Below are 115,343 nucleotides of genomic sequence, written 5' to 3' on the forward strand. Positions count from 1 at the left end.
AGGATGATTAGTGATCAAAAAATCAATTTTATTTTTAAGAAGATAGTTCTTATTTACTTCACTAGCGTTTGGATAGAACACATATTGATATTCCATAAAATATTTATTCGATATGGCTTCAATGAACTGGATGACATGATTGTTGCCTTCAAAAAGAAAGGCAATATTTTTTTTGTTTTTCCAGTAGCGTTCTCGAATGGTTTCGACGTAGATCACTAAGTTAGAAGTGAAATCTACTAAAAAGTCATGAGAGTATAGCGAATGATAATCCGAGCTGTTTTCTAGAAAATGTTGGTACTTACGACACTCATTCGGGAAGATTTTTTGAATAAATCGATTGATATCTTGCGTATTTCGATTAGCAGAAATGCACAAATATTCTTTCAGTTTCGCCGTTGTAAAAAAAGATTCTAAAAAGGTCAGATTGACGAGCTTATTTTCATCGCTACAGTCTAATATTTCTAGAAAATCTTCTGCAAGTCGCTTGCTTTCTGGCCACTGATTGTATGTTGAACAAAACTGTTTTTCAACAATGATATCACTCATTTTTCTCTGTGTAATAATGCTACAGAATAAGAAAATCAGTTCATCTTCAGGTAAACGGATGCCGTAATATTTTTCAATTACGTCATTTATTTTTTCGGCATGTACTTGTTGCATCCGATCAGTCAAGACACAGCGTAAGTGGTTATTTACGTTCACTGTATTTCCCTGCATGAATCGTTCAACCGAGATATAAAGTAAGTAAGTGTATAAGAAAAATGAGGTATTTCGATAGAAGTCATTCTTATACAGACAACTGATTTCATTCACCGCTTGCTGAGCGGAAACGGATGGGAAGATGGTGTGAGGAGTGATTTCAGATTCATAGAAAAACGTGCAAAAAAAATGTCGTATATCTGCTTCTTGACCAATGATATTTACGGGATCATACGTGATGTCCAAATCAAAATGAACTAACTGTGATTGGATCTTTTTGAGGTATTTCAAGAGTGTCGTTTTAGAGAGATGTAACTGATCGGACCAATCGTCAAGGGTATATAATTCAGCAAAAAAAATTTTCTCAAGAATTAAAAAAAGTGGCTCGTTCTCAAGTAAAGCAGTTTTTTTCTCTTCGTAAGTGACTAATTTCAATTGTTTGAATATATACCCCTGATGGGTAGATTCAATCGTGATCGAATCCTCAAAATAATCTCGGATCTGACAGATATCTTTACCGATTGTTCTAGAAGTGCTCTCAGTAAGTATTGCTAAGTCATTCGCGTTGCAACAAGCATTCTTTTCAAATTCATTGAGGATTTGAAGCCATCGTATCAGGGGTTTATTGGTAATGAAATTCAGTTGGAATGTTTTCAATGTACCCACCTCTCATAGATCAGTTTAGTTTAGGGTAGTTGATTCTTTGTTTTAGGTGTAGCTAACTTTAAGTAAAGTATATCTGTTAAGTATAATTAGTAAATAGTAATAATTTCAGAGTATGGTGAAAAACGCTAATTGCGAAAGAATACGTGCGTTGTTTAAAGTATATAATGTACTCTTCTAAAAAACAAACTTGAGTCATAAAAATGTTATTTAGAAGAAAATAAATGTAGTTATCTAGAATAGGAGGAATGAAATAAATGTGAAAAAGAAGCCTTGGTATTTGTTATGGACTATTTTATTGTTTCTTGGGATGTTTTATCAACCAGTTCAAATCTTTGCGGCAGAAGGCTCCTCTGTAGAAACGAATAAGAATGTAGGGTTTTACGGAGAAATCGATTATGAAGGGGACCCTAAACCACAACCACCTTCTGAAGAGCAGGCGCAACCCTCAGATAGAGACGAATATGTACAGGTGAATGGACAATTACCAAAATTAAATCAAGTGATACCAAGTTACGGGTTGCTGGGTCTACTAATTCTTTTATGGGTCATTCGAACTTGGTTAAAACGAAGAGATAAGAAAATAAACGAGCAAGTCGCACTATCAAGTAGATGTTTTACAAAAAAATAAAACAAATAGGGAGAACGAATAAATGAAAGCATTAAAACTAGTATCAATGTCAGTGTTATTAGCAAGTCTAGCAACAGGAAGTATGGTTGTTCATGCAGACGATACAGCTCAGGATGGAACACTAAAAACGAATGGACAGATTCAATATCGTGAAGCGGATGAGGACAACGGTGAAACAATTGATCCAAACCCAGGACCAGAAGAAGTCATCGTACCTCCTACTCAAGATGGTGCTTTCGCAATTGCATACGTTGGCGATTATGATTTTGGTTCACGTCAAAATTCAGCATTAGATCAATCTTATCCAGCTGCCGCTTGGTGGTTTGACATCGATGAAGAATCAACTGATTTTCCTAATCCTGATATGAATAGCCCATGGGTCAATGAAGCGACAAAACAAGCTGCACGTGCACAATTTGCTCAAGTACGTGACTTACGTGAAGACCTAACAGGTTGGAACCTGGCATTGAAACAAGAAGCACAATTTACGAATGGGGAAAGAAGCTTAAATGGTGCTCAAGTCAAGTTTGCGAATGGGACAGCTCAAAATACAAGTGACGAATTACCAACGATAAATTCAGGTTTCACGTTGATTCCGGAAAATAGCCGCGTGATCATGACTGCCGGAAGCAACATAGGCTATGGACTAAGTACTGCCATGTGGGGAGATAAAGCCAACTTAGTGCAAGACAGTGAAGTAGATGGAGGATTGGCTAATCCTTCTGTACAATTAAGTGTACCTGGCACAACACGTACAGATGCTAATTCCAAATATACGACTAATTTATTATGGACATTGTCTGCAACACCGGCAAATATCAATTAACTAGCTAGAGATTTGAAAGGTTGATAAAAAACAACGATGCAGTCAGCATCGTTGTTTTTTAGAAAGGAGATAACTATGCCTTTATTGAACAAGTTTACTGCATCTTTTCTGGTTATGCTTTATGTAATGATCGGGTTTGTTGGTTTTTCTCAAGAGGTATTTGCCAATGGTGAACTAAATTTTAGTGTTCGCACAATGACGCCTGAAAGTCAATTTGGGGATGATAAAGGCTACTTTGATGTGGAATTGCAACCAGGAGAAACAGAAGAACTCACGTTAGTGGTGAAAAATGTTAGAAATATCCCGATCGATCTCTCGATCACAGCTCATACTGCCTACACAAATATCAATGGTGTGGTTGAATATGGCGGAGAAACTGACCAACCCGATCCTACATTAAAAGTGGAAATGAAGGACTTACTGGATGTCGAAGATGAACCCATTCGTTTAGAAGCAGGAGAGGAAAAACGGATCGTTACAACCCTCACTATGCCTCAGGATGAGGTAGAAGGATTATTAGCCGGTGGCTTACAACTAAGCGAAGTGGCACAAGAAGAAGAGGAAGAGGATTCTGAGGATAAAGGAATGCAGATCATCAATTCTTTTTCTTATGTAATTGGTGTCGTAGCGAGTAATGATCGTACACAAACGATTGTTCCAGAATTGGCGCTTTTAGATGTATTTGCGGATCAAATAAATTATAGAAACGCCTTTAGTGCGACGATTCAGAATTTCTTACCTACTTTTGTGAATGAACTAAGTGTGGAAGCCGCGATACGTAGAGAAGGATCTGATACGATTTTATATCGAGCATCAGAGGAGATGATGCAAATGGCACCTAACTCCAATTTTAATTTTCCAATCTCACTCAATGGCGAACGTTTTAGAAGCGGGACATATGTGCTGAATATGACGGCTCGCTCTGGCGAACATGAATGGACTTGGGAAGAAACTTTTGATGTGACAGCAGACGAAGCAAGACGCTTGAACCAATCAGATGTTTCCGTTAAAGATACCAACTGGTGGTTGATTTCAGCAATCGTTCTAATCGTGATCATTATTAGTGTACTCGCCTATACGACATACAAAAATAAGAAAAAAGCAAAACTAATGCAAGAAAAATACATGGATACACTTTCAGAAAATAAAACAGATGACTAGAGGAGGAGGACCAATGCGTCAAAAAGTATGTAAAATGATGACTAAAATAAGTATTTCAATCTTTGCACTATATACTTTGGGTATACCTTTCCTCGCTGTTGCGGAGACAATCGATCAAGGGAGTCAACCTATAAACACGCCGAACAGTAATAGTCAATCAACAGAATTAGCTGAAGTGAAGGATACCCAGTCACTGGCACCCGCTTTTTCTTTTGAGCAAGCGGTAATAAAAGGAACTGAAAAAACAGTAACTAGCCTTTCTTTTATAAGTACAGAAGAAGTGGACAACGTAGCAATCAAACTTCCGTCAACTGCTGAGATCATTGAAGATGAATTGTCATCAGGGATGAGTAGCAGTTATGATGAAACGTTCGACCAGTGGCTCTTATCATCAGAAACTCCGAAAAAGGAATTTACCGTACCTGTGATGTTTGCAGAAGCAGGAACCTATTCAGTAACTGTAGGAGAAACGGCGACTGTTAAAGTAGAAATCACGAAGGCTGAGCCGAATCATTCTTCAGAAGAAGAAAAGTCAGAAAACAACGAACAAAAGGAAGAAAGAAATCGCTCGGAAGAGAAACAGGATGAAGAAAATATCTTTCAAGGAGAAACGGTACCAGTTTCGACTCGTGCAGAATTTTTAAGTGCACTCGCCAATCCAGAGGTTTCTACCATTAATTTAGAACGTTCGATCGATATAGGTTCAGTTATCAGTCCAGAAAACTTAGACATTGCTCGCTCGCTGAAAATCAATGGACAAATGAATACTTTGAATATTGGCACCGGACAAATGCGTTTATTGACGACTACTGAGAGCAAAACTTTAAGAATTGAAAATACTTTTCTTAATAAAACAGATACCAATCCCTTTGTTATCGGGCAATCGACTGGTGAAAATTGGACCCTTCAAATGGAAGATGTTTCAAGAGACCGCTCATCGATCAATTATTTTAGAGTAGCTGATATCTCAAGCGCAGTGGTACGAATAACTGGCGGTGAGTTAACCATAGATAATAGGATCAATCTACCAGGCGCGTTGTTTACGACAAAAGAATTTATCGTAGAAAATCAGGCAGTCGTGAAGCTAGGGAATACTCAAAATTCTGCGTTGGCATTTACGCGTGCGAATGCAAAACTGACCGTCGCAGACGGAGCAGAACTGTTTATTACGAATAGTGGAACAACGGCTTTGCAAAATTCCGTCTATTTTACGGAGAGCAATGCGACAGTTTCTGTGAAAAACAACGGTAACTTACAAATACAAGCGGATGGTGCAGCATCTACTTCGACAGACGCTACAAGTAGGAATGCGCTCTCGATGACAGGGAATCAATCGAGCATTGAGCTGGAAAATGGAAGGTTAAATGCGACAACTACAGGTGGACAGGCAATTATCATGACAGGGGAAAACCCAACAATCGATGTGGCATCAGGTAGTCAATGGCAAAGTCAATCGAATACAGCGCATTCCATCAACCTTACAGGTGCAAATGGCGCATTCAACATAGCTAAATCAACGGCAGTAATCCAATCGACTACAGGAAATAGTCTAGTCATGTCTGGAAACGATGCAACTTTTGAAGTAAGTGACGCAAGTAATGTAACGATCAACTCTAGTACAGGCAATCGGCTGACAATGACTGGTATAACGCCGACAATGACGATCAATGACAGTGATTTGAAGATGACTGCGACAACCGGGGCAGGTATTCGATTGTTGAATCAAGAAGCGACGTTAACTGTTGATAATAGTGCTGTTGCTATTACAAATACAGGGAACCGAACCGAGGATATCAATCAACTCGGCACCACCACATTAGGTAAAAATTCTACGTTACGTATGCAAAATGGTGCAACGCTAGACGTGCAAGGTGCGTTAGTATCTACCGCAGGTGCGAATAGTTTGATTGGACTTTACGGGGAAGAGTCAAAAGCGACTCTTTCAGAAAATGCTCAACTGAATCTGACAGTCAACAGTGGAACAGGCAATGGCATATATTTACAAGGAAAGAAAGCGGGTATTACATTTGCAGATTCTAAGGCTGACATACAGACCGTGACAGGAAGAGCAGTGGAACTATCTGGGGCTGAGCCATCTGTCCATTTAGATAGAAGTGACTTGACAACGAAATCAACAAGTACCGGTGGAGCTATTCTTCTGACGGGTGAAACTAGTTTATTTACCCTAGATAACCAAAGTAATATGAGTGTAGAAAATGAAGGCGGAGCAATTGCTAATGTCTCTCTTCAAGGAAATCAAGCAAAAATGGTTGTTGACAACCAATCACAACTATCTGTCGCAGTTCCAAGTACTAATTCTGCTGACACCGTCATAACGAATAATAGTATCTATTTAAAAGGAAATGCTCCTACTATGGAAATTACTCGAGGAGCTAGCGTGGATGTATTGGTCCGCTCGGGTACGAAGAGAGGGATTCGCTTAGACGGTGCGAATGCTGTTTTATCACTTAATCAAGGCGGAAAGTTAACTGCGGAAACGCAAGCAGCAACAGCGATACAATTGAATGGTGATTATGTCAAACTCCTCGCAGAGAATAAAGAGACAAGTATCAATGCGAAAAGTAACTATATCGCAACAACTGTAAATGGTGTATCCACTGTGAAGTTAGGCGAAGAAGAAACAGAAAAAATTGGACGTGAGCCAATTGTAGGAGCATCCGATTCAGCAAATATCACACTTTGGGCGAACTCATCCTCTGCATTAGTCTTGCAAGGCATCAATGGACAGTTCAATGTAAATAGCAAGGCGACATTAAAGTTAGATTCAGGTCCTTCTGGACAACTTGAAGCAAATAATGCGAATGCTACTTTAAGATTCTTACGTTCCGGTCCAAATAATACAGGAACGACGCACGGTGGCTATCAATTTAATATCAATGGTGGGGATATGACCGTGACTAAGAGAAAAGGTAACGCAGGGGGTGCGGCGCAAATGGCGCCAGCAATCCGGATGTGGGGCAGTAATAATCAAGTGACTGTTAGTAATGCGGGGCGATTGTTAGTAGTCAATGAGGGGACTGGTATTGCTCATAATGGGAATACAGGTGGTGGAAACCAAGGAATCCATTATACTGCTGGATCAAATAATGGGTTTTCTGTCAATGATCCGGGTTCAGAAGTAAGAATCTATGCGAATGATGGTCCCGCATTGGATATGAGTGATGCGACAGTAGCCGGTGGAAATACAGCCGGTGGAAATGGTGAGATCAGAGTGAGTAATTTAGGTTATTTTGAAGCTTCCGGTCGTACGGCAAGCGCAAATGCAGGTATTTTTCGTGGTCGTTCAACTACTGTGAATTTCGATAATCCGCTATTTATGGACTATCGGAATAATCGTGTAGGTGGCGGGAATATTTTTAGTAATATTGCGAGCTCCACTTTAACTGCTACTGCAAGTGATTTTGCTGTTTGGAAAGATGGTACAGACTTAGATGCCGATCCGTATCTTCACTCGAACAATATGGATTATACTTTCTCTGGCACTAACTTTTCTACGCTCACTTCAATGGAACCAGCAGAACGTTTCGATTTTGAAGCATTTGGCTCAGCGGGCTTGACTTCTTATTCTCGACTCAGCTCAAACAATGCACGTTGGGCAATCGTGAATGAATTGAGAGTACCGACAAATGCGGATAAAAAAATCCACGGGTTGATCCGTATGCCAGTTGGTCTCCATGACAGCCGCCCCGCGTGGCAAGATGAAGTGAAGGTAACTGTGGAAATCAAAAGAGATGGGGCAGTGATTCAGACATACGAAACCTTGACACATGGTCACACAGCGGAAAAACCAGGTATTAGTATCTATGATGAAGAGCCACAAGGCGGCGTTTTTGAAATCGAACTTGACGAATATTTACAAGCAGGCGATCTTGTACGTATAACAGATGTTGAGGTTTTAGCAGGTGAAATGGAAGGCGATTTTGAAAATGTGTATGAAGTGGAAGATGTCACCGTATTTCCTATCACACCACCTTCACCTGCGACTTTCTCCAATCATTTAGTTCCGGCAAATGCGCGGGTTATTTCAGGTCATTCCGACGATCCTGAGGTAGAGGTTACGGCGACTCATAATGGAGAAACAATCGATCCTACACTCATTACCATAGATGATAAAGGGGATATCAGGATTGCTGTTGAGAAGTTAAATTTAGCAGTAGATGATGTCATCCAAGTCTTCTTAAGAGATCACCAAGGTTCTGCTAGTGAAGCTGGTGTCATGAATCCACCAGAGACGAATAATCACGTAGGAAACATCAATCCGAAAACGCCATTAGCATTTCGGGATGCAACGTTTGTTCCTGCTACCACATTGATTGTCGGTGGTATGGTCGATGGAGAGCTAACGATCGATCAAGCAAGTAATTGGGACTTTGGGACCCAACCGCTTACGACTAAAACACAAACGTACCATGCATTACCGAGTCAGATAGGCGGTACGGAGCAGGAAACTTCAAGACCGAATTTTGTTCAGGTGACAGATGAGCGACCGGTATCAGAAATAAGTGGCTGGAGTTTGTTCATCAAACAAGAAGAACAATTTTCTAATCAAAAAACAGGTGAATTGAAAGGTGCCCAACTTAGTTGGAAAAATGGACAAGCCATTTCAAGCACTGGAGAAATCGGCAATGAAGATAATTTAGGTATCATCCGCACGAGTGGGATCTTGATTCCTAATAATAATAGTATTCAATTGATCGATGCCAATCTATTCATAGAGAAGCAGACATGGTTTTATAATTTTGGGGATGATTCGAATAAAGAGAGCAGTATCTTTCTAAATGTGCCGAATACAGCAAATGCAAAAGCAACAAACTATACGACGCACATCAATTACTCGTTTCAAGCCACTCCTAAAAATCGAATAGAATGAACCAGTCAGTGGTGATTAAAATTGACTGGAAATGAAAAAAATAAAAAGGAATTCAATTGATCGGTACATTAAGGTCAATTGAATTCCTTTTTTAGATGTAAGATGTAGCAAGTGATGATTATAAGTATAAATGCACTGAAAGAGTCGTCCGAAGACCATCTACTCCGAATCGGTGTAGTTGTATTTACTTGTTTGGATCACTACATTATGCAGTAGAAAAAATGAATAACTGTAAGTTTAACTAATGTTGCGTTCTAAATTTTTGTAATAATTGAGGATCAATTTTATTTAGTAATTTTTTCCAATCTGAGGCATCAGGTACTGTTTTTAATAAAAGACATTCAAGACCTAACGAAGAAAATGTCAAGTATTCATTGTAATTCGTGACTAAGAGATCAATCTCATGATTTTCAATATAAGAGGCGCATAGCTCATTTGGACGAAGAAAGTAGATATTTTGAAAGCCCCCTAAATATTTTCGAACTAAGGCTTCGAGATGTTGACTGATATACTCATTTCCTTCAAAAATAAATGCGATATTCGTAGGGTTTTTCCAATATTTTTCTTTGATTGACTCAGTGAATATCGTTAAACTAGCACAGATATCATCCAAATGATCATCAGAGAACAAATGATGGAAGGAGGAATTTTTTTCTAAAAAAGCTCGATTTTTTTTATATTCATTGCTAAACAAGGTTTTGGCATACTCATTTGTATCTTGGATATTTTTATTTCCGCTTTTAGACAATAGACTACGTAGCTTGATGGACGTGAAAAAAGATTCTAATAAGATTAACTCGTGTGCTTGTGTGTGCGTATTTCTCTTGATCATTTGATAATAGTCACTTGTAAGCGCTATTATTCGAGGCCATCGATTATACCTTTCACAAAAATATTTTTCCTGTCTCGGATTTTCGATACCTCTACGGCATAAAACAGAAATAAAAATAAAAATGGCTTCTTCTTGTGTTAGGTCAATATTAAAATAATCTTTTACAATCGAATAGGCAGGTGAAAGTCGGTGAAACTCTGGATCATTAAGGACAATATCTTTTAATTCAGGGTCGAGTTCCACCATACAACCACATAATATCCGTTCAATAGAGAGGTATAATAAATAACTAAAATAACCAAATGAAGAAACTTTTTGATTAGGACGCTCCAATAGGTTAACAATTTTAATCACTACTTCTTGCGTCGCAATTGATGGAAAAACTGTGTGGGGTGTAATATCTGATTCGTAATAGAAAGCAAAATAAAAATTTCGAATATCGGCTTCTGATCCGATCAAATTGACGGGATTTAGCTCAAGGGTGATATTGAATTCTTTTACTTGATCTGCAATTTTTTTAACGTACGTGATCATCGTGCTCTCAGAGATATGAAAATAATCTGCCCAATCATAAATAGACTGAAGTTCGTTGAAAAAAATTTGTTCAAGAATAATAAAGAGTGGTTCATCTTCGAGAATCGCTCTTTTTTTTTCTAGGTAGGTTTCTGAAGAATGGATGTTTAAAGAATAACCTTGTTTCGAGGATTGGATATCCGCGACGTTCTCGAAATATTCTCTCAAATAATTGATGTCGTTGACTAATGTCCTGGCTGTACTGTTTGTCATGCCAATCAGTTGGGCTGTCGTACAGATTCCAGTAGACTCTAACTCTTTCAAGATTTGGAACCAACGTAATTTTACTTTATCTGTTATAAAATTTAATTGAAAATTTTTCAATAGAACTTTTACCTCCTATCTAAATCTTTCTAGGGAATAGAAAATAGAGCATAGGCTTGCATCCATTGCGAAAGTTAAAGATATATTTTTGGAATTTTCCAATTTCTTATTTGTTAACAAGTGAGATAGAAATTCAAAAAAAGTTAGAATATTTTCAGATGTATATTTTTAATAAAAGAGTAAAGGAGAATTGCTTTTATCATAGTATTCATTTAGTTAGGAACTCATTAAATCTAAGTTTCTTACATGTTGAATATGAGAGTAATGTTCAAATTGAGTAGTGGACATTCATATAAATTAAAAGTAGCTTATGTTATCTTTTGAGTGAAAGGTTAACGTTTTTTATTTGCTTATTGGAGCGTTCAATTTTACATGGTTATTTTAATCAGTATCAAATGAGTTGGTTTTACTTCTATGATCAGTTTTTGATAGTGGTTCAAAGTGTTCAGTAGATAAACGAGCTACTAATACCATTCATTACGGATATTCGTCCTTTCTATTTTTTTTTAGCAATCCACTTTTGCACTAGCGTAAGGTTAAAAAACAAATCGCTTTCAGATTGATAATTAATATTACCTAATAACTATATTAAAATAACTTAATGACAACAATCGATAAATTTCAGAAAACTATGAAATTATTCAATTGAAGTATTATTTGAATACTGTAAAATTGCATGAAGAAGTTAGAAATTAGGCGTGTTATTAGTTCAATTTGTTTATTAATTATTGCGACGAAAGAGGCTTGTTCTTAAGGTAGTCTCACATAAACAATTTTAAGTAATGGGAAAAACTGATTTGGATCTAGTAAGATGTTCTCTGCATTAAATGTTATTATGGAACACATCAAATATAGAATCTGTTACTTTCATTAATGAGTAAATATAAAAATAATCTGTGAAGAAAGATATATTTTTTTGTAATTATTTTCTTGAGTGAAGTATCAAAATGTAAGCGTAATTAAATTTGGTGAATCTGACAAATAAATCTTAAAAGAAACATTAATGTGGTTTTTAATGTTTTAAGGAGGGAGTGAATGGAAACGAAAAGAATTGAAACGCCTGAAGAATACTTGGCCTATTATGATCAGAGAGTAATCAATCATTCTTTTATCAGTAAACATCCAGAAATGTTTGAATTTTATCTTGATTTACGAACAAAATTCCTAATGACTTATCAGCAAACAGATGCCACTCTTTTTCTGAAATTAGCAATATTATTAGATATTGATGCACAGCTACAGATCCTATTAGAATTGATCAAAAGTACAAACAAAAGTTTATGTGAAGAATTAGGGATGACAGAATCAGAAATCATTTCAATGATCGCCAAAGATAAAAAATGTTTTTACAGAGAACTAACAGGTCTTGACATGAATCACTCAGTACCTTGGCAGTTGATTTATCTTAGTGAATCTTGAGGGAGCTTGAGATTCATTGATAAAAAGCTAAATGAATTATTTTGGTACAAAAAGATGTACGTCATGACAGAGAAAACTAAACAAACGGTTAACAAAGGTGTGCCAATCGCAAGTAAAAGAACAAAGAGCGGGACAGAAATGGTTAATCTCGAGAAATAAGTAGAGGTTACTTCTGTTCCCTTAGCTTGCCTCGACCTCTGTGACTAGAGATCCTTCATTATTCCAATCATTTTGTAACCATAGATAGCTATAACCATCATTTTCATTGATCATATAACAACATTCCCTAGATGATAGAATCCACTGACAGTTTTTTCAGGGGTCTATCGTCTAGGGATTTTTTTGTTTTAAATTGAAAGATTAAAAAAACGAAATTGATTAATCTAATATTTTTATTTGCTTTTATATATTGACAATTTAAAATTAAATGATAGCATATAAGCGTAAGTGAAAATAAATAAAGAATGGAGCAAGCAAATGATCGAGTTAAAAACATTAGCGAACATGGTAGATCACACATTATTGAAGGCTGGTGCTCAAAAAGAAGAATTTGAACAGCTTTGTAAAGAAGCGGATAACTACGGATTTAAAATGGTTGCGATCAATTCTTATCCTGTAGCGATGTGTCGTAATTATTTACGAGATAGCGATGTGCATGTGGGCGCTGCGATTGGTTTTCCATTAGGGCAAACAACAATTGAGACAAAAGTTTTTGAAGTAGAGGACGCAATCAAAAATGGTGCAGACGAAATCGATTATGTCATCAATATCGGTAAGTTAAAAGAAGGAGATAGCGACTATATTCGTGAAGAAATGAAAGCGATTGTCAATACTGCTCGTGAAGGTAGCATCATTAGTAAAGTCATTTTAGAAAATTGCTATTTAACAGATCAGGAAAAAATAGCCGTTTGTGAAATTGCTAAGGAAGTAAAGCCTGATTTTGTCAAAACATCAACAGGGTTTGGTACAGGAGGTGCAACAGTAGAAGATATACGGTTAATGAAAAAAGTGGTCGGTGAAACAGTGAAAGTGAAAGCTGCAGGAGGGATACGTAACTTAGATACAGCACTTCAGATGGTAGAAGCAGGGGCTGAACGTTTAGGAACAAGCGCTGGTATCAAGATCATCGAAGAATATAAACAGTTAGAAGGAGCAGATTGATGACGGAAATTCGAGATCTATTAAAATCGGCTTTTGTAAATTTTGAGTTGAAAGCAACAGAAAAGGAAGCGGCAATCAATGAGCTTTCAACCACTTTTGTCAAAAAAGGTGTAGTAAGAAATGATAGCGTTTACTTTGATGCGGTCATGAAAAGAGAAGAAGAAAGTACGACAGGGATTGGCTTTGGTATAGCGATTCCTCATGGAAAGAGTGCTGCCGTGACTGAACCTGCGTTGGGATTTGGGCGAAGCCAAGCAGGGATCACGTACGATTCAATGGATGGAAAACCTGTTCATCTGATGTTCTTGATTGCTGTACCCGAAACGTCCAATGATGAGCATCTAAGAATTTTAAGTAAATTATCTCGTAAACTAATGCATGAGGACGTGCGCCAAAAGTTGATGGCTGTCACTGATGTAGAAGAAATCTATCAGATTTTTGAATAGAAAGGGGCTGGGAAAATGAAAATCGTGGGAATTACTTCTTGTTCGACTGGCATTGCACATACGTATATGGCAGCTGAGAACTTAGAAATAGCTGCCAAAAAACGACAGATTGAAATGAAGGTAGAAACACAAGGATCGATTGGAGCAGAAAATGTTTTGACCGAGCAAGAGATCGCTGAAGCAGATGCTGTTGTGATTGCAGCAAGTACTTCAGTAAATAAAGATCGTTTCAATGGCAAGCGTTTATTGGAAGTAGATGTGACAGAAGCAATCAATCACCCAGATGATTTACTTGATCGTGCGTTGAACGCCGCTATCTATTCAAATGGGACAGAGGTAAAATCGGAAGCCAAGGCAGAAAAAAGCGGAGTTTATAGTCACCTAATGACCGGCGTTTCTTATATGATCCCGTTTGTCGTCGCCGGCGGGATATGTATCGCATTAGCTTTTGCATTTGGCGGTATCAATGCTGAAGGTGAGTTAGCTTCATCGATCAATGAGCTAGGCGGGATAACCATGGGCTTGATGTGGCCTGTTTTGGGCGGGTATATCGCTTTCTCGATCGCTGATCGTCCAGGGCTTGTTCCGGGAATGGCGGCAGGAATGATCGCTTCGACAATGAATGCGGGATTTTTGGGTGCATTATTGGGAGGATTTTTAGCAGGGTATACAGTTTATTGGTTGAAGAAAATTCTTAAATTACCACCTGCGCTTTCTGGATTACTACCAGTGTTGATCCTACCAGTTATCTCGGTCCTTTTTGTCGGGCTTATCATGAAGTTTGTCGTAGGTATCCCAATCACAGCCCTTAATGAAGGAATTACCAATTGGTTGAATAGTTTATCAGGTATGAATTCAGTGCTGCTTGGATTGCTCTTGGGCGGCATGATGGCAATTGATCTGGCAGGTCCGATCGGAAAAGCTGCATATTTCTTTGGCGTTGCTTCATTGACAAACTTAGGTGTTGGAGAAACAAGCATAGTCATGGCAGCAGTCATGGTTTCTGGCATGGTACCACCACTAGCGATGGCTCTCTCTTCAACTATTTTAGGGAAAAACTTATATAGTAAGGAAGAACGTGAAGCTGGGAAATCAGCGTGGGTCTTGGGGTTATCTTTTATCTCTGAAGGAGCCATTCCTTTTGCGGCAGCAGACCCGCTACGTGTACTGGTATCAGTGACAGTCGGATCTGCGGTTGCTGGAGCGTTGTCCATGATTTTTCAGTGTGGGATCGCGGTTCCTCATGGCGGTTTCTTCGTCTTCTTGATTCCGGGAGCAGTGGAGAATGTTCTATTATATGTATTAGCGTTAGCAATTGGCACGATCGTCAGTGGATTTTTGATAACAGCTGTAAAAGTATTCTCGCAGAAACAACAAGCGACTAAGGGGTAATGATCAGGATGAAAGAAATGATTCGAGTATGTTTGATAGGCACAGGTAGAGCCGGGATGATCCATGGCAAAAATTTTGCACGACGAGTGGAAAATGCAAAATTGATCGCTCTATGTGATCCCTCAAAGGAAAGCTTAGCGTCAGCTCAAAAAGAAGTGGATTGCCCATATATTTATGAAGATTATCGGGAGGCGATGCAAAATCCCGAGATAGACGCAGTTGTGATCGTTACACCAACTAGCTATCACAAGGAGATTGCTTTGGCAGCTGCGGCTGCAAAAAAGCACATTCTATGTGAAAAACCGTTAGCAATGAACGAAGCTGAATGTTTGGCGATCATACAAGCAGCAGAGGAAAATCGGGTGAAATTGCAAGTTGGCTTCATGCGTCGTTTCGATGCGAGCTTTCTAGAGGCAAAAAAAGTAGTCGATTCCGGGGCCATTGGAGAAATCGTATTGGTAAAATCTTTGACTCATGGACCAAGTGAACCAAAACCATGGATGTATGATATCCACCAAAGTAATGGACCGATTGGGGAGGTCAATAGTCACGATTTTGACACGTTACGTTGGCTGACTGGTAGTGAAGTGAGCAGTATCTATGCGAATGGCGGCAACTATCGTTCGCCAGAAGTGAAAGCTGAATTTCCTGATTATTATGACACAGTAGCAATGAATTTACGCTTCAAAGATGGAAAACTTGGATTGATCGATGGCGCACAATATGTTCAATATGGTTATGATGCACGGACGGAGATCCTTGGCACAAAAGGAAGCATATTAGTCGGAGATCAAGGAAAGCACACTATCGTAGTGGCAACTAATAATCAACAGCTGACACGACCGACGATGCACAGTTGGATGTATCTTTTCAGAGAAGCTTATGTAGCAGAAGATCAAGCCTTTGTTGATTGTATTTTGAATGACACGCTACCTCAATGTACAGGCTATGATGGATTGATGGCAGTACGACTGGTAAACGCAGGGTTGACGTCACTGTTAGAAAATAGAATTGTAGAGGTGAAAGAATAGATGAAAGCGGTCCAATTATTAGGGAAAGAAAATATCCAAATAAATGAAATACCCAGACCAGAGATAACGGAGAAAGAAGTGTTAGTAAAGGTCAGAGCAGCTTCGATCTGTGGGACCGATATTCGGATGTATAAAAATGGCTATCCAACAGCAAGCGAGACAACTCCATTGACTTTGGGACACGAAATTTCGGGGGATATCATTGAGGTAGGCGCATCTGTGGAATTTTACAAAAAAGGAATGCGCGTAGCGATTGCACCAAATATGGGCTGTGGGATCTGTGATCAATGTGTCCGCGGGTACACACATTTATGTGAAACTTATGAAGCATTTGGGATCAATCTTCCAGGTGGTTTTGCAGAATATTTAGTGATTCCAGAAAAAGCAGTACGTCAAGGAAATATCTCGTTGATTCCTGATGGATTATCTTATGAAGAGGCAGCGCTGATTGAGCCATTCAGTTGTGTATTCAACGGACAAGAGATTGCTGGGAACAATCCAGGGGATAATGTGTTGATCATCGGCTCTGGACCAATTGGGATCATGCACGCGCAGTTAGTCCGAGCAAGAGGTGCGAGTAAAGTCATGATGAACGATCTATCAGAGGATCGTTTAGCAGATGCGAAGAAGATCATCCCAGATCTTGTGACATTAACGTCTGAGAACTTAAAAGAAAAAATATTTGCTGAAACAAACAATCAAGGAGTCGATCTATGTATTATTGCTGCACCAGCTCCACAAGCGCAAGAAGCAAGTTTTAGCTATATGGCAATGAATGGTCGGTGTCTGTTTTTTGGTGGATTACCTAAGGAAAAAGAAGAAGTGAAATTGAATACGAATATCCTTCACTATAAACAGTTACGGGTTTTTGGTTGTACACGTGCTAGTCTCATAAGTTATCGAACCTCTGCACAGCTAGTTGCGAATGGTCGTATCCCGCTAAAAGAGTTGATTACGAGTCGCTATTCCATTGATGACTTCGATTCAGCATTGGAAAATGCAAAGAATGCTGTTGGTCTAAAAAATGTAATTATCTTCAAGGAGTAAATGGCGTTTTATTGCTTACATTTTCATTTTCTTTTATAATGAAACAAAACAAAAAAAGGTGATAAAAGATGGACGATCAATTGTATGCAGAAGAAAGAAAGCAATCAATCGTAAATATGGTCAATGAGAAAAAGCGAATGCAAGTCTCAGAACTTGTAGAATTTTTCAATGTGACTGGGTCAACGATTCGTAATGACTTGCGAGAACTTGAAAATGAAGGTCTAGTGACACGTACGCACGGTGGGGTCATTAAACGAGAATTTCAGCGAAGTGTTGAAATTATTCCGAAAAGTCGTGAGTTGACAAGTGAAAAATACAAAATTGCTGAACAGGCGGTTCAATTGATTGAAGAAAATGACATCTTGGCGATTGATACAGGAACATCTTGCCGTGCATTCGTCGAAAAATTGATCACTAGTCCATTGAAACAGTTAACGATCTTGACTTATGATCTTGAGATTGCCTTGTTATTAAGTGAAAAAACAAATTATCAAGTACAAGTGATCGGTGGGACGATTCGAAATGGCTATCCTTATGTGTCAGGAAGTTCCGTAGCACTTGGGTTGGCTGGATTTTCCGTAGATAAAGTTATTTTGGGGACCACTTCTTTTGATAAAGATTATGGATACTCAACTCCTAATTACGAAACAGCAGAAATGAAGAAAAGTTTGATCAATATTGGGCGCATAAAAATCGTATTAAGTGACTCGAGTAAGATCAATCAACGCAGTTTCAAGCAATTTGCGAAACCTGAAGACTGTGATTATTTAGTCACGGATGCCCATATTACGCAAGAACAGCAAAATGAAATCAACGCACTAGGGATCAATTTATTGATCGTATAGAAAGGATACTGGAACGAAGTGCTCATTCCGGAAGTATCTGACTAAAATAAGACGATGTCCATGAAAATTGCTTGTTCAATTTTTTGGCTGCCGTCTTATTTTGCGTAGGAGTTGGTGCTTGTAAGTGTCTTATTCGTTAGCCAAGATAGACAATACAAAAAATCTTTCTGGACGCAAACACTTGATGAACGCACGAATGAACAGTTTACTGACAAGCAATCGGTTAGAGGTCAAAGAGCAGAAGCTGTGGCATTAGTTTAAAAAAGGGTGGGAGAAGGAGGAACTTTCTCCCACCACAAACTGATAAGACTGTACCACCAACCCACTCTCATTTCTTAAATCGTATAAAAAAGTGTGCTAGAAGCAAACATTAATTTTGATAAGGAAAAACGATATCCAAGCCATGATCATCAAAAGTAGCTAAGTAATTTTTGCTAGGCTCACAATTTGTAACTAAAGCGTTATAATCAAGGAAATCACCAATTTTAAAGAAGTGACTGGAACCAAATTTCGTATAGTCAATCAGAAGAATGGTTTGTTTCGATTGTTTCATCATTTCTTTTTTTACTTGTGCTTGACTGAAGCTTGCTTCATAAACACCTTCTCGATCTAATCCTCTGCATGAAAAAAATGCTAAGTCAAATTGAAAAGAATCAAAGAGCGATTCATACGAGTTACTGATGACTGCACTTGAATTTATTTTGACTTCTCCACCAATAATAAAAACCTTCAATGCTTCACTTTTCCCTTCACTTAAATCCAAAGCGATTTTTAATCCATTTGTAATCACCACTAAATTTGGGATTGTTTTCAATAATGGCACAAGCTGTTGGACGGTACTACTCGAATCTAAAAAAATACACATACCGGGGGCAATAAAATCTTGAGCTAAATCAGCGATGATCTGTTTTTCTTTGATGTTCGAGGCTTCTCGTATGATGTGGGAAAATTCGGTATTCGTTGTTTTCGTTAAAATGGCTCCGCCGTGAGTACGCTTGATCGCACCACGTTCTTCTAGTTTCAATAAATCTCTCCTAAGTGTAGAAATACTACAGTGTAGATGTTGGCAGAGATCTTTATTTGAAGCTTGTTTTTTTTTGCTCAGAAACTCCATGATATCATTCAACCTTAATTCCGATTCCATGTAAGCGCCTCCTTTTGGTTTAGTCGAGTATAGCATGTGCTTGAACACTTTTGAACATATCTGAATAAAAAAGAACGAAAATAATGATAAAAAATCAATCTTCGGTTTAAATCATCACAAACAAATGATAGCAACTATAATGGTGTTGTAAACGGTAACAAATAAAATCATGGAGGTCAATGATGAATGAAGAATTAGTAAAACAACAGATTTGTGATGTATGTAACAAGATGTGGCACCTGGGTTGGGTAGCAGCCAATGATGGGAATGTTTCAGCAAAATTAGCTGATGACATCTTTATCTGTACGCCAACTGGCATTAGTAAAAGTTTTATTACACCGGACAAGTTGATCAAAATCAATCGTAAGGGAGAAGTTTTAGAAGCAAATGGTGACTACAAGCCTTCAAGCGAAATCAAAATGCACTTACGCGTATATCAAGAAAGAGAAGATGTTGGCTCAGTCGTTCATGCCCATCCTCCTGTAGCAACAGCGTTTGCCTTAGCTCAAATCCCATTAGATACGTATTCTTTGATTGAGAATGCGATTGTTATTGGTTCCGTGCCAATCACGCCATTTGGGACTCCTTCGACTGAGGAAGTGCCAGAAGCGATTACCCCCTATTTACCTGAGCATGATGTATTGTTACTCGAAAATCATGGGGCATTAGCGATGGGCTCAGATGTGATCACTGCATATTATCGTATGGAAACTTTGGAGTTAGTTGCTAAAACTTCTTTTCATGCAAGAATGCTTTTGGGCGGTAAAGCAGAAGCTGAGATTCCACAAGATAAACTACAAAAGCTATTTGAAATGAGAAAGAATTATGGTGTGACCGGCAAGCATCCTGGATATAAAAAATATAGCTGAGAAAGAAAGGGAAGAGCGTTGAAGAAAAATGTACTCGCTTTTGATTTTGGCGCATCGTCTGGGCGTGCCATCATTGGTATTTACGAAGACGGTAGATTGACATTAAAAGAAATCCATCGATTCCCAAACTATCCTTTGGAAGAAAATGGCACGCTTTACTGGGATATTGATTATTTATTTGAACAAATAAAAATAGGCATTCGACGAGCAACAGATGAATATTCGATCGATAGTTTAGGAATCGATACATGGGGCGTCGATTTTGGCTTATTGGATCGCGCGGGTCAATTGATCAAACGACCAGTGAACTACCGTGATCCTCGAACGCAGGGAATTCTGGCGGAGGCCGAGAAGTATATGCCACTCAAAGATATTTATCAACAAACGGGGAACCAAATGATGGAGATCAATTCGCTTTATCAGCTGTTAGCAGAATGGCAAAACAATCCGGAGTTTGATCAAGTGGCGACTATTTTGTTTATGCCTGATTTATTCAACTATTTACTCACTGGGAAAATAGTTGCAGAACGAAGTATTGCCTCAACTTCCCAATTAGTCAACCCGAGGACTGGTCGTTGGGATGAGAAAGTGCTAGAATCATTTGCTTTTTCGGAGAGCATATTTCCACCATTGGTATCTTCCGGGAAGCCTTTAGGAATGATAAAAAAAGATCTAGGATTACCACCAATAAAAGTGGTGAATGTCTGTGGTCATGATACCGCTAGTGCAGTAGTTAGTGTACCTTGTAACCAAGAATTTCTGTTTATCTCTTGCGGAACCTGGTCGTTGGTCGGTACAGAATTAGCTAGACCGATCATCAACGAAAAGGCATATAACTATAATTTAACAAATGAAGCTGGAATCAACCACACGACGCGTTTTCTAAAAAATTGTACTGGACTCTGGATCATTCAAGAAGTGAAACGAAATTTAGCAGAATTAGGTCGGGTGTATTCCTATTCTGAACTTGCCAATTTGGCGGATGATGCATCGGAATTTAAATGTTTGATCGATACGGATGATCTGACATTTGTTGCTCCTGGAAATATGATCCAGCGAATCCAACACTATGCTGCAAAGACGAAGCAAGGGATTCCGCAAACAGATGGCGAATTGGTGAGGTGCGTCTATGAAAGTTTAGCAATGAAATACAAGTATTGTATTTTAGAAATCATCGATGCTGCTGGAAAAGAGTTTGATACGGTCAATATCGTCGGTGGTGGTTCCCAGGCTGAAATCCTTTGTCAAATGGTGGCGGATGCTTCCAATATGCGAGTAAGCGCAGGTCCAGTGGAAGCAACTGCTATTGGAAATATTTCGGTGCAATTATTGGCAGAAGGCGTATTTAAAGATGTGAAGGAAGTGAGAGAGTGGATAAAAGAATTGATAGCGGTCAAATCCTATTTTCCGAGTACCAAAAAAAGGGAATGGGATAAACAGTTTTCTAAGTATCAACAACTTTTAAAATCGGGGGAGAAAGCAAATGCTTAAAAATATTCCTAAAAATTTATCACCAGAGTTAGTCAAAGTTCTGATGGAGATGGGTCATGGAGATGAGATTGTTCTTGCTGACGGAAACTATCCAGCTGCTTCCAATGCAAAAAAACTCATACGCTGTGATGGGCTACCGATGCCAGAACTCTTGAAAAGCATCTTAGAATTATTTCCTTTGGATCAATACGTCGAACAGCCAGTAGCATTGATGGCTGTAGCTAAAGGTGATGAGACTAAACCTGCGATTTGGGAGGAGTATAAGGCGCTTCTTGATCAAGGCGTATCGATTGAATCAATCGAACGACAGGCCTTTTACGAGAGAGGAAAACAAGCGTATGCCATCGTCGCAACTGGGGAAGAAGCAATCTATGCAAATATTCTTTTGAAGAAAGGCGTTGTGAAATAATTTTAGGAAGCGGGGATAATATGGAGACGATATTAGATATGAAAGATGTTTCCAAGAACTTTGGTCCTGTGCAAGCGTTAAAAAATGCGGCACTCCATTTGAAAAAAGGAGAAGTTCACGCATTGATGGGGGAAAATGGCGCTGGCAAATCGACACTCATGAAGATTTTAACAGGAATTCATGGGAAAGATACTGGCTCGATCGTTTACGATGGAAAAGAAGTGGCATTCAAAAGTCCAAAGGAATCAATGGATGCCGGAGTGGTCATCGTTCATCAAGAGTTGAACATGATCAATCATCTGACAGTTGCGCAAAATGTATTTATCGGTAGAGAATCAATGAGAGGTTTTTTTACGAATGATGATGAAATAAACAAACAGACGCAAGCTTTGTTCGATCGGCTGAATATGGATATCGATCCAAAAGAGAAGGTTGGAAATCTAACCGTAGGAAAAATGCAGATGGTAGAAATTGCCAAAGCAATCTCAATGAATGCGAAAATCGTTGTTTTTGATGAGCCAACAGCGGCCCTTACTGATTCAGAAATAAAAGAACTGTTTAAAATCATCGATGATCTAAAAAAACGTCAAATTGGAATCGTATACATTTCTCATCGGATGGATGAGATTAAACAAATCACTGATCGAGTAACGGTTATGCGAGATGGCGAATACATCGGGACGATCGACACCAAATCTTCTACAAAGGACGAGATCATCAATATGATGGTCGGCCGCGTCATTTATGAAGATCCCAAATCTCATTCTGAGATACCGGATTATGCCGAAACGGTACTTGAAGTTAAAAACTTGAGCATCGGAAAGCGTGTAAAAGACTTGAACTTCCAGTTGAAAAAAGGAGAAATTCTTGGTTTTTCTGGACTGATGGGAGCCGGACGTACGGAAATGGCCAGACTGATCTTCGGAGCCGATACACGAGACAATGGAGAAATTTTTATCCATGGAGAAAAAGTTGAGATCCAAGAGCCAAAAGATGCAGTGGCACATGGCGTCGGTTATCTATCAGAAGACAGAAAACAATATGGAGTGATCGTTGGTATGTCTGTGGCAGATAATATTGTCATGACCGATTTAGATAAGTATGTTCGTGGTGCATTGATCGATGATCGATCGATTGAACAAGAAAGTCAAAAATATATCAAATCTCTACAGATCAAAACACACTCAGGCAAACAACTGATTCGCAATCTATCTGGAGGAAACCAACAAAAAGTCGTCATTGCAAAATGGTTGGAACAAGACAGTGACATTCTGATTTTTGATGAACCAACACGAGGGATCGATGTGGGCGCCAAGAGTGATATTTATGAGTTAATGACAGAGTTAACGAAAATGGGTAAATCGATCATCATGATCTCTTCTGAATTGACAGAGATCTTGCGAATGAGCGATCGAGTCATTGTCATGTGTGAAGGTAAGAAAACAGCTGAATTGGCAATATCGGAAGCAACACAAGAAAAGATTCTATATTATGCAACATTGAGAGAGGAAGTTGTTTAGATGGAAAATCAACTAGAAAATGTACCATCTCAAAAAAATAGTTGGCTAAAATCGATCATTGGTCGTATCGGATTGCAGCAATTGATCATTTTGATCGTCTTATTTTTGATTTATGGATTCTTTGCTTTTATGAGTCCAGCTTTTCGTACGAGCAACACATTGACCAGTATATTAGACGCCTCTTATTACGTTGGATTTTTAGCTTTAGGGGTAACATTCGTCATCATCACTGGAGGAATCGATCTGTCGATTGGTACGAATATGATGTGTGCAGCGATAACAGGAGGTGTCATCTATAACCGTTTTAGCGCTCCGCTGTGGCTCGCCTTAGTAGCCATCATTGCAATGGCTACGACATTCGGTCTGTTGAATGGTCTATTGGTGGCGAAACTAAAGTTACCAGCTTTTATCGCTACTCTAGGAACGATGATGATCACGCGGGGATTAAGTTCGATTCTTTCAAATGTCCAAACCGAGACATTCCCATTACGAGATAGTGGGGATGGTTGGTACAAGTCGATTTTTCGGACGGGAAATAATTTCCCGACTGGTGTCATCTTATTACTCGTTATGGGCATTATTGCAGCAATCGTTTTAAATAAGACAAAAATCGGTCGATATATCTTTGCAATAGGGAGTAATAGTGAAGCAACTCGCTTATCAGGAGTGAACATTGTCCGAAGTGAAGCAACCGCGTATGTGATTGCCGGTTTCTTTGCAGGACTTGCAGCCATTGCTTATGCCGCAACATACACCACGATCATGCCAGGAGCAGGCGCGGGATTTGAGATGGATGGGATTGCGGCAGTAGTAGTTGGCGGGACTTCATTAAGTGGTGGGGTCGGTTCGATTTTAGGAACGATGATCGGTGTATTCATCATGACTGTGTTAAAAATTGGTTTACCTTATCTTGATCTACAGCCTCATTACCAAATTTTTATCACTGGATTTGTTGTGATACTTGCCGTTTATGTCGATATCTATCGGAATCGCAAGAAAGCAAAATAATCGAATATCTATTTTTTAGAACAAAAAACGTTTGGAGGGAATCAAATTGAAAAAACGTATGTGGAGTTTCGTTCTAGGAGTAAGTGTTTTATTTGGGATCATTGGTTGTAGTAATGGGGACAGCGCATCTGACACTGGAAATTCAGGCGATGGTACGGTGATCGAAGTTGTTGCCAAAGGCTTTCAACATGATTTTTGGAAAGCGGTACAGTCTGGTGCCCAACAAGCAGCAGATGAACATGGGGTTCGGATGAACTTTGTTGGACCAAAGGATGAAACAGCTATTGCAGAACAACTTGAGATGTTGAATAATTCGATCAATAAAAATCCAGGAGCCATTGCATTAGCAGCGTTAGATACCAATGCGCAATTGGATGCGATACAACAAGCACAAAGTAAAGGGATCCCAATCATTGGTTTTGACTCAGGTGTTCCTGATGCACCAGATGGCGCAGTGAAGGCGACCGCGGCCACTGACAATTATAAGGCTGGTGCGATTGCCGCAGAACATGCGTATGAAGCAATCAAAGATCGAATTGCGGCAAATGATGTCTCTCGAATCGGCATTGTTTCTCAAGAAGTGAATTCACTTTCGATCTCACAAAGAACGGGTGGATTTATTGATAAGATGGTCGAATTGCTAGAAGCGGATAGTGAGGTGGGTCAAGGAAATGTTGCTGTGACTGGGCATGATAAATTTAGAAATGACATCCAAGAAAAGGATGCAAAAGTAGTGATCGAATTACGCGTGCCAGCTGAAGTAACCGATGCTGCCGGAAAAACAGAGGCGCAAGCATTACTTGAGAAATCGGACATCATCTGTGTTTACGGCTCGAATGAATATGGCGCAAAATCAATCATCAATGCGGATGATGGACTAGGTGGACGCATTGGCATCACAGAAGATAAAGTGATTGCCATTGGCTTTGATTCGGGAGCATTGCAACAAGATGCGATTCGAAATGAGCGGTTTTACGGATCAGTCACACAAAACCCTGTAAAGATAGGTTATGAGGCAGTGTCCTTAGCAGTAAAAGCTGCCAAAGGAGAGCCAGCAAGTGATGTCGATACCGGTGTGGAATGGTACAACAAAGACAATATTGATTCTCAAGAGATCCAAGAATTACTTTATCAATAAATAGGAGGAATAGATCATATGAAGAATTATCCTAAAATCGGTATTAGACCAGTGATTGATGGACGCCAAGGAGGAGTCAGAGAATCCTTAGAAGAAAAAACAATGACCATGGCGCAAGAAGCAAAGCGATTGATTGAGAGTAGTTTGTATTATGCCGACGGAACCCCCGTACAATGTGTGATTGCAGATCGGACAATTGGTGGGCGCGGAGATGCAGGAAAAGTACGTGACCAATTTTCGAAAGAGAACATCATAGCGACATTATCTGTGACGCCAAGTTGGTGTTATGGAACGGAAACGATGGATCTGGAATCAGATACGATCAAAGCGATTTGGGGCTTTAACGGGACAGAAAGACCAGGAGCAGTCTATCTTGCTGCCGCGATGTCAGGATATGCACAAAAAGGCTACCCAGCATTTAAGATCTATGGTCATGATGTCCAAGAATTAGATGACAACACCATTCCGCTAGACGTGAAACGTAAAATCCTATCGTTCGCACGTGGCGCATTTGCTGTCGGTCAAATGAAGGGCAAATCATACGTGAATATCGGTTCATCTTGTATGGGGATCGCCGGTTCACAAGTGGATAGCAAATTTTTCACAGAATATTTAGGCATGCCGATCGAATTTGTAGATATGACAGAAATCCTACGTCGGATAACGCTTGAGATCTATGATCCAGAAGAATACAAAAAAGCATTGGATTGGATCAAAGAGAATTGCCAAGAAGGAATCGATATCAACGAAGGCAAAAAATTCCCAGAGATCATCACAAAATCTAAAGTCGTACCAGCGGATCAAGATTGGGAATTTATTGCTAAACAAGCAATCATCATTCGCGATATCATGTTTGGGAATGAAAACTTAGCAGAACTCGGATGGGAGGAAGAAGCCCGAGGACGTGATGCGATCGCAGGAGGCTTCCAAGGTCAGCGTCAGTGGACAGATTGGCTACCGAATGGAGATTTCACTGAAGCAATCATGGCTTCGACTTTTGACTGGAACGGTCCGCGACCCGTGACAGCTTTTGCAACTGAAAATGATACATTGAACGCAGCTTCTATGCTATTTGGGACACTATTGACAAACAAATCGCCTATTTTTTCAGATGTTCGAACCTACTGGAGTCCAGAATCTGTGGAGAAGACAACTGGCAAAACATTAACTGGTCATGCTAGGAATGGTATTCTTCATTTGATCAATTCAGGTGCATCTGCCTTAGATGGAACAGCCGCAGCTAAAGATGAAAAAGGCAATGGAACGATGAAAGAATTCTGGAACATGACACAAGAAGATATCGATAGTTGTTTAAAAGCAACAGATTGGTGTCGAGCAAATTATGAGTATTTCCGTGGTGGCGGTTTTTCCTCCCACTTCAGAACGAATGCAGAAATGCCAGTTACCATGATCCGACTCAATATTGTAGATGGTGTCGGCCCAGCACTGCAAATCGCAGAAGGATATACCTGTGTGTTAGATGAAGAGATCCATCATATTTTAGATGAACGAACAGATAAAACATGGCCGACTACTTGGTTTGCACCGATTTTAGGTTTACCAGGATTTGAAACAGTGTATGAAGTCATGAACCATTGGGGATCGAATCACTGTGCAACAGTACATGGTCATATCGGCGATGAATTGATCACACTGGCAAGTATGTTACACATTCCAGTTGCCTTGCATAATGTTTCTGAAGACCGAATTTTCAGACCACATGTCTTTAGTGGTTTTGGTACAAAAGATCTTGAAAGTGCTGATTATCGTGCCTGTGAGTATTTCGGACCGCTATATAAATAGAGTGAAAAAAATCCCATGAACGAACGAAAGGATGAAACAAATGACAGTGAATCGTATGATCTTAAATGAAACCTCTTATTTTGGTAAAGGTGCTATTGCTCAAATCCCTATAGAATTCAAGAATAGAGGGTTCACAAAAGCAGTAATCGTAACTGATAAAAATCTTGTCAAGTTTGGGGTTGCAACAAAGGTAACTGAACTATTGGACAACGAAGGAATCGAGTATCAAATTTATGATGGGATCATTCCAAATCCAACCATCGAAAACGTGAAGCAAGGGGTAGCATTCGTCAAAAAGACAACTGCTGACTGTATCATTGCAATCGGTGGGGGATCACCGATCGATACAGCCAAAGCAATCGGTATGATCATCACGAATCCTGAATTTTCAGATGTGCTCAGTTTAGAAGGTGTTGCGAACACCAAAAATCCTTCTTTACCTATTTTTGCTGTTCCAACCACTTCTGGCACAGCAGCAGAAGTGACGATCAATTACGTGATCACAGATGAAGAAAATCACCGCAAATTCGTGTGTGTCGACCCTCATGATATTCCACTGGTTGCTTTTGTGGATAGTGACTTGATGATGGGCATGCCTAAAGAATTGGCAGCAGCAACAGGAATGGATGCGATGACTCATGCCATTGAAGGATTGATTACAAAAGGCGCTTGGGAGATGAGCGATATGCTTCACCTCAAAGCAATCGAAATCATTGGGCGCTCGTTGCGTCATTCAGTCGCCGGTGAAATAGAAGCTCGTGAAGAAATGGCTTTAGGTCAATACATTGCAGGAATGGGATTCTCTAATGTTGGGTTAGGCCTAGTCCACGGTATGGCGCATCCATTGTCCGCTTGGTACAATATACCTCATGGTGTTGCCTGTGCGACATTACTACCAACGATCATGCGGTACAATAAGAAATTTACAGGTGAAAAATATCGAGAAATCGCTAAAGCGTTGGTGATTCCAACAGCAGCTGAAATGAGCTTGTCAGAGGCACGTGATGTAGCCTGCAAAGCAATCGCTCAACTGAGTAAAGATGTTGGCATACCTGCAACGATTTCAGAACTAGGTGTAAAAATCGAAGATCTACCAAGTATTGCAGAAGATGCGTTTCGAGATGTATGTACACCAGGAAATCCACGAGATACCTCAGTACCAGAAATCATTGAACTGTATAAGCGTTTGATGTAACTTCTAAAAGGGAAAAGTATAAACAATCAAGCACTTTAGTACACCAATACAAAGTAAAAGAATCAAGCTAAAACATTCCAGTTTAGCTTGATTCTTTTATATTTATAAAATAATCTTTTAGATGATCCATTATTTCCGGTTCTTGATCATATCATACATGTCATAAGCTACAAATCCCATTGCAAGCAAATAAAGCGCCCAAGTAAAGATCGAATTTGTAATGAATTGGTAGTATAGATTTAAACTGCAAAGGGTGTATAACGCCAAGCGTAGGAATGTGAATGGTTTGGAATGATAATTAGTCAAAATAAAAGCCTCCTGAAAGATACATATCCTATTTAAACAATAAAATACTAGTTAACTATAGTGTACGGTGAAAGCTATTTCATTGTCAAATTCCTACAAGGATCAAAGCTAAATCGCTCATCAGGAGATACGAGTAAAAGCAAGTTTATCTATGAAATAAATCACGTTATCTTTTATTTATTCTGTTATGATAAGGATAGTAAAACAAACAGATAAAAAGGAGCTGAATGTATGGCAAAGAAAATTGCTTCTCCAGAGCTACCAGAACTAGTTGAAAGTCCCTTCTACCTAGAAGATGAAACAACCTTTTCAGGTATTTTTTCTGAAGGGGAAGATCAAAGTTATCTTAGTTCTCGCAATATCGTATTGAAAAATAGCCATATCAAAAAATTAGCGATGCAAAAATCTCGGTTGGAGCGGTTTGAATGTAGCGATGTCATTTTTGAGAAGTGTGATTTCTCAAATTTAGAATGGTTTGGTGCAAGCTTTCATCGTGTGCATTTCAAGCAATGCAAATTGACCGGAACCAATTTCTCAGACAGCTTCTTGCGTGATTGTGTTTTCGAAGAGTGTGTAGCAAACCTGTCTTCTTTTAGCTACACGAATATGAAGTTCGTTCGATTTAGGGACAATCAATTGAAAAATACTGATTTTTTCGATAGCAATTGGAAAGATCTAGTAGTAGAAAACAATGACCTTTCAGGCTCAAATTGGGTCAATACGCCACTGAAAGGATTAGATTTTACAACGAATACATTTTCTCAAATCAATCTATCTATGGAGCTACTTCGAGGACTGATCGTCAATCAAGAACAAGCGATCATTATTGCGGCGGGTTTGGGGTTGGTGATTGAGTAGATAAAACAGAACGAACAATGTTAAGAAATTAGTCAATCTGATCGAATACATCCTAGAATTAACCTAGAGCATAGTTAAATTGTTTCATGACCACTCAGTTTAGTTTATTGGCAGAAAGGAGAACTTACCGATGGATTTGACAGATAAACTTGTCGATTTTGCTGCTACCTTGGAAGCTGTCCAAATCGATCATCCTTTTGGAAAATTTCCAGACTATATCGTGTTCCGCCATCAATCAACAGGTAAATGGTTTGGTTTGATCGTATCTGTTGAAAAAGACAAATTAGGTATAGAAGGCGAAGGTCAAGTCCCCCTCGTCAATGTCAAAGCAGATCCAGAAATCATCTCCATCCTGAAAAAGAGTAAAGGCTATTATCCTGCTTATCATATGAATAAAAACCATTGGATAAGTGTAGCTTTGAATGGTGCAGTCGCAGAAAAGCAACTCTTTTATCTGCTGAAAGAGAGTTATGATTTAACAAATGGTTAATAAAAAATCAAAATAATAGCAGAATATCTCAATTTAGCCAAAAGCAATCCAACGATCACTTGGATTGTTTTTTTTTTTTTTGAAATTTAAGCGCTATCTTTTTGTTCAAAAAAAATTACCAAAAAAATTACACAAAAAACAGATTAGCTTTAGAAAGAGAATAGGTCTGTTATGTATGATAGTAAATATAACAAGAGAAACATAACTAAAACAAATAGAAGAGGATGGTTTTTTATGATGAAAAAAGGAACAAAGTATAAAGGTTATCTGGTATTAGTATGTTCTATCGGTCTTTTAGCAGCATGCAGTTCAGAGACTAAAGATACGAGTGAGTCAGAGATACCAAAAGTAAAAAGTGAACGAAAAGTAACCATTGATGGAAAGGAAGGGACGGAAAAAGTTTTGGATAATGGAACGATTGTTCAAGAGTTTGATGAACAAGTGTCGGAAAAAGACGAGGATTAAGTAGTGGACAGGATGTCATAAGCGCTTTTTTATGACTAATCTGAATGAAGGAGTAGGTACATGAAGCCTAAAAAAAGAAAAAAATTCAACCGAAAATGGTATTTGCCAGTAGCAGTCGTCACCGTTTTACTAGTGGTTGGTGCAATCAGTATAGTTGCTTCTAGTGGGAAAACAAAAGAAGAAAATTCAGAAACAAATATTGAAGCCCGGTCTGTCAAATCCCTTATTGATGAGGTGAAAGCGGCGAATTTGATTTTAGCAGGAAAAGTCATGCCAAATAATAGCAACAAAATCAAAATTGATCCAGAACGAGGAACAGTGAAAGATATTCTGGTAAATGAAGGAGATGTCGTAGAAAAAGGGCAACCTTTGTTTACATACCAAACGGATCAACAGAGAAAAGTTGAGGAAGCTGAAATGGACGTAGAAATCAAAGTGAGAGCAGTAGAACAAGCACGAGTGACTGCAAATCAAAAATGGACAGCACATAACCAAAAAGTAGCAGAGCTTGGAAAAGCAAGACAAGATTATGCGAAGGAAAAATCCGAAGAGTTACAAAGTACGATCAAAGCATTAGAAGGAGAAATCACTGGTCTACATGCAGAAGCTATTGCTGGCGACAATGAAGTGAAGAATGCCGAAACAGAATTGCGAAAAGCCCAATTACTTCACGAAAGTGAAAAAGAACGACTGAATGAAGACACAGTGACAGCTGATCACCCAGGAAGAATCAAATCATTGAATCGTGACTTAATCAATCAATCAAAAGAGCGTCAAAAAGAAGAAAACTTTATGGAGATCCTTGATGATTCGAACTTATACGTTGATGGCCAAGTCACCGAGTTTGATCGTGAAAAAGTCGCTGTCGATCAGCGAGTAGAAATCATGGATCGTAAAGATCAAGCGAACACTTGGCAAGGAAACATTGTACAAGTAGCGAACTTAACGAATGATGCAAAACAAGAGGACCAAAAAGAAGAAAACCCTAATTTGTCTAAGTTTCCTTATAAAGTTAAGATCGATCCAAAAGAAGAAATGCCACTGATTGGTTCCAATGTGTATGTCAATGTTTTACCGAAAGATTTTGTGTCAGGAAAAGTGATCATCAACCAAAGATACCTCATGGAAAAAGATGGAAAATATTATGTATGGAAAGTAGAAAATGGTCGGATCAAAGAGCATGAAGTAAAGGTAAATCCGATGGATAATGAACTCGCAGAAATAGTCGAAGGATTGACTGTTGAAGATCAGCTTGCTTTGCCTCAAACAGGAATGGTCGAGGGAATGGAGGTTGGTGCAAGTGTTGACGCTTAACAACATTCAGAAGTCATATTGGCAAGGCGGCAAAGAACTAAAAGTCCTTAAAGATATCTCTTTGCAAATCAATGAAGGAGAACTGGTCGCAATCATGGGGCCATCGGGGTCAGGAAAGTCGACGTTGATGAATATCATTGGTTGTCTGGATACAGCTACATCAGGGGATTATATCGTTGAAGGAACGGATGTCAAAACGTTAGCGGACAATTCATTGGCTGATTTTCGTAATGCAAAAATCGGCTTTGTTTTCCAGAATTTCAATCTCATGCCAAAATTAACCGTTTCGCAAAATGTGGAAATGCCATTAACGTATAAAAAAGTCAATAAAAAAGAGCGGCGTAAGCGTGCTTTGGATATGTTGCAATTAGTAGGGTTAGAAGATCGAAGTGACTTCAAACCGATGGAATTATCAGGAGGACAAAAGCAACGTGTCGCAATTGCGAGAGCTTTAGTGACTAACCCTAGTTTTGTTTTAGGGGATGAGCCAACAGGGGCACTTGATACAAAAACCAGTAGCCAAATCATGGACCTTTTTAAGGAATTCCACCAAGCAGGAAAAACAATTATTCTAATTACCCATGAGCCGGAAATCGCAGCGTTATGTCAGCGAACGATCACTTTACGAGATGGTCAAATAATCAGCGACGAACAAAATGAAGTGAGGTGATCGAGAATGGAAGAAATCAGATTTGCCTTACAATCGATTTTTGCTCATAAAATGCGTTCGGTATTGACTATGCTAGGTGTCATCATTGGGATTGCTGCCATTATTTCGATTTTCAGCATCATCGGAGGAAACACCGAAAAAATGAAACGAGAAATGATTGGTAGTAACAATAATACGATGAATATCCAATATGACAGAAAAAGTGCTTTTCAACAGAACACTATGTCAGATGGAATCCTATCTGAAAAGGAAGAGAAAAAACCGTTATATTTTCCATTTTTAGACGAGGATGTCCTAAAAAAAGTCAATGAGATACCAGAGGTCATAGCAAGTGGTTTGTCTTATCAAAAGGATGGGAAAATCTACAGGAAAGCCAAAGGGACCGACGCCAAAGTTTCTGCTGTCACTTCTTCTGTTCAGGATTTGGAGCAGTTAAACTTCATCAAAGGGGAAGGATTTACTGCCCAAGCATTCAAAGAGCAACAACAAGCAATTTTTCTGGAAGATTCCTTGTATGACGAATTATTTCCAAATGAAGAAGGGATCGGACAGTTTGTTGAAGTGAATGGGGTGCCATTCAAAGTTCAAGGTGTATTTCAGTTAGATCCCAATAGTAGTAATCTATTTAGCTTTGAGAAAAGAGCTTATGTTCCTTTACAGCAAGCGCATAAACTATCTGATGAGTTGGATATTGTTCCTCTTGTCACGATCCAAACAAATAATACCGATCAATTACAAGGCGCTGCAGAAAAAGCTGCAGAGATCCTCAATCAACAGATCCCGCCATCTGATTATGAGTACGGAGTGATGAATCAGAAAGAATTTGCCAGAGAATTGGAACGAATGAACCAGTCAAGTTTTATTCTTTTGTCTGGTATAGCAAGTATCTCGTTATTAGTGGGTGGAATCGGTGTGATGAATATCATGTTGGTCTCTGTCACGGAAAGAACGAAAGAAATCGGAATAAAGAAAGCACTCGGCGCAAGAAGAAAAGTAATTTTAAAACAATTTTTAGTAGAAGCGGTCGTCCTGACTTTGATTGGTGGGGTACTAGGTGTGCTTGTTGGTTTGTTAAGTGGCTATGCCATTACGCTATCACTGGATTATCCTTATATCGTATCCGTGATTTCCATTGTCGTTAGCTTAGTATTTTGTTCCCTGATGGGTGTGATATTTGGTCTATTACCGGCGATGAAAGCATCGAAATTAAACCCTATCGAGGCATTACGCTTTGAATAAGGAGAGAGTGATATGGAAAGAATTTTAGTTGTCGAAGATGAATATATGATCAATCAGATCGTGACGGAATTTTTAAAAGAACGCAAGTATGAAGTTTATTCGGTAAGAAGTGGCGAACAGGCATTGGAAGCTTTTGCTGAAGAAACATTTGACTTGATCCTATTAGACATTATGTTGCCTGGGATAAGGGGGACGGATGTTTTAAAGAAAATTCGGGAAACGTCGGATGTGCCGATCATCATGCTGACTGCCTTGGATGATGAATATACGCAGTTGCTCAGTTTTTCCCATTTGATCAGTGACTATGTCGTCAAACCTTTTTCCCCACTTATTTTGATCAAACGGATCGAAAATGTGTTTCGGATGAATCAAGGAAATCCCCACATCACTATCGGGGAGTACGCCATTGATCTCGATGGTGGTCTTGTAAAATACCAAGAGGAAGAAATCCATTTAACAAGAAAAGAGTATGATATTTTAGTGATTCTAATAAGAAACAAAGGGAAAATCATCACGCGAGAACAATTAGTGTATCAAGTTTGGTCGTATGAATATCATTTGGAAAATCGAATATTAGATAATCATATAAAAAATATCCGAAAGAAAATGCCACTTTTATCAATAAAAACGATCAAAAATAGAGGCTACCAGCTTGAGGACACCCCATGAGTATCATGCTGAAAAATTTTCTGTTTTCTGGGATCATCATTTTTCTAGTTTCGATTCTTTCGTTGATTGTCTTATATTTTACGATGCCAGTCTACTATGAACGAATGAAGCTGAACGAAATAAACAAGGAATTCAATCAAGTGGCAAAGAGTATAGAGAACAAAGATTTAGCTACAATGCAAAACGCTGTTGATCAATACTGGCTTGAAAGAGAACAAAATCTTGATATCATGCTGTTGGATAATAATGGCCTAGTTCTTGGTCCTTTCTTTGACGGGAATCTTGACTATTCAGGCATCAGTCTTTTATCTGATGAAAAGAGAATTTTTCAAGAGATTACTGACAAACAAGGTAACACTTATTATTTATTTGGCATATACTCGATGCAACCAGTCGCAGAAGCAAGTCAAGTGTTACTTCATTTATATCCATTTATCATCATCGTCTCACTAATCATTGGGGGGATCGGCGCTTACTACTATAGTATTTATTCGACAAAAAAAATCAAAGAGATATCCAAAGTAACAGAAAAAATGATCGAATTAGATGCGGATATTCGTTGTGATGTCAAAGGTACGGATGAAATCTCACTTTTAGCGCAAGATATCAACCATCTCTATGTTTCTTTGATCCAAACAATTGAAGTGTTAGAGCTTGAAGTAGCTAAAACGAAAGAATTGGAACAAGCAAAGTCAGAGTTTATGCAAATCGCTTCTCATGAATTGAAAACACCTGTTGCTTCATTGATGGGGCTGATTGATGGCATGATCTATAATGTCGGAAAATTTAAAGACAGAGAGCGATATTTAGAAGTTTGTAAAAATATTTTGCAAGAACAAACAGAAATGATCAATAATATCCTCTTTGCCTCAAGAAACAATTTGCCTTCAGATGATGTGGTCTATGAAGAAGTCTCAATCAAAGAAATGATCGAACATAAATTGACTTCTTTCCGGATACTTGCTGAAGCAGAACAGAAAAAACTAGTCGTCAATCTAAAAGGGGAGAAAATCATCGGTAATAAAAATGATATTGATAAAATTTTAGATAACCTACTAAGTAATGCCTTCAAATATACGAAGCATGAGGGAGAAATCAGTCTGTTTTTTGATGGTAAACAATTAGTGATTGAAAATGAAGTGAATCAGATACTTACGGAGGAGGAATTAAGTAAGATTTTCCAACCTTTTTATCGACCGGATTTTAGCAGAAGTCGAGATACTGGAGGTTCTGGTTTAGGATTGTTTATCGTACAACAACTTTTTGAAAAATATGGCTGGGAGTATTCATTCAAGTCAATTGCTAATTCCAGAATGTGCTTTTCTGTCATTTTTAGTGGAAGAAGCCTAAATTGATCGATGGTATCGCTAAAGGATAAACGGTCTGTCGCCACAAGATTTATTGGATATTTTTGTGATGGTAGCGAAGCTAATAGCTAAATTGCACAACTGCTATTTGCCAGGGACTTTGATTTTTTATTTTTACACACTCAACTGGAATGTACAAAACCACACTATACCATACCACTAAATAGTAAGAACAAAATGATCAAAAAACTCACAACGTACTAGAAACTCTTGTAGAAAATTTAGTCCCTGGTAAGTAGCAGTTGTGCAATCAGGTTGTGATAGATTAAAAGAAGTCAGGACTACGTTCGCGCAGTCCTGACTTCTTTTTGTATAGTTTCTTCTACTATTCCTTGATTTTTCTTTCGCGTACAAAATAGTAACCCGTCATATAGATCAAGAAAATCAAACCAATCATCAATGAGATTCTTGTTTCGGGATTGATGAACATAAAGATTAATACCACTGCCAAAAAGGCCAATGACAAGTAATTGGTATATGGGGATAAGGGCATTTTAAATGGATGTTCAAGCATTTCTATCGGATGTTTTTTTCTGAATTTGATTTGACTGATCAAAATAACGATCCAAGGTACCATCCCTGGTAAGATACTGGAACTATAGACAAAAACAAATAAATCCTGTGATTGGGAGTAGACGAAGGGCAACAAATAATTCAAAATCAACCCAATCAAAATACCAAATGAGATGGCTACTACTGGGTAAAATGGTACTCCATGACGTGTAAGTTTCAAAAACTTTTTAGACATTTTGCCGTTGATGGCTAATGTGTAGACCATGCGACTGGCGCTGAAAATACCGGAATTACAACCAGATAACGCAGCTGTGATGACAACAAAATTGATCAAACCAGCAGCAAACGTGATCCCGATTTTAGAAAAAGTTTGAACAAACGGTGATCCTAGTTCGCTCAATTGATTCCAAGGATAGATGCTGACAATAATGAAGATCGCCCCAATATAAAAAATCAAGATCCGCCCGATCGTTGATTGGACAGCGTCTACAATCGTTTTTTGGGGATCTTTCGCTTCACCAGCAGTCATCCCGATCAACTCGATTCCTTGGTAAGAGGCAACGACGATCGATAGAGCAAAAAAGAATCCTTTCACGCCACCAGTAAAGAAACCACCATTTTTCCATAAGTTTGAAATCCCGATTGCTTCTCCTTGGTTACCGAATCCAAATAAAATGATGCCTAAACCGGCGATGATCATCAAAATAATTGTCACTACTTTAATAGTAGAAAACCAAAATTCTAATTCACCGAATGCTTTGACAGAAACAAGATTGGCGAACATCAAGAAAAGGATCACAACGATTCCTGGAATGATCTGGGGCAAGTCTGGCCACCAATAGTTCATATATTCCCCTACAGCAATGACTTCACTGATACCGACCACGATAAACTGAAAAATATTGCTCCAAGCCGTCAAATAACCTGCGACGGGATGGATGTATTCACTTGCATAATTAGCGAAAGAACCGGTGGAGGGATCTAGATACAACATCTCGCCCAAGGCACGCATGATCAGGTACAAAAAGAAGCCTGCTACAGCATAAGCAACCATTACAGAAGGTCCTGTCCAACGGATGGTGGATGAAGCACCCATGAACAGACCGACACCGATCGTTCCTCCTAGCGCAATCATTTGAATATGACGTGCACTGAGACTACGAGTTAATTTTTCTTCTTCCATACAAAAACTCCTTTTTTAAGTTGAGTGATAAAGTAAAAAATAAGTTTATTCTATAACTAGTAAACAAAATAACAACCATTACTTTATAGCTCTTGTTTGTGATTTTACAGAAAATTTTCAAAAATTGCGAGAAAAATCTAAAAAATCAAAAAAATTAGCTATAACACTTGTAAAAGATTTTGATATTAGTTAAACTAAGTTTGAATAAAAAGTTAGGTACACCGAAAAGGAGTGGTAAGAGGTGTCTAAAAATGAAATATCCGTTAAAGATTTGACGGTTGCTTATCAAGGAAAGACAGTATTAAATCATGTATCAACAGTTATCCAAGCACAAAAATTTACAGGGATCATTGGACCGAATGGCGCTGGGAAATCTACTTTTATGAAAGCTTTATTAGAATTAGTTCCTAAAATTTCCGGAGAAATCACTTTCGACGGTCGCTCCATAAAAACGATTCGCAAAAAAATTGCCTATGTCGAACAGCGTAGTGAGCTGGATCTTTCTTTTCCGATCGATGTATTAGGGGTAGTTTTGTTAGGAACCTATCCATCCTTGCGCTTAGGGCAACGTCCTGGAAAAAAAGAAAAGGAACGAGCAAAACAAGCCTTAGCGAAAGTGGATATGACAGAATATGAAAATCGACAAATCAGTGAATTATCTGGAGGACAATTACAGCGGATATTTATTGCTAGAGCTTTGGCTCAAGGCGCAGAATGGATTTTTTTAGATGAACCCTTTGTTGGGATCGATGCGGTCAGTGAAAGAAAAATCTTTGCTATTTTGGATGAACTGAAAAATGAAGGGAAAACTATTGTGATCGTCCATCATGATCTGCACAAAGTCGAAGCCTATTTTGATGAAGTAATTTTATTGAATAAAGAATTGATTGCAGCTGGATCAGTTGACGAAGTATTTACTTCAGAAAATCTACAGTTGGCTTATGGGGAGATCATTGGGCAATTAGTTAAAGGGGTAATGGAAAAATGATTCAATCGTTTATTGAGGGGTTAATGGATTATCAATTTCTGCAATATGCATTGATTACATCTATGTTAGTTGGATTGGCTTCAGGGGTGATTGGCTCTTTTATTATTTTGAGAGGGATGTCTTTGATGGGGGATGCGATTTCTCACGCGGTACTGCCTGGAGTCGCGATTTCGTATATGTTTGGTTTTAGTTACATTCTAGGAGCCACTGCATTTGGGATGTTGACAGCTGGCATCATCGGATTTGTCACACAGCGTAGCCGTTTGAAAAATGATACAGCTATTGGGATCGTTTTTAGTTCGTTCTTTGCATTAGGTGTCATCTTGATTTCTTTTGCGCAAAGTGCAACTAATCTGTACCATATCTTATTTGGAAATGTTTTAGCAGTTAGAGAAAGTGATATGTTGATGACTGCCATAGTGAGTGGGATCGTCTTATTGTTTGTATTTATTTTTTATAAAGAACTGAAAATCACTTCTTTTGATCCAATGATGGCAAAAGCTTATGGGTTGAATACGACACTTGTTCACTATTTGTTGATGTTCTTCTTAACACTGGTTGCCGTTGTGAGTTTACAGACAGTAGGAACGATTTTGGTCATCTCGATGTTGATCACACCAGCAGCAACTGCATACCTATTGACCGATCGATTGGCAAAAATGATTTTTATTTCGGCAACAGTCGGCGTGTTAAGTGCGATCATCGGTGTGTTTTATAGTTATAGTTATAATTGGCCTTCTGGGGCGACCATCGTGTTGACCAGTGCAGTATTCTTTACGTTGGCCTTTTTATTTTCACCGACTAAAGGGATTGTTTTTTCAAGAAACAAAACGAAAAAAAATGCCGAGTCGTAAAAAATCTAACGAATAGAAATGGAGTATGTACATGAAAAATAAACTGAATATCTTATGGTTAATGGGAGCTGTCTTATTTATTTTTGCAGGTTGTGGCAGTTCCGCAGCAGAAGAGAAAGAAGAAAACCTGACCGTCGTAGCAACAAATTCGATCATCGCCGATATGGCAAAAGAAGTTGGAAAAGAACATGTTGATGTGCATAGTATCGTCCCTGTTGGAACTGACCCACATGAATACGAGGTATTACCAGAAGATATCAAAAAAGCAAGTGATGCTGATGTTATCTTATACAATGGGTTAAACTTGGAAACAGGGGATGCTTGGTTTGAAAACTTGATGGATACGGCAAATAAAAAAGAAGATGAAGACTATTTTGCAGTAAGTAAAGAAGTTGAACCACTTTATTTGACCGGTGGAGAATCAGAGACAGAAGCAGATCCACATGCGTGGTTGGATCTTTCAAACGGAATCAAATATGTACAAGAAATCGCACGCATCTTTGCTGAAAAAGACCCAGACCATGCTACGCAATATGAAGAAAATGCAGATGCATATATCGAAAAATTGAAAGAATTAGATAAACAAGCGAAAGAGAGTTTTGGATCGATCCCAGACAATAAAAAACTATTAGTAACAAGTGAAGGAGCTTTTAGATACTTCTCACAAGCATACGATCTACCAGCAGGGTATATTTGGGAAATCAACACAGAAAGCCAAGGTACACCTGAACAAATGCAATCGATCATCAGCCAAGTTCGTGCTTCAGATGTTCCAGTCTTATTTGTGGAAACAAGTGTTGATCCGAGAAGTATGGAACGTGTCGCAAGTGAAACAGGCCTTGAAATCTATGATGAGCTATTCACTGATTCCATTGCAAAAGAAGGAGAAACTGGTGATTCTTATTATGGAATGATGAAATGGAACATCGAAACGATCCACGATGGTCTATCTCAAGAAAAGAAATAATCACTAATCGATCTAATAATTTAAAAAGAGGCAAAAGTGTGTAGCCTCGATAAAAAAGGCGTCATCCACGGAAATTGTTCTTTAAATTTTTGTGGATGGCGCTTTGTTTTTGAAGAGAGTCCTTCTATTCCTTCCGTTTGCTCAGTTTTGGAGACGTGAGGGCTAATGCTTCCGCAATTTATACAAATAAAAATTCGTTCGTTTATTGTTTTAAAGATACCAATTTTAGTGAAATTCCGTTATAGTTAAAAGAGAGGAAAGGAAGGTGAAGCTATGAATTTTACTAGCAAAGACAAACAATTGATTGCAAAAGAAATAACAAAAAAAATTAACCAACTAGAAAATAAGGAGAAAGATCAAGATCTCCTATTTCTTGAAGCAGAAATGGCGAAAGCGTTCATAGCAAGCCCAGAAGAATTGGAAACAGAGGAATACCCTGGGAAATGGTTATTTGATGATTTTCAGCCATTAGATGAAGAAACAGGTATTGGCTACTTTGTCTTTCTTTCATCCGTCGGGTTTACTCCTGGCGTATTAGTCAAACAAAAGAACGAACTAAAGGTTCAAGCATGGCCCGCATTGTTTTCTTTGATAGGGACAGAGGGTGTGATTCCAAAAATCCAATCTGCATTTTTCAAGAGTGCATTTATTGCAAATAGCAAACTAATGAATACGTATTATAATCGTTTAGTAGAAATTGCTCGTCCAGGAGAAATTCCACAAACGTTCACTTATGGGCAACAAAAAAATCTATACGAAGATGTTGTTTATTCACGGGATCTATCTGAGTTCTCAGCAAGAGAACAACTCCGTTTACATGAACTACTCCACACAAAACCTGTTTCGTTGAACTTTTTCAATGCATTAGACCAACGTCGAAAATGGGTATCTGTGAATTTCTGGGAAGTATTTGCTGCTAGAAATCGTTGGATGGAAGAAAGAAAAATTCCAGATCAACAGATCCAATTCGTTCAATTGAAAAAAGAACGATTATATTACGGATTATATAGTCGTGTCTGATCGAGGGTGGTAATGATGGCACTAACATTAAAGGAAGAAATCATTCAAGAAAGTAAGCGAATCGGGATTGATAAAATCGGGTTTACTACAGCAGAGCCATTTGATCATTTGAAAGAATCGTTGGTAGAACAAAAAGCTGCTGGACATACTTCTGGATTTGAACACCCTAATATCGATGAACGTTTATATCCGGAAATGACGTTTGATCGACCGAAATCAATTATTGCAATTGCTTTAGCGTATCCGACAAAAATCCATGAAAAGATGCCTAGAGATGAAAAGCGTGGACAGTTTGCTCGTGCTTCTTGGGGCATCGATTATCATGATGTCTTACGGGATCGTCTGCAACAATTGATTTCATTTATTGAGTCACGAGCGACACATTGGCAAAAGGAAGAAGAATGGCGCTTGGCGCCGCAAGTAGATACAGGTGAGTTGATCGACGTAGCTGTGGCGCAACGTGCTGGATTAGGGTTTATCGGTCGAAACGGATTATTGATCACAGAGGAATTTGGCTCGTTTGTCTATTTAGGCGAGATCGTGACCAATATCGACCTAGAACCAGATACTCCTGGTGTCTTTGGGTGTGGCGAATGTACGCGTTGTGTGACGGCTTGCCCAACGGATGCACTTTTAGGTGATGGGCGAATGAATGCTAAACGCTGTTTGTCTTATCAAACGCAGACAAAAGGCATGATGCCAGAGGAGTATCGAAAGAAAATGAGCAACGTCATTTATGGTTGTGATATCTGTCAGTTGGTTTGTCCTTATAATAGAGGGAAAGATTTTCACTTTCATCCAGAAATGGAACCAAAAGTAGACGAAGTCTATCCGAAACTCACGCCCATGTTAACGATCTCTAATAAAGAATTTAAACAGCAATACGGTCATTTGGCTGGCTCATGGCGTGGAAGGAAACCTCTTCAACGAAATGCGCTGATTGCTTTAGCCAATTTAGGAGAACGTGCCGCTTTACCTCATATTGAAGAGTGTCTAAGTGATGTCCGTCCAGTGATTCGCGGGACAGCAGCGTGGGCAATCGGTAAGTTAGGAATCAAAGATCCTGAAAAATGGCAAGAAGTATTAAGTTGCGCACTGGAAAAAGAAACAGACGAAGAAGCAATCCATGAAATGGACCAAGCAATCCAATTGTTACAAAAGAAAAAAAGTCCTAAAAAATGACTTTTTTACTCAAATACGTCATTTTTCCCAGTAATTGTTGTAACAATTACTGGTTTTTTTGTGTTTATTGCATCAATTTTTGGAAAAATGAGAAGAATTTCGCAGAAAAATACAATAAATTGAAAAAAATTTATTCTAAATATTACAGAATGTAAGTTTTTTTAAAGTTTCTGTGAAAGGATTGAAAAACGATTCCAACGTTGATTTATAAAGCTTCTGCGACTTTAGTCCTAGTTTTTCGGAAAATCAAATATTACAAATATTAAAAATGTGACGATTTTGTCATTAAATGTCATAATTCTTTCACCTATGAAATATTTCTAGATGATAAAGTTAGTGACGTTGAAACAAATCAAAGAGAAAAAAAGGAGCTTACTATGAATTCAATTAAAAAGATCGTTTTGGGGACAACTGTTGCCGCTGGAGCAACTGCAATGTTTGTAGGGACTACTGCTCATGCAGATGAAGTCTATACAGTAAAAGCTGGAGATTCATTATCTAAAATCTCACAAAAATTTGCAGGTGACAATTCACTGATCAAAGCTATTGCAGAGCAAAATTCGATTGACGATATCAACCGCATTTTCGTTGGTGAAGAATTAACAATTCCAACTGACGCTTCATCAGTAAAAACAACAGAAGTAGCACCAACAACTGAAAAAGTAGAAACTCCTGTAGTAACAGAAACACCAGCGCAAGAATATACATACGTTGCGCCTGTTGAAACAGTTGAAGTAGCACCAGCTACAACTACTGTAACAACAAACAGCAACTCTGCGAAAGAATGGATTGCACAAAAAGAATCAGGTGGTTCTTACACTGCAACAAACGGCCGTTACATCGGACGTTACCAATTAGATTCAGCATATTTGAACGGTGACTACTCACCAGCGAACCAAGAACGTGTTGTAGAAGAATACGTTGCTGGACGCTATGGTTCATGGGATGCTGCAAAAGCATTCTGGTTAGCAAACGGTTGGTACTAAGATAACCATCAATCATAAATCCAAAAAAGAGGGCTACGCAAGTAGGCCTCTTTTTTTTACTTCTTTTATAATCTTGAAAGGTACGTATCAATCGGTTTTTGATAATGGTCGCCTTGCCAAATGCCTGTGTTGAGATACTCTGCAATCAAATAGCCGATATAAGGGCCAGTAGTCAAACCAGAGGAGCCTAAGCCACTTGCGGCGATCAAGCTTGGTTCATCTGGAACAGGTGCAAAGAACGGCGCAAAATCGGAGGTGTACGCCCGTGTGCCTACTCGCATGGTGTGTTTCCATGTAGCAAGCTGATCGGGTTCAGCTAAAAATGGCACTGTACTTTTTATCAATTGCTGATAAGCAGATTCGGTAGGAACCAAATCCCAACCCGCATCATTTTCATGGGTGGCGCCAACTAGTATAGTCCCATCGTTGAATGGGATAAAATCGGCTTCCCCTTCTAACATGGCAACAGGCCATTCTTGTCTGTTCGCATAAGGTGTTTGAAAAACGATCAGCTGTCCTTTTTGTGGACGAATATCAGCATGAAAGCCAATCTGCTCCAGTAACGGCTTTAATGAAGGGCCAGGCGCTAGAATGACTCGGTCAAAGTCAAGTTGTCCAAAAGTACCAGAGATGACCCAGTGTGCGGTTTCTTTGCGTAACTGGACACGTTCAGAGATTACTTTGACCATTTGTTTCTCCAAGCGTGTGGCAAGGTGAGATAGATAGGCATGACCGTCTAAACGCCCCCCTCCAGTCACAAATAAAGCAGGTGATGGTTTTAGCAATGGGAGAGTCCTTGTCGTTTCTTCAGCGCTCAGCAGCGAAATCTCACCGATCTCTGGTGCGTCTTTCTTTCGTTGTTCGGCAAGTGCAGCAAGATCTTCCAAAGCTTCTTTTTGGCGAAAAATCAGTGTGCCGGATTGTTTATAGATGGAATCATCAAGTGATAGATCCTGGATTAGTTTTGGGAAAAAAGCCGCACCATCTTTTGCTAACTGATACCACTGTTTATTTCGTCTTTTTGAAAGCCAAGGCGAGATGATGCCTGCACTAGCGCGAGTGGCTTGTCCTTCTTTTGCATCAAATAAGGTCACCTCAAATTTAGAGGTGTCTAAATAGTTGGCTAATGTCATACCGATGATGCCACCACCGATAATAGCAATTTTTTCCATAGAAAAACCTCCTTTACTTATCTACCATCTCATAGAATCATTAGAGATACAATATTTTATCCAAGGATTTTTTTCTATTTCATCCGAACGATTGTATGGTGAAAACTGATTATTGATAAAGTTAGAGACAAAAAAAGGAGGAGTGAGCTTCATTCTCTCACACCTCCTTATCTATTAATTTTGTATTTGCTTAGGTTTTTGCACCATATAGCGGATAAATAGGATTAAACTAATGATCAACAAGCCAAGTAGGACACTTAAAGCAACTTTTGATCCTAACGTTGTTGCTGCTTCATAACTATCTGAACGATGATCTTGGAAAAAGTTGATGATCACAGCCACCAACGTAGTAGCGACAGCTCCAGAAAATTGTTGCAACGTATTGAATACGGCGTTGCCATCACCTTGTAATTCCATCGATAAAGCATTCATTCCAGTAGTCATCATATTGCTATAAGACAAACCAATACCGATCATGTAGAAGAAATGACAGGCAATCAAAAAACCTAATGATGCATGACCTAAGATCAGGACAAGGGTAGTCCAGCCAACAAGTGAAAACAAGAGACCGATGAAAATTGGTTTTTTAGGTCCATGTTGGTCGAGTAGCTTTCCTGAAAAAGGAGATAACAGGGCACCAATCGTTGCACCTGGAAGCATAGCTAAACCTGCGACAAAGGCATTGTTCCCTTGGACGATTTGGACAAAGTTCGGTAGGACAAAAGAAACACCAAGTAATAAAAATTGATAAACTAAAAAGCTAAATAAGAATAAGCGGAACGTATGGTTTTTAAAAATTTCAAGTCGGATCAAAGGATGATCGGCTTTTTTTGTTCGTTGATAGAAAAGGATGAATCCTAAAATGGCGATGACTAAGGATGCCCAGCCAATCCAGTCTCTGAACATGCTTAGAAAAGTTAAGCTTCCACTGAACATCAGACTAATACCAAGGACGCTGAGTAAATCTAAGCGGCCAGATTTTTCCACCTTAAATTTAGGAATCGCGTATAAGCCAATCCCAAGTGAAAGGAGTAACACTGGTAATAGAAAGAGAAAAATATGACTCCATGAGAAATTAGCAGTTAAGATCCCACCATACGTAGGACCAATCGCTGGTGCAATGGCGGTTGTTAAAGTACCAAGACCCATCATCGTTCCTCTTTTTCCCATAGGAGCAAAAGTCAAGATGATGTGAAACATCAATGGCAAGGCTATCCCTGTCGCAGCACCTTGGAGTACCCGTCCTAAAAGCAGTAACAAGAAGGTAGGGGAAAAGTAATCGACCAATAAACCAGCAATAAATAGTAAATTGGAACTCAAGAAAAGAGTTCGCAAGCTAAAGTTTTTTGTCAGATAAGTTGAAAGTGGCACAATGATCGCAATCATTAATAAGTAAATGGTTGTTACCCATTGTACTTGGGAGGTACTGATTTGAAATTCCTGAATCAGCGTTGGGAAGGTCACGTTCATTGCGGTTTCGATCAAAACACCTGCAAATGACATGATCCCTGTGGCAAGTACAGCAGGAATTAATTGTAGTTGTTTTTGTTTTTGCATGTTTTTCACCTCTAAATTATTTCGTAAAAAAAGAGAGAGATTTCTATTCGAAAATAGAAACCGCCTCTCTCTCGACACGCTAGGCGTGTTATCTGTACGATTTATCGTTCGGCTTATTCTAGCACAAGTCTAAAAATAGTGTCAACCAGATTAGCCAATCCAATGTAAAAGAGTTATGATAGTAGTGAAGAAGAAAACAAGGAGGGCCTATGGAAAAAATCGAATGGAGAAAAACCGACCCTAGTTATCGTATGTCAAAGAAACCGCAATTGATCACACTCCCTGCTCAAAATTTTTTTTGTATCAACGGAATAGGTGATCCAAATGGAGAAGAATTTAAGCGTCGTGTAGGTAGTTTGTATGCTGTTAGCTATACGATCCGAATGGCACCTAAAAATGATTGGCTGATCCCTGATTACTCCCCCTATACTGTGTATCCTTTAGAAGGTCAGTGGGGACTGCAAGAAAAATTTTTGAATGAGCCAGTGATGTTAAAAGAGCATTTTTCTTATCAGTTGATGATCAAGCAACCGGATTTTGTGACTCCTCAAGTTGCTGCAGAAGCGTTAGTACGAGCCAAAACCAAAATTCCAGAAGACCTAGCGAGTCAGCTCGTTTTTAAGACGATTGAAGAAGGCCTTGTGGCACAGATCTTACACATTGGTTCCTACGACGATGAACCAGAAACATTTGAAAAGTTGGCTTTATTTCTCAAGGAAAAAGGCTATCGCCGAACTTCAAAAGAGCATAAAGAAATCTATATGAGCGATCCGAGAAGGACGGCACCAGAAAAATTAAAGACGATTTTGCGAGTAACCGTTGAACAAGACAAATCAGTCGAAGTGTCAGACATCAACTAAAAGAGAGAAAGATTCCCTGTTTTTTTGCTATAATAGATACGAAGAGGTGTTTTTTGTATGAAAAAAAATCAACGACAATCATTGATTCGCCAATTGATTACTGAGCATGCCATCGGTACGCAAGAGGAATTATTGAATCATTTGCAGATGAATGGGGTCAATGCAACGCAAGCAACGATCTCACGAGATATACGTGAGTTGAAACTTGTGAAAATCCAAGATGAGAATAAACAAATACGCTATGCGTTATTCAATCAACAAGCAGATTCTTTGATGGAAGATCGCTTGCGAAGTGCGGTAAAACGAGAAGTATTACGAATTCAACGGATTCAATTCATGATCGTTGTCTTAACCGAAAAAGATGGTGCGGATGTGGTAACAAACTGGTTAGATGAAGTGGATTATCCAGAAGTGGCTGCGACGATTGCCGGCGTTGATACGTTCATTATTATTTGTCGCACAGAAGAAGAAGCCCAGGCTTTCGCTGAAAAATTAGAGCAAATGAGAGAATAGCTCACGTTTAGTATAATGATCAATGGAAGCGCTAAACATATTGACGTTGTGTAAATCGTACTAAATTCCATGGATACTGGACTTGCAAGAATGGTACGTAATGATTGGAAGGGTGTCTTTACAATCTGGATCATTCTAAAGCTCCAATCAATTTGAACAAGTATACAGGTGAAAGAGGGGCGAGCAGTCCAGTGATGACAAACATGATCATTTTTCTGACGATTTTAGTTTACGGCGTCAATTTTTTGGCATTTATGTATATTAAAATAAAAGAGATCAAAAATTACCTAGAAAAAATTGCGATTTATTTTGGTGTGAACATGACCTTGTTGTTCACCAGTAGTATTTTCCTATTTTTTGGTAAGATCGTCGAAGACGGAATATTGTTGATAGAGTAATAAAAAAACTGATGCCCATTAATTTTGGGCATCAGTTTTCAATTTTCATTTATTTTTTTTGGGAGGGGTACCGTACATTTTAGGTGTTACCGGTTTTAATTTAGGTGCTTTGCCTTCGATCTTAGGTTCTTCCAACCATTGATATTCCCCTTCACCATCTAGAGCTTTACCTTTTGCCCAAGAACCTTCGCTACTTTCGTCACCTTCTGAAAAGTTATAGAAATCATAAGCAATATCTTTACGTTCTTCTTCTCTTGGGAAAGTCGTAGGAACAAGAATACCGCCTTCTGTTTCTTCTAATTCTTTGACAGCTGCTGTCCAAAGGTTTTGATGATAACTGTCTCTAGCCAATAAAACTGATAGTAGGTCTTTTACGCCACGATCATCGATCATTTCGTAAATACGTGCCACTTGTAGTCTTCCTTGAGATTCTGCGTTTAAGTTTGCACGAAAATCAGCAAGTAAATTTCCACTAGCAACAATATAACCACCACTCCAAGGATTACCAACGCTATCCGCAGGACGAGGTCCTAAGCCAGCTACAATAGCGTGTTGAGGATTCATGCCGGAAATGATCGCACCAATCGTTGGGTCTTTTTTCATTGCTTCTTCTTGATCTTCAACAGGTGCATCTTCAAGTAAGCGAGCAACCATTGTCGCTAACATTTCAACGTGTCCAAGTTCTTCTGTTGCAATGTCCATCAGCATATCTTTATATTTTTCTTCTCCACGACAGCTCCAACCTTGGAAAAGATATTGCATCGCTACACTCATTTCACCATACTGTCCGCCAATCAATTCTTGTAAATATTTTGCGATTAATGGATTCGGACGATCTGGTTTTGCCTCAAACTGTAATTCTTTTTGGTGTCTAAACATCAAATCTCCTCCTAATCATTTTTTAATACATTACTATTGTTATATGTAATGGAAAAAAATTCAAAGAAAACGCTCTAGATATTAGAGTTGTTTTATAAACGTTGATTTATCAATGTTTTATTCTGTGAGAATGACTTCGTTAAAAGAAAATATTAGGAATAGCTCAATGAAATATTTTTGTTTATAAATGATAACTATTGATAATTTCCAATTATATTCTCATTTTTGTTAACAGAAAGTAAGTAACGAGAAAGAAGAGCTGGTCACATCAAAGAACGATTGTTTTTAAGTACATCATACTGCTTAGATCAAAACGCTTTTGTCACGACCTTGATAAACGGTGTTCGAAAGCCAACTCCTACGATATTAAGTCAAAAATTGAAAAAATATGAGAAGCTATTTTCTCAATTTCCGTCTTAATACTTGGAGCTGAACGGCTTTCTCACAACCTATTGTTACTTGTAGAATGTTTGCTTCTTTGATATGGTTAATACAAGAAAAACATCGGAGGTATATCATGGCTAAAATTATGGTAGTGGAAGATGAAGAGATCATTCGTCAGCTGATTATGGAAGAGTTGGAGAAATGGCAATTTGAAACCTATGGAACGTCAGATTTCAATCAGGTTTTTGCTGATTTTGAGAAAGAAGAACCGCAACTTGTTCTTTTAGATATCAATTTACCAGTGTTTGATGGTTATTATTGGTGCCAGAAAATACGAGAAATTTCCAAAGTCCCAATCATTTTTATTTCAAGTCGTAATACGAATATGGACATGATCATGGCGATGAACATGGGGGCAGACGATTTTGTGACGAAGCCGTTTCAAATCGATGTCTTGATTGCTAAAATCAATGCTTTGTTGCGTCGTTCATATAATTATGGTGAGTTGTCGAGTGAAATGATGACCCATAATGGAATCACGTTGAATGTCGATAATGGCAGTATGGAGATTAATGGTGAAATGATCGATTTGAGTAAGAATGAGTATCGCTTGTTGTTTATTTTAATGAAGCAACATGGGAAAATTTTGACTCGTGAAAAATTGTTGCGTGCGTTGTGGGATGATGAACGGTTTGTCGATGACAATACACTGACGGTCAACATCAATCGCTTACGTCGTAAAATCGAACAGGCAGGGATCACCGATTATATCGAAACAAAAGTCGGCCAGGGGTATATTGTTCCCTGAAAGGATGAATTACAACTATGAACTTTTTTAAGTATTTGAAGGATCAATGGTCGCTGATCGTCGGTTGGATATTTTTTATTTTATTGACGATTTTTGTGATGTGGTTAGCCCCTAATATAACGGTCGATTGGGCCACGATTGCTTACTTAACATTGATCGAAGGTGTTTTCTTAATCTTTTTTTTACTTGTCTGTTATTTGAGTAAACGTCGATGGTGGGCAAAATTGGCAAATCTACAAAAAAATTCTCCCTTGCAAAATTATTTAGATGGTGGACATACAGAGGAAGAGAAGTTGATAGAAGATTATATCAATCAACTGATACGTGAACATCAGGAAGTGATGCAAGAAGCCATCACGAACCAACAAGATCAAAAAGATTATATCGACTCATGGGTCCATGAAATCAAAGTACCCGTAGCGGCTTCAGAATTATTAGTACGATCGATCGAGTTTGATATCGATGATCAAAAATATACATTGTTAGAAAATGAGTTGTCTAAAATCGATGAGTATGTGGAACAAGTATTGTATTATGCGCGCTTGGATAGTTTTTCAAGAGACTACTTGATCCAAGAATACAGTATCAAGAGTATCATCCAACCCGTCATTCGTAGCCAAGCAAATTATTTTATCCAAAAGAAAATACGTTATGAAGTGATAGGTGAAGATCAAACGATTTTGACTGATTCCAAATGGGTGGCTTTTATTTTCAAACAGATTCTTAGTAATGCCATTAAGTATACGCCGGATGAAGGCGAGATCAAACTATTGATCGAGAAGACGACAAAAGGCGTAAAATTTTCTGTCAAAGATTCAGGCATCGGTATACCGAAAGAAGATGTTGGACGGATTTTTGACAAAGGCTTTACAGGGGCGAATGGCCGTCTGAGCAAAACCCACTCTACTGGTCTAGGATTATACCTCGCTAAAAATCTTGCGGAAAAATTAGGGATTTCTCTCACTGTTGACTCGATCGAAGGAGAAGGGACGACTATGTCTTTGTTTTTCCCTATCTTGAGTTTTTACCAAGAAGAACGCTAAAAAAATGGGATTGCGACATGTTCACGCGTATTTCTGAAGGTACTACCGGTTGAACATGGTCTAATTTGGTTGTGATAGAAGTGTGTTGACCTTAGATGATGATTGGAAAAGTTTTAATATAGTTATACATCAGCTGTTGCCCCGAAAGTAGAAGAATTTTCGAGGTAACGGTTGATTTTGTTTATGGATTTATTAGTGACTGATTGAACTTCATAGAATCGTCAAGGAAGTTAAGTTAGAAAAAAGTGAGAAATAAAAAATAACTCTTGTGTTGTTAACGTTTTCGTTGATATGTTCTATAACATGTGACATTTAAAAGAAGGAGAATGTTTATGGAATTATTAATCGCATTAGTCCCAATGGTCGCGTGGGGAAGTATTGGTTTAGTCAGTGGAAAGATCGGTGGCGATGCCAATCAACAAACATTAGGAATGACGATCGGTGCATTTCTTTTTTCACTCGTTGCTTTTTTCATCGTTAATCCAACGATCACGCCATGGATCACATTGATTGGATTTTTATCTGGTCTAGCGTGGAGTGTCGGACAAAATGGGCAGTTTCATGGGATGAAATTCATGGGAGTATCTGTAGGACTGCCGTTATCCACTGGTTTTCAATTAATTTTGAATACGATTGCGGGCGCTGTCTTTTTCCATGAATGGACTCAAACAAAAGATTACGTTTATGGTATTTTAGCGCTGATTCTTCTTGTAAGCGGTGCGTATTTGACTGCTCGACAAGATGATGAAGGCAAAGTCGATACAGATAATAAAATGCTTGATTTTGGTAAAGGATTCAGAGCATTGATCTATTCTACTTTAGGTTATGGTGTCTATACGATCATCGTCAACTGGGCGAATTTAGATGCGATGTCGATTATTTTACCGCAAAGTATCGGTATGATCTTGGGGGCAAGTTTCTTTGCTTTCCGAAAAGTAAAAGTTGATCAATATGTTTGGAAAAATATGGCGAGTGGATTGCTATGGGGCATCGGTAACGTATGTATGCTATTGACCGTTAAGTCATTAGGACTAGCAGTCGGTTTCTCTCTTTCTCAAATGGGGATCATCATCTCCACTCTAGGTGGTATTTTTATCTTAGGGGAGAAAAAGACAAAAAAAGAGCTTATATTTGTAATTGTAGGTTGCCTTTTAGTTATTTTTGGTGGTATCCTTTTAGGGTATATGAAAACAGCGTAAAGCTGTTTTTTTATATACTCAAAAATAAGGGGGAGGGAATTTAATGGATTTGTTTCGTAAGAAAGAAATCAGTCTCAATCATACGAGTGAGATGAAGAAAGAACTAAAAACATCCGATTTGATCATGCTTGGCATTGGCGCGATCATCGGTACAGGTATATTTGTCGTAACAGGAGTGGCAGCAAACCAAAATGCAGGTCCGGCACTATCATTATCGTTTGTTTTAGCAGCGATCGTTGTGATTTTATCTGGTCTAAGCTTTGCAGAATTTGCATCGCGGGTACCAGTGATTGGCGGACCATATGCGTATCTATACGTCGTATTCGGTGAATTTGCCGCTTGGTTGACTGGATGGTTATTGATCGGTGAGTTCTTATTGGCCGTTTCATCCGTTGCGTCAGGTTGGTCCGGTTATGTACAAGGGTTTATTGAAAGTCTTGGTTTTGGCTTACCAACGGCGCTAACAGGTGGATATAATCCAGCCAATGGTACATACATCGACTTAATTGCGGTGCTTGTTGTGATTTTCGTCACATACATTGTTTCTTTGGAAGCGAAGAAAGCGTTACGATTGAACAACATGATGGTTTATGTGAAATTTGGAATCATTGCATTATTTATTATTGTAGGAATCTTTTTTGTTAAACCAGAGAATTGGCAACCATTCACACCATTTGGCTTTGAAGGTGTCCTAGATGGTGCAGCATTAGTTTTCTTCGCATTCTTAGGATTCGATGCGGTAGCGATGGCTGCGGAGGAAGTAAAAAATCCTCAAAAAGATGTACCACGTGGAATCATTGGCTCGATCTTGATCGCAACCGTGTTGTACATCATCGTGACATTGATTTTAACAGGGATCGTGCCTTATACAGAATTAGGTGTGAATGATCCTGTGGCATTCGCGATGCGTTATGTAGGACATGGTACAGTAGGAGCGATCATCGCCGTTGGCGCGATCTTGACCTTATTGACTGTGACGATCTCTATGATGTATTCATTAGCTAGGTTATTATTTGCAGTAAGTAAAGATGGCTTGTTACCACAGTTCATGACAGAAATCGACAAGAAACATCGCACACCGAAGAAAGCGACGTATGCAGCAGGTATCGCCGCATTATTCTTCGCAGGATTCTTCCCATTGAATATCTTGGCAGAGTTGACGAACATCATGGCATTGGCTTATCTAATGTTAGTTAGTCTAGGCTTACTGAAATTACGTAAAATGTTTGGCAAACCAAAAGCAGGCGAGTTCAAAGTGCCATTGGTACCGATTTTACCAATCATTTCGATCTTATCTTGTCTAGTCTTGATGTCACGTTTACAAGCGGTGACTTGGTTAGTCTTTGGGATTACGATGGTGATCGGCCTAGTGATTTACTTTGGCTATGGTTACAAACACAGTAAGATGAATACCGAAAAATAAACAAATGAACAAAAAACCTTGTATCAAGCAGCGTTGCTGATACAAGGTTTTTTCATTCTATTTGTTATTGCGTTAAATCGAGTAATTTTTGTTTCAAGTCTTCTTCCATATGGCCAAGTTCGACTTCTGCATGACGACGTTTTTCTTTTCCTTCTTGTTGGATACGAAGTGTTTCTTGGATCGTTTCGATCAAATCATTTTGTGTGGTTTGCAATGTTTCGATATCCACGATGCCACGTTCATTTTCTTTCGCAGTTTCGATGGCAGAGATTTTCAACATTTCTGAGTTTTTCTTCAATAAATCATTGGTTGTTTCAGAAACTTGTCGTTGTGCTGTAACTGCATCTTTTTGTCGAAGCAAGGTCAATGCGATAACCACTTGGTTTTTCCATAATGGGATGGCTGTAGCAATCGATGCTTGGATCTTTTCTGCCAATGCTTGGTTTGTATTTTGGATCAAACGGATCTGTGGCGCTTGTTGGATCGTGATCTGTCTGGCTAAGCGTAGATCATGAGTGCGCTTGTCCAGGCGATCAAGAAACTGTGTATAATCATTGGCGATCTGTACATCCATTTGATCCCCAGTTTCTTCTGCCTTTCGCATGGCCTCTGGAATGATCTTTGTCTGCAATTCTTCCATTTTTAATTCGCCAGCAGCGATATAAATGTTCAACGCATCAAAATAATCTTTATTTTTTTGATAAAGTTGTTCTAACATCAGATTGTCTTTTAATAGGCCATCTTTTTCTTTGTCTAATTTGACTGAGATCTTGTCGATTTGCGCACCGATTTTTTGGTATTTGGCAGTGACTTCATAAATCGATTGTTTGACTTTACCGAATACACGTTGGAAAATATTTCCTTCTCCTGCACGTAATTCATCTGGATTTGCTTCTTGAAGGCGGTACATCAGTTCAGTCAATGAATCACCGACTGGGCCGATATCTTGTGCTTGTACGTGATTCAACATCGACTGTGAGAACTCACCTAATTTTGTTTGAGCAGCTGAACCGTAGCTGATGACCGACTGAGAGTCAGTGACATCGATTTTTTCAGCCAATTGTTTGGCTTGTTCTTGTCTTTCAGCAGGTAATTTATCAATCAACCGAGCAGCAGTTTGCTGTTCTTGAAGTGCATTGATTTCATTTTGTTGTGTTTGAGTCAATTTATCGACGGGTGTCGAAAAAGGATTATTCAATAAATCTTCTAAAGTATCATTTACAGGGGTTACTTCGTGTTTTGGTTCATGTGGATTATTTTCCATTAAAATTCCTCCTTATCGATTAAGCTAGAAAAAGTACCCGAAACAATCAGACGATGTCTAAGTGTTCCGAGTCCAAGAAATAAACGTGCTTATTCTTCTGGTACATCTTTATTATCACGCTTTAAGCTTTGTTTCGCAACAGATATCTCTACATCGATATCTTCCAAATCTTCCGAAACGAAATCTTGATAGTCTTTCGCGACTAATGAAGCAAGTTGATCAATGATCTGGGTGCTTTCTTCCAGTTTTTGATAGGTCTGTTTGTTTTTGATCTCGTGTTCATTGATCTCAATATATTTGTTTGTCAAATCCACTAAGTTTGGCAAGTGGGTGTAAAGGAACTGACTTGCGTCGTGCAATCGAGTGGGTTCTTTTACGAGTTCTTTGAACAAACCTTTTGCTGCTTTTACAGGTTCGTGACGAAGATCGATCGCTTTAAGCTTTGCCGTTTCGTACATATTTTTTTCTAGTTGTTCGATTTCATTTTTTGTTTGATTCATCGTTTCTCTGAAAAAAGAGATTTCACTCGGTGTCATGCCATTTTCGCTATAATGGGCCGCTAATTTGTCAGATAGATTTGGTAAAGCTGTTTTGTCCTTAGGTTTTTTACGAAAACCAAAAAGCCCCCAAATCAGCAAAACTGCGCCAATTAACAAGATCATTGATATGATCGATACATCATTATAACTGAAGAACAGTATCACTAAGAGTAAACCTACGATCCATTTCCAATTCTTTTTAATCATCCTAAAAACCTCCGTGTATATTCATTGTCCACTCTGCTCATCTACCTCTTTATTTTAGCACAACCTTCTTAATAATTAGTATCGGACTAAAGGTGGATTTTATGAGTTTATAGAATTTCTAAGGTTTGGATATGGTAAACTAAGTAAGAAATCAAAAAGAAAATTGAAAAAATCAAAAAAAGTAGTTATTATAGGACAAAAGAAAGCAGGGGAAAAGATGCTTGAATATGATCAGTTTGAAGAAAAAACGATCCAACGAAAAGAAATTTATCATGGAGCGATCATTGATGTCGCTGTGGATGATGTTCGCTTACCAGATGGAAATATCGGAAAGCGTGAATTAGTCTTTCACCCCGGTGGTGTAGGAATCATTGCTTTTGATGAAAAGGATCGTCTGCTATTAGTCAAACAATTCCGCAAACCTTTAGAAAAAGTGATCCTCGAAATACCAGCTGGTAAAATCGATCCAGGAGAAAAACAAGCGCCTGAGATCACTGCTGCTAGGGAATTAGAAGAAGAAACTGGTTACCGCGCAGAGCGTTTGGAGCATTTGACTTCTATGTATTTGTCACCAGGATTTGCGAATGAAATCCTGCATATCTATCATGCAGTAAATATCAAAAAAGTGGAACAGCCTCTCGCACAAGATGAGGACGAAGTATTGGAACTTTATGCGTTGACTTTAGCAGAAGCAAAACAAGCGATGTCAGATCAAGTCATTTGCGATGCAAAAACGATTTATGCGATTCAATACTGGGAATCAATGAACAAAGGAAAGTAGAGGGATCGATTGATGGTCAAAGGACCGCTAGTCACACGTAGCGAAATCCGTAAACGACAGCAAGAACAAGCACAAGAATCATTAAAAAAACAAAGAAAAGCGGAAGCTACGTACAAACAAGAAGAAAAAAAGATCGCGAGTTTTTATCGTAAAGAACAAAAGAAAAATAAGCCAATCACGAAAACAAGAGCGGGCGAACGAGAAAAAACACGTAAATGGAATGCTGTTTTGATGAAAGGCTTGGTTATCGTCATTTTATTGTTAGCCATCGTTTTTCTGGCAGTTGCATTTATATAGAAAGAAGGAACAACTAAATGAAAATTGGAATCATCGGAGCAATGGAAGAAGAAGTAAAAATTTTAAGAGAACAACTAGGAGAACCCTTATCATGGGAAAGAGCAGGTGCTCTGTTTATCTCAGGCTCATTAGGCAATCATGAAGTCATCATTGTACGTTCAGGTATCGGTAAAGTCTTAGCATCGATCACAACAAGCTTATTGATTCAACAATATGGTGTCAACATGGTCATCAATACAGGATCAGCTGGCGGCATCGGTGAAGGTCTACGTGTAGGGGATGTAGTGATTTCTGACAAAGTTGCCTATTTTGATGCAGATGTCACAGGTTTCGGTTATAAACCAGGCCAATTGCCAGGAATGCCTCTTTATTATGAAGCAAGCACGTATTTACGTTCAGAAATGAAAAGAGCCGCAGAAGCAACCAACTTGAATGCAAAAGAAGGCTTGATCGTCACAGGAGATACATTTGTTGATTCGCCAGTCAAAGTCCAAGAGATCCTAGCCAATTTCCCTGAAGCACTTGCTTGTGAGATGGAAGGGGCTGCAGTCGGTCAAACGGCGCAACAATTCAATATTCCTTTCTTGATCGTGCGAGCAATGAGTGATACTGCGGACCATTCAGCGACACAAAGCTTTGACGAATTCATCGAAGAAGCAGGGAAACGTTCAGCTGAAATGGTGATTGAATTTGTCAAACATCTTGTATAAGGAGTGAACCGAATGAAAGCATTGATTTCGATTGATTACACCTATGATTTTGTGGCAGACGATGGGAAATTGACGACTGGAAAGAGCGGTCAGGCAATTGAACCAGCTTTAACAAAGTATACAAAAAAGTTTATTGATGAGAAAGAATTTGTCGTATTTGCGATCGATGCACATGATCCCGAAGATGCTTTTCATCCGGAAAACCAATTGTTTCCACCACATAATGTAGTCGGAACGAGTGGCCGGGATCTGTATGGTTCATTGCAAGAGATTTATGCGGAACATCAAACACAAGCCAATGTCTATTGGATCGATAAACGTCATTATTCTGCCTTCAGTGGAACAGATCTTGACATTCGTTTACGAGAACGTGGGATTACAGAGATTTATTTGACAGGTGTTTGTACAGATATCTGTGTCTTGCATACAGCAGTCGATGCCTATAACCTAGGCTATCAATTGTTTATTTACGAAGATGCAGTTGCCAGCTTTGATCCAATCGGACATGACTGGGCATTGAAACATTTTCAAACAGCCCTTGGTGCAGAGATCATTAAGGGATAAAAAGAGTGAGTATAGTGGATAAAGGCTTTTCTTGAGTACTTTATCCACTATTTCTATTGGTCATCAACTGAAAAAAGGGAAATAGATACATACAAATTGCTCAATGGGGTGTACATAAAGTCATTTATACGTGAAAGGAAAAAAGGGAAAGCGGATTTAGGTTTTTTAGGTTTACTGGGAATTTTCGGTTTTTTAGGATATTTACCAAATCTCTCAGGGTTATTTTCGCTCTTTGCATTATTTTCTTTGTTTGGCTTTTTTTGGATAACAAAAAATGGGGAAGGTTTGAAAGATTTTTTTACGAAAGAAAGAGTTTTAACCAGAAGTATCTTACTAAAAATTATAATTTTTTCACTGTTATTAGCATATATTCTAACTTTAAAGCTGGGAGAGTTACAAGCGTTCGTCACTATATTTTTTAGTATGTTTTTTTCTCTTTTAATTGTTTTAAATTCATATCTGAGCAGAGACTAGTACGGAGTAGTGTCAGTTGATAGGTAAAGGGAATATAAAATCATACATAGATTCAAATTAAAAATACCAAAAAAATATGCAGTAAGCAGAAAAAGGCTCTTCGACAAGTAGTGTTTTTATTTCAACTATTAAGAGGTGGGGAGAAATGAAGGTGGTGACTGAGCCTGTTAGTAGTATTTGCAAGTTTGGTAGTAGAAATAGATTTATTTGCATTCTTTACTGCTCTCTCATTTAGGGAAGTAGTTTCTTTTTGAGGTATTTTAGGATTAACTGCAAAAGGTTTTAGTGCTGAAGATGCTATTGCTAGAGGATTGGACACAAGTGGAAAGGGTTGGATTGGATGATAGGTTGGTGAACTAAGCAATGTTTCACAGACTGTTTATTACGTAAGGTACATAAAATAAAACAATGTAAGTAAGGTGAAATAATGAAAAAACTGGATTCCCGATATATCGTAGGTGTATTTCTCTTATTGTTTGTTTTAAGAGGAATCTTAGAATTTATTTGGAAAGGCAATCATTCATTTACTCTCGATGAAATTTATTTTAGAGTTGCGATTGTTGTTGGTGTTGTGATTGGGTTGATACCAATTAATAAAGGCTGGGGTACGCTTAAATCTCTTTTTACCATTTTTTTGAGTGATTATTTACTGAAAAAGTTGTTTGATTATTTAGGATTAGAAAAAATAACCTTTACACTAATACCTTATCTTATTATTTTAGGAGTCCTTTTAATTATTTTTTTTGCTAGATTGATTATAAAAAACAAAAAAGGGGTCTCCCTACACTAAAAGAAGATTAGATAAAAACACTTCTGTTCCCACCGTTTATTCGGTTTTAGGTGGTGGAAGTGAACTAATGTATCACTCCCTTTTTTGGTGTTTATTTATTAATGAGGAATGGAAGAATATAATAAATAAGAAGAATCGGTAATTTTCCATTATTTTCAGATTCAGACTTCTGTTTGTGGTTGATAGGAGAAATGAAAAGATGGTGGCTAATCTCTTGAAAAAAGGGTGATGCCTATGGTTCATAGCTTTATCCCTAGAAGGGGGTAGGCAAGTGTCAAGTTTTGAAGCAATTCAACTGATGATCGCTTTTGCGACGTTAGTTTTGCTGATTATTAACTATAAGATGTTAATACAATGAAATATAACTTTAAAAATAAGAGTATAAAGCAAACATTTTGGTGTGTCTGCTCTATACTCTTTTGACTTGTTATTTAACTAAGGTTAGCTTTTGGAACACCGTTTATTTGAATTTAAATCAGAAACAAAAATGAATTTGCAAATGAATTTATTTTTTTGCCCCATACGCATAGTTTGTTATGGAATTATTTACCAAATATGCACACGTTTTTCAGGTGCTAGATACATCGGATCTTCTTCAGTGATCGCAAATGTTTCATAAAACTCTGCTAAGTTTTGTGGCTGGATATTCGCCCGAAGTTTCGCAGGTGCATGAACATCGATTTGTAAAAGCAATTGTTGGTATTCTTTTTTCGCTTTTGTACGCCAGATTGTCGCCCAATTCATGAAGAAATCGGCTGCTGAATAATCGTCTTCGGTCATTGCAGCTTCTAGTGCGCAACTTAATCCGCCAGCATCTGCAATATTTTCAGAAACGGTTAGTTTTCCATTGACTGTGCCATCAGCAAAAGGTACACCGTCAAACTGTTCGATCATGGCTTGCGCTTTTTCTTGGAAATGAGCGAAGTCGTCTTCTGTCCACCAGTTATTCAAGTTACCGAATTCATCAAATTTCGCACCGTTGTTATCAAACGCATGGGAAATCTCATGGGCAATGACTGCACCGATTCCGCCGAAGTTTGCCGAGCTAGATTGTTCCAAACTATAAAATGGTGCTTGTAAAATCGCAGCTGGGAAAACGATCACGTTTCGGAATGGATGATAGTACGCATTGACTGTATCAGCACTCATTTCCCATTCATCACGGTCGACGGGCTTGTTCCATTTACTGAAACGATCTTTTAGGGTTAGATGACTAAAGTTCAACGCATTTGAAAGCAAGGTACCACCTTCATTTGCGGGAACTGTTTGGAACGCATCGAACAAGGCAGGGATTTTATCAGGGTAACCGACTTGGATGCCTAATTTGTTCAATTTGACGATTGCTTTTTCGCGGGTTGCATCACTTAACCATTCATTCGTTTCGAGTCGTTTTTGGTAAACATTGATCATTTTCTTGACCATTTGTTCGACATCTTTTTTCGCTGCTTCGCCAAAATACTTGTTTCCGTAGTAATCGCCCAACACATGATCAAACTGTCCAGAAGCAAGGTAGTAAGCTGCTTTCTTTTGGGGCATTGCTTCATCGGTTCCTGATAAAGTCCGAGAGAAGATCCCGCTGACTTGACGGAAATCTTCAGATAGATAACTGCTTAATGAACGCACCGTTTTTACGATCATCCAGCTTTTAAGTAGTCGGAAATGTGGTGTCGTCAAAAGTTCAGCTAAATGTTCAAAGTAGACAGGGTCAGTAACGATCACTTGGTCTGGACGTGTGCCGATCAAGCCAGTAGTCAAGGTAGTTAAGTCAAGAGCATCGGTATATGCCGTAAATTCATTAAAGGCACGTGGGTTGTACATTTGGCTATAATCTGCATTTTCTTCCGCGCTTTTAACATGGGGCGCAATCAATTTATCGAATTGGATCGCTTGTTCGACGATTGCTTCTGCCTGACTTCTTTCTCTGCCGGTCATTTCTAAAAGTTGGACCATCATATCAAAAAAGACGGACAATAATTGAGCACCATTTGGATGTTCTGCTTCATAATAAGTTTTATCTGGTAAAAATAAAGAGGGTGGTGAAGCAAAAAAAGCATTGACCTGCGCATTTTTCATATCTGCATCCACATCTAAGACAACAGGCAACGGTAAGCTGTCCAATGTCCATTCGGGAAATTGCTGATTTAATTCGTCAAAGGAAGTGAGTTGCTCGATCCTTTCGAGGATTGGTTGTAAAGGTGTCGCACCTAATTGATCTCTATATTCATAATCATTTGCTAGTTGATAATAAGCAAGGAAGTGACGCATTTTATCAGATGTAACTTTTGTTGGATCAGCTAACATCTCATCTGTATCTCGCATCATTAGTTGATCAATGCCATCAACTAAATCCTGAAACCCACCAGTTGCTGGCTTATCGGCAGGAATTGTTGCTGTTTTTAACCATTCTTCATTTACTGCTTCAAAAAAATCTTGTTTCAAACGTTCTTGGTTCATTGAATCATCGCTCCTTTTTAGTTCCGTGTGCCCATTATCTAACAAAAAAGCAGAATAAACAAATGGAATGTAAAATCTATTTCAAAGCGACAAATTTTGTAATCGGTTTCTTTTGTAAGCAATCTCTAAAATCATTTTACATACGAATCAGGAAAAATGTTCAAAACGCGCAATCAACCATTAGTCGATCTGATTTATTTTTTTAGGACTATCCATTATAATGAGGAAGGAGGTGATTGATTCTGAAAAAAGCAAGTGGGAAATGGCAAGAAGTCTTGCTCAATGGAAAAACCGAGCGAATCAGTGAGTTTCGTCTGCTAAAAAGGAAACACGAAAATGGACACTATTTAGCAGTGATTTTTGAAAATGAGAGTTATTTGATTGTTGATCCTCAAGGAAAACCAGTCGAATTTATTACAGCGGTAAACGCCTATTCAACAAGCATTGCAACATCCAATACTTGGCAAGAAGCCAGTATAAATGCAGAAGGAATTGACGATGAGCTGATTGATAAACTTCTGGCAAAGTGGGCGCAACAAGCGCCAACGAATCATTTAGTTGGTTGTTGGGTAGGCTTGCCAGAGCAACGTTTCTTGACTTATAAAAAGTGGCGAACAACGTCTGGTTATCTTTGTGGCACTTATGCGGCAGCAGTGTTACTTGCCTATTATCAAGATTATTGTATGCCCAATCTGATTCCTTCAGATATTCGCCGAAAAGATTCCCGCGATGCGAAAGAATTGATCCAAAAACTGCGTAAAACGATCCAACCTTTAGGCTTGCCTACCGTACCTATCCAAGTAAGTACAGGGATCTCAGCCTTTTTTAGAACACAACAGCAACCGATTTATGCCAGAAGTACAGTAGTCGGTTCTTGGCAACGAGCAACAAAGCGGATTCGCGAAGGAAAACCTGTGATGATCGGTATTTTAAGATTGCTAGGCAGTACCTACGGCAATCATTGGGTCACTGCTTATGCTTACTATGAATCAGCTTCTGGTGAGCGTTATTATAAAGTCCATGATAATTGGGGAAACACAAATAAAGTGATTCCTGCAAGTTGGGGAAATGGAACAGTCTCACTTCCTTGATTATTTTCAGAAAATACCAGAAATACGGAACGAAATATGTTAAACTATCGAAGAATAGAGAAGTTTGGGAGGATGTCATGAGTAAAAAGTATCAGGACGACACGTTGAAAATCTTTAGTTTGAATGGGAATCGACCGTTAGCAGAAAAAATCGCCAAAGTATTTGGAACAGAGTTAGGGAAAAGTGTAGTCAAACAATTTAGTGATGGAGAAATTTCAATCAACATTGAAGAAAGTATCCGTGGCGACCATGTCTACATCGTTCAATCGACGAATGCACCAGTCAATGATTACTACATGGAATTATTGATCATGATCGATGCGATGAAACGTGCAAGTGCCAAAACGATAAATGTGGTGTTGCCTTATTATGGTTATGCGAGACAAGACCGGACAGCGAAACCCCACGAACCAATTACAGCAAAATTGATTGCGAACATGCTTGAAGAAGCAGGAGCGACTCGTGTATTGACCTTAGATCTGCATACGGTGCAAGTACAAGGATTCTTTGATATTCCAGTAGATAACTTATTTACAATGCCATTATTTGCGCATTATTACCGTGAACTTGGTCTGGTCGGCGATGACATTGTCGTTGTTTCACCAAAGAACAGTGGTGTCCAACGTGCGCGTAGCTTATCAGAGTATTTGAATAGTACGTTAGCGATCGTTGATCATGCGGACGAAGAAGTCGAAGGGACAGCAGCAAGTTACGTGATCGGAAATGTTCAAGGAAAAACGTGTATACTGGTTGATGATATTTTAAATACTGGATTGACATTCGCTCGAGCAGCCAAAGTCTTGAAAGAAAATGGCGCTAAAGATATCTATGTTTGTGCTTCCCATGGCTTGTTGTCAGAGCCTGCAAAAGAGATCTTGGACGAAGCACCGATCAAAGATATCTGTATCACTGATTCTGTCTATACACCAGAAGACCGTCACCCTGAAAACTTGACGATCGTCACTTGTTCAAACTTGATGGGGGAAGCCGTCAAACGTATCCATGAAAACACGCCAATGAGCCCATTGTTCCGTTTGGAAGAGAAGAGCTTTAGATAAAAAATGAAACACCATAAAATGACTGAATTTAGGTCATTTTATGGTGTTTTTTGCTCGGAACTTGGACATATCTACTAAAAAAATCCTCTTTTTGCCTAAGTTTATTTTTGGTAACTGGCTATTTCTATGCTAGAATGTGCCTAGCTCTATTTGAAAGGGATGAATACATTGGGCAATATTTATTTAGATCATGCAGCGACGACGCCGATGCATCCGTTGGTAATCAAAGAAATGATGGATATCATGGAAGGGACATTTGGCAATCCTTCGAGCATTCATGGATTTGGTCGGATGGCTCATGAAAAATTAGAAAATGCTAGACAAATCGTGGCAGATAGTTTGCACGTCCGCTCGCATGAGATTATTTTTAACAGTGGCGGAACGGAAGGTGATAATACTGCGATTCTTGAAACAGCATTCTCACGTCAAAATGAAGGGAAACATCTAATCACTACAGTTATTGAACATCCAGCAGTTTTGAATACGATGAAGTATCTTGAAAAAAAGGGTTTTGAGGTTACATATCTACCAGTTGACCAAAAAGGGAATATCTCAATCGCTGATTTCCGCTCGGCTTTAAGAGAAGACACTATTTTAGTCTCGATCATGTACGGGAACAATGAAATCGGCAATTTATTACCAATCAAAGAAATCGGTGAAATTTTACGAGAACATCCAGCCTATTTCCATACGGATGCTGTTCAAGCTTATGGTAATCAAACGATTCACCCTCAAGAGTTAGGAATCGATCTTTTGAGCATATCTGGTCATAAAATCAATGGACCGAAAGGAATCGGTTTTTTATATAAAAGAGATGGCGTAAATATCCCACCTTTGCTTTTAGGCGGAGAACAAGAAGAAAAACGCCGTGCCGGTACAGAAAACTTAGCGGGGATCTGTGGATTAGCAAAAGCGGTAGAAATATTAACGCTGGAAGAAAGAGAAGCACGTAACAAAAAATACTTGGGCTTCCAACAACTGATTTTAGATAAATTGGCAGAGAATGAGATTGAATATGCGATCAATGGTGATTTGACGAATAAATTACCTCATGTACTGAATTTACGTATTCCAGGGATCGTCAACGATCTATTATTGATGAAATTGGATCTACAAGGCTTTGCGATCTCAATCGGTTCGGCATGTACTGCTGGAAATATCGAACCTTCTCATGTACTAGAAGCCATGTATGGAAAAGGAACACCATTCTTGAAAGAATCCATCCGCATCAGTTTTGGCTATGGGAATACAGAAGAAGAAGTCCAACGATTTGCTGATGGTTTAGTCAAAGCAATCTAAGCGCTAAAAAACCTAGTAAAACGAGTTAGAAACTTTTATAATAAAGAGGAAACTAAACTTACTGAGGTGAAAAAGATGGCATTTGAACAAACAGCGTCCGTACTCGGTTCTCCAGTTAGCTACCGTTTACATCCAGATGCAAAAAGATACACATTACGCGACAATGGCTTTACAGAAACAAATGGCGGGAACTATCAATTGATTCGTCCGCTTGATGCAACACCACAAAGCAAAGAGGGTTTTAAATTAAAAATCACGGTTGCAAAAGACATCAAGACAATGAAGATGTCGATCACGACAGCCAATGGCTTGCGTGCAGTCGATATTTTTAAAGATCCAAAGCAAAAAATGAGTCAAGATAAGTTTTATTTCTTGATGGATAGCATGATCAGTCGTGGACTATTTGAAAAAGTAGAAGGCTAAGTACTCATGTGACACAACAAAGAAAAACAAAAAAGTACCCGAACACTAGGAAAACAAGTGCATGTATCGTCTTCATGTGACGGCGAGCATGCGTAACTGTCCTTCCTAGCGCTTGGGTACTTTTTTTATTTATCGGTCAATGATCATTCAACTTTTGACCATTCATCTAAGGTTTTTCCTTGGGCATCTTTTAGTTCTAACCAACTATTTGTTCCGCCATAATACAGTAATAGGCTAGCTTCATTCACACTTTTGACGATGATATCCTCCACAACTTTCCCATCTTTGATCTGCTCTTGGTAGTCAGCCCGCATCTTATCTCCATATTTCGCGGCATAACTAACCGAACCATCTTTATTCAAAGGGGCATCAAGTAATAACGTAGCGCCAGCTTTGATCAACATCTCATTGCGACTGATCCAGTAAAGTGTTGCCTTGCTACCACGAAATTCCACAGTAAAAGGAATCTCGCTGATTTGTTTTGTCCACCGGTGACGCGCTTTGGCAGGTTTCTTTTTCGTTGCAGTAAGCGGAGCAAATCCGTAGCCAAACGTTGATAACACAGTCGTTACTTTTTCGATCGTCGGGGCTAATTTTTTGGTTGCTTCAACTGGGATTTTTTCTTTGAAATCTTTGTCTTTTTCTAATGTTAGACCAGCTTCGGCGGCTTGATTATTCATTAGATACATAAAATAATCTGCTTCAAGATCCCATGGTAAATGGATAGTGATGACTTGGTCAAAGGATTTTGGGCGGATCTTTGTACCAATTGCCAGACACTTTTTGTCTAAGTAATAAAGATAAAAGGAATTTTCTATTTCTTTTACTGGCTTTGAACAAATAGAGAGTTGGATTTGTTCTTCCTCTAATTGGATCTGTGTTTCAGAAGCAGTGATCGTGGTGTGAAAACTAACCTTGGTCATAGGTGTATCCTCCCGTTTTTTTCTACAGTGTACCATGTTTTTCAAGCAATAATAAAATAATCATAATTATAAAAAAATATAAGACAAATGAATGGTAAAATACAGAAAGAATACAAAATTTGGAGGCGTTATGCAGAAATACTGGAAAAAGAATATTAATTTATTTTTGATGGGACAATTTTTATCAGGAATCACAAGTATGGTCGTTCAATATGCTATTATTTGGTATTTGACGCAAGAAACAGGTTCTGCAACTATTTTAAGTTTTGCCACATTATTAGGAATGCTGCCGATGGTTCTATTAAGTCCGTTTGTTGGGCCGCTGATCGATCGCTGGGATAAGAAAAAATTATTGATTTATACGGATATCATTGTTGCGATCTTTGCACTTATTTTATCCATTGTAGGAACAGTGATGTCGACCTTTCCGCTCTGGTTAGTGTTTGTCTCTTTATTTATTCGCTCGGTCGCACAGACATTTCAAATGCCGACGATCCAATCGATTTTACCAACAATGGTTCCAGAAGAAGAATTAACAAGGGTCAATGGGCGATTGGGGATGGTGCAATCAGCGAATTATATCGTTGCTCCTGGATTAGGTGCTTTTTTATTTGCTGCGGTACCGATGAATGCTTTGATTCTTTTGGATGTATTAGGTGCCATTCTTGGTGTAGGATTGTTGATTCTTGTGGTAATTCCCAAGATGGACATCCAAGGAGAAGCAGTTCATTTGTTAGCTGATACTAAATTTGGAGTAAAGAAACTATATGAGAAGCGAGGGTTATGGCATATTATGCTCAATGGGGCAGTTTTCATGCTGTTGTTCATGCCTGCCGCAAGCTTATATCCACTGATGACGATGGGTTATTTTAATGGCACAGTTGGGCAAGCGGGATTGATCGAAGTCATTTACGCCGTTGGAATGTTAGTCGGAGGCGCAATCATTGGTTTTTCTGGTCATTTTAAGAATCGAATGCAGCTAGTGATCATCTCCTATATCGTCTTAGGGGTATCCATCACAGCGAGTGGTTTATTGCCAGCAACCTCACAAGGATTTATTTACTTTGTTCTGTTGAATGCCATTGCCGGTTTGGCTACGCCTTACTACAATACATTAGTCATGGCGATGATCCAACAAAGTTTTGAGCCAAGTATTTTAGGAAGAGTGTTGGGTGTGTTCAATTCACTGATGTCTCTGCCTGGTCCAATCGGTTTGATCTTTGCTGGACCACTAGCAGATGCCATTGGTGTGGAGAAACTATTTGTGATTGCTGGTGTCGGTACATTACTTTGCGCAATTGCACTGTACCTGGTTCCTTCAGCCAGAAACTACGATTTAGAATTACAAAGTAAACATAGCTAAGACAAAGCAATAGATTTCTTTTTTTAAGATAGGCATTGATTGCCTATTTTTTTGTTTTCACATACGATATTTATAAAGGAGAGTGAGCTTAGATGAATTATTTTATCAGCGATATGCATTTTTTCCATGAACGGTTGCTCGGTAATAGTGATTTTTCGCCGAGACCATTTAAAAATATTGCCCGCATGCATCATCAATTAATCACTAGTTGGAATGCAGTCGTAAAGGAATCCGACCATGTTTATCATCTAGGAGACCTCGCGATGCACCCTAAGTATGAAAAAGGTAGCGCAGAAATTCTTTCCTTAGTCAAAGAACTGAATGGCACGATCCACTTTATCAAAGGGAATCATGACAGTCGGGCCTTTTTCAACTACTTGGAACAACATGATCCGTGGAAAAAGGAAGGAAAGCAAAAATTTCACTTTTATGATGTAGGTGTCATCATAAAATTCAATCACCAACAATACTATCTGACCCATTATCCATTGTTGCTCGGAGGCAACGATAAAATACGCAATCTTCATGGACATATCCATCACTACAGCGTACCCATCGGCAACGACGTCAATGTAGGAGTAGACGCACCAGAGCGAGAATTATTAAAAGCAAAACGCCCGTTTGGTACGCCACTTTCGGAAGCAGAGATTGAAGAAATCTATGAAGCAAAGTTTCAAGAGCTACAAAAAATCCAACGCTAAACATCGTTCGATAATTTTAAACCGTTAGTTATTTTTAAATTATTCTTAATTAAAGAATAGTTTAGATAATAAGCGGTTTTTGTTTACATTTAAATCCATTTTTATTCTAAATTTTAAGTTATTATAAATCCATATCAAATAGAGAGGTGATGACATATGATCAAAAAATTGAGTGTAAGTTTAGCTTCTGTTGGCCTATTCAGTGCATTTGCTTTTGGTGCTGTTCCTACCTTTGCTGACAAATCGCAAGGAACAGAACAAATCGGTGAAGAAGTAGAAACAAAAGAAGAACTATTAAAAATGTTGCAAGAAGAATACGGCACAGAAGACAGATTTTATCTTGAATTTGAGGATGATGAATACAAAGAAGAAATCAATCCAGTAACTGGAATGGCTAGAACCACTAATAAAAAAACAGGGGAAACGGAAGAATATGAAGCATTCGGGGAATTTGAATTATTTACAAAAGAAGAATTTCTAAAATCACTACAAGAAGAATATGGGACAGAGGACAAATTCTTTTTAGAGTATGAAGATGATCAAACGAAAGAAGAAATCAATCCGATTACTGGAATGGCTCGAATAACAGATAAGGAAAAGGGGACGATTGAAGAGTACGATGCGTTCAAAGCACTTGAAACAGTCACAAATGACAAACTGCTTCAAACATTGCAAGAAGAATATGGTACAGAAAATCGGTTTTATCTAGTCTATGAAGATGAAGAGATCAAAGAAGAGATTAATCCTGTAACAGGAATGAGTCGACTGACTGATAAAGAATCCGGTGAAGTCGATGAACTCTCCCTCATCGAAGAGACAGAAGTTGCTGGATCAGAAGAATAACCATTAGGAAAAGTAGGTGAGAAGAAAGTGGGGGATGGATTACCTCAAGAAATAAGGCGACAGCTACAAAAATTGTTTTCAAATTTTTGTAGCTGTCGCTTTTCTGATGAGATTACTTCTGTTCCCAACGTATATTCGGTTTTAGGGTGTGAGACAAAAGGAAATGTTCTTTTGTCTCACACCTGTTTTATTTTCGCCATTCATCTAGATCCTAGGTGAAAAAGTGTAAAGTCCATTTGTTCAATCCTTGTTAACAACTTTATAGATTCATCAGACATAAAATCCAATGAGCTATTGAAAGTTTAAAGAATACAATTGACGAGTTTTCCTTGATTATTCAATCCTTTACCAACAGTGGCTGTCCTATCATTCAAACGTTTAAGATCATTCGTGATATTTGTTGAGTAGACGATAAGGACCTCTTCAGGATAATAGTTGGACTGTGTTCAATGGACCATAAGTTCCATATTCAGGATTTTTTCAAAAATAATATTATCTACAGAGTTTCCAATAGTGAAGAACCTTCGTGGTAGGATTTTTGCTAACCGTTCTGCTTGCTTGTATAAATACATATTATTGTCTTAACGTTTGTATTCTTTCAATTGATTTTCATCTAAATGAGGTATCTGATTGTAATAAATAATTGGCATTTCCTTGAATGACTGATAGACTTCCACTTCAGCATAGACCTGTATACTTGAGAATTGAAGTGAAACAATTAATAAAAAAATTGTGAAAAAAAGTTTAATATCCATAATAATCTCTCTTTTTTCTATGATAAAATAATAACATATAATTTTTTCAAAAAAATATATTTTTTGTTTTTTATCGTAATTGAAAAAAAAGAGAATATATAATTTAAAATTATTAATATAATAAAATTTCGTGTTTATAATAAATTATTTCCATGTTGAGTGTTTGGTTATATGTTATTTAAACTTTTGTATTAAATAACTAATTATCAATTTTTTTGATTATTTAAAATGAAGCGAAGATAGGAGTAGCTTATGAATGAGTACAAAATCGGCTTGTGTATGTCAATGTCCTTATCTATTCTGTGTATTATTGGTTCGCTGATTGATGGACGTGGACTAATTGGATTGTTGTTAGTTTTTTTAACAATTATTCCAGGATTTTTTGGGATCTATTTTACAACTAAAATCACTATGGATAAGCTTCTGAAATCTTTTTTGTTCATCGTAAATTATTTATTCGCAACGCATCTTCATATCAGATATTTAATCCAGTTTTTAACGAGGGTTCTATAGGTTACAAGAGATTAACGAATAAAAATCAGTTGGATCAATGAATCGTATCACCTAAAAGGTGTGAAAAGAAAGGAAGATTGGATGGACGGTTATAAAACCGGTTTAGTTGGTTCTATGATTTTATCGATCTTATGTTTATTGGGAATAATCATAGATTATAGAGGGTATGTTGGTTTTATTTTGTCATTTGTAATCATAATTCCTGGCTTTTTGGGAATTTATTTTACTACAAAAACTACCATGAAAAAGTACGTAGAGTGGACTCTGTTAGTCGTGAATTATTTATTTGCGACTACGCTTAGTGGTTGGTATTTTATTCATGCTTTTTTAGATTTATATAAATAAAGTATTGTATATCTCAAAAAATAAGAAAAAGGAGAAATCAGAATGACTCAAAATAAAAAGTATTTAATTTTATCATTTGTCTTTTTAGGTCTGTCATGTCTGCTTGCTATGCATTATTTTTTACCTTATATGCAATACCCTCTTATATTTCGAAGAATCATTATTATTGGCTGTTGGCTACTAAGCGGATTTAGTTTATTTTTTTGTCGAGGAATCAGGAATAAACTTCTGAAAGTGATTGTCATTGGCATCAACATTTTCTGTATCTATGGTTGGTGGATTTTTTATTGATTGTTAAGTTCTATCAAGTAAACTGGTCATCCGAACAACAATAACTTAAATGAAATTATGAGAGGAGATAGTTATGAACGGTTATAAAATCAGGTTAATTGTTTCTATGATTTTATCGATTTTATGTTTATTGGGAGCAATCATAGATTACGGAGGATATATCGGCTTCATCTTGGTGTTTGTGATCATTATCCCAGGACTTGCGGGAATCCATTTTACAACAAAGATCACTATAAATAGGTACTTGAAATGGTCTCTTTTAGTCGTGAATTATTTATTTGCAACTACGCTCATCGGATGGGACGTTGTCCATGTTTTCTTACGATTTTTTTATAAATAAAAAGGACCAGACGTATCAATAAAGATATTGAAAGCAGGAGAAAAAAATGATTCAAAATAAAAAATACTGGATTTTGTCGTTTGTATTATTGATACTTTCATGTCTACTTGCTAGGCATTATTTTTTATCCTATACCCAATATCCAATCGAACATCAAAGAATTATCATCTACGGATGTTGGATACTAAGTGGATTTAGTTTATTTTTTTGTCGGGCGATCAAGAATAAATTTCTGAAAACGATTGTTATTGGCATCAATATTTTCTGTATTTATGGTTGGTGGTTTATATTTTGATTTTTGAAACTAAAGATTTTCATGAATTTAAAAGGAGAATAAGATGACGAATAACCAATTCAGATTATCTATAGCAATGTTTTTTTCGATGAGTTGCTTTGTTGGAGGAATCATTTCCGGAGAGAGTGCTCTACGAATTATTTTGTTTTTCATGATGACTTTTCCAAGTCTGCTAGGACTTTATTTTTCCACTAAAGTGGAACTTCGACATTATAAATGGTTGCTTATTTCTTTGAATTACTTTTTTGCTACGTATATTGTTATTGGGCAATTCATTGAATGGTTCATTAGAAAGTTTATCCAAATGAGTTAAGGCTATTTTACGAGGAGGAATAGGAATGTTAACCAAGAAAAATTATTTAGAATTTATTTTTTCAATTGTTTTATTGGCAATCTCTATTCTTTTATTTTTGTTCCATGCCTATCCATATTCTAAATTTCTTTATGAAATCAGAATATTCATCATGGCGGTTTGTTGGTTATGTAGCACTGTAAGTTTGTTTTTTTCAACGAAAATCACTTATCCATATTTGAAAAGAGGAATCATATTAGTGAATTTTTGTTGTATCTATGGTTGGTTATTTTATTTTGGTTAGTCTATGTGTGCTTGTAAAATAGAAAATTAAAAATAGTAAAAGGAGCGTATAAATGTCTTTTCTAAAAAATAAGTCTTGTACAAAAAAATCAGTAGTTCTATTGTTATTGTCAATTTTTCTTGTATTTATTACGTGTATCTTTGCTAGTCCCATCTTGTTTGATTCATTTAAGTATCAACCGCATCTGTTTATAGTTATAATTTCGATTTGTTGGGTCATCAATGGAGGGAGTATCGTATTTGCGCTAGGAATCGCAGATAGATACCTGAAAAGGACGTTGATTACGTTGAATTTTGTGTTTGGCTATGTCTTTTTATCTACGATTTTTCATTTTTCTTTGAATTTTTGAAGCTATTTCTGTTTTTAGTGAGAAATATTGATGTTGATAAGGAGGAGAAAGAAGAATGAAACGTGCATTGAATCTAGTCGTTTTATGTTTGTCAATGCTTGCATGTGTAAGTGGTCTGTTTTATATACATATTTATTTAAGTGGAGAAATTGAAGGGATTCTTTTTGCATTAGGTTTGGGTTTTCCGGGTTTGATTGGTTTTTATTGTTCGACAAAAATAAAAAAGACGAAGTTGAAATGGCTACTGCTAGGGCTGAATTACCTTTTCGCTACTTACAGTACTGTCTTGATTATCGTAATTTATTGGTTACAAGTCTTCGGGATAGAGTTTTTTACAAGTTAGTACATTTTATTTTATGTATTAATTGAACAATTCAAAAATTAATAGAAATTTTATCTAGTTGTGAGTGGATTTAAGAAAGAAGGAGTCACATATGATTATAAAACAGAATAACAAGTACTGGATTTTATCGATCATCTTTTTGTTCGCTTCTTGTTTATTTAGTAGCAGTTATTTTTCATCTTATAGAACTTTGCCTCTTGTATATCAAGGAATCATCGTTATCAGTTGTTGGTTATTGAGTGGATGTAGTTTGTTTTTTTCTACAGGAATCAACAATAAATTTATTAAGTGTATTGTTGTAGGAGCGAATATTTTTTGTATTTATGGTTGGTGGTTTATATTTTGATTTTTGAAACTACAGATATTCATAAAATTAAAAGGAGAATAAGATGACGAATAATCAATTCAGATTATTAATAGCGATGTTTTTTTCGATTTGTTGTTTTGTTGGAGGAATCGTTTATGGAGATAGTCCTCAGAGTGTCTTATTGTTTTTCATTATGACATTTCCTGGATTAGCTGGGTTTTATTATTCGATGAAAGCGAATCTTGGACGATACAAATGGATGATTGTTTCTCTGAATTATTTTTTTGCTACATTTATTATTATTGGACAATTCATTCAATTAATTGTTTTAACTTTGAACAAAAAATAGAGTTAAGTATTACTTGAAAGGGAGATTGAAATGAAAAGTACATACAAAAGATATTGTTCATTGATTATTTTACTCTTATCGATCAGTGTAATTACGTTCAGTATGGTTCAAGGAGGTCGCTATAGTATTGAATGGCGAGTAATATTGACATCGATTTGTTGGCTACTTAGCAGTATAAGTTTATTTTTTTCAAGGTTCATTGAAAGTAAAGCCTTAAAAAACTTAGTCATTTTTTTTAACTTTAGTTGTATCTACGGTTGGTTGTTTTCTTTTGGCTAAGTGTCTATTACTGATGAAATGAACAGTAACTTTACATAGAAAAAAGCACCATAACGCCACAATAAATAAAAGATGAATAGGAGATCACCATGAAATTCCATAAAATAGGATTGGGTCTGTCGATGCTGTTGTCTATCTTATATATGATAGGGAGCTTTCTATATCGAGAAGAGCCACTTTCAAGTTTTGCATTTATCCTGTACATGGTAATTCCTGGACTTATGGGGATTTATCTTACGAACTGTCTTACGATGAGTAACTATCAGAAAGGATTTCTCTTAGTCGTAAATTATGGATTTGCGACCGCTATGAGTTTGATGCGTGTGATTGAGTTTATTTCTAGTAAGCTATGATCGTTAATCGTTGAAAAAAGGAGTGAGATGAATGATTTCGATTGAACCTAAAAGATTTAAGTTTTTTTGCCTACTATTTATGTGCTTGTCAGTTTTTTTGCGAGTTTTTATTTTTTACCTTATTCACCATATACTGGCGAGATTAAATTGATGATTTCCACTATTTGCTGGTTCTTGAGTGGGATTAGTTTATTTTTTTCAACAGGAATAAAATTCGGTTGGGTAAAAGTATTGATCATTTTGGTCAACTGGTTCTGTATCTTTGGCTGGTGGTTTTCTACTAGATAAGTATGTTTTAAAAGGAGTGAGTGGAATGTTTGTAAAAAAAAGTATGCCGAATAAATATATTTCGTTCTATCTATTGGCGCTTTGTTTTCTATTAGGAAGTTTAGTTTTTGTTTTCAAATTTTTTTGGTTATTTGCAACAGTCCAATATTCTTGGTGGATCATTAGTGGAATCAGTTTGTTTTACTCAACTAGAATCCCCTCAGCATTCTTAAAAAGGGTGCTCATTGGGATTCATCTTGTTTTGATGTATGGTATTGTACTAGGAACTTTATTAGGTTTTGTCAGCTTTGGTAAGGTGGAGTATTTATTGTTCCCTGTTGCGTACGTATTGATTGTGGGCGCGCTTCATGAGTTAGAGAAAAAGAAAGCATTCTTTATCATGGGATTGATCATCCCGATGTCTATTTCTACACTCGCATTTATTTATGCTCATTATTTGATTATTTTTCAAAGTCATTCATTCGAAAGTTATTATTTGATTCCTTTGCTTATGTTGATGGTGATCTCTGGCTTGATTGGATTATACGCCGCAACAAAGCTTGAAACTAGCCGGCGAAAATTTTACTTATTGTTTATCAATTATTTGTTTTCTACATATTTCAATGTTGTGCTGTTACTTTTGTTTTTGGTGAATGTAGTAAGAAACTAAATCATGAATAAAACGCCTCTTATAGCAAAGTTTTGGTATCTGAAAAGTACAGAATGGGCCAACTAAAAAACGTCGCTTTTTTAAATTGATTATTTAGGGGTGAAATTTTCAGAAAGATGACGTATAATGTAAAATACTGAAAAGTTGCGACCTTCAACTCGTAGATGTTTCAGAATCTAATTGAAATGATGGTGATACCATGACAGACAACAGCAAAACACGCGTTGTCGTTGGGATGAGTGGCGGTGTTGACTCATCTGTAACAGCACTTTTGTTAAAGGAACAAGGCTATGATGTAATCGGGATCTTTATGAAAAACTGGGATGATACCGATGAAAATGGCGTCTGTACGGCGACGGAAGATTACAAGGATGTAGCGAAAGTCGCTGCCCAAATCGGGATTCCTTATTACTCGGTTAATTTTGAAAAGGAATATTGGGACCGTGTGTTTGAATATTTCTTAGCAGAATATCGTGCGGGACGTACCCCGAACCCAGATGTAATGTGCAATAAGGAAATCAAATTTAAAGCATTCTTAGATTATGCAATGGACTTAGGAGCGGAATATGTTGCTACTGGCCATTATGCGCAAGTCACACGTGATGAAAATGGCGTGTCACATATGTTGCGTGGGGTCGATAATAACAAAGACCAAACGTATTTCCTTAGCCAATTGTCACAAGAACAGTTAGCAAAAACGATGTTTCCGTTAGGCGGTATGGAAAAATCAGAAGTACGTGCGATCGCAGAACGTGCCGGGCTAGCAACGGCGAAGAAAAAAGATTCAACAGGTATCTGTTTTATCGGCGAAAAGAATTTCAAACAATTTTTAAGTAACTATTTACCAGCTAAAAAAGGCAATATGGTGACCCTTGACGGTGAAGTCAAAGGTGAACATGCTGGTTTGATGTACTACACGATCGGACAACGCCAAGGCTTAGGCATCGGCGGCGGTGGCGATTCACAAGAACCTTGGTTCGTGGTTGGAAAAGATCTTGCGACGAACACGTTATATGTTGGACAAGGGTTCCATCATCCTGCATTGTATGCAACAAGTTTAGATGCAAGCGAAATCCATTTTACAACGAATGAACCAATGCCAAAAGAATTCAAATGTACAGCGAAATTCCGTTACCGTCAACAAGATGTGCCGGTAACCGTGCGCTTATTAGAAAATAATCGCGCAGAAGTCATCTTCGACGAACCCGTACGCGCAATCACACCAGGACAAGCCGTTGTTTTTTATGACGGAATGGAATGTCTAGGGGGCGGATTGATCGATCATGCGTATCAAGAAGCGAAAGTTTTGCAATACGTCTAAGATAATCTAAAAAAGCCACAGGATTTTTTTACGAATCCTGTGGCTTTTTTGCTATTTATTGACAAAAGCATGACCATTGCTTGTTTCTTCCTGCTTATGGATCTCCTTCGTATTATGGCGAACCAGCACAAAGTTTGCGAGTACAAGTAAGGAGGTGGATAAAAAGACACCACGATAACCGAAGATACTTGAAACGCTTGAACCGATCAAGGGGCCAACGACATTTCCAGTGGCTTGGAAGGATTGGTTGTAACTAAAGATTCTTCCGGCAGCTTGTGCAGGTGAGTATTTAGTGATCAATGCTTGCACCGCTGGAAGGAGGCAAGCGTCTGAGATCCCGATCAAAAATCGTAGTCCTGCAAGTTGCCATACATTCGTTACGAAAGCCATTGGGATATAGACGATCAAAGCGAAGCCTAATCCGATGGCTAAGATTCGTTCACTCCCGATCTTATCGCCTAAGCGTCCGAAACGAGGAGCGGCTATCAGGGTGGCAATCCCAGGAATAGAAGCAATGATTCCGCTGATCAACGTGACGTTGCCATGTCCATGTAATAATTGCCGGATATATAAACTAATGATCGGACTGATCGAATTATTTGATGCTTGAATGATCATTGTGGTAATAAACATACCGATGACGACATGTGGGTATTTCAGGTCACGGAAAATTTGTTTAGCAGAAACCAACTCGCCTTTTTCTACTGGCACAAATTGTTCATGGACAAAAAATAAGCTAAGTAAGAAAACGAAGAACAAGATCGTCCCAGTGATAAAGAAGGTAGGACGATACCCAAAAGCAGAAGCAGAAAGTCCGCCGAGTAAAGGACCAAGTAATGTTCCGGTCACAGAGCCGGTCGCCAAAGTGCCAAGTACTTGGCCACTTTTTTCTCTTGGGGTACCAGTGGCGACTAAAGCTGTAGCGTTACTGATATAGCCGGAAAAAATTCCCTGCAACAGACGTAATGCGACTAATTGATACACGCTGGTTACTAAACCCATCAAGGAAATCACTACAGCCATCCCTAAAGAGGCACGCAACAACATCAACTTTCGCCCTTTTTGATCGGCAAGGCGTCCCCACCATGGAGAAATCAAGGTAGTAACAAGGAAAGTGGAGGAGAAGGTCAATCCGCTCCAGAAATTCAATTGTGCTGTACTGTAATTTCCTAACGTATCTATGTAAAGCGACATAAAAGGCATCACTAGACTAAACCCAATCCCTGCCATAAATGTACCAAACCACAAAACAACTAGGTTTTTCTCCCAAGGTTCTCTTTTTCTGAATACTGCCTCTTTTACTCTTGATACCACAATTAAAGCCTTCTTTCTGAAAATTTTCATCTACAATCATTTATTATAAACTACAATGTGTAGTTTATCAACAACAAGTCTTTTTTCTCTTCGTCTTTCATGGTAAACTTAAAAGGATTGAGTTTAGTCCATAAGAGGGGAAATCAAATGAAAAAACGAACGCTGTCACAAGAGAAAATCATCGACTGCTTTCGAGAATTGGCAGAAGAGATGGCTGTACAGCAAATCACTTTTCAACATTTAGCTAAGGCATTGAATATCAAATCACCGTCGCTTTATAACCACTTTAAGAATATTCGGGAAGTGAAAACGGCGTTGACTGCGAAACTTTTAACGGAGTTAAATGATCAATTACGTCGAGTGTTAGTTGGGAAAAGTAAGGGAGAAGCGATCCAAGCGTATGCGCAAACTTATCAGTCATTTGCGTTTCAAAATCAGGCAGTCTATGAACTGCTGATCAGTGTACCACATACGAATGAAGAAATTTTATTAGAGGGAATACACGAAACGAACCAAATCATTTTGCAAATATTTGACGCTTTTTCTTTGTCGAAAGAAGAAAAGGTGCATCGAAGTCGAGAACTGCGAAGTATGATCCATGGCTATCTTTCGTTACGTTTTTTAGGGTACTTTACCAATGAACCGAATGTTTCTCCAGAAGAAAGTTATGTCTGGATGATCGACGACTTTATTGCAACTTTACCAATAAAATAAAAGGCATCATTTAAATTAATTTTCTGAACATTCATAAAATGCCCCTTTTAAGCAAAATTTCTTGCAACTTTCTTGGAAAGTGACTAATATGTTTTTAAGATGATCTGAGAAAAGGAGCGCATGTATGTATCAAGTAATTACAATGTTCGGTGACAATGAGCCTTGGTGGTTCTTTGAAGATTGGCAAGAAGATATTCAAATGGAGGAAACTTTCTCCTCTTTCGAAGAAGCACAACAAAACTATGAAGAAAAATGGCTAGCCATTAAAAACAACTATGAGTATATCCATGCCAAAAATAATTTTCTAAGCGCCTTTTGGAATGATGGCGATGAGCGCTGGTGTGAAGAATGTGATGATGATTTGCAGCAATACAAAGGACTTGCTTTGCTGAAAGATTATCAACCGATCACTTTGGAAAGCAGAAAGGATTTTTATGAAACAACTAATTCTAGCGGAAAAGCCAAGCGTTGCGAAAGACCTAAGCAAGGTGCTTGGTGCTAATCAAAAACACAAAAACTATTACGAAGGACCCAAGGTGATCGTGACTTGGGCCCTTGGTCATTTATTAGGTCTAAAGATGCCAGAAGATCTGAATAAGGAATGGCAAAGCTGGCAGATGGAAACCTTGCCGATGATCCCTAAAAAACTAGGGATCAAACCATTACCAAAAACTGGTCATCAATTGAAAGCCATCAAGCAATTGGCTAGTCGTAAAGATGTTTCAGAAGCAGTGATCGCGACAGATGCCGGACGTGAAGGAGAACTCGTTGCACGTTGGATCTTGGAATATGTTCACTTCAATAAGCCGGTGAAACGTTTGTGGATCTCCTCTCAAACGGACAAAGCGATCAAGACAGGTTTCAGCCAATTGAAACCAGCTAAAAGCTATGATGCGCTTTATGAGTCTGCTTTGGCTAGGGCAAAAGCAGATTGGTTGGTCGGATTGAATGTGACACGTGCGCTGACAGTAAAATATCAAGACAATTTATCAGCGGGTCGGGTACAAACCCCAACCTTAGCTTTAGTGCGTAATCAGGAAAAGAAAATCGAATCATTCCGACCACAAACGTATTTTACGATTTCATTGACAGTCGGCAATGAACAAGCAAAAATGGTCCAAAAAAACCAATTTGCTTTGAAATCCCATGAAGAAGCCCAAGCGTTTGTTAAAACCCTTAGTCAGAGTAAGGGAACAGTAGTCAACATTGAAGAAAAAACAAAGACAGAAAAAGCTCCTCTGCCTTATGATCTAACGGAGATCCAACGAGAAGCCAACCAACGTTATGGCTATTCTGCAAAGAAAACGTTGGGTCTTGTCCAAAGTTTATATGAAACGCACAAGATCGTCACGTATCCACGAACAGATAGTAAATATTTGACGAATGATATGAAAAGTACGATGAAAGAAAGACTTCAAGCCATCAGCGATTTTGCACCAGAAGTGAAAACTTATTTGAAAAATGGTGCAGTGGTTCGTCAAACAAGTGTCTTCCAAGATAATAAAGTAACAGATCACCATGCCTTGTTGCCGACGGAAAATCGTCCACGCTATGAAAAATTAAGCAACGAAGAACAAAAAATCTATCAAATGATCGTGACACGTTTCTTAGGCTTGTTTGCAGAACCACATAAAATCAGTCAAACGAAAATCACTGTCGTATTTGGTAACGAACAATTTGTTTTCCGCCAAAATCGGGTGTTGGAAGCTGGCTGGAAAACGTCTGCGGAAAGTCATGTGGATTCGTTTGACTGGAAAAAGGACATGCGCATCCAACCTGATTTTACGATCAAAAAAGAATTGTCGGCACCGCCGAAACCTTTGACGGAAGCAAGTCTGCTAGGCTTAATGGAAAAACACAGTTTAGGAACGCCTGCGACTCGTGCGGAGATCATTGAAAAGTTGATCAAATCCGAATTAATGGAACGCACACCGCAAGGCTTACAAGTCTCACCGAAGGGCAAGCAGTTGTTAGAACTGGTCAATCCATCGCTTGTGACACCAGATTTGACTGAAAGTTGGGAAAGAGATCTAGAAGCGATCGCGCTTGGAAAAAAACAAGCCAACGTCTTTTTACAATCCATCGAAAAAGAAACGAAGCGACTTGTTCAAGAAATCAAAACAAGTAAGCAAGAATACCAAGACTTTTCGATTACCCAAAAGAAATGTCCGGATTGTGGCTCGAATCTTCGTGAGAAGAACACAAAAGATGGCAAAATCTATGTGTGTACGAATCAAGATTGTAGCTATCGTCGTCGGAAAGATCCGAAAGTCTCTAACCATCGTTGCCCACAATGTCACCGCAAAATGGAGATCATTGAAGGCAAAAATGGCGCTTACTTCCGTTGTAAATTTGACGGGACGACAGAGAAGATGCTAGGGAAAAAAGAGCAGAAGAAAAAAATGACAAAACATGAAGAACGTCGCTTGATGAAGAAATATTCTCAAGCAGAAGAACCGGAAGAAAGCCCATTAGCAGCAGCCTTAAAAGCTGCGATGAAGGATAATTGAGTTACAAGACTTCATACCTTGGCAGATGATCCACATGAGCGAGTAGTCGTTCAAAATCTGCAAAGGGAAATATGATGGTGCTGGTGTTGCTATTTGGATGAAAGCCGACGGTATCATTGCGATCGATCGAGGAGTCAATTACTACCTGGATCTCGTTTTCTAAATCGTTGACTAAGGCAAATGGATTGACGGTGCCGGGCGGAACACGCAACAACTGTTTGACTTGTTCTTCTGACACAAACGATAATCGTTTTTCATTCAACTGTTCTGCCAATAATTTCAAGTCGGCTTGTTTTTCATCAGGTAAGACGACAAAATAAATTTGTTTGCCTTTCTTTGATTTGACCAAAAGATTTTTGACTTGTGGACCTGGTAAAGTAAAAGATAGATTTTTGACAGAAGTAATGGCTGGATGATTCACTTCTTGGTAATTGATTGCCAATAGATCAAGCAATTCATAGGCCTCTTGTTTCGTAGCATGACACATAAAAAACAACCCTCCATTCATTTTTTATTTATTTTAGCATAAAAAAGATTGACAAATAAAAATGAATCAGGTAAATTACTCATTAAGTTAAATAAAAGACATCGAAAAGAAGAGTAGCAATTAAGTGTTTGAAGAGAGTCTCTGGTTGGTGAGAAGAGGCAATAACTGATTGTGAAACACATCTTGGAGTCGATTTTCTGAACAGCCAGTAAGAAAATCCGGGAAGCCCGTTATAGCTGCGGTCGTTGTTAGACGACCAGATAAGGTTAGTTTTGCGAGAAACTAATAAAAAAAGGTGGAACCACGTATTTTGCGTCCTTTGGTCTTCGGATCAAAGGACTTTTTTTGTTTTTCATGTGGTTGGAAGGGACAGCTAACAATGTACCCCTTTAAAGAAAAGAGGAGGAAAAGAAAATGAATGATTTATTAGAAGTGATGCCACAGTTGTTAGTAGGGGCGCTGACAACCTTGAAATTATTTGCCTTTACCTTGATTGGTTCTTTGCCATTAGGCATTATTTTAGCCTTAGGGTTGTCGTTACATTTTAAACCGATCCGTTATTTCCTACAAACGTATGTCTGGATCATGCGAGGAACACCGCTATTATTACAATTGATTTTCGTGTTCTACGGCTTGCCAACGATCGGGATCGTGTTTGATCGCTTCGAAGCTGCTTTGATCGCATTCATTTTAAATTATGCTGCCTATTTTGCTGAGATTTTCCGTGGTGGTATCCAGTCGATCCCTAAAGGGCAGTATGAAGCAGCTCAAGTCTTACAGTTGAGTCCTTTCCAAACAGTGACAAGAATCATTATTCCGCAAGTAACAAAAATCGTGTTACCTTCTGTCGGCAATGAAGTCATCAATCTAGTGAAAGATTCTTCGTTGATCTACATCTTAGGTTTAGGTGATGTGATGCGAGCGGGTAAGATCGCGATGGAGAGAGATGCAAGTTTACTTCCATTGCTTGGCGTGGCACTGATCTATCTCGCACTAACAGGAGTGCTGACGATCGTGTTGAAGCAAATTGAAGAAAAATTAAATTATTACCGCTAAGAAACGAGGAGGGAACAGCGATGATTGAATTAAAAAAGATTAGTAAATCATTTGGTGACAAACAAGTGATCAAAGATTTTGATTTAGTAATACCGGAAGGACAAACATTAGCGATCGGCGGACCGTCAGGAGGCGGTAAAACAACGATGTTACGGATTTTAGCCGGTTTAGAAAAAGCTGACAGTGGTGAGTTTTACCTAGATGGCACGAAATTTGACCCTTTTGAATTGAAAACAGAAGAACAAGTGGTAGGCGTCGTGTTTCAAGATTTCCAGCTTTTCCCACACTTGAGTATTTTTGACAATATTACTTTAGCGCCTAAAATGGTGTTGAAACAAAGTAAAGAAGAATACACGAAAAAGGCGGAGGAATTAGCGGACTCATTAGGGATTCGTGATTTATTAGGAAATTATCCTTATCAATTATCTGGAGGACAAAAACAACGTGTGGCCATTGCTCGTGCGTTAGCGATGAACCCACGAGTGTTAGCTTATGATGAACCGACGAGTGCATTAGATCCAGAGTTACGCCAACAAGTAGAGAAGTTGATTCTTTCATTAAAAGAAGAAGGCGTGACCCAAATCATCGTGACCCACGATTTAGTCTTTGCTGAAAACGTTGGGGATCAATTGATCAAAGTTATGCCAAGTAAGTAGGAAAGCGGTGGGGAGAAAATGAAAAAATTCAGCTTTTTGATTTTATCTTTGATTGGTTTTTTCTTTTTAACTGGCTGCACGAATGAGCGGACAGCGACAGAAAGCTGGTCAAGAATCAATCAAGAAAAAAAGATTATCGTAGGGCTAGACGACAGCTTTGTACCAATGGGTTTTCGTGATAAAGATGGCAAACTGACAGGATTTGATATTGAGTTAGCGAAAGCTGTCTTTGATGAATATGGCATCACCGTTGAGTTCCAACCGATCGATTGGTCGATGAAAGAATTTGAGTTGAACAATGGAACGATCGATTTGATCTGGAACGGGTATTCAAAAACACCGGAACGTGAAGAAAAGGTCTTGTTTACAAAACCGTATATGAAAAATGATCAAGTGTTGATCACGCCAAAAACTTCTGGCATTACAAGCTTTGAACAAATGCAAGACAAAATCTTAGGCGCACAAAACGGTTCTTCTGGTTATGATATGTTTGTCAGACATCCAGAAATACTCAAAGACTATGTGAAAAATCAAGATGCAGTTTTGTACGCCAGCTTTAATGAAGCATTGATCGATTTGAAAAGTGGCCGTACAGATGGTGTGTTGATCGACAAAGTCTATGCCGAGTATTTTTTGAACATACGAGACGAATTAGATAATTTCAATGTGATCAAAGGGGACTTTGATGGAGAAGATTTTGCTGTCGGTGCGCGAAAAAATGACGAAATACTTGTGGAAAAAGTCAATGATGGCATAGCCGAATTGGTTGAAAACGGAAAATTTAAAAAGATCTCAGAGAAGTGGTTTGGTGAAGATGTCACACCAGAATAGGTGACAGGATGACAGGAAGGATCGAATCATAGGGGAAGTCAAAATAGTGGAACAGCATCTGCTGCTCCACTATTTTTGTTTGTTTTGGACTTATTCTTAAAATGACTAGACTTTTGTTTATAAATGTCAAAAATCTACTTGGTAATGAAAAGGGTTTCGTGTTATTCTAAAGAGGTAAAGATTGAACTAGGAAAGGAAGATGTTCATGGAACACCAAAAATTAACAGCATTTCCTGATGATTTTCTTTGGGGATCTGCTTCAGCTGCCTATCAAGTAGAAGGTGCATGGCAAGAAGGCGGAAAAGGTGAGTCCGTTTGGGATCGCTTTGTTCGTATTCCAGGTAAGACATTTAAAGGAACAAATGGCGACCTAGCTGTTGATCATTATCATCGTTATAAAGAAGATATTGCCTTAATGAAAGAACAAGGTTTGAAAACGTATCGCTTCTCTGTGGCTTGGACACGTATTTTTCCAAATGGCCGCGGCGAGATCAATCAAGAAGGCTTAGCTTTCTATATGGATTTGATCGATGAATTGATCAAACACGACATTGAACCAATGTTGACATTGTATCATTGGGATCTGCCACAAGCGTTGCAAGATGAATACCAAGGGTGGGAATCTCGTCAGATCATCGAAGATTTTACGAACTATGCAAAAACCTTATTCGAAGCATTTCGTGGCAAAGTCCACTATTGGGTGAGTTTGAACGAGCAAAATATTTTCACTTCACTCGGTTATTTATTAGCGGTACATCCTCCAGGAGTGACTGATCCAAAACGAATGTATCAAGTAAACCATATTGCCAACTTAGCTAATGCAGCAGTGATCAATGCGTTCCATGAAATGGATATGCCTGGGAAAATCGGACCAAGTTTTGCGTATACGCCAAACTATCCGATTGACAGTGATCCAAAGAACATTTTGGCTGCTGAAAATGCGGAAGATTTGATGGCACATTATTGGATGGATGTTTATATGTGGGGCAAATATCCAATCGCTGCGATGAAATTCTTGGAAGAACAAGGGTGGGCGCCAACGATCGAAGAAGGTGATGAGGAGCTATTAGCCTCTGCGAAACCTGACTTTTTAGGCATCAACTACTACCAAACAGCAACGAACGCCTTTAATCCATTAGATGGTGTCGGCGCTGGTAAGATGAATACTACAGGTAAAAAAGGCTCATCAGAAGAAACCGGCGTGCCTGGCATGTACAAAAAAGTAGAAAACCCATTTGTCGAACGCACAAATTGGGATTGGGAAATCGATCCAGAAGGTTTACGTATTGCTTTGCGACGAATCACGAGTCGCTATCGTATCCCTGTGTTGATCACGGAAAATGGTTTAGGTGAATATGACAAATTGACAGAGGATAAAAAGATCCACGATGACTACCGTATCAACTACTTGGAGAGTCATGTCAAAGCCATCAAAGAAGCTATTTCAGATGGTGCAGAAGTCTTGGGCTATTGCACATGGTCATACACAGATTTGCTGAGCTGGTTAAATGGCTACCAAAAGCGCTATGGCTTCGTTTATGTAGATCAGGATGAAACACAAGAAGGGTCACTTGATCGCTACAAAAAAGATAGCTATTACTGGTACCAACAAGTGATTCGTGAGAATGGCGCAAATATAGGTGAGTAGAGGGTATCTTTTGTCCATTCCCTCAATAAAAAGATGAATAATGGAAGAAGAAGAGAGGACTTTAGTCCTGCTCTTCTTTTTTATCATGAAAGAAAATCAGCAATCGAGCAAACAAAACTTTTGTTCGCTTGCTTTTTTTTGTATAATGGAACTTGATGAAAAGAGGGATATATCATGGCAAAGAAAAAACGTCCTGCTAAGAAGAAAAGAAAAACTAAAAAACAAAAACAGCAGCAGGAGCAAATGATTGCGATCGGTGTTGGCTTTGCTTTTATACTATTTGCCGTCTTTGGCTTTTTGAAATTAGGCTTTTTAGGCATTTTAGTGGCGAATGGCTTTCGCATAGTCGCTGGCAATACGTATCAGATCCTCTGTGTATTATTAGCAGTTTTAGGATTTTGGATTATGGTCAAAAATAGAGAATTCACGATGGGTAAGAGTCGTCGTTGGCTGGGAGTCGGCCTGTTTTATTTAGGTATCTTACTCTTTTTACATGCCAATCTTTTTGGAAAATTGAACAGCGGAGAACCCAATATCATTGGAACGACTTGGGATCTACTATCGGCAGATATTCGTCAAAGCCAAATCACCACGAATGTCGGTGGCGGTATGTTAGGTGCATTTATTTATAATCTGACATTCTTTTTGATTGCTCAACCGGGAAGTTATTTCGTGGCTGTTTTATTGATTATTGGCGGAGCAGTATTATTCAGTAATGTTGAGGGGCATCAATTATTGAATGCCTTACAAGTGATGGGAGATAGATTCCAAGAACTGTTAGAAGGCGACCCAGAAAAACAGGCACGCAAACAAGCTGCGAAAGAAGAGCGGCAAAAGCAACGAGCAGAAGCGAAGGAAGCAAAACGTCTTGCTGCGAAAGAAGCAGCCGAAGCTGAAGCTGCGGAAATGGAACAAAAGCGAGCCACTCGTCAAAAGAATCAAGTCCAAAAGGAAACTTCTCCTATTTATGAAGAAAGTGAACCTGAACAATTGAGTTTTGTGCCGATTGACAGTTTCCAAGGAAATGTCCAACCTCCTGTTATGGAACCTCCTAAACAGGATGAAATGACCCAAGCACAAGAGTCGTCCGAAGATGAGTTATTTGAAGATGATGGCACTGCATTAGAATTTGAGATCGAAGCAGAAGAAGAAAATCAAGCATACGAACTACCTTCAATCGATTTATTAGACTCTGCGCAAACCGTGGATCAAAGTGATGAGTACAAGAAAATCGAAAAGAACATTGGCGTGTTAGAACAAACTTTCCAAAGTTTTGGTGTCGATGCGAAAGTCGTCAAAGCGAGTTTAGGACCATCTGTGACGAAGTTTGAGATCCAACCAGCTGTTGGAGTAAAAGTAAGTAAAATCGTTAGTTTAACGGATGATATTGCCTTAGCTTTAGCCGCAAAAGATGTTCGTATGGAAGCACCGATCCCTGGGAAATCATTGATCGGGATAGAAGTGCCGAACAGCAAGATCAGTATGGTTTCGTTTAGAGAGATCATCGAAGCCCAACCGGATCATCCAGACAAGCTATTGGAAGTCCCTCTAGGACGAGATGTTTCGGGTCGTGTCCAAACGGCTGATCTATCGAAAATGCCTCACTTGCTGGTTGCTGGTTCGACTGGTAGTGGGAAGTCTGTAGCCATAAATGGGATCATTACAAGTATTTTGATGCGAGCAAAACCTCATGAAGTCAAACTAATGATGATCGACCCGAAAATGGTTGAGTTGAATATGTATAATGGTATTCCGCATTTATTGACGCCAGTTGTGACCAATCCTAGAAAAGCAGCACAAGCGTTGCAAAAAGTCGTTCAGGAAATGGAAGAACGTTATGAGAAGTTTGCTGCAACTGGTGTGAGAAATATCTCTGGGTACAATGAATTTGTCCAACAAAAAAATCTGGAAAATGGAACCAAACATCCGACCTTACCATTTATCGTCGTCATTGTTGATGAATTGGCGGATCTAATGATGGTTGCAAGCAACGAAGTCGAAGATGCAATCATCCGTTTAGCGCAAATGGCTCGTGCCGCAGGTATCCATATGATCTTAGCGACACAACGCCCAAGTGTGGATGTTATCACCGGGATCATCAAAGCCAATGTGCCTTCACGAATGGCGTTTGCTGTTTCCAGCGGAACAGACTCACGAACGATCATTGATTCTAATGGGGCGGAAAAGCTCTTAGGACGAGGGGACATGCTCTTCTTACCAATGGGTGAGAACAAACCGATCCGTGTTCAAGGCGCCTTCATTTCAGACCATGAAGTGGAACGTGTGGTTAACTTTGTCACCGATCAACAAGAAGCCAATTACGAAGAAAAAATGATGCCAACGGATGAAGTTGAATCAGCTGGTTCAGCTGAACAACCTCAAGATGAACTATTTGAAGAGGCAAAAGCATTAGTTATCGAAATGCAAACCGCTAGTATTTCTCTGTTGCAACGTCGTTTTAGAATCGGCTACAATCGGGCAGCTCGTTTAGTCGATGAATTAGAGGCCCACGGCGTCGTAGGCCCTTCAGAAGGCAGTAAGCCTCGAAAAGTTTTTATTGAGCAAGTGGAAGAGTCAATGGAGCAACCATTATCTGAAAATCAGGAAATATAAAATGAAAGCAAGAAATCTGTTCTTATCGAATGGATTTTTTGCTTTTATTTTGCGTTTAGTCCAAAAAAATATCTTTCATGGAAAAAAACAGGCAGTAACAAAACGATTTTTATAAAATTATTCATGTTAAAAAAATGATAAGCTTAAAGTCACAATAGTTTTTTAGATGAAAGGAGATTCACTGAATGAACGATGAGAAAACCAAAAAGGTTGAACAAGTATCAAATGAAGCTTCCGAAAAAATGACGAACGAACAATTGACAGAAACAATGAATGAAGTGCCCGAAAAACCTGTCAATGCGCTACAGGAAGAACCAATCAGCGAACCGAACGAAGAACCAGTGAAAGAACTAGTCGAAGATCAAATCAGCGAACTGAACGAAGAACCAGTGAAAGAACTAGTCGAAGAACCAATCAGCGAACTGAACGAAGAACCGATCAAAGAACCGATCAAAGAACCGATCAAAGAACCAATACAATCAACAAGCCAAACACAAAAAACAACGCTTGATGAACCCCAAGTCGGCTTGGCAAATTCTGAGTTTCAAAGGGGCAATCAGGAAGTACCGCAAGAAATCAAAAAATGGAACTGGGGAGCATTCTCTCTAAATATCATTTGGGGAATCGGGAACAAAACGTATCTTCCATTACTGTGTTTGATTCCACTATTCAATCTTGTTTGGGTGTTTATTTGCGGATTCAAAGGCAATGAGTGGGCATGGAGAGATGGAAACTATACGGATGTAGAAACATTCAAACAAGTCCAAAAAACTTGGAGTCGAGCTGGCATAGCGATGTTTATTATTCAAATTGTGATCATCCTTTTATATCTTGTTTTCGTCGTATTCATTCTTTCTAGCTTATGGTATATTCGTGATTCTTTTATCCGGGATTCTTATAACTATGATCCTTACATTTATGATGGTTATTACTACTAGAAAGGAGAAAACAATATGCATCAAAAAATGATCAAAACTATTTTTATATTGAATATCGTTCAAACAGTGATTTATCTTTTTGGTTTCTTTAACCGAGTAGCAGAGCAGTCAGGTCTGGTTCCTCTCGTCTATGTGACACGTCTATGGGGGAATTTTTATGGAATTATTTTTTGGTCGATCCTAAGTATGATTTGCGTGATCGGCTTCACTTTAACCTTATATTTATTGCTTTCAAAAGCAGTAGATTCTAAAAAAACAGTCGGGTTGATCATTTCTGCTATCGGTTATGGTTCTCCACTGCTATTCAGTTTTTTCTTGATCATTCCAGCAACCTTGTTGATTTTAGGGCTTATCTTTATTAAATGGATGATTTTAGATCCAGAAAAATCAGTAGAAGAATACGATGAGTTGCATGATACTCATGCATGACCTAAATAAGATTTAGTACAAGTTTTTAACGATTATTTAGTTTCTTTTGTGAACTATTGCATTAATATAGGGAATCAGTTATAGTATGTAGCGATACTTTGAAAAAAAGAGGGAATAATCGTGGAAAAACAATCCATTTATGGCTTAACAAATAAAGAATTGACTGCTTGGTTTTTAGAACATGGTGAAAAGAAATTCCGTGCCTCACAAGTATGGGAATGGCTCTATCAAAAGCGCGTCACAAGCTTTGAAGAAATGACAAATCTTTCAAAAAGTTTAATTGAAAAACTATCAGAAAACTTTGAGATCAATCCATTGAAACAAGTGATCGTGCAAGAGGCAAGTGATGGGACAGTCAAATACTTGTTTGAGTTGCCAGATAAAAATATGATCGAAACGGTGTTGATGAGACAAGAATATGGCTTATCTGTGTGTGTAACTACACAAGTCGGATGTAACATTGGCTGTACTTTTTGTGCCAGTGGTTTATTAACGAAAAACCGAGACTTAACAGCCGGTGAGATCGTAGCGCAGATCATGATGGTCCAACATTACTTTGATGAACGTCAACTGGGGGAACGAGTATCCCATGTCGTGGTGATGGGGATCGGTGAACCGTTCGACAATTACGACAATGTGATGGATTTCTTGCATATCATCAATGATGCCAAAGGTTTAGCAATCGGTGCTCGTCACATCACGGTGTCAACCAGTGGGTTGGCAAACAAAATCAAAGAATTCGCTGAAAATGGATTACAAGTCAACTTAGCGATATCATTACATGCACCAAATAATGAAGTCCGTACGTCTATGATGCGTATCAATCGCCGTTTCCCAATTGAAAAATTGATGGAAGCAGTGGATGAGTACTTGGAGAAAACCAATCGCCGGATCACGTTTGAATACATCATGCTGAATCAAGTAAATGATCGTCCAGAACACGCGCAACAACTGGCTGATCTGTTGAAAGACAAGAAAAAATTAACTTATGTCAATTTGATTCCTTACAACCCAGTAAGTGAACATGATCAATATTCAAGAAGCCCAAAAGCGGATGTATTGAAATTTTATGATGTGTTGAAAAAGAACGGCATCAATTGTGTGATTCGCAAAGAGCATGGGACAGATATTGATGCAGCTTGTGGGCAATTGCGTAGCAAACAAATGAAAAAAGAAAAAACTGTAGCAAAATAAATATTCTTAAAGTTAAGTTTTCTTTCCTTCTCTTTTTCTCGTTTGGCTGATAGAATAGGCTGAAATTGGAATGGAGGGGAATAGGATGATCATCAGTGAATTTGATCGTAGAAATATCGGATTGAAGGATCAGTTAGCTGACCTTTTGCGTTTGACTTGGCCGAAGGATTACGGTGAACAACCAATGAAAGAAGTCGAGCAACTACTAGCGACGGATCGAATCGCCGTCTCAGCGGTTGAACAAGATCGTTTGGTTGGTTTTATCGGTGCGATTCCGCAGTATGGAATGACTGGTTGGGAAATTCACCCTCTAGTAGTAGAAACTTCTTATCGAAAGCAGTATATCGGTAGCCGCTTAGTTGATTATGTTGAGAAAGAAATCGCCTCTAAAGGTGGTGTGATGGTTTATTTAGGAACAGATGATACGGATGGAGACACAAGTCTTAGTCATACGGATCTTTTTGATCATCCGTTAGATAAACTGAAATCAATCGAAACCTTCAACAAGCATCCTTATACATTTTATGAAAAAATGGGCTATCAAGTCGTTGGAGCGATTCCTGATGCAAATGGGATCAATCAACCAGATATCATCCTGGCAAAACGACTTGGAGAAATAAACCAATGAATGAAGCACCAAAATGATTTTTTTTAAATCGAATAAAACATGCGAGCCTCCCCTAGTGTGGAGGCTCTTTTTTGTGGCAAAAACCGAACATTCATATCGAACGTTCCTATAACGACCATTTTTTTATGATTATTTTATTCGAAAGAGGATTAGATAAAAATCCTTGATTTATCTCATTTTTTCAGAAAAAAATAATAAAACGTTCATGGAAAAGTCATTATTTTTTAGAAAAAGCGAAAAAAACTGTTGCAATTTTAATAATTATTCATTAAACTCATAAACAACTCAGAAAATACTAATTATTCTGAAAATTTCGATAAAGGGGTACGGAAGATGAAAAAGAATTTAACTTTTGGTGTTGTGGCCTTATGTGGGCTTGTACTTGCTGGTTGTTATGGTGGCAGCAGTGCAGATACAAGTGGTAGTGGTTCTTCAAGCAGTGGATCAGCAGATGGAGGAGGCGTCTTCAACTTAGTAGTACCTCAAGAAATGCCGTCGGCCGACTTATCGGTTGCAACAGATACAATCAGTTTTACTGCACTAAATAATGTGTATGAAGGAATCTATCGTTTAGATGAAGATAGTAAACCTCAACCAGCCGGTGCGAGTGAATTGGCTGAAGTTAGTGAAGATGGATTGACTTATAAAGTCAAATTGCGTGAAGACGCAAAATGGTCAAATGGGGAGCCTGTCACAGCAGCTGATTATGTTTACGGTTGGCAACGTACGGTAGATCCAGCGACGGCATCAGAATATGCGTATCTTTTTGCACCAGTTGAAAATGCTGAAGCAATCACAGCAGGCGACAAAGACAAATCAGAATTAGGCATCAAAGCAGTTGGTGATTATGAATTGGAAATCAAATTAGCCAAACAAACACCATACTTCCAATACTTACTTGCTTTCCCTTCATTCTTCCCACAAAGTCAAGCAGTGGTTGAAGAACATGGAGATGCGTACGCATCATCAAGTGACAACGCAGTATACAATGGACCATTTACTTTAGCTGATTTTGATGGACCAGGTACTGATACTGAATGGACGTACAAGAAAAACGAAGAGTACTGGGATAAAGATGCAGTTAAATTATCAGAAATCAAAGTCAGTGTCGTAAAAGAATCTTCTACTGCATTGAATCTATTCAAAGATGGACAAGCAGATGATGTCATCTTATCAGGCGAGTTAGCACAACAAAATGCGAATGATCCAGCTTATACGTCAGTCAAAGAAGCACGTACAAGTTATATCGAGTTCAATCAAAGAGAAGATGATTCACCATTCAAAAATGTGAACTTAAGAAAAGCCATTTCTTATTCAATCAATCGTGAAGCATTAGTGAAACAAGTTATGGGTGATGGTTCAGTTGTTTCAACAGGTTTGATTCCTGCAGACATGACTAAGAACCCTGAAACAAATGAAGATTTCGCAGCAGAAGCCGGCGAATTAGTATCATATGATCAAGACAAAGCAAAAGAATATTGGGAAAAAGCGAAGAGTGAATTAGGAATCGACTCATTAGAATTTGAATTGATGGCATCAGATGATGACTCAACGAAAAAAGTGATCGAATATATCCAAAACTCTATCCAAGAAAACCTTGACGGTGTGAAAGTAAAACCTACACCAGTACCATTCTCAGTTCGTTTGGATCGTTCATCATCTGGTGATTTTGATACAGTATTAGGTGGTTGGGGCGCAGACTATGCTGACCCAAGTAGCTTTACTGACTTATTTGTAACAGGCAATTCATACAACCGTGGTCAATGGTCAAATGCAGACTATGACAAAGCCGTTGAAGCATCTGCTTCTAAAGATGCAGGTGACGAACAAGCGCGTTGGGCTGACTTACAAGAAGCGAATAAAATCATCGCTGAAGATATGGGTGTCGCACCAGTTTATCAAAAAGCTGAAGGTCATTTAGTTAATCCAAAAGTCAAAGGTATCGTTCATCATGCTGCTGGCGCATCATGGGATTACAAATGGACATATATTGAAGAATAATCTGTCCTAAAAAGAAAAAAGAGCGTCTGGGATGTTTGACAAATCCCAGACCTCTCAATTTTCTGATCCTAGTTATTCTTTTGGCCGTTCATTTAGACAAGTGAGATGAGCGCAAAGACAATCGAAAACACAAGCAAAATTCCAGCGATGATCAGCCAAAAGGTATACATACCGTAGCTGACCGAAGATAGGGAAGTAAATTCTGGTTTTTCCTTCCGGTTTCTCGTTCGTGCTAAGTGAAACGAACGTTGAAAGTGATCAAAGAAACCTGAGGAGAACACCCATAAAAATCCGCCGATAATCAAAAACGGCAACGCACATAAAAATAAATCATTGGATAATTGAAGAAGGGTCAACTGATCAGTCAAAGCATTTTTAAGTAACACGAGGACGATCACTAAACCGGCAAACAAATAAGGACGATATTTTTTTTTCATTTTTTTGCTCCTTTATCATTGGTTCATTAAATAATGTAGCGAAACATTGATCAGAAGTCAAAAGCTAGGGGGAAACATTCGTGAATAGTTATATAAAATATGTATTAAAACGCGTCTTCTTTATGGTGATCACACTATGGTTGATTGCAACCATCACATTCTTTTTGATGCAATTATTGCCTGGTACACCTTACACAAACCAGGAACGTTTAAGTCCTGAAACAATTGAGATGTTGAACAAACAAGTTGGTTTGGATAAACCAGTCATCGTTCAATATGGGATCTATCTTTCTAATTTGATCCAAGGAGATTTTGGTATCTCTTTCCAATTCAAAAACCAACCAGTTGCTAACTTATTAGCAGGACGAGTAGGACCTTCATTACAGCTTGGTCTACAAGCAATCATTTTCGGAACTTTCTTTGGAACGATCCTAGGAACAATCTCAGCAATGAAACAAAATACATGGGTCGATACGTCTTCTACATTAGTCGCGATCTTAGGACGTTCTATCCCTAACTTTGTTTTTGCTGTATTGTTACAATACATTTTTGCCATCCAATTTCGTGTATTGCCGATCGCAAAATGGGATGGGTTCATGTATACGATCTTACCAACGATTGCACTAGCCATGTCGCCATTAGCCGACTCTGCCAGATTCATCCGAACAGAAATGGTCGAAGTCTTGCATAGTGATTATGTCGAATTGGCTCGAGCAAAAGGCTTGAGTCGTTGGGAAATTGCCTTTAAACATGGTCTACGTAATAGTTTGATCCCGTTGATGACTTTGTTAGGCCCATTAGCAGTCGCTTTGATGACCGGTTCATTAGTTGTTGAAAATATCTTTGCTATTCCGGGGATCGGTGAGCAATTCGTTAAGTCGATCACAACAAATGACTATCCAACGATCATGGCTGTTACGATCTTGTATTCATTTATGTTAATCTTAGTTATTTTAGTCGTGGATCTATTGTACGGACTAGTTGATCCGAGAATCCGAGTTTCTGAAGGGAGTCGAAGCTAGATGGAACTGATACCAAAACGCTACGAAACAATTGCAGAAATTCCTGCAGATGAATTTTTACCGTTACAAAAAAACACAGAAGAAGAACGTGAAAAAATCGAAGCTCCTTCACTGAATTTTATCCAGGATTCTTGGCGTCGATTGAAGAAAAACAAAGCGGCAGTTATTTCCATGGGATTACTGATTGTGATCATCTTTATCTCGATCATCACGATTTTCGTTTCACCCCATGATCCAACCGCTCAAAATGTCGATTACATCAACTTACCACCACGTATTCCTGGTATCAATATCGACGGACTAAACGGAAAAGCAATGGTTGCTGGTGAGTTAGTCGATAAATATGCGCAAGCCAATGTTCCTGCAGATGTGAACTACTTTTTAGGAACAGATGGTCTAGGTCGTGATGTGTTAAGTCGTTTGTTCATGGGAACACGTATCTCTCTACTGATTGCCTTCATCGCTGCGTTACTAGATGTAACGATCGGTGTTGCCTATGGTTTGATCTCTGGTTTATTAGGTGGTCGTGTGGACAATGCGATGCAACGTTTCTTAGAGGTCTTATCTGGTATTCCTAACTTAGTCGTGATGATTTTGATGCTAGTCGTCTTTGAACCAGGGATCTTCTCGATCGTGGCAGCGATGGCGATCACGAACTGGATTCCGATGGCTCGGATCGTCAGGGCGCAAACATTGAAATTAAAAGACCAAGAGTATGTGTTAGCAGGAATGACATTAGGTGAATCCAAATGGAAGATCGCCTTCAAGCATATCTTGCCAAACATTTCGAGTGTGATCATCATCCAAATGATGTTCAGTATCCCATCAGCGATTTTCTTCGAAGCTTTCTTAAGTTTCATCGGCCTAGGCTTGACACCACCTTCTGCTTCATTGGGAACGATGTTGAGTGATGGATACAAAACATTCTTATACTTGCCGTACCTATTATGGATTCCGGCAGCAACTTTATCGGTGATCATGATTGGTTTCAACTTATTAGCAGATGGCTTACGTGATGCCTTTGATCCTAAAATGAAAGAGTGAGTACGATGACGAAAATTCTTGAAGTAAAGAACTTACAAATCTCCTTTGATACCTATGCTGGAAAAGTCCAAGCAATCCGAGGCGTCGATTTTCATTTGAACAAAGGTGAAACATTGGCAATCGTTGGCGAATCCGGTAGTGGGAAATCTGTAACGACTAGAAGTATCATGCGTTTACTATCGAGTAACGCATCGATCGATTCTGGTGAGATCTTATTCAAAGGACAAAACATTGTTGATAAAACAGAAAAAGAAATGCAAAAGATTCGTGGGAAAGAAATCGCGATGATCTTCCAAGATCCGATGACTTCATTAGATCCAACGATGACGATTGGTAAACAAGTAGCAGAATCTTTACGTAAGCATAATAAAGTATCGAAAAAAGAGGGGCAAAAAGCCGCTTTAGAATTATTGAATCTTGTAGGGATCCCGGAGGCTGAGAAACGCATCCATAGCTATCCTCATCAATTTTCAGGGGGACAACGGCAACGGATCGTGATCGCGATCGCGTTGATATGTTACCCAGAAATCTTGATTGCAGATGAACCAACGACAGCCTTAGATGTGACGATCCAAGCACAGATTTTAGAGTTGTTGAAAAAAATCCAATCAAAAATCGACACGTCGATCATTTTTATCACCCATGATCTTGGTGTCGTAGCGAATGTTGCTGATCGAGTAGCAGTGATGTACGGTGGAAAAATCATTGAAGTGGGGACATCTGAAGAGATTTTTTACAATCCACAGCATCCGTATACATGGGGCTTACTTGGCTCTATGCCTACATTGGAAAGTGGCAATGACCGCTTATATGCAATCCCAGGTTCTCCACCGGATTTATTGAATCCGCCAAAAGGAGATGCCTTCTATCCACGAAATGAATTTGCATTGAAAATCGATGCGGAACAAGCACCACCGTTTTTCGAACTATCACCAACACACCAAGCAGCTACTTGGCTATTAGCCCCACAAGCGCCAAAAGTGACACCGCCAGAAGAGATTCAACGGCGCTGGGCGATTTTTCAAGAAAAGCAAAAAGCACATGGCCAAGGGGGATTGAACAATGAACAAAAAACTGCTCGAGGTTAAAGGCTTAAAACAGTATTTTAATGTAGGAAAGAAAAATGAAGTCCATGCGGTGAATGATATCAGTTTTCACATCTATGAAGGAGAAACATTCGGCTTAGTTGGCGAATCTGGTAGTGGAAAGTCAACCACAGGCCGAACGATCATCCGTTTGAATGAACCAACGGGTGGCGAGATTTTATTTGATGGGCAAGATGTGACGAAATTAAAAGGCAAACAAGCCATGACAAAGTTTCGTCATGAAGTCCAAATGATTTTCCAAGATCCATATGCTTCATTAAATCCAAGAATGAAAGTACGAGATATCATTGCAGAAGGAATCGATGTCAATGGACTAGCTAAATCACCCGAAGAACGTGCAGAAAAAGTCAACGAGTTACTAAAAACAGTTGGCTTAAATCCCAGCCATGGCACACGCTATCCTCATGAATTTTCAGGGGGACAACGCCAACGGATCGGGATTGCACGAGCATTAGCAGTCAATCCGAAGTTTATCATTTGTGATGAACCAATCTCTGCTTTAGACGTATCGATCCAAGCCCAAGTGGTCAATCTTTTACAAGATTTACAAAAAGAGCAAGGATTGACTTACTTGTTTATCGCGCACGATCTATCCATGGTGAAACATATCAGTGACCGTATTGGTGTGATGCACAATGGCTTGTTGCTTGAGATGGGAACCAGTGAAGAAATCTATAATCATGGAGTGCATCCATATACGGAAAGCTTACTATCAGCGATCCCATTGCCTGACCCTGATCATGAACGCCAACGTCGCCGGATCAAGTATCAACCTGAACCAGACGATGGACAAATCCGTACGTTACGCGAAATTTCTCCTGAACATTTTGTATATGCAACAGAACAAGAAGTTGCTTATTATGCGAAAAAATTAAAACGGCAGAAAGAAGCCTTGCTAGTCGCAAACTAGGGGGAGAAGCCGATGCTAAAAGCCTTTAAATTTCGAATCTATCCCACTGTTTCACAAAAACAGTGGTTGATCCAAACATTTGGTTGTGTGCGTTTCACTTACAATCATTTATTAAAAGCCAGACAGGCGTATTATTTAGAAACGCAAGAGATCGATTATACGCTGACACCAGCTTCTTTAAAAAAGCAATATCCGTTTTTAAAGGAAGTCGATAGTTTAGCCTTAGCGAATGCCCAATTAAACTTGGATCGTGCATTTCGTAATTATTTTAAAGGACGCGCAAGCTTCCCCAAACTGAAAAATAAAAAAAGTATTTGGCAGTCGTATACGACGAATAATCAAAAAGGAACCATCTATTTAGAAGAAACATACCTCAAATTGCCAAAGCTAAAAGAGAAAATTCGCATCCATGCACATCGTCCGATTGAAGGAACGATTCGTTCAGCAACGATCTCATCTCGATACAACGAGATCTTTTATGTCTCCTTGCTCTGTGAAGTTCCCCAAAAGACGATGAAAGCGTCAAATAAATGGATCGGGATAGCCTATGATCCAGATCGTCTAGTGGAGATGTCCACACCGCTTGACATCACGATCCCTAAATTCAAACAAGTGGATCAACAGCTCCTGCGGGCAAAGAGAAAGCTTGTGATCAAAGGCCGATCAGCACAGCATCGACGAACACACGTTGAAAGAGTAAAAAATTATCAAAAGCAAAAAAGGAAAATCAAAGACCTTTATTTAAAACAAAAATTTCAACGAGAAGACTATTTGGAACAAATTTCAGGAACGGTGATCCGTCATTATGATTATTTGTTTGTCGAATCGATTTCAGCAGATTGTCCGGAAGGTGATTTTTCTATCCAAGACTGGCACAAGCTATTAGCAAAGCTCCAATATAAATCGCAATGGTATAGCAAAAAGTTAGTATTGATCGATATGAAAGAACAAACAAATCCTTCCACAAACAAAAAGAGTCTGGAATTAGTTGAAATCGGGAAGCAAGTCCTTTTTGAATAAAAAAACTGGTAGGGGCGCCAGGGTTCGCCTTGCTAATAAAAAACATCTATTGTTTTTGTTTCTAGGAATTTCTTTCAGAGAAGCTCACTAATTATGACAAACCAAAAAAGAGGAGAAGAGCATTCATGCCCTTCACCTCTTTTTATTCTGTATGTCCAGGTTTTAATTGATAGATCTTTGAGGGACGTCCGATACCGACAGGGCGTTCACCGATTTCATCGAAGTATTGTAACATGGCTTTTTTGAAATTGGAATGATCGATCATTTTAAAATCGATCCCTAAGAATTTAGCGAATACTTTGCGTGCTTCAGTGATCGTGAAGTCTTTTCCTAGAACTTGAAGCACTTGCGGTTCATGTTCCATTTTATTGACGACACGGTTGAAGGCTTTGACAATGATCTCGCTATGGTCAAAGGCTAATGTGTCTTTGCCAGAAGACTCGCTCGTCGTCAAGTCCAGAGTGATTGCTACATCCCCACTCGATAGATGCAGTTTGTTTGCATTGCGTTCAAGTGAAAACCACTGCACTTCTTTGGCATCATCTCCAGCGATCAAAGGTTCTTCACCGATAAAGGCGAGATAGCTGACTGTCACGACCCAGCCACGAGGATCACGATTCGGTGTACTGAAGGTATGCAGTTGTTCAATGTTTTCTTCGGATATGATGACGCCTGTTTCTTCTTTTGTTTCTCGCAAGACGCTGGCACCTGTGGATTCGTTTTTTTGGACGAATCCTCCGGGAAGTGCCCAAGAATTTCGGTAAGGATGGCTTTTACGTTGGATAAGTAAAACTTTTAATTGATCTTCTTCTTTGTTGTAGCAGAGTAAAACGATATCGACTGTCAAGGAAGGTTTTTCATATTCAGGACGTTCTTGGTCTTGGTACCAAGATAAGAAATCAGTTTCAGAGGCCTCTTGTTCATAATATGTTTTTTCTTCTTCTTTTGAATGAAAATGTTCCACTTTCTCACCTCCTGTGATGTTAAGGTACTTTTTACTTTATTGTAGCAGAATCTTCCTGAAAACCAAAGATTTCTAGACAAATAAATCGAACTCAGAGTTGAAAAAGAAACGGTAAGAGTAGATTAAATAGGAAGAAAAGCAAATAAAAAGGGAGAAGCTTCTGTTTTTCTTCTCGAATCGCGAAAAAGCCACAGAGGACGATATACCCTGCTAGGATCACTCGAAGGATCAAAGTGAGCAAAAGAAACGTATTTAATTGTCCATGCAAATTGAAATAACCATACAGATGTAAATAGTAAAAACTAAATAATAAATGGATGAGAGAAAGTAAAGCAATGCTGATAATCATTCGTTTGTGTTTTTTTGTCATTAGTCTCAAAACCTTTTCTTATATGATATTGCTTATTATAGCATGTTTGTAAAGTAAAAATGAGAGAGTAGATGATCCTGAAGAAAAAGGAGTGAGAGTGTGGGTAGAGAATGAAGTGGATCATCACGATAACGTAGGTTCTTTATAAATGTTTTCTTGAAGGGAAAGGACATCTTTACATTTCGGGAGTTATCAAAAAAAGCTAACAGCGTATTCATTTTATGGTATACTAGCAAGGAAACGAATTCGCACCATGCGATAAAGGAGGAAGTACCCCATGGCAGAAAAGGAAACTTTTTATATCACTACGCCCATCTATTATCCAAGTGGCAAACTGCACATTGGCAATTCTTATACAACGATTGCATGTGATGCTGTTGCACGTTATAAACGTTTGATGGGCTTTGATGTGTTTTATCTAACTGGGGTAGATGAACACGGACAGAAAATCGAGAAAAAAGCAGAAGAATTAGGCGTAGAGCCACAGGAATATGTAGACAAAATGGCTGCAGATGTCAAAAAACTGTGGAAAACATTAGATATCAGCTACGATAAATTCATTCGCACAACTGATGATTATCATAAAGCAGCAGTTCAAAAAATCTTTGATCGTTTGCTTGAACAAGGCGATATTTACTTAGGTGAATATGAAGGTTGGTATTCTGTCTCAGATGAGGAATTCTTTACAGAAACTCAACTTGCAGAAGTATACAAAGATGAAGACGGCAAAGTGATCGGTGGGAAAGCGCCAAGTGGTCATGAAGTCGAGCTAGTCAAGGAAGAGTCTTATTTCTTCCGTATGAGTAAGTATGCAGATCGCTTGTTGGAATACTACGAAGAACACCCAGAGTTTATCCAACCTGAATCACGTAAAAATGAGATGATCAATAACTTCATCAAACCTGGTTTAGAAGATCTAGCAGTTTCACGGACGACGTTCAGCTGGGGAATCAATGTCAAAAATGATCCGAAACATGTAGTGTATGTCTGGATCGATGCGTTGTCGAACTACATCACCGCACTAGGTTACGGTTCAGAGGACGATCAATTATTCCAGAAATATTGGCCTGCAGATGTCCATATGGTTGGAAAAGAAATCGTTCGGTTCCATACGATCTATTGGCCGATCATGTTGATGGCATTAGATATCCCATTGCCGAAGAAAGTCTTTGGACATGGCTGGTTATTGATGAAAGACGGCAAGATGTCTAAATCGAAAGGTAATGTCGTTTATCCAGAAATGCTTGTTGAACGCTATGGCTTAGATGCTTTGCGTTATTACTTATTGCGTGCAGTACCATTTGGTTCAGATGGCGTATTTACACCAGAAGACTTTGTGTCACGTGTGAACTACGATTTGGCGAACGACTTAGGGAATCTCTTGAATCGAACGATTGCAATGATCAATAAATATTGTGATGGCATGGTTCCTGACTATGCGTCATTAGTGACACCGTTTGACAGTGAGCTATCAACAACTGCTGCGAATGTGGTAGGTCGTTATCATGATGCAATGGAAAAAATGGAATTCAACACTGCATTAGCTGAAATCTGGGTATTGATTTCTCGTGCCAACAAATATATCGATGAAACAGAACCTTGGGTCTTAGCAAAAGACGAAGAGAAGAAAAAAGAGTTAGAGAGCGTGATGATCCACTTAGCTGAATCGCTACGTATCACTGCGATCCTCTTGCAACCGATCATGACAGAAACACCAACTAAAATCTTCAATCAATTAGGGTTGGATGCCGAGACGATGAACCTTGAAGGATTACACTTCGGTGAATTCCCATCTGGGACAAAAGTCGTTGCAAAAGGTACACCGATTTTCCCACGCCTAGAGCTGGAAGAAGAAATTGCGTATATCCAAGCAAAAATGTCAGAAGGTACTCAAACAAATGAGGACTCTGTCAAATGGGACCCAGAAGAAACAGAGCTTGTTTCGACCAAAGAAAAACAAATCAAGTTCGATGTATTTGAAAAAGTCGAATTAAAAGTAGCAGAAGTCATCAATTGCCAAAAAGTCGAAGGGGCAGATAAATTATTGCAATTCCGTCTAGATGCAGGAGATGACCAAGACCGTCAAATCTTATCCGGTATTGCCGAATTTTATCCTGATCCAAGTGAATTGATCGGCAAAAAATTAGTGATCGTTGCTAACTTGAAACCACGCAAAATGCGCGGGCTGATCAGTCAAGGAATGATCCTTTCAGCAGAAGCAGCTGATGGTTCATTACAAGTGATCGAAGCACCAAAAGGTATGCCAAACGGTTCTGAAGTTGGCTAATCAATGACTATTAAGAACTATTCTAAGCAAATAAGCTTAGAATAGTTCTTTTTTGATAGGCTTACTTTTCGTGGATCTATAAAAATAAAACTAACGAGGTTGTGCGAACACCGTTTATTTGTTTTTAGGGGGTACGAAAGGACGAATCTCCTCGGCTTTTTTATAACTTTGATTGAGTGACAAATTTTTTGGAACTGCAGTATTAAACCATTCATTCATGTTACAATAAGAAAGAAAAGTGAGTAAGTAAACGATCCAAGCCGAATGAGCAGGTCATTGGCTTAGCTAGCGCTTGATAAGAAATAGGATAACTATGCTATCTATTGGAAGGAGACGAAAGATGAATGTGGCTGAGTTAGATTTAGTTACCCGATTTGTACTGGAAAAAAAAGCAAATCTGCATGGCGGAATTTACCATTTGACGCAAGTAGAAATGGCGTATAACTCCAATCGAATAGAAGGGTCGAGAATTTCTGAGAAGCAAACCGCCTTAATATTTGAAAATAATATTCTCCCTCCTGCTGAAAGTGGCGAGGCAACGAAACTAGATGATATCAAAGAAACAGAAAATCATTTCAAAGGTTTCGATTACGTGATCGATCATATCGAAGAATCGTTATCGAATGATTTTATCAAAGAACTACATCGAATTTTGAAACGAGGAACAACTGATGAAAACAATCCGCTAACACCTGTCGGAGAATTTAAACTTGTTCAAAATATGATTGGTTTTGGTTATGATGAGGTTGAAACCACAGCACCCGAGGAAGTAACTGAAAAAATGACGGAATTACTTGCTCACTATGAGAACTCAAAAAAACAAAGCTTAGTTGAAATTGCAGATTTTCATGTGAAATATGAACGCATCCACCCATTTGCAGATGGCAACGGACGTACGGGACGTTTGATCATGTTCAAAGAATGCTTGAGGCACAATATCATGCCTTTCGTGATCAAAGATGTCCATCGTGAGTTCTACTACAGAGGTTTAAGTAATTGGGGAACCGAGAATGGTTATTTACTTAATACTTTAGGTATGAGTCAAGATATGTATGAACAGTTTTTAAAAAAAATGAAATTCACAGGATCGGTTCATCAATAAAATAGCTTTATAGATAAATAAAAAAGTCGAGCGATGATAATCATCGTCCGACTTTTTTTAGTTTTAGCCGTTGTTTGACTTTCGTTGGCAATAATGCTGCGACGATTGAAAATGGAATACATAGAATATACCAAGCAATCAGGCGGCTATTGCCGTAACGTGCATAAATCTTGGTCAATAGCGAGTGAAGGATCACCAGCCCTAGGAGCAAGCTGATCGCAAAGAACCATCTTGTATCCCAATCAGTCAAGTGGCGCAAGGCGTTCATAGCTAAAGGATAGCCGTAGAAAAAAATCCCGACCATCGTGACGCGCCAATTTTTGACGATCGTTTGAACATTCAATAGTAAAAAGATGACCGATAGTAAAAAAGCAATGGGCGGAAACAAGCCGACGAGAAAGGAATAGACGATTCCCCACAACAACATCCCAGGCCCTTTGATCAAGGCGGCAATGAGAAGAAAACCAGCCATCAATAGCAATTGCTGTGTCAATGTTGCAATCGTCAACCAGCCAAATAAAATCAACAATAACCAATGTAGCTTGGATTGTTTTTGTTCTTTTTGTGGAAAGAAAGTAGTACCTTTATCTTTTAGATAAGATGCTAGTTTTGGATCGATCGATTGAAAATCCATAGGGTACCTCCTTACATTTCAAGTAGCTTCATTCTATAAGAAGCAAGACAAGAATACATCCGTCTTTAGAGGGATATTTTCACTACAAATTTCTGAAAAGAATGGTAAAATGAAAAGTTCTCGGTTATACTGAAAAAAATAAAAAAGAAATACGAAATGAGGAAGAGGATGAAGGGGAAATTAAAACGCGAGATCAATTTGTTTGGTGCATTATCCACAGTAATGGGAACTGTGATCGGCGCCGGCGTCTTTTTTAAAACAGCAGCGGTAGTGGCAAGTACACAATCAACAAGTTTGACGTTACTCGCGTGGTTGTTAGGGGGATTCTTAACGATCTGTGCGGGGCTAACAGTCGCTGAATTAGCCACTGCCATTCCTGAAACAGGTGGAGCGGTCAAGTATATTGAAGCAGCTTACGGTAAGTTACCAAGTTTTTTGTTAGGCTGGGCACAAAGTTTGATTTACTTTCCAGCCAACATTGCGGCATTATCGATCATCTTTGCAACACAGCTGATCAATCTCTTACAGCTATCTCCTGATTATTTATTAGTGATTGCTATTATTACAGCACTTTCTATCACTGGATTGAATCTGTTAGGGACCAAAGTTGGTGCGTACGTTCAATCGATTACATTGGTAGTCAAGTTGATCCCAATTGCAGTGATCATTATTTGGGGGCTTCTGACACCAGGACAGGGTACTGTTCAATTATTTCCAGTAGAAGCCGGACAAGGTGTTTCATGGGCAGAAGGACTTAGTGGTGCTTTGTTGGCGACACTTTTCGCTTACGATGGCTGGTTAGGTGTCGGAGCCATGGCTGGAGAAATGAAACGTCCAGAAAAGGATCTACCAAAAGCGATTATTTTAGGATTGAGTTTTGTGACATTCGTTTATCTATTGATCAACTTCGTCTTTTTAAAAACATTACCGATTGATCAAATTGCTGGGAACTTGAATGCTTCATCGGATGCGTCAGCGGTCATCTTCGGTGAACTAGGAGGGAAAATCGTTACGATCGGTATTTTGATCTCTGTCTACGGCGCACTGAATGGTTATACGTTGACTGGGATTCGTGTCCCATATGCAATGGCATTAGAAAATGAGTTGCCGTTCAGTAACCAGTTGACAAAGCTCTCAAAAAAATTCACCGTTCCTTATGTACCTGCATTGTTCCAACTAGCGATTGCATGTATAATGATGAGCTTGGGTTCATTTGATTTTCTGACAGATATGTTGATTTTTGTCATGTGGCTATTTAGTTTATTGATTTTTATTGGCGTATTTATTTTAAGAAAGAAAGCACCAGAGATGCCTCGTCCATATAAAGTACCATTGTATCCTGTGATACCGATCATTGCGATTTTAGGAGCCATCTTTATTTTAGGGATGACACTGATCACACAAACGAATTTGGCATTGATCGGAATCTTAGTCACATTATTAGGTGTACCTGTGTTCTACTACAAAAAAAGACAAACTGAAAGTAACTAACTGATAATGAAAAGACAAGAAGTGAATCAAGTCATTTCTTGTCTTTCTTTGTACGATATCTCATGTTTTTTAGTCTTTGAGACTTCTTTAACGCCTGCTTATATGCTAAAGTAATGAATGAAAAGGAGAGATAAAGATGATATTTGATTCTCATACTCATTTGAACGCGGAACAATTCAATGATGACATTCCTGAAACGATCCAGCGTGCAGAAGAACTAGGTGTGACTAAAATGGCCGTCGTAGGCTTTGATACACCGACGATCGAAAAGTCCTTGATGCTTAGTCAAGATTACCCAAACATTTATAGCATCATTGGTTGGCATCCTACCGAAGCTGGTAGCTATACGAAAGAAATCGAAAATAAACTTCAAGAACAATTGACTTTACCAAAAGTGGTTGCTTTAGGGGAAATCGGACTGGATTATTATTGGATGGAAGATCCAAAAGAAGTCCAAGATAAAATTTTTAGAAGACAGATCGCCATCGCAAAAGAGATGAACTTACCAATTAGTATCCATACGAGAGAAGCATTGGAAGATACTTATAAGGTTTTAAAAGAAGAGGACATTCGCGACATTGGTGGGATCATGCACAGCTTTAGTGGTGATTATGAATGGGCACAACGTTTCCTTGATTTAGGGATGCACATTTCTTTCAGTGGTGTCGTCACTTTCAAAAAGGCGTTAGATGTGCAAGAAGCAGCGACAAACGTTCCATTGGATCGTCTATTAGTGGAAACGGATGCTCCATATTTAGCGCCAATGCCCTATCGAGGAAAAAGAAATGAACCAGGGTATACTCGTTACACAGTCGAAAAGATCGCTGAACTTCGTCAACTACCAATGGAAGAAGTAGCGGCACAAACATGGAAAAATGCCCATCGTTTATTTGGATTATCAGAGCATGACTAAGTTAAAGATCCAAGAAATCATTGTTGTCGAAGGGAAAGACGATACGAGAAGGCTACAAGAAGTGGTTGAAGCCGACACGATAGAAACGATTGGTTCAGCGATCAATGAAGAAATCTTGATGCAGATCGAACATGCACAGGAAACTAGGGGAATCATTATTTTTACGGACCCAGATTTCTCAGGTGAGAAGATTCGTAAAACAATCATGGAAGTGGTACCACAAGCAAAACATGCATTTTTGCCAAGGAACCAAGCTGTACCGAAAAAAAAGGGAAGCTTAGGAGTCGAACATGCGAGTGACGAAGCGATATTAGAAGCGTTGAAAAAGGTCGTTACGCCAGTCGATGATGAGACCCAAGTACCAGAGATCACTAGACAAATGCTTGTTGCGTATGGATTGATTGCCGGACCACAAGCAAAAGAAAAGCGTGAGATGCTAGGCGATGAATTACGCATTGGCTATACAAACGGAAAACAATTGGAAAAACGGTTGAACATGTTCCGAATTACGTTAGCTGAGTTTAAGCAGGCAATGAAAAAAGTGGAGGATCATTATGAGTGAATATCGGGATATTGCAACACCCACTAGAACAAAAGAAATTTTATTGAAGCACGGCTTCTCCTTTAAAAAGAGCTTAGGACAAAACTTTTTGACAGAGCCGAATATCCTTCGGAAAATCATTGAAACTGGTCAAATCGATCAGCAGACTAATGTCATTGAAGTAGGACCAGGAATTGGTGCATTAACAGAGCAAATCGCGCGTCATGCCAAACAAGTAGTCGCATTTGAAATCGACGATCGATTGATTCCTGTCTTGGCAGATACCCTTTCACCATATCCGAATGTAACAGTCATCCACCAAGATATTTTGAAAACTGATTTGGCAGAGGCAGTCAATACTCAATTCAACGAGCAGTTACCATTGAAAGTGGTGGCTAATTTGCCTTATTATATTACGACACCAATCATGATGCACTTTCTTGAATCAGACGTAGTGGTTGACGAAATGATCGTGATGATGCAAAAAGAAGTAGCTGATCGTATTTCAGCTAAACCCGGAACAAAAGCATATGGCTCTTTATCGATTGCTGTGCAATATTATATGGAAGCAAGTTTGGCGTTTATTGTGCCAAAAACAGTATTTGTACCACAACCAAACGTGGATTCAGCCATCTTGAAATTGACAAGACGCGCAACACCAGCAGTTTCCGTAACGGATGAAAAAGCCTTTTTCCGTCTGACAAAGGCTGCGTTTCAACAGCGTAGAAAAACTTTATGGAATAATTTGCAACATGCCTATGGGAAAGACGAAGAAACAAAAAGTTGGTTAACCGCAAGTCTAACGGAGGCAGGAATCGATCCGAAAAGACGAGGAGAAACACTTTCTTTAGGAGAATTTGCTGCTTTGAGCAATGCCATGGAATATCTAAAAAAATAAAATGAGAAATAGAAGGCTGAAAAAGTCTTTTCGCTCTAAGCATGAAGGCATCACTTGAGAAAACCATTTTGGGTATTCTTCAAGTGGTGCCTGACTATTTTAGGACATATGGTCCAAGATCAAATTATTCGATTTTAGAGAGGGTGGCATTTCAGATGTTCTGTTTCTCTTTATGTGTCTTGACACATTAGAAAGTTAGCGGTACAATAGGTCAAAATAAATGTGTCAAGACACATCAAGGGAGTAAAAAAATGAAAACAAATTCTGTAAGAAAATTGACAATTTCCGCTTTATTGATCGGGATGGGCGTTCTTATTCCGATGATCATGCCTAAGATCGTAATTCCGCCTGCTTCATTTACACTAGCTTCACATGTGCCATTATTTATCGCAATGTTTTTTTCACCCGGTGTAGCTGTTGCAGTGGCGCTAGGTACAACATTTGGTTTCTTCTTGACGACACCTGTGATTATTGCGCTTCGTGCATTGTCTCATTTGGTATTTGCTCTAATCGGTGCATGGTATTTACAAAAAAAACCAGGGATCGTCTTAAAAGACGGGCAATTCACATTAATGAACTGGCGTTTTCAAGGGTTTAACTTATTGATCGGCGTGATCCACTCGATCATCGAAATGCTAGTGGTGAGTGTATTCTTCTTCATAGGGAATATGCCGGAAACATACTATGCAGAAGGCTACTTCTATACCGTATTCATCTTGATGGGGATCGGTGGCTTGATCCATAGTTTGGTGGATTACAATATCGCTTACTTCATTGCCGGAACATTGAGTAAATTCTTTGATGTGCCAGTTTTCACTGCTGCCAAGAAACAGCAAAAGAAAGAGATCGTACAAGGAACGATCAAAAAAGTCGTGTAGCCATCCCACAAATAAAGACTGAAAAATAACCCAAAAAAGACCCAAGATCGTACGATCGATGGGTCTTTTACGTATCATCAAGTTCTGTTTCGTTTATGGGATCGTGATGACATCTTCTGTATCTTTATCAAAGAAATGGCCTTTGTTGATATTGAAGGCAAGGTCGATCATTTCTCCTGGTTTATGGAAGTCACGCGCGTCAACTTTTGAAATGAACTCAGTTGTTCCAGTGCGAGTATAAAGCATGGTTTCTGCACCAAGTAATTCAGATACAACGACTTCTGAATTGACAACAGTTTCTGGTGAGGCATCCAAGACAACTTGTTCACTATGGATATCTTCTGGACGGATACCAAAGACAAGTTCTTTGCCTTCATAACCTTTTTCAACTAGCACTTTATTTTTACCTTCAGGGATTCTCAATTTTAGTCCATGACCATCTGAGATAACGCCTTGGCTTAATTTTACATTGAAAAAGTTCATGGCAGGTGAACCAATGAAACCAGCAACGAACATGTTGACTGGTGTGTCATAAACTTCTTTCGGTGAACCGATTTGTTGGATAAATCCATCTTTCATGATGACGATGCGGTCTGCCATCGTCATCGCTTCTGTTTGGTCATGGGTAACGTAAATGGTTGTTGTTTCTAAGCGTTGATGCAACTTCGCGATTTCGGCACGCATGGCTACACGTAGTTTGGCATCCAAGTTTGACAATGGCTCATCCATTAAGAAGACTTTCGCATCACGTACGATGGCACGACCTAAAGCGACACGCTGACGTTGACCTCCTGAAAGAGCAGCAGGTTTACGTTTTAAGTATTCAGTCAAACCAAGGATCTCCGCAGCATTTTCCACACGTTGTTGGATGTCTGCTTTATCGTATTTACGCAATTTCAAACCAAACGCCATATTGTCAAATACCGTCATGTGAGGGTATAAGGCATAGTTTTGGAATACCATCGCGATATCACGGTCTTTAGGAGCAACATCGTTCATTACTTTACCGCCGATATTCAATTCTCCTTCGGAAATATCTTCAAGACCAGCGATCATTCGTAGAGTTGTTGATTTCCCACAACCGGAAGGACCAACGAATACGATAAATTCGCGATCTTTGATTGCCAAGTTAAAGTCAGTAACAGAATAGTTTTCTGCATTGTCATATTTCTTGTATACATTTTTCAGAGCCATTTCTACCATCGTACAAACCACGCTTTCTTTTTTCTTTTATTTGATGTGTTTAGTATAGTTGAAAGCGCTATCTATATTCAATGTCACAATGAACAAGAATTCGTGGCATCTTTCGTCAATGTGTACAAAATAATTGGAAAGTGCGTGGAAAGTGAGACAAAAATAAAATTCATTTTTGTTTCTATCCTTAAAAGCGAATAAACGGTGTTCCAGAAGTAACTCCTTCGGAAATAAGCCGAGAAACCCAAAAATTTGAAAAACAATTTTCGGGTTTCTCGGCTTATTTCTCGGAGCTGAACACTTCTGAAACAACCTCATCACCTACAAAATAGAATAAATGATGTTCATGAAGCAGATCCTTCAATAATGAGAGCAAACTCCAGCAATATGGCAATTTATTTTTTTGTTTTTACTGCTCGAGTTATCAAAGATTTACCGTGTATTCACTATCTTAGAGCGTATAATACTTTGTAGATATTAAGAGATATAAAAAAGGAGGCAACCAAGAAAACAAAATTTGATTTTCATGTTAAATTAAGTTAAACTCAATTTAACATAAGCTGGGAGATGATAATAATGGAAACGACTATTAGAAAGATTGGAAATTCTGTAGGAGCGATTTTTCCCAAAGATATTTCTCCAGAAGTTGGAAAAATATATACGATTATTAAAATAGGTGAAACATATGTATTAAAGCCCAAAAAAGAAGATATTTTCAAGACTCCAGAGGCATGGGCAGGCTTTAGAGATTCAATCACCCAAGAAGATAAAGAGTGGGATGAGATGAACCTTGAGGGGGAGGAACTATAAATGGATTATCCAAAGCAAAAAGATATTGTATGGCTGGATTTTGATCCAGCTAGAGGAAAGGAAATAAAGAAGCGAAGACCAGGTTTGGTAGTAAGTAAGAATAACTTCAACCAATACACTGGTTTTTGTTTGATTTGCCCAATCACATCAACTGAAAGAAAATTTGATACATATATTAAGATCAAAGAACCACAAATCATTTCTGGACAAGTTGTTACACATCAGTTGTGTTCAATTGACTACACCGCTAGAAACATAATAAAAATTGAACAATGTGATATTCTAACATGGGTGGATGTACTAGAAGTCCTTGATATGTTTGTATAGGGAGTTGTAAAATATCAAATCACAAAAAAATTTGTTACACTGATAAAAAGGGGCGATGACAGATGAAGATAGCATTGATTGCACATGATCGTAAAAAAGAGTTGATGATCAAATTTACAACAGCTTATAAAATCATACTTGAACAACATGAACTATTCGCGACAGGGACAACTGGTCAGCGGATTGCAGAAGCCACAGGATTATCGGTCCATCGGTTCAATTCAGGACCTTTAGGCGGCGACCAACAAATTGGCGCGATGATCTCAGAAGATGAATTGGATCTAGTGATTTTCCTTCGTGATCCTTTAGCAGCTCAACCTCATGAACCTGATGTCACTGCGTTGATCCGCTTGGCTGATGTGTATGATATTCCTTTAGCAACAAATATTGGGACAGCAGAAGTTTTGTTACGTGGGCTTGAAGCCGGATTTTTGGAATTTCGACAAGTCATTCATGAAGAAGGAAGTAAGATCCCTTTTCCTAATAAGATCTAAAATTCGGGTTTTATGAAGATAGAGACAGTTGATCAAGGCGAATGTCTGTTACATCACGAACTAAGCAATCGTTTTCGCGTAGAATATTAGCTTTTTTATTTACAGTTCTTCCTTTTCTATGCTATAGTTTGTCTGGGATAAGTTCCCACTATTAACAGAGTAGAAAATAAAGCGTTAAGTGCTTAGAGGATGGGATGTTGCCTCTAGGACGAAGGACGTAAGTTCGCGGTTTTATTTTCGCATTCGCTGCATGAAACATGTAGCAGCTCTTAAAGGAGATGCTAGAAATGAAGAAAAATCGTTTAGATGCTCGTATGATTACGATCATGGGACTGCTGATCGCATTGATGGTCACGTTGTCTCGCTTAGTTTCATTTGAAACACCATTACTCAAAATCAGTGTAACGTTCATTCCCCAAGTAATCATGGGTATTTTATTTGGCCCATTTTGGACAGGGATCGGTTCTGTGTTAGCTGATATTGTGGGTATGGCATTATTTCCTAAATCTGTCTTTTTCATCGGCTTCACGTTGAATGCTTTTATTGAAGGAGCGATTTATGGGTTCTTTTTCTATCGCAAAGAGATCACTTGGAAAAATGCAATCTTAGCCACGCTCAGTGTGACAGTGTTCGTTAGCTTGATCCTGACACCATTATGGTTGGTCATCATGTATCAAGTACCGATGAACTGGGTATTCTGGGGACCACGTTTATTAAAAGCCATTATCTGGTTGCCGATCCAATCGACGATGATCTACGTGATTGGGCGCGCCATGCCATATAAAAGAATTTTGCGGAGTTTAACGACGCATACAAAATAAAAAACAAGCAGTCTTCCCATCCCAGAAGACTGCTTGTTTTTTGCATAGATCAGAAAAATCATCTGATTCGATGTTCACTATTTTTCAACCGATCCAGTAAATTGCGCTTGATAAAGTTGACGATAGCTACCATCTTCGATTTTCAATAATTCATCATGTGTCCCCATTTCAACGATTGCCCCTTGATCCATAACGAGGATCTGATCGGCATTTTTGATCGTGGACAAGCGATGGGCAATCACAAAACTAGTTTTTCCTTCCATCATTTTTAGGAAGGCATTTTGGATTTTCTTTTCTGTCAATGTATCCACTGAACTTGTTGCTTCATCAAGTATCAACATAGGTGGATTACTGATCATCGTACGAGCAATCGTCAGTAATTGACGCTGCCCATCGGAGATTTTTAATCCCTGTCCACCAATGCGTGTATCTAGTTTTTGTGGCAAGCGTTGGACAAATTCATACATATAGGCTGATTTTAGGGCCTCATTGATTTCTTCATCACTGGCGTCTGGTTTTCCGTAACGTAAATTTTCTCGTAACGTACTGTCGAATAACCACGTATCTTGTAAAACCATGCCAAAGCTTTTGCGTAGGGAATCACGGGCGATTTGGGTAATATCATAATCGTCGATCGTGATCGTCCCAGAATTGACATCATAAAAACGCATCAATAAATTCACTAATGTGGATTTACCAGCTCCCGTTTTACCAACGATTGCCACTGTTTGACCTGGTTTGGCAACAAAGCTGAAATTCTCGATCAACCGTTGTTGTGGTTCATAAGAGAAAGAAACATGTTTGAAAGCGACCTCTCCTTTGATCGTTTGAGGATCAAGTTGATACGCAAAAGGTTCATCTGGCGTTTCTTCCGGTTGATCGATCAATTCAAATGCTCGTTCTAAACCAGAAAATGCGGTTTGGATCTGTGTCGTGATCCCTGATAATTCAATAAAAGGTTTCGAAAACTGACTTGAATAGATCGTAAAACTTGAAATGATCCCGACAGTAATCGTTGAATCACTTCGTAAGGCAAGTAAACCACCAATCAAACCAATGGAGAGATAGGCTAAGTGATCGACAAAACGAGAAGATGGGTTCGTTAATGAAGAAGAGAATTGCGCGCGCTGCCCTTTCTCATATAAGTCAGCATTCAAGGCACTGAATTGCTGTTGATTGACTTCTTCTTGTTGGAACGCTTTGATGATTTTTTGATTACCGATACGTTCTGTAACAAAACCTGAAATATTCCCAATGATTTTTTGCTGGTTATCAAAATCATTTTGAGAAGCGCGTGCCACTAACCAGCTGACTAAGAAAATGATTGGTGTCGAACAAATGACGACAAGTGTCAATAATGGACTCAAGCTGAGCATGAAGATCAGTGAGAGGATAATGATCGCCACTCCAGAAAATAATTGATTGAACGCCGCTGATATCGCAATGGAGATATTGTCCATATCATTTGTGAAACGGCTGACGATATTCCCGTGTGAATTTTGATCATAGTATCTTAACGGTAAAAGATTTAAACGAGCAAAAGCATCTTTTCGTAGGTTAGCAACAGAGAGGTAAGCCAATCGGTTACTTAATACTTGGATCAACCATTGACTGATGACATTAAGTAAAACGATCCCGCCAAACATCACCAGAAGTTGGACTAATCGAGTAAAGTTGACTTGCCCCACACCAACCATTTGATCGATACTTTGACCGATCTGTAAGGTCATCACGACGGTAGCAACACCATTGACGATTCCCAACAAGACAGCTAACCAAATTTCACGTGGATGGGCCGTCAGATAAGGAACAAAACGTTTGAGCGTTTGCCACGATAGTTTTTTTGTTTTCATTTTATTCCTCCTCCTGTGATGCCACGATTTCACGATACTCAGAAGATTGACTAAGCAATGTATCATGTGTACCCTGGGCCACGATTTTTCCTTGATCCATGACGAGGATATGCTCTGCTTGTTGAATCGAACGGATGCGTTGAGAAATAATGATGACCGTTGTATTAAGGGAAGTTTGTAGTGCTTGGCGCAAGTTCAGATCCGTTTGATAATCAAGGGCACTCAAGGA

Annotated in this window: 112 protein-coding genes, 1 riboswitch and 1 other annotated feature (2 of these 114 cut by a window edge); of the genes, 90 read left to right on the top strand and 22 right to left on the bottom strand. The window is 38.6% G+C overall.

The features are described 5' to 3' along the window. Positions 1 to 1,356, bottom strand: partial view of a helix-turn-helix domain-containing protein gene (locus tag IGJ00_RS02960; RefSeq protein WP_438844104.1) — the 5' portion only. The gene continues 162 nt to the left of window position 1, outside the view; 1,356 of the gene's 1,518 nt are visible here — the first part of the coding sequence; it begins with the start codon at positions 1,354 to 1,356; its stop codon lies off the left edge, out of view. A 265-nt stretch (positions 1,357 to 1,621) separates the two neighbouring features. Here IGJ00_RS02960 and IGJ00_RS02965 point away from each other — a divergent pair, with 265 nt between their 5' ends. From IGJ00_RS02965 to IGJ00_RS02980, 4 genes are all read left to right on the top strand, one after another. After that, a complete protein-coding gene (locus IGJ00_RS02965) occupies positions 1,622 to 1,993 on the top strand; it encodes a hypothetical protein (RefSeq protein ID WP_074801954.1) in 372 nt (123 codons plus the stop codon). Positions 1,994 to 2,015: 22 nt separating this feature from the next. Next, on the top strand, positions 2,016 to 2,819 hold the full coding sequence (locus IGJ00_RS02970) for a WxL domain-containing protein (RefSeq protein WP_019722365.1): 804 nt from the start codon (positions 2,016 to 2,018) through the stop codon (positions 2,817 to 2,819). 75 nt (positions 2,820 to 2,894) lie between these two features. Beyond that, on the top strand, positions 2,895 to 3,980 hold the full coding sequence (locus tag IGJ00_RS02975) for a DUF916 and DUF3324 domain-containing protein (RefSeq protein ID WP_019722364.1): 1,086 nt from the start codon (positions 2,895 to 2,897) through the stop codon (positions 3,978 to 3,980). A 13-nt stretch (positions 3,981 to 3,993) separates the two neighbouring features. Then, positions 3,994 to 8,871, top strand: a complete 4,878-nt coding sequence (locus IGJ00_RS02980) for a WxL domain-containing protein (protein WP_410300665.1) — start codon at positions 3,994 to 3,996, stop codon at positions 8,869 to 8,871. 241 nt (positions 8,872 to 9,112) lie between these two features. On the opposite strand, the gene IGJ00_RS02985 is transcribed toward IGJ00_RS02980, so the two are convergent. Beyond that, positions 9,113 to 10,600, bottom strand: a complete 1,488-nt coding sequence (locus IGJ00_RS02985) for a helix-turn-helix domain-containing protein (protein ID WP_104776562.1) — start codon at positions 10,598 to 10,600, stop codon at positions 9,113 to 9,115. Positions 10,601 to 11,635: 1,035 nt separating this feature from the next. Between IGJ00_RS02985 and IGJ00_RS02990 the strand changes: the two genes are divergently transcribed. The 8 genes from IGJ00_RS02990 (at position 11,636) to IGJ00_RS03025 (ending at position 18,202) form a co-directional block, all read left to right on the top strand. Continuing rightward, positions 11,636 to 12,019: a DUF7006 family protein gene (locus IGJ00_RS02990; RefSeq protein ID WP_019724361.1), complete on the top strand. Its 384-nt coding sequence runs from the start codon at positions 11,636 to 11,638 to the stop codon at positions 12,017 to 12,019. 477 nt (positions 12,020 to 12,496) lie between these two features. Then, positions 12,497 to 13,180 (top strand): deoxyribose-phosphate aldolase, encoded by a 684-nt coding sequence (deoC, locus tag IGJ00_RS02995; RefSeq protein WP_071866717.1) that lies wholly within the window; start codon positions 12,497 to 12,499, stop codon positions 13,178 to 13,180. Further along, the gene (locus IGJ00_RS03000; RefSeq protein WP_195514077.1) at positions 13,180 to 13,626 is read left to right on the top strand and encodes a PTS sugar transporter subunit IIA; all 447 of its coding nucleotides are present in this window, start codon (positions 13,180 to 13,182) and stop codon (positions 13,624 to 13,626) included. Before deoC ends, IGJ00_RS03000 begins: the two co-directional genes overlap by 1 nt. A gap of 15 nt (positions 13,627 to 13,641) precedes the next feature. Beyond that, positions 13,642 to 15,018, top strand: coding sequence for a PTS fructose transporter subunit IIC (locus IGJ00_RS03005; RefSeq protein WP_438844105.1), 1,377 nt, complete (start codon positions 13,642 to 13,644; stop codon positions 15,016 to 15,018). 8 nt (positions 15,019 to 15,026) lie between these two features. Continuing rightward, positions 15,027 to 16,049, top strand: a complete 1,023-nt coding sequence (locus IGJ00_RS03010; protein WP_438844106.1) for a Gfo/Idh/MocA family oxidoreductase — start codon at positions 15,027 to 15,029, stop codon at positions 16,047 to 16,049. After that, on the top strand, positions 16,050 to 17,096 hold the full coding sequence (locus tag IGJ00_RS03015) for an alcohol dehydrogenase catalytic domain-containing protein (protein ID WP_438844107.1): 1,047 nt from the start codon (positions 16,050 to 16,052) through the stop codon (positions 17,094 to 17,096). It abuts the gene before it with no gap. 68 nt (positions 17,097 to 17,164) lie between these two features. Further along, complete coding sequence (locus IGJ00_RS03020; protein WP_071866721.1) at positions 17,165 to 17,941, top strand: DeoR/GlpR family DNA-binding transcription regulator; 777 nt, start codon at positions 17,165 to 17,167, stop codon at positions 17,939 to 17,941. Between the two features lie 114 nt (positions 17,942 to 18,055). Next, on the top strand, positions 18,056 to 18,202 hold the full coding sequence (locus IGJ00_RS03025; RefSeq protein ID WP_185953861.1) for a hypothetical protein: 147 nt from the start codon (positions 18,056 to 18,058) through the stop codon (positions 18,200 to 18,202). Between the two features lie 109 nt (positions 18,203 to 18,311). On the opposite strand, the gene IGJ00_RS03030 is transcribed toward IGJ00_RS03025, so the two are convergent. Then, positions 18,312 to 19,085, bottom strand: coding sequence for a DeoR/GlpR family DNA-binding transcription regulator (locus IGJ00_RS03030; protein WP_438844108.1), 774 nt, complete (start codon positions 19,083 to 19,085; stop codon positions 18,312 to 18,314). A gap of 182 nt (positions 19,086 to 19,267) precedes the next feature. On the opposite strand from IGJ00_RS03030, the gene IGJ00_RS03035 reads away from it, so the two are divergent. Genes IGJ00_RS03035 through fucO form a run of 8 tightly spaced genes read left to right on the top strand, consistent with a single transcriptional unit; the run spans position 19,268 to position 28,518 of the window. Then, positions 19,268 to 19,954 carry a class II aldolase/adducin family protein gene (locus IGJ00_RS03035; protein ID WP_271553150.1) on the top strand — a complete coding sequence of 229 codons (687 nt, stop codon included), beginning with the start codon at positions 19,268 to 19,270 and terminating at the stop codon, positions 19,952 to 19,954. Between the two features lie 18 nt (positions 19,955 to 19,972). Then, entirely contained in the window at positions 19,973 to 21,445 is a 1,473-nt protein-coding gene (locus tag IGJ00_RS03040) for a rhamnulokinase (protein WP_438844109.1), read from the top strand. Next, positions 21,438 to 21,854: an RbsD/FucU family protein gene (locus IGJ00_RS03045; protein ID WP_115357331.1), complete on the top strand. Its 417-nt coding sequence runs from the start codon at positions 21,438 to 21,440 to the stop codon at positions 21,852 to 21,854. Before IGJ00_RS03040 ends, IGJ00_RS03045 begins: the two co-directional genes overlap by 8 nt. 20 nt (positions 21,855 to 21,874) lie before the next feature. Next, the gene (locus tag IGJ00_RS03050) at positions 21,875 to 23,374 is read left to right on the top strand and encodes a sugar ABC transporter ATP-binding protein (protein ID WP_438844110.1); all 1,500 of its coding nucleotides are present in this window, start codon (positions 21,875 to 21,877) and stop codon (positions 23,372 to 23,374) included. Beyond that, positions 23,375 to 24,382, top strand: coding sequence for an ABC transporter permease (locus tag IGJ00_RS03055; RefSeq protein WP_438844111.1), 1,008 nt, complete (start codon positions 23,375 to 23,377; stop codon positions 24,380 to 24,382). A gap of 46 nt (positions 24,383 to 24,428) precedes the next feature. Beyond that, positions 24,429 to 25,520, top strand: a complete 1,092-nt coding sequence (locus IGJ00_RS03060; RefSeq protein ID WP_438844112.1) for an ABC transporter substrate-binding protein — start codon at positions 24,429 to 24,431, stop codon at positions 25,518 to 25,520. An 18-nt stretch (positions 25,521 to 25,538) separates the two neighbouring features. Next, positions 25,539 to 27,323 (top strand): L-fucose isomerase, encoded by a 1,785-nt coding sequence (locus IGJ00_RS03065; RefSeq protein ID WP_115357333.1) that lies wholly within the window; start codon positions 25,539 to 25,541, stop codon positions 27,321 to 27,323. A 40-nt stretch (positions 27,324 to 27,363) separates the two neighbouring features. After that, positions 27,364 to 28,518, top strand: coding sequence for a lactaldehyde reductase (gene fucO / locus IGJ00_RS03070; RefSeq protein WP_438844113.1), 1,155 nt, complete (start codon positions 27,364 to 27,366; stop codon positions 28,516 to 28,518). 129 nt (positions 28,519 to 28,647) lie between these two features. Here fucO and IGJ00_RS03075 read toward each other — a convergent pair whose 3' ends face one another. Continuing rightward, entirely contained in the window at positions 28,648 to 28,824 is a 177-nt protein-coding gene (locus tag IGJ00_RS03075) for a hypothetical protein (RefSeq protein WP_438844114.1), read from the bottom strand. Positions 28,825 to 29,055: 231 nt separating this feature from the next. Between IGJ00_RS03075 and IGJ00_RS03080 the strand changes: the two genes are divergently transcribed. The 8 genes from IGJ00_RS03080 to IGJ00_RS03115 all read left to right on the top strand — a co-directional run bounded on the left by IGJ00_RS03080 (position 29,056) and on the right by IGJ00_RS03115 (position 35,884). Continuing rightward, entirely contained in the window at positions 29,056 to 29,682 is a 627-nt protein-coding gene (locus IGJ00_RS03080) for a pentapeptide repeat-containing protein (protein ID WP_438844115.1), read from the top strand. A gap of 130 nt (positions 29,683 to 29,812) precedes the next feature. Then, positions 29,813 to 30,172, top strand: a complete 360-nt coding sequence (locus IGJ00_RS03085) for an MmcQ/YjbR family DNA-binding protein (RefSeq protein ID WP_104776619.1) — start codon at positions 29,813 to 29,815, stop codon at positions 30,170 to 30,172. Positions 30,173 to 30,406: 234 nt separating this feature from the next. After that, the gene (locus IGJ00_RS03090; RefSeq protein WP_019723147.1) at positions 30,407 to 30,637 is read left to right on the top strand and encodes a hypothetical protein; all 231 of its coding nucleotides are present in this window, start codon (positions 30,407 to 30,409) and stop codon (positions 30,635 to 30,637) included. Between the two features lie 60 nt (positions 30,638 to 30,697). Further along, on the top strand, positions 30,698 to 31,951 hold the full coding sequence (locus IGJ00_RS03095; protein ID WP_065095710.1) for an efflux RND transporter periplasmic adaptor subunit: 1,254 nt from the start codon (positions 30,698 to 30,700) through the stop codon (positions 31,949 to 31,951). Next, the gene (locus IGJ00_RS03100; RefSeq protein ID WP_019723145.1) at positions 31,938 to 32,621 is read left to right on the top strand and encodes an ABC transporter ATP-binding protein; all 684 of its coding nucleotides are present in this window, start codon (positions 31,938 to 31,940) and stop codon (positions 32,619 to 32,621) included. Before IGJ00_RS03095 ends, IGJ00_RS03100 begins: the two co-directional genes overlap by 14 nt. Positions 32,622 to 32,627: 6 nt before the next feature. Next, positions 32,628 to 33,860: an ABC transporter permease gene (locus IGJ00_RS03105; protein ID WP_065095711.1), complete on the top strand. Its 1,233-nt coding sequence runs from the start codon at positions 32,628 to 32,630 to the stop codon at positions 33,858 to 33,860. Positions 33,861 to 33,872: 12 nt separating this feature from the next. Continuing rightward, positions 33,873 to 34,529: a response regulator transcription factor gene (locus IGJ00_RS03110; protein WP_065095712.1), complete on the top strand. Its 657-nt coding sequence runs from the start codon at positions 33,873 to 33,875 to the stop codon at positions 34,527 to 34,529. Continuing rightward, positions 34,526 to 35,884, top strand: a complete 1,359-nt coding sequence (locus tag IGJ00_RS03115; protein WP_438844116.1) for a HAMP domain-containing sensor histidine kinase — start codon at positions 34,526 to 34,528, stop codon at positions 35,882 to 35,884. Before IGJ00_RS03110 ends, IGJ00_RS03115 begins: the two co-directional genes overlap by 4 nt. A 337-nt stretch (positions 35,885 to 36,221) precedes the next feature. On the opposite strand, the gene IGJ00_RS03120 is transcribed toward IGJ00_RS03115, so the two are convergent. Continuing rightward, positions 36,222 to 37,592 carry an amino acid permease gene (locus IGJ00_RS03120; protein WP_065095714.1) on the bottom strand — a complete coding sequence of 457 codons (1,371 nt, stop codon included), beginning with the start codon at positions 37,590 to 37,592 and terminating at the stop codon, positions 36,222 to 36,224. 241 nt (positions 37,593 to 37,833) lie between these two features. On the opposite strand from IGJ00_RS03120, the gene IGJ00_RS03125 reads away from it, so the two are divergent. The 6 genes from IGJ00_RS03125 (at position 37,834) to IGJ00_RS03150 (ending at position 43,589) form a co-directional block, all read left to right on the top strand. Next, positions 37,834 to 38,580 carry a metal ABC transporter ATP-binding protein gene (locus IGJ00_RS03125; RefSeq protein WP_104776620.1) on the top strand — a complete coding sequence of 249 codons (747 nt, stop codon included), beginning with the start codon at positions 37,834 to 37,836 and terminating at the stop codon, positions 38,578 to 38,580. Beyond that, positions 38,577 to 39,434 carry a metal ABC transporter permease gene (locus IGJ00_RS03130; RefSeq protein WP_019723140.1) on the top strand — a complete coding sequence of 286 codons (858 nt, stop codon included), beginning with the start codon at positions 38,577 to 38,579 and terminating at the stop codon, positions 39,432 to 39,434. The genes IGJ00_RS03125 and IGJ00_RS03130 overlap by 4 nt, the downstream gene beginning before the upstream one ends. 31 nt (positions 39,435 to 39,465) lie before the next feature. Beyond that, positions 39,466 to 40,401, top strand: a complete 936-nt coding sequence (locus IGJ00_RS03135) for a metal ABC transporter substrate-binding protein (RefSeq protein ID WP_065095716.1) — start codon at positions 39,466 to 39,468, stop codon at positions 40,399 to 40,401. 273 nt (positions 40,402 to 40,674) lie between these two features. Beyond that, entirely contained in the window at positions 40,675 to 41,421 is a 747-nt protein-coding gene (locus IGJ00_RS03140; RefSeq protein ID WP_010736215.1) for a hypothetical protein, read from the top strand. A 15-nt stretch (positions 41,422 to 41,436) separates the two neighbouring features. Further along, positions 41,437 to 42,603, top strand: a complete 1,167-nt coding sequence (queG, locus tag IGJ00_RS03145) for a tRNA epoxyqueuosine(34) reductase QueG (RefSeq protein ID WP_104776621.1) — start codon at positions 41,437 to 41,439, stop codon at positions 42,601 to 42,603. Positions 42,604 to 42,980: 377 nt separating this feature from the next. Further along, positions 42,981 to 43,589, top strand: a complete 609-nt coding sequence (locus tag IGJ00_RS03150) for a LysM peptidoglycan-binding domain-containing protein (protein WP_023519180.1) — start codon at positions 42,981 to 42,983, stop codon at positions 43,587 to 43,589. A gap of 65 nt (positions 43,590 to 43,654) precedes the next feature. Here the strand turns inward: IGJ00_RS03150 and IGJ00_RS03155 are convergent, their stop codons facing one another. Then, positions 43,655 to 44,761: an NAD(P)/FAD-dependent oxidoreductase gene (locus tag IGJ00_RS03155; RefSeq protein WP_104776622.1), complete on the bottom strand. Its 1,107-nt coding sequence runs from the start codon at positions 44,759 to 44,761 to the stop codon at positions 43,655 to 43,657. Positions 44,762 to 44,935: 174 nt separating this feature from the next. Beyond that, positions 44,936 to 46,318, bottom strand: coding sequence for an MFS transporter (locus IGJ00_RS03160; RefSeq protein ID WP_169058963.1), 1,383 nt, complete (start codon positions 46,316 to 46,318; stop codon positions 44,936 to 44,938). Positions 46,319 to 46,527: 209 nt separating this feature from the next. Between IGJ00_RS03160 and IGJ00_RS03165 the strand changes: the two genes are divergently transcribed. The 3 genes from IGJ00_RS03165 to IGJ00_RS03175 all read left to right on the top strand — a co-directional run bounded on the left by IGJ00_RS03165 (position 46,528) and on the right by IGJ00_RS03175 (position 48,089). Beyond that, complete coding sequence (locus IGJ00_RS03165) at positions 46,528 to 47,178, top strand: GyrI-like domain-containing protein (RefSeq protein WP_019724161.1); 651 nt, start codon at positions 46,528 to 46,530, stop codon at positions 47,176 to 47,178. Positions 47,179 to 47,235: 57 nt separating this feature from the next. Next, on the top strand, positions 47,236 to 47,691 hold the full coding sequence (locus IGJ00_RS03170) for an arginine repressor (RefSeq protein WP_010736209.1): 456 nt from the start codon (positions 47,236 to 47,238) through the stop codon (positions 47,689 to 47,691). A gap of 191 nt (positions 47,692 to 47,882) precedes the next feature. Then, complete coding sequence (locus IGJ00_RS03175) at positions 47,883 to 48,089, top strand: hypothetical protein (RefSeq protein ID WP_023519183.1); 207 nt, start codon at positions 47,883 to 47,885, stop codon at positions 48,087 to 48,089. Positions 48,090 to 48,134: 45 nt separating this feature from the next. On the opposite strand, the gene IGJ00_RS03180 is transcribed toward IGJ00_RS03175, so the two are convergent. After that, the gene (locus IGJ00_RS03180) at positions 48,135 to 48,968 is read right to left on the bottom strand and encodes a manganese catalase family protein (RefSeq protein ID WP_438844117.1); all 834 of its coding nucleotides are present in this window, start codon (positions 48,966 to 48,968) and stop codon (positions 48,135 to 48,137) included. A gap of 517 nt (positions 48,969 to 49,485) precedes the next feature. Here IGJ00_RS03180 and sapR point away from each other — a divergent pair. The 4 genes from sapR to IGJ00_RS03200 all read left to right on the top strand — a co-directional run bounded on the left by sapR (position 49,486) and on the right by IGJ00_RS03200 (position 53,825). Next, positions 49,486 to 50,160, top strand: a complete 675-nt coding sequence (sapR, locus tag IGJ00_RS03185; RefSeq protein ID WP_010736206.1) for a two-component system response regulator SapR — start codon at positions 49,486 to 49,488, stop codon at positions 50,158 to 50,160. Positions 50,161 to 50,177: 17 nt separating this feature from the next. Continuing rightward, the gene (sapS, locus tag IGJ00_RS03190; RefSeq protein WP_010736205.1) at positions 50,178 to 51,203 is read left to right on the top strand and encodes a two-component system sensor histidine kinase SapS; all 1,026 of its coding nucleotides are present in this window, start codon (positions 50,178 to 50,180) and stop codon (positions 51,201 to 51,203) included. Positions 51,204 to 51,535: 332 nt separating this feature from the next. After that, positions 51,536 to 52,402 (top strand): GRP family sugar transporter, encoded by an 867-nt coding sequence (locus IGJ00_RS03195; RefSeq protein ID WP_019724165.1) that lies wholly within the window; start codon positions 51,536 to 51,538, stop codon positions 52,400 to 52,402. A 43-nt stretch (positions 52,403 to 52,445) separates the two neighbouring features. Further along, entirely contained in the window at positions 52,446 to 53,825 is a 1,380-nt protein-coding gene (locus IGJ00_RS03200) for an APC family permease (RefSeq protein WP_019724164.1), read from the top strand. Positions 53,826 to 53,889: 64 nt separating this feature from the next. On the opposite strand, the gene IGJ00_RS03205 is transcribed toward IGJ00_RS03200, so the two are convergent. Further along, positions 53,890 to 55,089 carry a toxic anion resistance protein gene (locus IGJ00_RS03205; protein ID WP_010736201.1) on the bottom strand — a complete coding sequence of 400 codons (1,200 nt, stop codon included), beginning with the start codon at positions 55,087 to 55,089 and terminating at the stop codon, positions 53,890 to 53,892. 89 nt (positions 55,090 to 55,178) lie between these two features. Beyond that, positions 55,179 to 55,835: a 5-bromo-4-chloroindolyl phosphate hydrolysis family protein gene (locus IGJ00_RS03210; protein ID WP_074800573.1), complete on the bottom strand. Its 657-nt coding sequence runs from the start codon at positions 55,833 to 55,835 to the stop codon at positions 55,179 to 55,181. A gap of 217 nt (positions 55,836 to 56,052) precedes the next feature. Between IGJ00_RS03210 and IGJ00_RS03215 the strand changes: the two genes are divergently transcribed. The 6 genes from IGJ00_RS03215 (at position 56,053) to IGJ00_RS03240 (ending at position 59,809) form a co-directional block, all read left to right on the top strand. Beyond that, on the top strand, positions 56,053 to 56,616 hold the full coding sequence (locus IGJ00_RS03215; protein WP_074800576.1) for an NUDIX hydrolase: 564 nt from the start codon (positions 56,053 to 56,055) through the stop codon (positions 56,614 to 56,616). 12 nt (positions 56,617 to 56,628) lie between these two features. Then, positions 56,629 to 56,913, top strand: a complete 285-nt coding sequence (macP, locus tag IGJ00_RS03220) for a cell wall synthase accessory phosphoprotein MacP (RefSeq protein ID WP_010736198.1) — start codon at positions 56,629 to 56,631, stop codon at positions 56,911 to 56,913. 17 nt (positions 56,914 to 56,930) lie between these two features. After that, entirely contained in the window at positions 56,931 to 57,623 is a 693-nt protein-coding gene (locus IGJ00_RS03225) for a 5'-methylthioadenosine/adenosylhomocysteine nucleosidase (protein ID WP_438844118.1), read from the top strand. 12 nt (positions 57,624 to 57,635) lie between these two features. After that, positions 57,636 to 58,187 carry a cysteine hydrolase family protein gene (locus IGJ00_RS03230; RefSeq protein WP_023519187.1) on the top strand — a complete coding sequence of 184 codons (552 nt, stop codon included), beginning with the start codon at positions 57,636 to 57,638 and terminating at the stop codon, positions 58,185 to 58,187. A gap of 901 nt (positions 58,188 to 59,088) precedes the next feature. Beyond that, the gene (locus IGJ00_RS03235; RefSeq protein ID WP_071866671.1) at positions 59,089 to 59,451 is read left to right on the top strand and encodes a hypothetical protein; all 363 of its coding nucleotides are present in this window, start codon (positions 59,089 to 59,091) and stop codon (positions 59,449 to 59,451) included. 271 nt (positions 59,452 to 59,722) lie between these two features. Beyond that, positions 59,723 to 59,809 (top strand): putative holin-like toxin, encoded by an 87-nt coding sequence (locus tag IGJ00_RS03240; protein WP_368073467.1) that lies wholly within the window; start codon positions 59,723 to 59,725, stop codon positions 59,807 to 59,809. A gap of 188 nt (positions 59,810 to 59,997) precedes the next feature. Here the strand turns inward: IGJ00_RS03240 and IGJ00_RS03245 are convergent, their stop codons facing one another. After that, positions 59,998 to 61,905 carry a M13 family metallopeptidase gene (locus IGJ00_RS03245; protein ID WP_071866670.1) on the bottom strand — a complete coding sequence of 636 codons (1,908 nt, stop codon included), beginning with the start codon at positions 61,903 to 61,905 and terminating at the stop codon, positions 59,998 to 60,000. Positions 61,906 to 62,141: 236 nt separating this feature from the next. Between IGJ00_RS03245 and IGJ00_RS03250 the strand changes: the two genes are divergently transcribed. From IGJ00_RS03250 to IGJ00_RS03265, 4 genes are all read left to right on the top strand, one after another. Then, positions 62,142 to 62,996, top strand: a complete 855-nt coding sequence (locus tag IGJ00_RS03250) for a dihydrolipoamide dehydrogenase (protein WP_438844119.1) — start codon at positions 62,142 to 62,144, stop codon at positions 62,994 to 62,996. Positions 62,997 to 63,073: 77 nt separating this feature from the next. Then, positions 63,074 to 64,054, top strand: coding sequence for a ribose-phosphate diphosphokinase (locus IGJ00_RS03255; protein WP_019723536.1), 981 nt, complete (start codon positions 63,074 to 63,076; stop codon positions 64,052 to 64,054). Positions 64,055 to 64,222: 168 nt separating this feature from the next. After that, positions 64,223 to 65,353, top strand: a complete 1,131-nt coding sequence (locus tag IGJ00_RS03260; RefSeq protein ID WP_081367421.1) for a cysteine desulfurase family protein — start codon at positions 64,223 to 64,225, stop codon at positions 65,351 to 65,353. Positions 65,354 to 65,428: 75 nt separating this feature from the next. Beyond that, complete coding sequence (locus IGJ00_RS03265) at positions 65,429 to 65,776, top strand: DUF1831 domain-containing protein (protein WP_010736189.1); 348 nt, start codon at positions 65,429 to 65,431, stop codon at positions 65,774 to 65,776. A gap of 143 nt (positions 65,777 to 65,919) precedes the next feature. Here the strand turns inward: IGJ00_RS03265 and IGJ00_RS03270 are convergent, their stop codons facing one another. After that, positions 65,920 to 66,699 carry a hypothetical protein gene (locus tag IGJ00_RS03270; protein WP_108173560.1) on the bottom strand — a complete coding sequence of 260 codons (780 nt, stop codon included), beginning with the start codon at positions 66,697 to 66,699 and terminating at the stop codon, positions 65,920 to 65,922. Between the two features lie 91 nt (positions 66,700 to 66,790). Here IGJ00_RS03270 and IGJ00_RS03275 point away from each other — a divergent pair, with 91 nt between their 5' ends. The 3 genes from IGJ00_RS03275 (at position 66,791) to IGJ00_RS03285 (ending at position 69,606) form a co-directional block, all read left to right on the top strand. Next, entirely contained in the window at positions 66,791 to 68,062 is a 1,272-nt protein-coding gene (locus IGJ00_RS03275; RefSeq protein WP_081367420.1) for an MFS transporter, read from the top strand. A 92-nt stretch (positions 68,063 to 68,154) separates the two neighbouring features. Then, positions 68,155 to 68,763 (top strand): metallophosphoesterase, encoded by a 609-nt coding sequence (locus IGJ00_RS03280; RefSeq protein ID WP_071866666.1) that lies wholly within the window; start codon positions 68,155 to 68,157, stop codon positions 68,761 to 68,763. A gap of 156 nt (positions 68,764 to 68,919) precedes the next feature. After that, positions 68,920 to 69,606, top strand: coding sequence for a hypothetical protein (locus IGJ00_RS03285; protein WP_438844120.1), 687 nt, complete (start codon positions 68,920 to 68,922; stop codon positions 69,604 to 69,606). Positions 69,607 to 70,187: 581 nt separating this feature from the next. On the opposite strand, the gene IGJ00_RS03290 is transcribed toward IGJ00_RS03285, so the two are convergent. After that, positions 70,188 to 70,361 carry a hypothetical protein gene (locus tag IGJ00_RS03290; protein WP_157811366.1) on the bottom strand — a complete coding sequence of 58 codons (174 nt, stop codon included), beginning with the start codon at positions 70,359 to 70,361 and terminating at the stop codon, positions 70,188 to 70,190. A gap of 594 nt (positions 70,362 to 70,955) precedes the next feature. Here IGJ00_RS03290 and IGJ00_RS03295 point away from each other — a divergent pair. The 7 genes from IGJ00_RS03295 to mnmA all read left to right on the top strand — a co-directional run bounded on the left by IGJ00_RS03295 (position 70,956) and on the right by mnmA (position 76,979). Beyond that, positions 70,956 to 71,219: a hypothetical protein gene (locus IGJ00_RS03295; RefSeq protein ID WP_086334371.1), complete on the top strand. Its 264-nt coding sequence runs from the start codon at positions 70,956 to 70,958 to the stop codon at positions 71,217 to 71,219. A gap of 364 nt (positions 71,220 to 71,583) precedes the next feature. Then, entirely contained in the window at positions 71,584 to 71,850 is a 267-nt protein-coding gene (locus IGJ00_RS03300) for a hypothetical protein (RefSeq protein WP_438844121.1), read from the top strand. Positions 71,851 to 72,483: 633 nt separating this feature from the next. Then, on the top strand, positions 72,484 to 72,741 hold the full coding sequence (locus IGJ00_RS03305; RefSeq protein WP_071866659.1) for a hypothetical protein: 258 nt from the start codon (positions 72,484 to 72,486) through the stop codon (positions 72,739 to 72,741). A 404-nt stretch (positions 72,742 to 73,145) separates the two neighbouring features. Continuing rightward, entirely contained in the window at positions 73,146 to 73,433 is a 288-nt protein-coding gene (locus IGJ00_RS03310; protein ID WP_071866657.1) for a hypothetical protein, read from the top strand. Positions 73,434 to 73,822: 389 nt separating this feature from the next. Beyond that, the gene (locus tag IGJ00_RS03315) at positions 73,823 to 74,089 is read left to right on the top strand and encodes a hypothetical protein (protein ID WP_108143881.1); all 267 of its coding nucleotides are present in this window, start codon (positions 73,823 to 73,825) and stop codon (positions 74,087 to 74,089) included. Positions 74,090 to 75,034: 945 nt separating this feature from the next. After that, on the top strand, positions 75,035 to 75,658 hold the full coding sequence (locus IGJ00_RS03320; RefSeq protein ID WP_438844122.1) for a hypothetical protein: 624 nt from the start codon (positions 75,035 to 75,037) through the stop codon (positions 75,656 to 75,658). A 199-nt stretch (positions 75,659 to 75,857) separates the two neighbouring features. Beyond that, a complete protein-coding gene (gene mnmA / locus IGJ00_RS03325) occupies positions 75,858 to 76,979 on the top strand; it encodes a tRNA 2-thiouridine(34) synthase MnmA (protein WP_066025126.1) in 1,122 nt (373 codons plus the stop codon). 51 nt (positions 76,980 to 77,030) lie between these two features. Here mnmA and IGJ00_RS03330 read toward each other — a convergent pair whose 3' ends face one another. After that, positions 77,031 to 78,293 carry a multidrug efflux MFS transporter gene (locus IGJ00_RS03330; RefSeq protein ID WP_438844123.1) on the bottom strand — a complete coding sequence of 421 codons (1,263 nt, stop codon included), beginning with the start codon at positions 78,291 to 78,293 and terminating at the stop codon, positions 77,031 to 77,033. A 147-nt stretch (positions 78,294 to 78,440) separates the two neighbouring features. On the opposite strand from IGJ00_RS03330, the gene IGJ00_RS03335 reads away from it, so the two are divergent. From IGJ00_RS03335 to IGJ00_RS03345, 3 genes are all read left to right on the top strand, one after another. Continuing rightward, on the top strand, positions 78,441 to 79,007 hold the full coding sequence (locus tag IGJ00_RS03335) for a TetR/AcrR family transcriptional regulator (protein ID WP_010736170.1): 567 nt from the start codon (positions 78,441 to 78,443) through the stop codon (positions 79,005 to 79,007). A gap of 124 nt (positions 79,008 to 79,131) precedes the next feature. Then, positions 79,132 to 79,509, top strand: coding sequence for a DUF1033 family protein (locus IGJ00_RS03340; RefSeq protein WP_074800622.1), 378 nt, complete (start codon positions 79,132 to 79,134; stop codon positions 79,507 to 79,509). Further along, the gene (locus IGJ00_RS03345; protein WP_071866650.1) at positions 79,442 to 81,517 is read left to right on the top strand and encodes a DNA topoisomerase III; all 2,076 of its coding nucleotides are present in this window, start codon (positions 79,442 to 79,444) and stop codon (positions 81,515 to 81,517) included. Before IGJ00_RS03340 ends, IGJ00_RS03345 begins: the two co-directional genes overlap by 68 nt. Before the next feature lies 1 nt (position 81,518). On the opposite strand, the gene IGJ00_RS03350 is transcribed toward IGJ00_RS03345, so the two are convergent. Beyond that, entirely contained in the window at positions 81,519 to 82,004 is a 486-nt protein-coding gene (locus IGJ00_RS03350; protein ID WP_086334378.1) for a prolyl-tRNA synthetase associated domain-containing protein, read from the bottom strand. 92 nt (positions 82,005 to 82,096) lie between these two features. Continuing rightward, positions 82,097 to 82,327 (top strand) — a binding site (T-box leader). A 91-nt stretch (positions 82,328 to 82,418) separates the two neighbouring features. On the opposite strand from IGJ00_RS03350, the gene IGJ00_RS03355 reads away from it, so the two are divergent. The 10 genes from IGJ00_RS03355 (at position 82,419) to IGJ00_RS03400 (ending at position 93,998) form a co-directional block, all read left to right on the top strand. Beyond that, on the top strand, positions 82,419 to 83,060 hold the full coding sequence (locus tag IGJ00_RS03355; RefSeq protein WP_071866648.1) for an amino acid ABC transporter permease: 642 nt from the start codon (positions 82,419 to 82,421) through the stop codon (positions 83,058 to 83,060). A gap of 20 nt (positions 83,061 to 83,080) precedes the next feature. Then, on the top strand, positions 83,081 to 83,716 hold the full coding sequence (locus IGJ00_RS03360; RefSeq protein WP_010736165.1) for an amino acid ABC transporter ATP-binding protein: 636 nt from the start codon (positions 83,081 to 83,083) through the stop codon (positions 83,714 to 83,716). Positions 83,717 to 83,734: 18 nt separating this feature from the next. After that, entirely contained in the window at positions 83,735 to 84,547 is an 813-nt protein-coding gene (locus IGJ00_RS03365) for an amino acid ABC transporter substrate-binding protein (RefSeq protein WP_074800632.1), read from the top strand. Between the two features lie 205 nt (positions 84,548 to 84,752). After that, on the top strand, positions 84,753 to 86,195 hold the full coding sequence (locus IGJ00_RS03370) for a glycoside hydrolase family 1 protein (RefSeq protein ID WP_065096128.1): 1,443 nt from the start codon (positions 84,753 to 84,755) through the stop codon (positions 86,193 to 86,195). 174 nt (positions 86,196 to 86,369) lie between these two features. Beyond that, positions 86,370 to 88,808, top strand: coding sequence for a DNA translocase FtsK (locus IGJ00_RS03375; protein ID WP_086334379.1), 2,439 nt, complete (start codon positions 86,370 to 86,372; stop codon positions 88,806 to 88,808). A gap of 527 nt (positions 88,809 to 89,335) precedes the next feature. Beyond that, complete coding sequence (locus tag IGJ00_RS03380; protein ID WP_086335207.1) at positions 89,336 to 89,746, top strand: ribonuclease G; 411 nt, start codon at positions 89,336 to 89,338, stop codon at positions 89,744 to 89,746. Between the two features lie 15 nt (positions 89,747 to 89,761). Next, positions 89,762 to 90,175 (top strand): hypothetical protein, encoded by a 414-nt coding sequence (locus tag IGJ00_RS03385; RefSeq protein WP_074800641.1) that lies wholly within the window; start codon positions 89,762 to 89,764, stop codon positions 90,173 to 90,175. A gap of 120 nt (positions 90,176 to 90,295) precedes the next feature. Then, positions 90,296 to 91,369 (top strand): 23S rRNA (adenine(2503)-C(2))-methyltransferase RlmN, encoded by a 1,074-nt coding sequence (gene rlmN, locus IGJ00_RS03390; RefSeq protein ID WP_010736158.1) that lies wholly within the window; start codon positions 90,296 to 90,298, stop codon positions 91,367 to 91,369. Between the two features lie 85 nt (positions 91,370 to 91,454). Then, positions 91,455 to 91,997 carry an aminoglycoside N-acetyltransferase AAC(6')-Ii gene (gene aac(6') / locus IGJ00_RS03395; protein ID WP_071866643.1) on the top strand — a complete coding sequence of 181 codons (543 nt, stop codon included), beginning with the start codon at positions 91,455 to 91,457 and terminating at the stop codon, positions 91,995 to 91,997. Positions 91,998 to 92,330: 333 nt separating this feature from the next. After that, complete coding sequence (locus tag IGJ00_RS03400) at positions 92,331 to 93,998, top strand: peptide ABC transporter substrate-binding protein (protein WP_010736156.1); 1,668 nt, start codon at positions 92,331 to 92,333, stop codon at positions 93,996 to 93,998. Positions 93,999 to 94,090: 92 nt separating this feature from the next. Here the strand turns inward: IGJ00_RS03400 and IGJ00_RS03405 are convergent, their stop codons facing one another. Continuing rightward, positions 94,091 to 94,435, bottom strand: coding sequence for a DUF3899 domain-containing protein (locus IGJ00_RS03405; RefSeq protein ID WP_010736155.1), 345 nt, complete (start codon positions 94,433 to 94,435; stop codon positions 94,091 to 94,093). Between the two features lie 80 nt (positions 94,436 to 94,515). Between IGJ00_RS03405 and opp3b the strand changes: the two genes are divergently transcribed. The 5 genes from opp3b to IGJ00_RS03430 are packed head-to-tail and all read left to right on the top strand — an operon-like array spanning position 94,516 to position 99,537. Next, positions 94,516 to 95,457, top strand: a complete 942-nt coding sequence (opp3b, locus tag IGJ00_RS03410) for an oligopeptide ABC transporter permease (RefSeq protein ID WP_019722500.1) — start codon at positions 94,516 to 94,518, stop codon at positions 95,455 to 95,457. After that, complete coding sequence (locus tag IGJ00_RS03415; protein WP_019722499.1) at positions 95,458 to 96,501, top strand: ABC transporter permease; 1,044 nt, start codon at positions 95,458 to 95,460, stop codon at positions 96,499 to 96,501. Between the two features lie 5 nt (positions 96,502 to 96,506). After that, complete coding sequence (locus IGJ00_RS03420) at positions 96,507 to 97,589, top strand: ABC transporter ATP-binding protein (protein WP_019722498.1); 1,083 nt, start codon at positions 96,507 to 96,509, stop codon at positions 97,587 to 97,589. After that, positions 97,564 to 98,517, top strand: a complete 954-nt coding sequence (locus IGJ00_RS03425) for an ABC transporter ATP-binding protein (RefSeq protein WP_074800646.1) — start codon at positions 97,564 to 97,566, stop codon at positions 98,515 to 98,517. The genes IGJ00_RS03420 and IGJ00_RS03425 overlap by 26 nt, the downstream gene beginning before the upstream one ends. Positions 98,518 to 98,529: 12 nt before the next feature. Further along, positions 98,530 to 99,537, top strand: a complete 1,008-nt coding sequence (locus IGJ00_RS03430; RefSeq protein WP_430604408.1) for an RNA-guided endonuclease TnpB family protein — start codon at positions 98,530 to 98,532, stop codon at positions 99,535 to 99,537. Between the two features lie 142 nt (positions 99,538 to 99,679). On the opposite strand, the gene IGJ00_RS03435 is transcribed toward IGJ00_RS03430, so the two are convergent. Beyond that, positions 99,680 to 100,501: an NUDIX domain-containing protein gene (locus IGJ00_RS03435; RefSeq protein ID WP_010736144.1), complete on the bottom strand. Its 822-nt coding sequence runs from the start codon at positions 100,499 to 100,501 to the stop codon at positions 99,680 to 99,682. Between the two features lie 91 nt (positions 100,502 to 100,592). Further along, complete coding sequence (locus IGJ00_RS03440) at positions 100,593 to 100,871, bottom strand: hypothetical protein (protein ID WP_010736143.1); 279 nt, start codon at positions 100,869 to 100,871, stop codon at positions 100,593 to 100,595. Between the two features lie 277 nt (positions 100,872 to 101,148). On the opposite strand from IGJ00_RS03440, the gene metG reads away from it, so the two are divergent. Together metG and IGJ00_RS03450 are read left to right on the top strand one after the other, a co-directional pair. Further along, complete coding sequence (gene metG / locus IGJ00_RS03445) at positions 101,149 to 103,158, top strand: methionine--tRNA ligase (protein ID WP_010736142.1); 2,010 nt, start codon at positions 101,149 to 101,151, stop codon at positions 103,156 to 103,158. Positions 103,159 to 103,498: 340 nt separating this feature from the next. Then, positions 103,499 to 104,260, top strand: a complete 762-nt coding sequence (locus IGJ00_RS03450; RefSeq protein WP_438844124.1) for a Fic family protein — start codon at positions 103,499 to 103,501, stop codon at positions 104,258 to 104,260. 40 nt (positions 104,261 to 104,300) lie between these two features. Here IGJ00_RS03450 and IGJ00_RS03455 read toward each other — a convergent pair whose 3' ends face one another. After that, complete coding sequence (locus IGJ00_RS03455; protein ID WP_010736140.1) at positions 104,301 to 104,894, bottom strand: hypothetical protein; 594 nt, start codon at positions 104,892 to 104,894, stop codon at positions 104,301 to 104,303. Positions 104,895 to 105,062: 168 nt separating this feature from the next. Here IGJ00_RS03455 and IGJ00_RS03460 point away from each other — a divergent pair, with 168 nt between their 5' ends. The 5 genes from IGJ00_RS03460 to IGJ00_RS03480 all read left to right on the top strand — a co-directional run bounded on the left by IGJ00_RS03460 (position 105,063) and on the right by IGJ00_RS03480 (position 109,615). Continuing rightward, the gene (locus IGJ00_RS03460; protein ID WP_010736139.1) at positions 105,063 to 106,385 is read left to right on the top strand and encodes an APC family permease; all 1,323 of its coding nucleotides are present in this window, start codon (positions 105,063 to 105,065) and stop codon (positions 106,383 to 106,385) included. 136 nt (positions 106,386 to 106,521) lie between these two features. Continuing rightward, entirely contained in the window at positions 106,522 to 107,298 is a 777-nt protein-coding gene (locus IGJ00_RS03465) for a TatD family hydrolase (protein ID WP_071866637.1), read from the top strand. Continuing rightward, positions 107,291 to 107,860: a ribonuclease M5 gene (rnmV, locus tag IGJ00_RS03470; protein ID WP_071866636.1), complete on the top strand. Its 570-nt coding sequence runs from the start codon at positions 107,291 to 107,293 to the stop codon at positions 107,858 to 107,860. The genes IGJ00_RS03465 and rnmV overlap by 8 nt, the downstream gene beginning before the upstream one ends. Beyond that, positions 107,853 to 108,737 carry a 16S rRNA (adenine(1518)-N(6)/adenine(1519)-N(6))-dimethyltransferase RsmA gene (rsmA, locus tag IGJ00_RS03475; protein ID WP_115357363.1) on the top strand — a complete coding sequence of 295 codons (885 nt, stop codon included), beginning with the start codon at positions 107,853 to 107,855 and terminating at the stop codon, positions 108,735 to 108,737. The genes rnmV and rsmA overlap by 8 nt, the downstream gene beginning before the upstream one ends. A gap of 251 nt (positions 108,738 to 108,988) precedes the next feature. Beyond that, positions 108,989 to 109,615: a hypothetical protein gene (locus IGJ00_RS03480; protein WP_019722490.1), complete on the top strand. Its 627-nt coding sequence runs from the start codon at positions 108,989 to 108,991 to the stop codon at positions 109,613 to 109,615. Positions 109,616 to 109,708: 93 nt separating this feature from the next. Here the strand turns inward: IGJ00_RS03480 and IGJ00_RS03485 are convergent, their stop codons facing one another. Beyond that, positions 109,709 to 110,818 carry an ABC transporter ATP-binding protein gene (locus IGJ00_RS03485; protein WP_010736134.1) on the bottom strand — a complete coding sequence of 370 codons (1,110 nt, stop codon included), beginning with the start codon at positions 110,816 to 110,818 and terminating at the stop codon, positions 109,709 to 109,711. Between the two features lie 567 nt (positions 110,819 to 111,385). Between IGJ00_RS03485 and IGJ00_RS03490 the strand changes: the two genes are divergently transcribed. The 4 genes from IGJ00_RS03490 (at position 111,386) to IGJ00_RS03505 (ending at position 113,261) form a co-directional block, all read left to right on the top strand. After that, on the top strand, positions 111,386 to 111,619 hold the full coding sequence (locus IGJ00_RS03490; protein WP_066026200.1) for an AbrB/MazE/SpoVT family DNA-binding domain-containing protein: 234 nt from the start codon (positions 111,386 to 111,388) through the stop codon (positions 111,617 to 111,619). Continuing rightward, positions 111,620 to 111,946 carry a type II toxin-antitoxin system PemK/MazF family toxin gene (locus IGJ00_RS03495; RefSeq protein WP_438844125.1) on the top strand — a complete coding sequence of 109 codons (327 nt, stop codon included), beginning with the start codon at positions 111,620 to 111,622 and terminating at the stop codon, positions 111,944 to 111,946. A 62-nt stretch (positions 111,947 to 112,008) separates the two neighbouring features. Then, positions 112,009 to 112,440 (top strand): methylglyoxal synthase, encoded by a 432-nt coding sequence (gene mgsA, locus IGJ00_RS03500; RefSeq protein ID WP_071866633.1) that lies wholly within the window; start codon positions 112,009 to 112,011, stop codon positions 112,438 to 112,440. A gap of 153 nt (positions 112,441 to 112,593) precedes the next feature. Then, positions 112,594 to 112,691: riboswitch (THF riboswitch) on the top strand. A gap of 36 nt (positions 112,692 to 112,727) precedes the next feature. Continuing rightward, a complete protein-coding gene (locus tag IGJ00_RS03505; RefSeq protein ID WP_071866632.1) occupies positions 112,728 to 113,261 on the top strand; it encodes a folate family ECF transporter S component in 534 nt (177 codons plus the stop codon). Positions 113,262 to 113,338: 77 nt separating this feature from the next. On the opposite strand, the gene IGJ00_RS03510 is transcribed toward IGJ00_RS03505, so the two are convergent. Beyond that, positions 113,339 to 115,114, bottom strand: a complete 1,776-nt coding sequence (locus IGJ00_RS03510) for an ABC transporter ATP-binding protein (protein WP_074800669.1) — start codon at positions 115,112 to 115,114, stop codon at positions 113,339 to 113,341. Between the two features lies 1 nt (position 115,115). Beyond that, positions 115,116 to 115,343, bottom strand: partial view of an ABC transporter ATP-binding protein gene (locus IGJ00_RS03515; RefSeq protein ID WP_074800674.1) — the end only. The gene runs 1,488 nt beyond the window's last position; 228 of the gene's 1,716 nt are visible here — the last part of the coding sequence; the start codon falls outside the window, past its right edge; the stop codon is at positions 115,116 to 115,118.

Source organism: Enterococcus sp. AZ062, from assembly GCF_051715065.1.
Taxonomy (GTDB): domain Bacteria; phylum Bacillota; class Bacilli; order Lactobacillales; family Enterococcaceae; genus Enterococcus_B; species Enterococcus_B mundtii.

Excerpts from the sequence above, each read along its gene's own strand:
- IGJ00_RS02970 (WP_019722365.1), top strand. The coding sequence starts at position 2,016 with ATGAAAGCATTAAAACTAGTATCAATGTCAGTGTTATTAGCAAGTCTA.
- IGJ00_RS02975 (WP_019722364.1), top strand. The coding sequence starts at position 2,895 with ATGCCTTTATTGAACAAGTTTACTGCATCTTTTCTGGTTATGCTTTAT.
- IGJ00_RS02980 (WP_410300665.1), top strand. The coding sequence starts at position 3,994 with ATGCGTCAAAAAGTATGTAAAATGATGACTAAAATAAGTATTTCAATC.
- IGJ00_RS02990 (WP_019724361.1), top strand. The coding sequence starts at position 11,636 with ATGGAAACGAAAAGAATTGAAACGCCTGAAGAATACTTGGCCTATTAT.
- deoC (WP_071866717.1), top strand. The coding sequence starts at position 12,497 with ATGATCGAGTTAAAAACATTAGCGAACATGGTAGATCACACATTATTG.
- IGJ00_RS03000 (WP_195514077.1), top strand. The coding sequence starts at position 13,180 with ATGACGGAAATTCGAGATCTATTAAAATCGGCTTTTGTAAATTTTGAG.
- IGJ00_RS03005 (WP_438844105.1), top strand. The coding sequence starts at position 13,642 with ATGAAAATCGTGGGAATTACTTCTTGTTCGACTGGCATTGCACATACG.
- IGJ00_RS03010 (WP_438844106.1), top strand. The coding sequence starts at position 15,027 with ATGAAAGAAATGATTCGAGTATGTTTGATAGGCACAGGTAGAGCCGGG.
- IGJ00_RS03015 (WP_438844107.1), top strand. The coding sequence starts at position 16,050 with ATGAAAGCGGTCCAATTATTAGGGAAAGAAAATATCCAAATAAATGAA.
- IGJ00_RS03020 (WP_071866721.1), top strand. The coding sequence starts at position 17,165 with ATGGACGATCAATTGTATGCAGAAGAAAGAAAGCAATCAATCGTAAAT.
- IGJ00_RS03030 (WP_438844108.1), bottom strand. The coding sequence starts at position 19,085 with ATGGAATCGGAATTAAGGTTGAATGATATCATGGAGTTTCTGAGCAAA.
- IGJ00_RS03035 (WP_271553150.1), top strand. The coding sequence starts at position 19,268 with ATGAATGAAGAATTAGTAAAACAACAGATTTGTGATGTATGTAACAAG.
- IGJ00_RS03045 (WP_115357331.1), top strand. The coding sequence starts at position 21,438 with ATGCTTAAAAATATTCCTAAAAATTTATCACCAGAGTTAGTCAAAGTT.
- IGJ00_RS03050 (WP_438844110.1), top strand. The coding sequence starts at position 21,875 with ATGGAGACGATATTAGATATGAAAGATGTTTCCAAGAACTTTGGTCCT.
- IGJ00_RS03055 (WP_438844111.1), top strand. The coding sequence starts at position 23,375 with ATGGAAAATCAACTAGAAAATGTACCATCTCAAAAAAATAGTTGGCTA.
- IGJ00_RS03065 (WP_115357333.1), top strand. The coding sequence starts at position 25,539 with ATGAAGAATTATCCTAAAATCGGTATTAGACCAGTGATTGATGGACGC.
- fucO (WP_438844113.1), top strand. The coding sequence starts at position 27,364 with ATGACAGTGAATCGTATGATCTTAAATGAAACCTCTTATTTTGGTAAA.
- IGJ00_RS03080 (WP_438844115.1), top strand. The coding sequence starts at position 29,056 with ATGGCAAAGAAAATTGCTTCTCCAGAGCTACCAGAACTAGTTGAAAGT.
- IGJ00_RS03085 (WP_104776619.1), top strand. The coding sequence starts at position 29,813 with ATGGATTTGACAGATAAACTTGTCGATTTTGCTGCTACCTTGGAAGCT.
- IGJ00_RS03090 (WP_019723147.1), top strand. The coding sequence starts at position 30,407 with ATGATGAAAAAAGGAACAAAGTATAAAGGTTATCTGGTATTAGTATGT.
- IGJ00_RS03095 (WP_065095710.1), top strand. The coding sequence starts at position 30,698 with ATGAAGCCTAAAAAAAGAAAAAAATTCAACCGAAAATGGTATTTGCCA.
- IGJ00_RS03105 (WP_065095711.1), top strand. The coding sequence starts at position 32,628 with ATGGAAGAAATCAGATTTGCCTTACAATCGATTTTTGCTCATAAAATG.
- IGJ00_RS03110 (WP_065095712.1), top strand. The coding sequence starts at position 33,873 with ATGGAAAGAATTTTAGTTGTCGAAGATGAATATATGATCAATCAGATC.
- IGJ00_RS03115 (WP_438844116.1), top strand. The coding sequence starts at position 34,526 with ATGAGTATCATGCTGAAAAATTTTCTGTTTTCTGGGATCATCATTTTT.
- IGJ00_RS03120 (WP_065095714.1), bottom strand. The coding sequence starts at position 37,592 with ATGGAAGAAGAAAAATTAACTCGTAGTCTCAGTGCACGTCATATTCAA.
- IGJ00_RS03130 (WP_019723140.1), top strand. The coding sequence starts at position 38,577 with ATGATTCAATCGTTTATTGAGGGGTTAATGGATTATCAATTTCTGCAA.
- IGJ00_RS03135 (WP_065095716.1), top strand. The coding sequence starts at position 39,466 with ATGAAAAATAAACTGAATATCTTATGGTTAATGGGAGCTGTCTTATTT.
- IGJ00_RS03140 (WP_010736215.1), top strand. The coding sequence starts at position 40,675 with ATGAATTTTACTAGCAAAGACAAACAATTGATTGCAAAAGAAATAACA.
- queG (WP_104776621.1), top strand. The coding sequence starts at position 41,437 with ATGGCACTAACATTAAAGGAAGAAATCATTCAAGAAAGTAAGCGAATC.
- IGJ00_RS03150 (WP_023519180.1), top strand. The coding sequence starts at position 42,981 with ATGAATTCAATTAAAAAGATCGTTTTGGGGACAACTGTTGCCGCTGGA.
- IGJ00_RS03155 (WP_104776622.1), bottom strand. The coding sequence starts at position 44,761 with ATGGAAAAAATTGCTATTATCGGTGGTGGCATCATCGGTATGACATTA.
- IGJ00_RS03160 (WP_169058963.1), bottom strand. The coding sequence starts at position 46,318 with ATGCAAAAACAAAAACAACTACAATTAATTCCTGCTGTACTTGCCACA.
- IGJ00_RS03165 (WP_019724161.1), top strand. The coding sequence starts at position 46,528 with ATGGAAAAAATCGAATGGAGAAAAACCGACCCTAGTTATCGTATGTCA.
- IGJ00_RS03170 (WP_010736209.1), top strand. The coding sequence starts at position 47,236 with ATGAAAAAAAATCAACGACAATCATTGATTCGCCAATTGATTACTGAG.
- IGJ00_RS03180 (WP_438844117.1), bottom strand. The coding sequence starts at position 48,968 with ATGTTTAGACACCAAAAAGAATTACAGTTTGAGGCAAAACCAGATCGT.
- sapR (WP_010736206.1), top strand. The coding sequence starts at position 49,486 with ATGGCTAAAATTATGGTAGTGGAAGATGAAGAGATCATTCGTCAGCTG.
- sapS (WP_010736205.1), top strand. The coding sequence starts at position 50,178 with ATGAACTTTTTTAAGTATTTGAAGGATCAATGGTCGCTGATCGTCGGT.
- IGJ00_RS03195 (WP_019724165.1), top strand. The coding sequence starts at position 51,536 with ATGGAATTATTAATCGCATTAGTCCCAATGGTCGCGTGGGGAAGTATT.
- IGJ00_RS03200 (WP_019724164.1), top strand. The coding sequence starts at position 52,446 with ATGGATTTGTTTCGTAAGAAAGAAATCAGTCTCAATCATACGAGTGAG.
- IGJ00_RS03205 (WP_010736201.1), bottom strand. The coding sequence starts at position 55,089 with ATGGAAAATAATCCACATGAACCAAAACACGAAGTAACCCCTGTAAAT.
- IGJ00_RS03210 (WP_074800573.1), bottom strand. The coding sequence starts at position 55,835 with ATGATTAAAAAGAATTGGAAATGGATCGTAGGTTTACTCTTAGTGATA.
- IGJ00_RS03215 (WP_074800576.1), top strand. The coding sequence starts at position 56,053 with ATGCTTGAATATGATCAGTTTGAAGAAAAAACGATCCAACGAAAAGAA.
- macP (WP_010736198.1), top strand. The coding sequence starts at position 56,629 with ATGGTCAAAGGACCGCTAGTCACACGTAGCGAAATCCGTAAACGACAG.
- IGJ00_RS03225 (WP_438844118.1), top strand. The coding sequence starts at position 56,931 with ATGAAAATTGGAATCATCGGAGCAATGGAAGAAGAAGTAAAAATTTTA.
- IGJ00_RS03230 (WP_023519187.1), top strand. The coding sequence starts at position 57,636 with ATGAAAGCATTGATTTCGATTGATTACACCTATGATTTTGTGGCAGAC.
- IGJ00_RS03235 (WP_071866671.1), top strand. The coding sequence starts at position 59,089 with ATGAAAAAACTGGATTCCCGATATATCGTAGGTGTATTTCTCTTATTG.
- IGJ00_RS03245 (WP_071866670.1), bottom strand. The coding sequence starts at position 61,905 with ATGAACCAAGAACGTTTGAAACAAGATTTTTTTGAAGCAGTAAATGAA.
- IGJ00_RS03255 (WP_019723536.1), top strand. The coding sequence starts at position 63,074 with ATGAGTAAAAAGTATCAGGACGACACGTTGAAAATCTTTAGTTTGAAT.
- IGJ00_RS03265 (WP_010736189.1), top strand. The coding sequence starts at position 65,429 with ATGGCATTTGAACAAACAGCGTCCGTACTCGGTTCTCCAGTTAGCTAC.
- IGJ00_RS03270 (WP_108173560.1), bottom strand. The coding sequence starts at position 66,699 with ATGACCAAGGTTAGTTTTCACACCACGATCACTGCTTCTGAAACACAG.
- IGJ00_RS03275 (WP_081367420.1), top strand. The coding sequence starts at position 66,791 with ATGGTAAAATACAGAAAGAATACAAAATTTGGAGGCGTTATGCAGAAA.
- IGJ00_RS03280 (WP_071866666.1), top strand. The coding sequence starts at position 68,155 with ATGAATTATTTTATCAGCGATATGCATTTTTTCCATGAACGGTTGCTC.
- IGJ00_RS03285 (WP_438844120.1), top strand. The coding sequence starts at position 68,920 with ATGATCAAAAAATTGAGTGTAAGTTTAGCTTCTGTTGGCCTATTCAGT.
- IGJ00_RS03290 (WP_157811366.1), bottom strand. The coding sequence starts at position 70,361 with ATGGATATTAAACTTTTTTTCACAATTTTTTTATTAATTGTTTCACTT.
- IGJ00_RS03295 (WP_086334371.1), top strand. The coding sequence starts at position 70,956 with ATGGACGGTTATAAAACCGGTTTAGTTGGTTCTATGATTTTATCGATC.
- IGJ00_RS03300 (WP_438844121.1), top strand. The coding sequence starts at position 71,584 with ATGAACGGTTATAAAATCAGGTTAATTGTTTCTATGATTTTATCGATT.
- IGJ00_RS03305 (WP_071866659.1), top strand. The coding sequence starts at position 72,484 with ATGTTAACCAAGAAAAATTATTTAGAATTTATTTTTTCAATTGTTTTA.
- IGJ00_RS03310 (WP_071866657.1), top strand. The coding sequence starts at position 73,146 with ATGAAACGTGCATTGAATCTAGTCGTTTTATGTTTGTCAATGCTTGCA.
- IGJ00_RS03315 (WP_108143881.1), top strand. The coding sequence starts at position 73,823 with ATGACGAATAATCAATTCAGATTATTAATAGCGATGTTTTTTTCGATT.
- IGJ00_RS03320 (WP_438844122.1), top strand. The coding sequence starts at position 75,035 with ATGTTTGTAAAAAAAAGTATGCCGAATAAATATATTTCGTTCTATCTA.
- mnmA (WP_066025126.1), top strand. The coding sequence starts at position 75,858 with ATGACAGACAACAGCAAAACACGCGTTGTCGTTGGGATGAGTGGCGGT.
- IGJ00_RS03335 (WP_010736170.1), top strand. The coding sequence starts at position 78,441 with ATGAAAAAACGAACGCTGTCACAAGAGAAAATCATCGACTGCTTTCGA.
- IGJ00_RS03340 (WP_074800622.1), top strand. The coding sequence starts at position 79,132 with ATGTATCAAGTAATTACAATGTTCGGTGACAATGAGCCTTGGTGGTTC.
- IGJ00_RS03345 (WP_071866650.1), top strand. The coding sequence starts at position 79,442 with ATGAAACAACTAATTCTAGCGGAAAAGCCAAGCGTTGCGAAAGACCTA.
- IGJ00_RS03350 (WP_086334378.1), bottom strand. The coding sequence starts at position 82,004 with ATGTGTCATGCTACGAAACAAGAGGCCTATGAATTGCTTGATCTATTG.
- IGJ00_RS03355 (WP_071866648.1), top strand. The coding sequence starts at position 82,419 with ATGAATGATTTATTAGAAGTGATGCCACAGTTGTTAGTAGGGGCGCTG.
- IGJ00_RS03360 (WP_010736165.1), top strand. The coding sequence starts at position 83,081 with ATGATTGAATTAAAAAAGATTAGTAAATCATTTGGTGACAAACAAGTG.
- IGJ00_RS03365 (WP_074800632.1), top strand. The coding sequence starts at position 83,735 with ATGAAAAAATTCAGCTTTTTGATTTTATCTTTGATTGGTTTTTTCTTT.
- IGJ00_RS03370 (WP_065096128.1), top strand. The coding sequence starts at position 84,753 with ATGGAACACCAAAAATTAACAGCATTTCCTGATGATTTTCTTTGGGGA.
- IGJ00_RS03375 (WP_086334379.1), top strand. The coding sequence starts at position 86,370 with ATGGCAAAGAAAAAACGTCCTGCTAAGAAGAAAAGAAAAACTAAAAAA.
- IGJ00_RS03385 (WP_074800641.1), top strand. The coding sequence starts at position 89,762 with ATGCATCAAAAAATGATCAAAACTATTTTTATATTGAATATCGTTCAA.
- IGJ00_RS03400 (WP_010736156.1), top strand. The coding sequence starts at position 92,331 with ATGAAAAAGAATTTAACTTTTGGTGTTGTGGCCTTATGTGGGCTTGTA.
- IGJ00_RS03405 (WP_010736155.1), bottom strand. The coding sequence starts at position 94,435 with ATGAAAAAAAAATATCGTCCTTATTTGTTTGCCGGTTTAGTGATCGTC.
- IGJ00_RS03415 (WP_019722499.1), top strand. The coding sequence starts at position 95,458 with ATGGAACTGATACCAAAACGCTACGAAACAATTGCAGAAATTCCTGCA.
- IGJ00_RS03420 (WP_019722498.1), top strand. The coding sequence starts at position 96,507 with ATGACGAAAATTCTTGAAGTAAAGAACTTACAAATCTCCTTTGATACC.
- IGJ00_RS03425 (WP_074800646.1), top strand. The coding sequence starts at position 97,564 with ATGAACAAAAAACTGCTCGAGGTTAAAGGCTTAAAACAGTATTTTAAT.
- IGJ00_RS03430 (WP_430604408.1), top strand. The coding sequence starts at position 98,530 with ATGCTAAAAGCCTTTAAATTTCGAATCTATCCCACTGTTTCACAAAAA.
- IGJ00_RS03440 (WP_010736143.1), bottom strand. The coding sequence starts at position 100,871 with ATGACAAAAAAACACAAACGAATGATTATCAGCATTGCTTTACTTTCT.
- metG (WP_010736142.1), top strand. The coding sequence starts at position 101,149 with ATGGCAGAAAAGGAAACTTTTTATATCACTACGCCCATCTATTATCCA.
- IGJ00_RS03450 (WP_438844124.1), top strand. The coding sequence starts at position 103,499 with ATGAATGTGGCTGAGTTAGATTTAGTTACCCGATTTGTACTGGAAAAA.
- IGJ00_RS03455 (WP_010736140.1), bottom strand. The coding sequence starts at position 104,894 with ATGGATTTTCAATCGATCGATCCAAAACTAGCATCTTATCTAAAAGAT.
- IGJ00_RS03460 (WP_010736139.1), top strand. The coding sequence starts at position 105,063 with ATGAAGGGGAAATTAAAACGCGAGATCAATTTGTTTGGTGCATTATCC.
- IGJ00_RS03465 (WP_071866637.1), top strand. The coding sequence starts at position 106,522 with ATGATATTTGATTCTCATACTCATTTGAACGCGGAACAATTCAATGAT.
- rnmV (WP_071866636.1), top strand. The coding sequence starts at position 107,291 with ATGACTAAGTTAAAGATCCAAGAAATCATTGTTGTCGAAGGGAAAGAC.
- rsmA (WP_115357363.1), top strand. The coding sequence starts at position 107,853 with ATGAGTGAATATCGGGATATTGCAACACCCACTAGAACAAAAGAAATT.
- IGJ00_RS03480 (WP_019722490.1), top strand. The coding sequence starts at position 108,989 with ATGAAAACAAATTCTGTAAGAAAATTGACAATTTCCGCTTTATTGATC.
- IGJ00_RS03485 (WP_010736134.1), bottom strand. The coding sequence starts at position 110,818 with ATGGTAGAAATGGCTCTGAAAAATGTATACAAGAAATATGACAATGCA.
- IGJ00_RS03490 (WP_066026200.1), top strand. The coding sequence starts at position 111,386 with ATGGAAACGACTATTAGAAAGATTGGAAATTCTGTAGGAGCGATTTTT.
- IGJ00_RS03495 (WP_438844125.1), top strand. The coding sequence starts at position 111,620 with ATGGATTATCCAAAGCAAAAAGATATTGTATGGCTGGATTTTGATCCA.
- mgsA (WP_071866633.1), top strand. The coding sequence starts at position 112,009 with ATGAAGATAGCATTGATTGCACATGATCGTAAAAAAGAGTTGATGATC.
- IGJ00_RS03505 (WP_071866632.1), top strand. The coding sequence starts at position 112,728 with ATGAAGAAAAATCGTTTAGATGCTCGTATGATTACGATCATGGGACTG.
- IGJ00_RS03510 (WP_074800669.1), bottom strand. The coding sequence starts at position 115,114 with ATGAAAACAAAAAAACTATCGTGGCAAACGCTCAAACGTTTTGTTCCT.